The 115343-nt window shown below is 63.2% G+C and carries 89 protein-coding genes and 1 riboswitch (1 of these 90 running past the window's edge); of the genes, 54 read left to right on the top strand and 35 right to left on the bottom strand.

The genetic code is table 11. The annotated features are described in order from the left end of the window. The 7 genes in view from FW796_RS19955 to pelG are tightly spaced (at most 28 nt apart) and all read left to right on the top strand, a layout consistent with a single transcriptional unit that may run on beyond the window. On the top strand, positions 1–1058 hold the final stretch of the coding sequence (locus FW796_RS19955; RefSeq protein ID WP_446439868.1) for a bifunctional glycoside hydrolase 114/ polysaccharide deacetylase family protein. 1753 nt of this gene lie to the left of the window's left edge; only the last 1058 of its 2811 coding nucleotides appear in the window; its start codon lies off the left edge, out of view; the stop codon is at positions 1056–1058. After that, entirely contained in the window at positions 1036–4623 is a 3588-nt protein-coding gene (locus FW796_RS19950) for a tetratricopeptide repeat protein (RefSeq protein WP_446439867.1), read from the top strand. Before FW796_RS19955 ends, FW796_RS19950 begins: the two co-directional genes overlap by 23 nt. Before the next feature lie 28 nt (positions 4624–4651). After that, positions 4652–5173, top strand: coding sequence for a penicillin-binding protein activator LpoB (locus tag FW796_RS19945; protein ID WP_102865063.1), 522 nt, complete (start codon positions 4652–4654; stop codon positions 5171–5173). Between the two features lie 5 nt (positions 5174–5178). Beyond that, entirely contained in the window at positions 5179–6549 is a 1371-nt protein-coding gene (locus tag FW796_RS19940; protein ID WP_346632978.1) for a PelD GGDEF domain-containing protein, read from the top strand. After that, positions 6527–7516, top strand: a complete 990-nt coding sequence (locus FW796_RS19935) for a HEAT repeat domain-containing protein (RefSeq protein WP_346632979.1) — start codon at positions 6527–6529, stop codon at positions 7514–7516. The genes FW796_RS19940 and FW796_RS19935 overlap by 23 nt, the downstream gene beginning before the upstream one ends. Then, a complete protein-coding gene (gene pelF / locus FW796_RS19930; protein WP_346632980.1) occupies positions 7513–9045 on the top strand; it encodes a GT4 family glycosyltransferase PelF in 1533 nt (510 codons plus the stop codon). Before FW796_RS19935 ends, pelF begins: the two co-directional genes overlap by 4 nt. Continuing rightward, the gene (gene pelG / locus FW796_RS19925) at positions 9046–10416 is read left to right on the top strand and encodes an exopolysaccharide Pel transporter PelG (protein WP_346632981.1); all 1371 of its coding nucleotides are present in this window, start codon (positions 9046–9048) and stop codon (positions 10414–10416) included. A 135-nt stretch (positions 10417–10551) separates the two neighbouring features. On the opposite strand, the gene FW796_RS19920 is transcribed toward pelG, so the two are convergent. Then, positions 10552–11319, bottom strand: a complete 768-nt coding sequence (locus tag FW796_RS19920; protein WP_446439866.1) for a substrate-binding periplasmic protein — start codon at positions 11317–11319, stop codon at positions 10552–10554. Positions 11320–11817: 498 nt separating this feature from the next. On the opposite strand from FW796_RS19920, the gene FW796_RS19915 reads away from it, so the two are divergent. The 6 genes from FW796_RS19915 (at position 11818) to FW796_RS19890 (ending at position 31507) form a co-directional block, all read left to right on the top strand. Next, entirely contained in the window at positions 11818–13959 is a 2142-nt protein-coding gene (locus tag FW796_RS19915; protein ID WP_346632983.1) for a type I secretion system permease/ATPase, read from the top strand. Next, positions 13956–15344: an HlyD family type I secretion periplasmic adaptor subunit gene (locus FW796_RS19910; RefSeq protein ID WP_346632984.1), complete on the top strand. Its 1389-nt coding sequence runs from the start codon at positions 13956–13958 to the stop codon at positions 15342–15344. Before FW796_RS19915 ends, FW796_RS19910 begins: the two co-directional genes overlap by 4 nt. A 2-nt stretch (positions 15345–15346) precedes the next feature. After that, a complete protein-coding gene (locus tag FW796_RS19905; protein WP_446439865.1) occupies positions 15347–17506 on the top strand; it encodes a type I secretion system permease/ATPase in 2160 nt (719 codons plus the stop codon). A gap of 121 nt (positions 17507–17627) precedes the next feature. Further along, positions 17628–26630, top strand: a complete 9003-nt coding sequence (locus FW796_RS19900) for a TcdA/TcdB pore-forming domain-containing protein (protein ID WP_446439864.1) — start codon at positions 17628–17630, stop codon at positions 26628–26630. 76 nt (positions 26631–26706) lie between these two features. Then, positions 26707–28200: a TolC family outer membrane protein gene (locus FW796_RS19895; RefSeq protein ID WP_446439863.1), complete on the top strand. Its 1494-nt coding sequence runs from the start codon at positions 26707–26709 to the stop codon at positions 28198–28200. A gap of 79 nt (positions 28201–28279) precedes the next feature. Then, positions 28280–31507 (top strand): ATP-binding protein, encoded by a 3228-nt coding sequence (locus FW796_RS19890; RefSeq protein ID WP_446439973.1) that lies wholly within the window; start codon positions 28280–28282, stop codon positions 31505–31507. Here FW796_RS19890 and FW796_RS19885 read toward each other — a convergent pair. The 9 genes from FW796_RS19885 to FW796_RS19845 all read right to left on the bottom strand — a co-directional run bounded on the left by FW796_RS19885 (position 31504) and on the right by FW796_RS19845 (position 41769). After that, positions 31504–32421: a LysR family transcriptional regulator gene (locus tag FW796_RS19885; RefSeq protein WP_236185959.1), complete on the bottom strand. Its 918-nt coding sequence runs from the start codon at positions 32419–32421 to the stop codon at positions 31504–31506. The two genes, FW796_RS19890 and FW796_RS19885, sit on opposite strands and share 4 nt — an antisense overlap. 20 nt (positions 32422–32441) lie before the next feature. Next, positions 32442–33422, bottom strand: a complete 981-nt coding sequence (locus FW796_RS19880; RefSeq protein ID WP_446439862.1) for a response regulator — start codon at positions 33420–33422, stop codon at positions 32442–32444. 176 nt (positions 33423–33598) lie between these two features. Next, on the bottom strand, positions 33599–34849 hold the full coding sequence (locus tag FW796_RS19875) for a TIGR02270 family protein (RefSeq protein ID WP_446439861.1): 1251 nt from the start codon (positions 34847–34849) through the stop codon (positions 33599–33601). Positions 34850–34873: 24 nt separating this feature from the next. Beyond that, a complete protein-coding gene (locus tag FW796_RS19870) occupies positions 34874–35755 on the bottom strand; it encodes a hypothetical protein (RefSeq protein ID WP_446439860.1) in 882 nt (293 codons plus the stop codon). 27 nt (positions 35756–35782) lie between these two features. Beyond that, positions 35783–36895 carry a PAAR-like domain-containing protein gene (locus tag FW796_RS19865; RefSeq protein WP_346632991.1) on the bottom strand — a complete coding sequence of 371 codons (1113 nt, stop codon included), beginning with the start codon at positions 36893–36895 and terminating at the stop codon, positions 35783–35785. Beyond that, positions 36895–37935, bottom strand: coding sequence for a hypothetical protein (locus tag FW796_RS19860; protein WP_446439859.1), 1041 nt, complete (start codon positions 37933–37935; stop codon positions 36895–36897). The genes FW796_RS19865 and FW796_RS19860 overlap by 1 nt, the downstream gene beginning before the upstream one ends. Beyond that, on the bottom strand, positions 37935–39047 hold the full coding sequence (locus FW796_RS19855; RefSeq protein WP_346632993.1) for a DUF2169 family type VI secretion system accessory protein: 1113 nt from the start codon (positions 39045–39047) through the stop codon (positions 37935–37937). The genes FW796_RS19860 and FW796_RS19855 overlap by 1 nt, the downstream gene beginning before the upstream one ends. A gap of 14 nt (positions 39048–39061) precedes the next feature. Next, a complete protein-coding gene (locus tag FW796_RS19850) occupies positions 39062–39508 on the bottom strand; it encodes a DUF6484 domain-containing protein (RefSeq protein WP_346632994.1) in 447 nt (148 codons plus the stop codon). 11 nt (positions 39509–39519) lie between these two features. Beyond that, positions 39520–41769, bottom strand: coding sequence for a type VI secretion system Vgr family protein (locus tag FW796_RS19845; protein ID WP_446439858.1), 2250 nt, complete (start codon positions 41767–41769; stop codon positions 39520–39522). A gap of 610 nt (positions 41770–42379) precedes the next feature. Between FW796_RS19845 and FW796_RS19840 the strand changes: the two genes are divergently transcribed. Then, positions 42380–44071 carry a SulP family inorganic anion transporter gene (locus tag FW796_RS19840; RefSeq protein ID WP_346632996.1) on the top strand — a complete coding sequence of 564 codons (1692 nt, stop codon included), beginning with the start codon at positions 42380–42382 and terminating at the stop codon, positions 44069–44071. Between the two features lie 72 nt (positions 44072–44143). Here the strand turns inward: FW796_RS19840 and FW796_RS19835 are convergent, their stop codons facing one another. Continuing rightward, complete coding sequence (locus tag FW796_RS19835) at positions 44144–44803, bottom strand: hypothetical protein (protein WP_346632997.1); 660 nt, start codon at positions 44801–44803, stop codon at positions 44144–44146. A 338-nt stretch (positions 44804–45141) separates the two neighbouring features. On the opposite strand from FW796_RS19835, the gene FW796_RS19830 reads away from it, so the two are divergent. From FW796_RS19830 to FW796_RS19820, 3 genes are all read left to right on the top strand, one after another. Next, positions 45142–46002 (top strand): RNA ligase family protein, encoded by an 861-nt coding sequence (locus FW796_RS19830; protein ID WP_346632998.1) that lies wholly within the window; start codon positions 45142–45144, stop codon positions 46000–46002. 13 nt (positions 46003–46015) lie between these two features. After that, positions 46016–47161, top strand: coding sequence for an AAA family ATPase (locus tag FW796_RS19825; protein ID WP_446439857.1), 1146 nt, complete (start codon positions 46016–46018; stop codon positions 47159–47161). A 118-nt stretch (positions 47162–47279) separates the two neighbouring features. Next, entirely contained in the window at positions 47280–47792 is a 513-nt protein-coding gene (locus FW796_RS19820) for an Imm15 family immunity protein (protein WP_346633000.1), read from the top strand. Positions 47793–48240: 448 nt separating this feature from the next. Here the strand turns inward: FW796_RS19820 and FW796_RS19815 are convergent, their stop codons facing one another. The 3 genes from FW796_RS19815 to FW796_RS19805 form a co-directional block, all read right to left on the bottom strand. Further along, positions 48241–48645: a DUF2251 domain-containing protein gene (locus FW796_RS19815; RefSeq protein ID WP_123728170.1), complete on the bottom strand. Its 405-nt coding sequence runs from the start codon at positions 48643–48645 to the stop codon at positions 48241–48243. Between the two features lie 462 nt (positions 48646–49107). Beyond that, positions 49108–49569, bottom strand: coding sequence for a hypothetical protein (locus tag FW796_RS19810; RefSeq protein WP_446439856.1), 462 nt, complete (start codon positions 49567–49569; stop codon positions 49108–49110). Beyond that, positions 49566–50189, bottom strand: coding sequence for a hypothetical protein (locus FW796_RS19805; RefSeq protein WP_446439855.1), 624 nt, complete (start codon positions 50187–50189; stop codon positions 49566–49568). The genes FW796_RS19810 and FW796_RS19805 overlap by 4 nt, the downstream gene beginning before the upstream one ends. Before the next feature lie 332 nt (positions 50190–50521). Here FW796_RS19805 and FW796_RS19800 point away from each other — a divergent pair, with 332 nt between their 5' ends. Continuing rightward, positions 50522–54853: a YCF48-related protein gene (locus FW796_RS19800; RefSeq protein ID WP_446439854.1), complete on the top strand. Its 4332-nt coding sequence runs from the start codon at positions 50522–50524 to the stop codon at positions 54851–54853. 16 nt (positions 54854–54869) lie between these two features. Here FW796_RS19800 and FW796_RS19795 read toward each other — a convergent pair whose 3' ends face one another. After that, positions 54870–55703 carry an enoyl-CoA hydratase/isomerase family protein gene (locus FW796_RS19795; protein ID WP_446439853.1) on the bottom strand — a complete coding sequence of 278 codons (834 nt, stop codon included), beginning with the start codon at positions 55701–55703 and terminating at the stop codon, positions 54870–54872. 293 nt (positions 55704–55996) lie between these two features. Then, a riboswitch (guanidine-I (ykkC/yxkD leader) is annotated at positions 55997–56097 on the top strand. Positions 56098–56159: 62 nt separating this feature from the next. On the opposite strand from FW796_RS19795, the gene FW796_RS19790 reads away from it, so the two are divergent. The 7 genes from FW796_RS19790 (at position 56160) to atzF (ending at position 65849) form a co-directional block, all read left to right on the top strand. Further along, positions 56160–57242, top strand: coding sequence for a putative urea ABC transporter substrate-binding protein (locus FW796_RS19790; RefSeq protein ID WP_346633002.1), 1083 nt, complete (start codon positions 56160–56162; stop codon positions 57240–57242). A 32-nt stretch (positions 57243–57274) separates the two neighbouring features. Next, positions 57275–58090: an ABC transporter permease gene (locus FW796_RS19785; protein WP_346633003.1), complete on the top strand. Its 816-nt coding sequence runs from the start codon at positions 57275–57277 to the stop codon at positions 58088–58090. After that, positions 58087–58875, top strand: a complete 789-nt coding sequence (locus tag FW796_RS19780) for an ABC transporter ATP-binding protein (RefSeq protein ID WP_446439852.1) — start codon at positions 58087–58089, stop codon at positions 58873–58875. The genes FW796_RS19785 and FW796_RS19780 overlap by 4 nt, the downstream gene beginning before the upstream one ends. Positions 58876–58888: 13 nt before the next feature. Beyond that, on the top strand, positions 58889–59611 hold the full coding sequence (locus FW796_RS19775) for an urea amidolyase associated protein UAAP1 (protein WP_346633005.1): 723 nt from the start codon (positions 58889–58891) through the stop codon (positions 59609–59611). Positions 59612–59621: 10 nt separating this feature from the next. Beyond that, complete coding sequence (locus tag FW796_RS19770; RefSeq protein ID WP_404936859.1) at positions 59622–60263, top strand: urea amidolyase associated protein UAAP2; 642 nt, start codon at positions 59622–59624, stop codon at positions 60261–60263. 195 nt (positions 60264–60458) lie between these two features. Next, on the top strand, positions 60459–64037 hold the full coding sequence (gene uca / locus FW796_RS19765; protein ID WP_446439851.1) for an urea carboxylase: 3579 nt from the start codon (positions 60459–60461) through the stop codon (positions 64035–64037). A gap of 33 nt (positions 64038–64070) precedes the next feature. Continuing rightward, complete coding sequence (atzF, locus tag FW796_RS19760) at positions 64071–65849, top strand: allophanate hydrolase (protein WP_446439850.1); 1779 nt, start codon at positions 64071–64073, stop codon at positions 65847–65849. A 90-nt stretch (positions 65850–65939) separates the two neighbouring features. Here atzF and FW796_RS19755 read toward each other — a convergent pair whose 3' ends face one another. Together FW796_RS19755 and praB are read right to left on the bottom strand one after the other, a co-directional pair. After that, positions 65940–66887: an ABC transporter substrate-binding protein gene (locus tag FW796_RS19755; protein ID WP_446439849.1), complete on the bottom strand. Its 948-nt coding sequence runs from the start codon at positions 66885–66887 to the stop codon at positions 65940–65942. Positions 66888–67084: 197 nt separating this feature from the next. After that, positions 67085–67576, bottom strand: coding sequence for an alkane oxidation protein activator PraB (praB, locus tag FW796_RS19750; protein WP_346633010.1), 492 nt, complete (start codon positions 67574–67576; stop codon positions 67085–67087). A gap of 344 nt (positions 67577–67920) precedes the next feature. Here praB and FW796_RS19745 point away from each other — a divergent pair, with 344 nt between their 5' ends. Next, positions 67921–68082: a hypothetical protein gene (locus FW796_RS19745; RefSeq protein ID WP_185073897.1), complete on the top strand. Its 162-nt coding sequence runs from the start codon at positions 67921–67923 to the stop codon at positions 68080–68082. Positions 68083–68126: 44 nt separating this feature from the next. Then, positions 68127–68726 carry a helix-turn-helix domain-containing protein gene (locus tag FW796_RS19740; protein WP_404940007.1) on the top strand — a complete coding sequence of 200 codons (600 nt, stop codon included), beginning with the start codon at positions 68127–68129 and terminating at the stop codon, positions 68724–68726. An 84-nt stretch (positions 68727–68810) separates the two neighbouring features. Here FW796_RS19740 and FW796_RS19735 read toward each other — a convergent pair whose 3' ends face one another. Continuing rightward, positions 68811–69314, bottom strand: a complete 504-nt coding sequence (locus FW796_RS19735; protein WP_346633011.1) for a hypothetical protein — start codon at positions 69312–69314, stop codon at positions 68811–68813. Between the two features lie 398 nt (positions 69315–69712). Here FW796_RS19735 and FW796_RS19730 point away from each other — a divergent pair, with 398 nt between their 5' ends. The 5 genes from FW796_RS19730 (at position 69713) to FW796_RS19710 (ending at position 73160) form a co-directional block, all read left to right on the top strand. Next, on the top strand, positions 69713–70522 hold the full coding sequence (locus FW796_RS19730; protein WP_404936864.1) for an AraC family transcriptional regulator: 810 nt from the start codon (positions 69713–69715) through the stop codon (positions 70520–70522). An 84-nt stretch (positions 70523–70606) separates the two neighbouring features. Continuing rightward, positions 70607–71242 (top strand): LysE family translocator, encoded by a 636-nt coding sequence (locus FW796_RS19725; RefSeq protein WP_446439972.1) that lies wholly within the window; start codon positions 70607–70609, stop codon positions 71240–71242. A 190-nt stretch (positions 71243–71432) separates the two neighbouring features. Then, the gene (locus tag FW796_RS19720) at positions 71433–71849 is read left to right on the top strand and encodes an NUDIX hydrolase (RefSeq protein ID WP_404936865.1); all 417 of its coding nucleotides are present in this window, start codon (positions 71433–71435) and stop codon (positions 71847–71849) included. 226 nt (positions 71850–72075) lie between these two features. Continuing rightward, positions 72076–72681, top strand: a complete 606-nt coding sequence (locus FW796_RS19715) for an SCO family protein (RefSeq protein ID WP_346633014.1) — start codon at positions 72076–72078, stop codon at positions 72679–72681. After that, the gene (locus FW796_RS19710) at positions 72681–73160 is read left to right on the top strand and encodes a copper chaperone PCu(A)C (RefSeq protein WP_404936866.1); all 480 of its coding nucleotides are present in this window, start codon (positions 72681–72683) and stop codon (positions 73158–73160) included. Before FW796_RS19715 ends, FW796_RS19710 begins: the two co-directional genes overlap by 1 nt. Before the next feature lie 109 nt (positions 73161–73269). Here the strand turns inward: FW796_RS19710 and FW796_RS19705 are convergent, their stop codons facing one another. Both FW796_RS19705 and FW796_RS19700 read right to left on the bottom strand, forming a co-directional pair. Then, positions 73270–73887: a class I SAM-dependent methyltransferase gene (locus FW796_RS19705; protein WP_446439848.1), complete on the bottom strand. Its 618-nt coding sequence runs from the start codon at positions 73885–73887 to the stop codon at positions 73270–73272. A gap of 130 nt (positions 73888–74017) precedes the next feature. Further along, positions 74018–74935, bottom strand: a complete 918-nt coding sequence (locus tag FW796_RS19700; protein WP_446439847.1) for a LysR family transcriptional regulator — start codon at positions 74933–74935, stop codon at positions 74018–74020. A 161-nt stretch (positions 74936–75096) separates the two neighbouring features. Here FW796_RS19700 and FW796_RS19695 point away from each other — a divergent pair, with 161 nt between their 5' ends. Both FW796_RS19695 and FW796_RS19690 read left to right on the top strand, forming a co-directional pair. Beyond that, a complete protein-coding gene (locus tag FW796_RS19695; protein WP_446439846.1) occupies positions 75097–76803 on the top strand; it encodes an AMP-binding protein in 1707 nt (568 codons plus the stop codon). A gap of 49 nt (positions 76804–76852) precedes the next feature. Then, positions 76853–80125: a carboxyl transferase domain-containing protein gene (locus FW796_RS19690; protein WP_446439845.1), complete on the top strand. Its 3273-nt coding sequence runs from the start codon at positions 76853–76855 to the stop codon at positions 80123–80125. A 113-nt stretch (positions 80126–80238) separates the two neighbouring features. Here the strand turns inward: FW796_RS19690 and FW796_RS19685 are convergent, their stop codons facing one another. Together FW796_RS19685 and FW796_RS19680 are read right to left on the bottom strand one after the other, a co-directional pair. Continuing rightward, on the bottom strand, positions 80239–81558 hold the full coding sequence (locus tag FW796_RS19685; RefSeq protein WP_446439844.1) for a DUF6687 family protein: 1320 nt from the start codon (positions 81556–81558) through the stop codon (positions 80239–80241). A gap of 37 nt (positions 81559–81595) precedes the next feature. Next, on the bottom strand, positions 81596–83011 hold the full coding sequence (locus FW796_RS19680; RefSeq protein WP_446439843.1) for an MFS transporter: 1416 nt from the start codon (positions 83009–83011) through the stop codon (positions 81596–81598). A gap of 224 nt (positions 83012–83235) precedes the next feature. Here FW796_RS19680 and FW796_RS19675 point away from each other — a divergent pair, with 224 nt between their 5' ends. From FW796_RS19675 to FW796_RS19650, 6 genes are all read left to right on the top strand, one after another. Further along, the gene (locus tag FW796_RS19675; protein ID WP_404936872.1) at positions 83236–83904 is read left to right on the top strand and encodes a helix-turn-helix transcriptional regulator; all 669 of its coding nucleotides are present in this window, start codon (positions 83236–83238) and stop codon (positions 83902–83904) included. Next, complete coding sequence (locus tag FW796_RS19670; RefSeq protein WP_404940012.1) at positions 83895–85379, top strand: alpha/beta hydrolase; 1485 nt, start codon at positions 83895–83897, stop codon at positions 85377–85379. Before FW796_RS19675 ends, FW796_RS19670 begins: the two co-directional genes overlap by 10 nt. Positions 85380–85468: 89 nt before the next feature. Next, positions 85469–85939: a sn-glycerol-3-phosphate transporter gene (locus FW796_RS19665; RefSeq protein WP_346633066.1), complete on the top strand. Its 471-nt coding sequence runs from the start codon at positions 85469–85471 to the stop codon at positions 85937–85939. 177 nt (positions 85940–86116) lie between these two features. After that, positions 86117–87604 carry an aldehyde dehydrogenase family protein gene (locus tag FW796_RS19660; protein ID WP_404936873.1) on the top strand — a complete coding sequence of 496 codons (1488 nt, stop codon included), beginning with the start codon at positions 86117–86119 and terminating at the stop codon, positions 87602–87604. Between the two features lie 73 nt (positions 87605–87677). After that, positions 87678–88388 (top strand): AzlC family ABC transporter permease, encoded by a 711-nt coding sequence (locus FW796_RS19655; RefSeq protein ID WP_446439842.1) that lies wholly within the window; start codon positions 87678–87680, stop codon positions 88386–88388. After that, positions 88385–88702: a hypothetical protein gene (locus tag FW796_RS19650; RefSeq protein WP_346633026.1), complete on the top strand. Its 318-nt coding sequence runs from the start codon at positions 88385–88387 to the stop codon at positions 88700–88702. The genes FW796_RS19655 and FW796_RS19650 overlap by 4 nt, the downstream gene beginning before the upstream one ends. An 18-nt stretch (positions 88703–88720) precedes the next feature. Here FW796_RS19650 and FW796_RS19645 read toward each other — a convergent pair whose 3' ends face one another. After that, positions 88721–89191: a hypothetical protein gene (locus tag FW796_RS19645; protein ID WP_346633027.1), complete on the bottom strand. Its 471-nt coding sequence runs from the start codon at positions 89189–89191 to the stop codon at positions 88721–88723. Further along, a complete protein-coding gene (locus FW796_RS19640; protein ID WP_346633028.1) occupies positions 89185–89640 on the bottom strand; it encodes a glucosaminidase domain-containing protein in 456 nt (151 codons plus the stop codon). The genes FW796_RS19645 and FW796_RS19640 overlap by 7 nt, the downstream gene beginning before the upstream one ends. Positions 89641–89864: 224 nt before the next feature. Between FW796_RS19640 and FW796_RS19635 the strand changes: the two genes are divergently transcribed. Continuing rightward, positions 89865–90077 carry a FecR/PupR family sigma factor regulator gene (locus FW796_RS19635; protein WP_346633029.1) on the top strand — a complete coding sequence of 71 codons (213 nt, stop codon included), beginning with the start codon at positions 89865–89867 and terminating at the stop codon, positions 90075–90077. 11 nt (positions 90078–90088) lie between these two features. On the opposite strand, the gene FW796_RS19630 is transcribed toward FW796_RS19635, so the two are convergent. Next, a complete protein-coding gene (locus FW796_RS19630) occupies positions 90089–91024 on the bottom strand; it encodes a site-specific integrase (protein WP_346633030.1) in 936 nt (311 codons plus the stop codon). A 457-nt stretch (positions 91025–91481) separates the two neighbouring features. Between FW796_RS19630 and arnB the strand changes: the two genes are divergently transcribed. The 11 genes from arnB to FW796_RS19575 all read left to right on the top strand — a co-directional run bounded on the left by arnB (position 91482) and on the right by FW796_RS19575 (position 103493). Beyond that, positions 91482–92621, top strand: a complete 1140-nt coding sequence (gene arnB / locus FW796_RS19625) for a UDP-4-amino-4-deoxy-L-arabinose aminotransferase (protein WP_446439841.1) — start codon at positions 91482–91484, stop codon at positions 92619–92621. Positions 92622–92626: 5 nt separating this feature from the next. Next, a complete protein-coding gene (arnC, locus tag FW796_RS19620; protein WP_346633032.1) occupies positions 92627–93646 on the top strand; it encodes an undecaprenyl-phosphate 4-deoxy-4-formamido-L-arabinose transferase in 1020 nt (339 codons plus the stop codon). Next, a complete protein-coding gene (gene arnA / locus FW796_RS19615; protein WP_346633033.1) occupies positions 93643–95649 on the top strand; it encodes a bifunctional UDP-4-amino-4-deoxy-L-arabinose formyltransferase/UDP-glucuronic acid oxidase ArnA in 2007 nt (668 codons plus the stop codon). The genes arnC and arnA overlap by 4 nt, the downstream gene beginning before the upstream one ends. Continuing rightward, positions 95649–96533, top strand: coding sequence for a 4-deoxy-4-formamido-L-arabinose-phosphoundecaprenol deformylase (gene arnD, locus FW796_RS19610; protein ID WP_446439840.1), 885 nt, complete (start codon positions 95649–95651; stop codon positions 96531–96533). Before arnA ends, arnD begins: the two co-directional genes overlap by 1 nt. Continuing rightward, positions 96530–98179, top strand: coding sequence for a lipid IV(A) 4-amino-4-deoxy-L-arabinosyltransferase (arnT, locus tag FW796_RS19605; protein WP_346633035.1), 1650 nt, complete (start codon positions 96530–96532; stop codon positions 98177–98179). The genes arnD and arnT overlap by 4 nt, the downstream gene beginning before the upstream one ends. Next, positions 98176–98520: a 4-amino-4-deoxy-L-arabinose-phosphoundecaprenol flippase subunit ArnE gene (arnE, locus tag FW796_RS19600; protein ID WP_092314836.1), complete on the top strand. Its 345-nt coding sequence runs from the start codon at positions 98176–98178 to the stop codon at positions 98518–98520. Before arnT ends, arnE begins: the two co-directional genes overlap by 4 nt. Further along, positions 98517–98930 carry a 4-amino-4-deoxy-L-arabinose-phosphoundecaprenol flippase subunit ArnF gene (gene arnF, locus FW796_RS19595; RefSeq protein WP_346633037.1) on the top strand — a complete coding sequence of 138 codons (414 nt, stop codon included), beginning with the start codon at positions 98517–98519 and terminating at the stop codon, positions 98928–98930. Before arnE ends, arnF begins: the two co-directional genes overlap by 4 nt. After that, positions 98927–100291 carry a UDP-glucose dehydrogenase family protein gene (locus FW796_RS19590; RefSeq protein WP_446439839.1) on the top strand — a complete coding sequence of 455 codons (1365 nt, stop codon included), beginning with the start codon at positions 98927–98929 and terminating at the stop codon, positions 100289–100291. The genes arnF and FW796_RS19590 overlap by 4 nt, the downstream gene beginning before the upstream one ends. Further along, the gene (locus FW796_RS19585) at positions 100292–101917 is read left to right on the top strand and encodes an ArnT family glycosyltransferase (protein ID WP_446439838.1); all 1626 of its coding nucleotides are present in this window, start codon (positions 100292–100294) and stop codon (positions 101915–101917) included. Positions 101918–101958: 41 nt separating this feature from the next. Further along, a complete protein-coding gene (locus tag FW796_RS19580) occupies positions 101959–102474 on the top strand; it encodes a GNAT family N-acetyltransferase (protein WP_404936878.1) in 516 nt (171 codons plus the stop codon). A gap of 314 nt (positions 102475–102788) precedes the next feature. Next, positions 102789–103493 (top strand): HPP family protein, encoded by a 705-nt coding sequence (locus tag FW796_RS19575; protein ID WP_404940016.1) that lies wholly within the window; start codon positions 102789–102791, stop codon positions 103491–103493. 173 nt (positions 103494–103666) lie between these two features. Here the strand turns inward: FW796_RS19575 and FW796_RS19570 are convergent, their stop codons facing one another. From FW796_RS19570 to FW796_RS19535, 8 genes are all read right to left on the bottom strand, one after another. Beyond that, positions 103667–104530 (bottom strand): LysR family transcriptional regulator, encoded by an 864-nt coding sequence (locus FW796_RS19570; protein WP_346633041.1) that lies wholly within the window; start codon positions 104528–104530, stop codon positions 103667–103669. A 59-nt stretch (positions 104531–104589) separates the two neighbouring features. Then, positions 104590–105624 (bottom strand): arginine N-succinyltransferase, encoded by a 1035-nt coding sequence (gene astA, locus FW796_RS19565; RefSeq protein WP_404936879.1) that lies wholly within the window; start codon positions 105622–105624, stop codon positions 104590–104592. After that, positions 105621–106559 (bottom strand): citrulline utilization hydrolase CtlX, encoded by a 939-nt coding sequence (ctlX, locus tag FW796_RS19560; protein ID WP_404936880.1) that lies wholly within the window; start codon positions 106557–106559, stop codon positions 105621–105623. Before ctlX ends, astA begins: the two co-directional genes overlap by 4 nt. Before the next feature lie 260 nt (positions 106560–106819). Beyond that, positions 106820–107299 carry an Lrp/AsnC family transcriptional regulator gene (locus FW796_RS19555; protein ID WP_346633044.1) on the bottom strand — a complete coding sequence of 160 codons (480 nt, stop codon included), beginning with the start codon at positions 107297–107299 and terminating at the stop codon, positions 106820–106822. 12 nt (positions 107300–107311) lie between these two features. Next, positions 107312–108073: an ABC transporter ATP-binding protein gene (locus FW796_RS19550; RefSeq protein WP_446439837.1), complete on the bottom strand. Its 762-nt coding sequence runs from the start codon at positions 108071–108073 to the stop codon at positions 107312–107314. A gap of 65 nt (positions 108074–108138) precedes the next feature. Then, positions 108139–108849: an ABC transporter permease gene (locus FW796_RS19545; protein ID WP_446439836.1), complete on the bottom strand. Its 711-nt coding sequence runs from the start codon at positions 108847–108849 to the stop codon at positions 108139–108141. Then, a complete protein-coding gene (locus FW796_RS19540; RefSeq protein ID WP_346633047.1) occupies positions 108846–109571 on the bottom strand; it encodes an ABC transporter permease in 726 nt (241 codons plus the stop codon). The genes FW796_RS19545 and FW796_RS19540 overlap by 4 nt, the downstream gene beginning before the upstream one ends. Before the next feature lie 72 nt (positions 109572–109643). Further along, positions 109644–110423 (bottom strand): transporter substrate-binding domain-containing protein, encoded by a 780-nt coding sequence (locus FW796_RS19535; protein WP_446439835.1) that lies wholly within the window; start codon positions 110421–110423, stop codon positions 109644–109646. A gap of 460 nt (positions 110424–110883) precedes the next feature. Between FW796_RS19535 and FW796_RS19530 the strand changes: the two genes are divergently transcribed. Together FW796_RS19530 and FW796_RS19525 are read left to right on the top strand one after the other, a co-directional pair. Further along, positions 110884–111990, top strand: a complete 1107-nt coding sequence (locus tag FW796_RS19530; protein WP_346633049.1) for an enoyl-CoA hydratase/isomerase family protein — start codon at positions 110884–110886, stop codon at positions 111988–111990. A 4-nt stretch (positions 111991–111994) separates the two neighbouring features. Next, on the top strand, positions 111995–113146 hold the full coding sequence (locus FW796_RS19525; RefSeq protein ID WP_404936883.1) for an acyl-CoA dehydrogenase family protein: 1152 nt from the start codon (positions 111995–111997) through the stop codon (positions 113144–113146). Positions 113147–113420: 274 nt separating this feature from the next. On the opposite strand, the gene FW796_RS19520 is transcribed toward FW796_RS19525, so the two are convergent. Both FW796_RS19520 and FW796_RS19515 read right to left on the bottom strand, forming a co-directional pair. Next, positions 113421–115016: a type VI lipase adapter Tla3 domain-containing protein gene (locus tag FW796_RS19520; protein WP_446439834.1), complete on the bottom strand. Its 1596-nt coding sequence runs from the start codon at positions 115014–115016 to the stop codon at positions 113421–113423. Continuing rightward, a partial coding sequence (locus FW796_RS19515) for an effector protein Tle3 domain-containing protein (protein ID WP_446439833.1) occupies positions 115016–115343 on the bottom strand: 328 nt, incomplete at its 5' end. The genes FW796_RS19515 and FW796_RS19520, both read right to left, overlap by 1 nt.

The raw sequence follows: 115343 nt of genomic DNA, 5'->3' as shown, positions 1-115343 counted from the left end.
TGGCCACCCACACTTACAGTCACCCGTTCTACATGCAGCCGGAGAAGGCCAAGAAGGACGAGGATTTCCACGCCGAATACGGTCTGCGCCTGAATATCCCGGGGTACAAGAACCTGGATTACAAGCGCGAGATCCTTGGCTCGCGGGACTACATCAATAGCCGCCTGACCACCGCACAAAAACCGGTGAAGCTGGTCTTCTGGCCGGGGGATGCGCTGCCCAGCGCCGAGACCATCAAGCTGGCCTACGACGCCGGACTGAAAAACGTCAACGGCGGGCAGACCATCCTGACCAAGGCCAATTCGTCGCTGACCGGCCTGTACCCCTTGTTGCGTCCCACCGAAGGCGGCTTGCAGTACTACGCACCGGTGATCAACGAGAACATGTACACCAACCTCTGGAAAGGTCCGTATTACGGCTTTCGCGATGTGATCGACACCTTCGAGCTGACCGACAGCCCACGGCGCCTGCGGGGCATTCACCTGTACTACCACTTCTATTCGGGGACCAAACAGGCGTCGATCAAGGCCATGACCGACATTTACCAGTTCATGCGTGGCCAGCAGCCCATGTCCTTGTGGATGAGCGACTACCTCGATCGGGTCCATGGTCTGTACCAGGCCAGCCTGGCCCGCACCGTCAACGGTGACTGGCAGGTTCGCGGCATGGACGGCTTGCGCACCCTGCGCCTGGACCCGGCGCTGGGCTGGCCGGACCTTGGCCGTTCCCAGGGTGTAGCGGGGGTCCGCGATCTGCCCCAGGGGCGTTATGTGGCCTTGAGCCGCGATCATGCGCTGCTGGCCCTGCGCCCTGAGCGTGATCCACGTCCGGCACTGGAGCTGGCGAACATTCCCCTGCGGGACTGGCGTTATGTGAGCGACCGACAGGTGACGTTCTCTTTTGCCGGTCAATTCAACCTGGAGTTTTCGGTGCGCTCGGCCAGCGCCTGTCGGGTCGAGGTCCAGGGCCAACGTTATGCCGGCAAGTCCGAGCAGGGCCTGTGGCATTTCCAACTTCCCATGAAGCAGGTGAGTGATGCCCAACTCTTCTGCAACTAAGGCCCCACGCGCGCGGCTGCTCAATCCCTGGGCATTGCTGCTGGTGGCGATTGTCGTCGGCGTGCTGCTGTGGGCGACCTATCGCAACGAAGATGCGTTCCGTCCCAAGGGCGGCCAACCGGACGAAGTGTCCGCCAGCTATGCCGAGGTGCTGCTGGCGGCCCACCCGGACAACAACGAGTTGCGCACCCAATTGCTCGACCTGCTGATTCAGCTGGGCGATTACTCGAGAGCGGAAAAGCACCTGGCGCAGTGGCCACAGCCCGATCCCGCGCTGAAGGCCTACTACCGCTTGCAGCTCGATGCCCTGGCATTGAACAACAGCACCGACAGCGCAGCGTTGCAGGCCCTGGCCGAGCGCTTCAAGGCCTTTGACTACAAGACACTGCCCAGCCCGCAGCTCGAGCGCCTGGCGACGCTGGCCCTGAGTGCCCAGGCCCCGGGACTGGCAGCGGATGTCTATACCGAACTGGCGCGCCGCGATCCCAAGCAGCGCGATCAATGGCTGCCCGAGGCGGCGAAGTGGTACCAGGCCAGCGAGCAACCCGGGCGCGCCGCCGATCTCTATGTGCAATTGCTCGACGCCAGCCAGACGCCGGAAGCCCGTCGCCCGCTGCTTGAGCAAGCCTTCAAGACCCTGGTGGCCGCGGATCGCGGCGACGAGGCCGCCGAGCTGCTGGCCCGGGAGTTGGCTGCCCAGCCGGGGGAACTGGACCCGGCACTGCTTGACCAGGGCGTCGATGTGGCGGTAGCGCACAACCGCCCGGACCTGGCCGAACAATTCTTTAGCGCCTGGCGCAAATTGCAGCCCGACAGCCCGGAAATCCTGGCCAAGGAATTCAAGCAGCGCCTGGCCTTCGGCGACCTCGAAGGTGCGCATGCAGTGGGCACGCAACTGCTTGAACTGCACCCGGATGATCCGCTGCTGCTGGAGCAGATGGCCCATCTTGCCGAATGGCAGGGCGACTCGGCCTCGGCGCTGGGCTACTGGATCAGCCTGAGCAAGCTGCGTCACAACCCGGCCGAGTTCGAGCACACCTGGCGCTTGGCGATGCAGACCTACGATTTCGACCGGGGCATTCCGCTATTGGCGGGGATCATGGAGACCCGGGCCCTGAGCAATATCGAGCTCGATGCCCTGGTGTACGCCGAAGAATCCCGGGGCACGCCCGAGCAGGGGGAAAAGTGGCTGCGCCGCTATGTCGCCAAATACCCGAAACACCGTCTGGCCTGGGTCCGCCTGTTGCAGAACCTGGAAAACACCGAGCAGTACCCGGAGCGGCTGGTGGTCTGGAAGCGCTTCTCCGGCCTTTATCCGTTGACCAGCACCGAGCGGGTGGACTGGGCCAACAACCACCTCAAGCTGTTTGACAGCCAGTCGGCCTGGAAGGTGATCACCGCAGTCGACGGCAACAAGATTGACGACCTCAACTACTGGCAGTCCCGTGCCGCCCTGGCCTGGGACCTGGAGTTGGACGATGAACTGCAACTGGCACTGGAGAAGATGCTGGCCATCAAGGGCTCGCTCAATAGCGGTGACGAGAGTGAATTGATCGCTCTCTATCGCGTCCGCGATCCGCGCAAGGCCTTGCAGTTGACCGTCGACAGCTGGCGCCGGGAGCACAATCCGCAGCGCCTGATTGCGGCCCTGCAATTGGCCCAGGAACTTCAGGACTGGCCACTGGTGGTCGACCTGCTCAAGGAAGCCGATCAGTACCCGGATGCCTCCGACCGCTCCCAGGTCCTGGCCGCCCGCGGTGCACTGGCGGTGCAGCAGGGCCACACCGACGAGGCCCTGCGCCTGTATCGCCTGGGCTTGAGCCGCTTCCCGGATGACAACACCTTCCGCGAACGCCTGATGTGGCTGTATGTCGACCTGGGTCGCACCGGCGAGCTCAAGCCGCTGTTGCAGCAATGGCGCTCCCTGGCCCGTGGTGACAGCACCCTGTGGCTGCCGTTTGCCGCGGCCAGTCAGTTGCTCGGGCGCAATACCGAGGCCCTGGCCTGGTACCGCCTCTACCTGCAGGCCAACCCTCAGGACTGGATGGTCCAGGCAGCCTACGCCGATGCCCTGGAAGGCGCAGGTTATGCCGACTCGGCCCAGCGCTTGCGGCTCAAGCTCAATCGCGAAGTGACGCCTGAACAGATCCGCGCCACGCCCCAGGGCTATGCGACCTGGCTGCGCCTGGTGGCCAGCAGCTACTCGTCGCGCAAGGCGCAGAACAAGGCGATGCAATGGCAGGACGGCTCCAAGCCGATGCTGCAGCTGTGGTTCGACCAGATGCTGGCACGCCTGGACGACATCAATCAGTCGGCGCAGAAGGATGAATGGCTGGCCTGGGCTCGCGCCCGCGGCCTGAAAATCAGTCGCTACGAGCAGATCCAGGAAGCCCTGCGCGGCAACAACCGCCAGGCCCTGGAACGACTGGTGGCCAGCGGCGATCTGGACCCGGCGCAGCAGGCCGAGGCCCTGAACAGCTTGGGGCGCAGTGGCGAAGCACTGGCCGTGGACCTGTCGGCGCTGGGCGAGGACCAGCCAGCGGCGCTCCGTGAGCAATTGCGGCGCCAGGCCATCGAGCTGACCGAGCGTACGCCCCAGGGTGTGCAAATCGCCTGGGACCGCCAGGACTACGGCGGACTGGTGTTCAACGGCCCACGCCTCACCGCGGCGCGTTACTTGAACGACAACTGGTACGCCAAGCTGGTACTGGAGCAGGGCCGATACAGTGGCGATGTCCTCGATGAATCGCGCCTGGGCAATGAGACCAACACCGAATTGACCTTGCAGCGGCAACTGGAGAACGGCAACTACAAGCTGATCTTCGACAGCAGCCTGCGCAAGGACGATGACCGCAACGGCCTGGGCGCCAGCCGCACCTGGCAGGTGGCCAGCGGCAACGAACTGGACGTCGGCGCCGACTGGCATCGCAAGAACGAGGACAGCGGATACATGCGCACCTTCGGCCGACAGGATGATGTCTGGGTCGGCGGCCGGCATCGCTATTCGGCCCGTGACCAGTTGTCCTGGAGCCTGGCCCAGCGCTGGTTCTCGACCCGCAGTGGCGACGACCTGGGCAGTGGCCAGGCGTTGAAGATCGAGTTCGACCACACCTTGCAGTTCGAGGGGCCGAACTGGGAATTGCGCAGCGGTATCGACTACCAGCAAAACAGCCTGAACAACCGCTCGCTGCCCAACCTGGCCAATACCCTGGGCGGAGGCATCGACCTGATCGGGGCCGAACTCGACAATCCGAACCAGATCAACAGCCAGACCCTGCTGCAGAAACGCTACGGCCAACTGTTCTTTGGCAGTTCGTGGCGCCGTGGCTTCCCGGGGGCACTGAACCGCACACGTGGGCAGTACACCTGGCTGGTGGACGTCAGCTCCGGCTGGCAGTGGACCGACAACACCATCAACTACGCCATCAGTACCGGTATCGGCACCGAGGTCATAGGGGATGACGAATTGGCAGTGACCTTCGGCTACCAGTCGGCGCCTCAAGGCGGAACTGGCCAGTCCGGCGGCACCGCAGGTGTCAGCTACAGCGTGCGTTTCGGACGCTGATCATGGAATTAAAAGAGGAGTGAACCTTATGCAATCCATTCGTTGCGTGAGTCTGGCGATGGCCGCTTTGCTGATGGCCGGCTGCACGAGCTTTACCGGTCAAGACAGCCCTGAGCTGTCGAAGAGTGCGCGTTGGGGCGTGCTGCCGCTGGTCAACTATTCCCAGACGCCCCAGGCCGGGGAGCGCAGTGAGCAGATTCTGTTGAGTGTGCTGAGCAGCCGCGGCCTTCAACCCCAGGTCTATAGCGGCGCGCCGGGGCAGGGCGAGCAGGCCCTGCTCGACGACAACGAGCGTCTGGCCGGCGCCATGGATTGGGCCCGTGAGCAGAAGCTCGACTATGTGGTATCCGGCAGCGTTGAAGAGTGGCAGTACAAGAATGGCCTGGATGGCGAGCCGGCGGTGGGCATCAGCCTGCGGGTGGTCGAGGCGGGCACCGGCAAAGTGCTCTGGAGCAATAGCGGCGCCCGCGCCGGTTGGTCCCGCGAAAGCCTGGCTGGCGCCGCGCAGAAGGTGCTCGACAAGCTTGTCGGTGGCCTTAGGATCGAGTAACTGTCATGAGCTCTCCACACATGGACTACGCGCTGGCGCCCCGCGCCAGCGGTCCGGCGTCATGGCTGGAAACATTCCTGGTGACGGCTCTAGTCATCGGCGTGGGACTGTGGCTGGCGCCACAGGACCCTTTGCAAGTGCAGGGCGAGTTTCCCTGGTCAGTGCTGGCGCCGTTGTTGCTGGGCGTGCGCTACGGGTTTGTCCGCGGCCTGATCAGCGCCAGCCTGCTGGTGGCGGCATTCTTCATTCTGCGTCAGTCGGGGCTGGCGGGTTACGCGCAGATCGCGCCGTCCTACATTGTCGGCGTGCTGGTCTGCGGCATGCTCGTCGGCGAGGTGCGCGACCTGTGGGAGCGACGACTGTTGCGCTTGCAGATGGCCAACGAGTATCGCCAGTACCGGCTCGACGATTTCACCCGGGCGCACCAGATCCTGCGGGTGTCCCATGATCGCCTGGAGCAGCGCCTGGCCGGCAGCGACCAGAGCCTGCGCAGTTCGTTGCTGGGCCTGCGCGAGCGCCTGCGTGCGGTGCCCAATGGCGATGATTCGCTGACCCTGCTGGCCGAGCCGGTGCTGACCCTGCTGGGCCAGTACGGCTCGTTGCGAGTGGCCGGGCTGTACCGTGTGGAGCAGGCCGGCAGCGCGCCACCGACCCTGACCTTGCTGGCCTCCACCGGGACCATGGGCCCCCTGGACAACAAGGACCTGCTGGTGCGCTTGTGCCTGGAGCGTGAAGAGCTGGTGAGTGTGCGTGAAGAACTGCTCGACAGCGGCGGACAGGCTTCGGTGTCGTCGCTGCAGGCCTGTATTCCCTTGGTGGACACCCAGGGGCGGGTGCTGGCGATCCTCGCGGTGCGGCAGATGCCGTTCTTTGCCTTCCAGGAGCGCACCCTCAGCCTGCTGGCGCTGCTGGCGGGGCATATCGCCGACCTGCTGCACCCTGACTCACAGGTGCTGCAGCTGGAAAACGCCGATGCCCAGCACTTCACCCGCCAGCTCAAGCGTTCGCTGGTGGACGTCGAGCAACACGGCCTGTCCGGATGCCTCTATGCCTTTGAACTGACCCAGCCCAACGATGAACTGGCGCGGCTGTTCGAACGCAGCCAGCGCGGACTGGACCTGCACCTGAGCCTTGTCAACAGTCGCGGGCACGGGCTGTTGCTGGTGCTGTTGCCTCTGACCAGTGCCGAAGGGGCCCAAGGCTACCTGACGCGCCTGGGCAAGCTGGTTCACGAGCACTTCGGCATGAGCGTGGACCTGGCCGGCCTGGGGGTCACGGTGCTGCCTTACGACCTGGAGTCGGCCCGGCAACGCGATGGGCTGCGTAACTTTCTGTACAACGAGTGTGGCCTGAATGATCAGCAAGTGGCTGTTTAGCGGAGCGCTGTTTTTCGAGGTGGGGAGCTGGGCCAGCCTGACGGCGCAGTTGCCCGACCTGCAGACCGCGCTGCTGTATGCAATGTCCCACGGTATCGCCTGCGGCCTGCTGACGGCGGCGGTGTGGCTGCTGTTGCCGGCGCGCTATCGCCGGCCGCTGCCATGGAGCCCGCTGTTCATTTTCAGCCTGGCGTTCTTTGTGCCGCTGCTGGGTTCGGTCGGGGTGATTGCCGCGATCTTTCCGGCGCTGTACCTGCCGCGCAAGCGCGAGACGCAGATGTGGCAGGCGGTTGGCATTCCTGACCTGCCGTTTCGCGCACAGTCCCATCTGCATTCGCCGACCTTCGGCGACAGCGGCTTGCAGGACGTGCTGCGCCACGCTCCGGACCCCGACCAGCGCCTGGCGGCGCTGCTCGCCACCCGCAAGATGCCGGGCAAGGAAGCGGTGCCGATCCTCAAGCTGGCCCTGGGCGATCCCAGCGACGATGTGCGCCTGCTGGCGTATTCGATGCTCGACAAGCAGGAAACCGACATCAACCAGCGCATCCAGACGTCCCTCGAACAGTTGCCCGGTGCCGCGCCCAAGAAGGCCGGCGCCTTGCATGCCACCCTGGCGCGCTGGTACTGGGAACTGGCCTACCTGGGCCTGGCCCAGGGCAGCGTTCAGCAGCACGTGCTGGGGCAAGCCGGCGAGCATGCCGAGCTGGCGCTGGAGGCGGGAGAGGGCGGCGAGTTGCTGTTGCTGGCCGGGCGTATTGCCCTTGAGCGTGGCGACATCGGCAAAGCGCGACTGCATATGCACCAGGCCCAGGAAGCGGGCATGGACCCGGCCAAGGTCTTGCCGTTCCGTGCCGAAATCGCCTTTGAAACCGGAAACTATTCAGAGATTCCCGCGCTGTTGAAAAGCTTGCCGCCGCAGATGCAACAACGTCCGCCCTTTGCCGGGCTGGTAAGGACCTGGACATGAAAACCGCCGTCAACCCAACGCCCATTGCCGATGTCTGCCTGCTGCTCGAGGGCACCTGGCCTTATGTGCGCGGCGGTGTGTCCAGCTGGATTCACCAGATGATCCTCGGACTGCCGCAACTGACCTTTTCCGTACTGTTCATTGGTGGCCAGCGCGAAGCCTACGGTCAGCGCCGCTATGAGATTCCAGTCAACGTGGTGCACATCGAAGAAGTGTATCTGGAGGAGGCCTGGCGCAATCCCAAGCACAAGCGAGTCGCCCACACCGCGTCCCTGGACGAGTTGAGCAACCTGTACCGTTACCTGCACAACCCGGAGAAGCCGGCCGCCGAACTGGGCATTGGCGTGCTCGATTCCCTGGCCCAGGCGCGTATCACCCTGGATGACGTGCTCTACAGTCGCCCCAGTTGGGAGGCACTGACCGAAGGTTACGAACAGCACTGTGCCGATCCGTCCTTCGTCAACTATTTCTGGACCCTGCGCACCATGCAGTCGCCGTTGCTGATGTTGGCCGATGCCGCGCGGCGCATGCCGCGGGCTCGGGTCCTGCACTCGATTTCAACCGGTTATGCCGGGCTGGTGGGCTGCATTCTCAAGCAACTGTGGGGCTGCCAGTTGCTGCTCAGCGAACATGGGATCTACACCAAGGAGCGCAAGATCGACCTGGCTCAGGCCAGCTGGATCGCCGAAAGCAGCAACCAGGCGCTCAACGACAGCATGGACACCGGCTCGGGGTACATCCGCATACTCTGGGTGCGCTTCTTCGAGCGCATCGGTCATCTGGTCTATGAAAGCGCCGACCAGATCATCGCCCTGTACGACGGCAACCGTCAGCGCCAGATCAAGGACGGTGCTCCGGCCGAGCGCACCCAGGTGATTCCCAACGGCATCGACCTGGACGTCTGGACCCAGGCCCTGGAGTCCCGGGCCGATGGCATCGCCCCGGTGGTCGGGCTGATCGGCCGGGTAGTGCCGATCAAGGACGTGAAGACCTTCCTGCGGGCCATGCGCGGGGTTGTCAGTGTCATGCCCGAGGTCGAAGGCTGGATCGTCGGGCCGGAAGAGGAAGACCCCGAATACGTCGCCGAGTGTCGCAGCCTGGTGGCCAGTCTCGGGCTGGAGCAAAAGGTGTTGTTCCTCGGGTTCCAGAAGATCCAGGACATCCTGCCGCAACTGGGCCTGATGGTGCTGACCTCCATCAGCGAGGCCCAGCCCCTGGTGATTCTCGAAGCCTGGGCCGCCGGTACGCCGGTGGTGAGCAGCGACGTGGGCTCCTGCCGTGAGCTGATCGAGGGCGGCGAGGCGGCCGACCGCGATCTGGGGCTGGCCGGGGAGGTGGTGGCAATCGCCGATCCCCAGGCCACGTCCCAGGCGATCATCGACCTGCTGCGCAGCCCCGAACGCTGGAAGTCCGCCCAGGCCGCCGGCTTGTTGCGGGTTCACCGTTACTACAGCGAAACCCTGATGATCGAGCGCTATCGCGCGCTGTATCAAACGGCCATGGGCACCGCACACAAGGAGGCTGTGTAAATGGCCGGCATTGGTTTCGAACTGCGCAAGATTCTCTCGCGCGACTCCTACACGGCGACGCTGCACGCCTACGTCTATGCCGGCCTGATCAGTTCCGGGCCCTGGGTGCTGTCGATTCTCAGCGTGATGCTGGTGGGGGTCATCAGCCTGGGGTTGGTGGTGCCGGAGGTGCTGATCCGCCAGTTCCTGATCACCGTGACCTACCTGATGGCCACGTCGCTGATCCTCACCGGCGGTTTGCAGCTGTTCTTCACCCGTTTTGTCTCCGACCGCCTGTTCGAGCGCAAGTACGAGCAGATCCTGCCGAACCTGGTGGGTGTGCTGCTGCTGGTGACCCTGGGCTCCGGGGTGCTGGGCATTCTCCTGTTGACCAGCTTGTTCGACCAGCCGCTGATCTACCGCCTGCTGACCTTGGCCAACTTCGTGGTGCTGTGCAACTTGTGGCTGGTGATCATCTTCCTCTCGGGGATGAAGGCCTATAACCGCATCCTGCTGGTGATGCTGGTGGGCTATGGACTGATGGTCGGCAGCGCTTTCTTCCTCCGGCACATGGGCATGGAAGGCCTGTTGCTGGCGTTGCTGCTGGGGCACAGCTCACTGTTGTTCCTGTTTCTCTACGACATCCTGCGCGAGTACCGGGCCGAAAAGCTGGTGGCCTTCGACTTCCTCGACCGCCGTCAGGTGTTCCTCAGCCTGCTGTTGACCGGGTTTTGCTACAACCTGGGCATCTGGATCGACAAGTTCATCTTCTGGTTCAACCCGGACACCTCGAGCCAGGTGATCGGGCCGATGCGCGCCTCGATTCTGTACGACTTGCCGATCTTCCTCGCCTACCTGGCGATCATTCCCGGTATGGCGGTGTTTCTGGTCAGGATCGAAACCGACTTCGCCGAGTGGTACGACCGGCTGTTCCGCGCGGTGCGCGATGGCGAGACCCTGCAGCATATCGGCTCGCTGAAAGCCGAGATGACCTTCTCGATCCGCCAGGGCCTGCTGGAAATCTGTAAGGTCCAGGGGCTGACGGTGGTACTGCTGTTTCTCTTCGGCCCGCGCCTGCTGGAGTGGCTGGGAATGTCCAGCTACTACCTGCCGCTGTTCTACATCGACCTGATCGGAGTGAGCATCCAGGTGGTGTTCATGGCGATCCTCAACGTGTTTTTCTACCTCGACAAACGAGCGATCGTGCTGGAGCTGTGCCTGTTCTTCGTCGCTCTCAACGCTGCGTTGACCCTGCTGAGCCTGCACCTGGGGCCGAGTTATTTCGGTTATGGCTTTACCCTGTCGCTGCTGATCTGCGTATTGCTGGGGCTGGCGCGGTTGTCGACGGCGCTGGATGACCTGGAGTACGAGACCTTCATGCTCTCGCGTTGAGGCGTGCACGATCACCCATCCAGGCTCGCGTTCATGACGCCAGCGCAAGCCTGGTACTGGGCCGAGGTGCTGCTGTGCACTGCGCGAACAGATCCTTGGCGCGGGGTGCTGATGGACCTGCGCCGGGGCAACGGGTCACGGCTGTTTCAGGTAAGCGTCTTTTATTCGCTCCAGCGTGCCGTCCTTGCGCAGCGTCTCGACTGCCGCCCTCAAGTGGCGCACGAACACCGCGTTGCACTGTTTGGAGCAGGCCAGATACAGATCGGTCTTCATCAAGGACGGACTGACCTGCAACGTCCTGTTTGACACGTTGCGCCAGATAGCTTGCGTTTCAGGAATGCCATTGAACCAGGCATCGACGCGCCCCATCAGCAGCAATTGCGCCGGATTCTCACCAATCTCAAACGGATAAATCTGGGTATCGCTAAAACCCTCTGTCCGCAGTTTTTGCTCTTGGGCGCTGCCGCGGCCAACGGCGATACGGGCAAAGGTTTCCCGCGCTTGCTGCATGCTCTGGACGCGTTTATCGAGGCTGAAAAACGCTCTGTCCATGGTCATGATGGGCGCGATCCAGGTGTAATCAGCCTCTCTTTCTGGCGTGCGCGACAGGGGAATGATCAGCTTGTCGACGCCTTTGCGCACGTTTTGCTGGGCTCGGGCCCAAGGCGCTTCTATGAAGTGCAGGGTATAACCGGCGCGGGTCGCCGCTTCCAGCGTCGCGTCGCCGACGATGCCATGCAGGCCAGCCTGGTCCAGCATCGATAAAGGCGGCGCGTCGACGACGTACAGGTCGAGGCTAGGGGACTCTGCGCCAGACCCTGAAGGCACCCAGACCATCAGAGCGAGCAGCGTCGTCAGGATCAGCGCCCCCCGCTGGCGCAACGTTTGACTCACATGAGTCATGGCAGTAACTCAACAAACAGTGGCATTTCATGCTCTCGGATTAACGCTGCGTATTCGACACGTACAGAGACCGACCCGCAACGACCTGCAAAACGTGCCGCCAAGATTAGAGGGTTATGCGCAGAGATGGATGGGTTTGACGGATTTTTTTGACCTCTGATAGCCATCACGGTTCAGGGCTCGCGCAACCGGTGAGGGCATTGACTGGCACGCGCTGATACTCAGGTTGAACAGCCGTGAGCAGCGCTATATCAGTAGCCTCGCCACCCTCACCAGTCTGGGGCCAGGCTCTCTGCATGTGCCGTATGAGCATGCAGGGGATTTACGGGACAGCCTTAAGTTTTAGTTAAAACGCTTCAATCAAACTGCTGATTATCATTCGTAATTGGCTGACTCAGACTGCGTTCGTGCCTCCATGCTCCCTGGAGCAAGAAACGAGCGGTCTATGCCAGTCAATACTGCAACAACCCGCAGCCCGTCCTCAGCGGATGCTCCGCTATGACAGCGCTGTCTGCCCCATCATCCGCGGCCGATACGGCCGTTCACTCAGCCTTGGCCTGCTGCCATCTGCTGCTGCAACTGACCCAGGAACGCGTGCCGCAAGCCGTGGACCCGCAAGCCCTGCACCCGTATCCCTCACGGGACCTGCGCCAGGCCGTCAGGGACTATGCACGCAACGCCGGCGTCGATCTGCGCCTTGAACGTCTGGCGCTGACCCGGCTGACCCCGAAGATGCTGCCCCTTGTCTGGCGCAACCACAGCGGCGACTTCATTTTGCTGGCGCGGCTCTCGGACACACAGGCCCTGGTGCAGCGACCTGCAGTGCCAACCCCGGACATGCTCGATCGCCCGCAGTTGGCCGAGCAGTGGAGCGGGGAGGTGATTCGCCTGCGCCAGAGCGGTCTGCGCTTCGATCTGTCGTGGTTCATTCCGGAGCTGCTGCGCCATCGGCGGATACTGGGCGAAGTGCTGCTGTGCTCGCTGTTGCTGCAGGTGCTGGCCCTGGCGACGCCGTTGTTCTTCCAGGCGGTGATGGACAAGGTCATGGTGCACCGGGCGCTGTCGACCCTCGACGTGCTGGTGATGACCCTGGTGCTGGTGGGCCTGTTCGAGGTGCTGCTCAAGGGCTTGCGTGAATACCTGGCAGCGCACACTGCCAATCGCATCGACATTGGCCTTGGGGTCAAGCTCTTGCGCCATCTGCTGGGCCTGCCGCTGCTGTACTTCAAGCAACGCCAGGTGGGGGCGATCATCACCCGGGTCCAGGAGCTGGACAGCATCCGCGAGTTTCTCACCGGCTCGCTGCTGACCCTGTGTGTCGACGTGGCCTTCACCCTGGTGTTTTTTGCGGTCATGGCCTGGATTTCCTGGCCGTTGACCCTGCTGGTGCTGTTGACCCTGCCACTGTATGCGCTGCTGGCCTGGTTCAGCACCGGCCCGCTGGAGAAACGCATCGAGCGCCAGTTCTACAGTGCGGCGCGCAACACCGCCTTTCTCAATGAAAGCGTCAGTAGCAGCGAAACCATCAAGAGTCTGGCGGTGGAGCCGCGTATGCAGCGTCGCTGGGAGTCGCAGACGGCGCAGATGGTCGAGGCCGGGTTTGCCAGCCAGACCCTGGGCAGCGCCATCAGCCAGGCCGTGATGCTGTTGCAGAAAGTCACGGCGGTGGCGGTGATCTGCTGGGGCGCAAGCCGTGTCATCGACTTGCAGATGAGCATCGGCCAATTGATTGCCTTCAACATGATGCTGTCCCACGTCAGCCAGCCTGTGGCCAAGCTGATCGAGGTCTGGCAGCAGTTCGTCCGGGTGCGGGTGTCGGTGGACAAACTGGGCGACATGCTCAACCTGCCGGTGGAGCAGGCCGAGGGGGATCTGCGCCCGGCACAGGCGTTGCGCGGCGAAGTGCGCATCGAACAGTTGGTGTTCCGCTACCGTCCGGAACTTGCGTGGGTGCTGCGCGGCCTGGACTTGCAGATCGCCGCGGGGCAGACCCTGGGCATCGTCGGGCCGTCCGGGTCCGGCAAGAGCACACTGACCCGCTTGCTGCAGAAACTCTACACCCCCGATGGCGGGCGCATCCTGATCGACGGCTTGCCCCTGGATCAGTTGCAGCCGGCCTGGTTGCGCAGCCAGATTGGCGTGGTGCTCCAGGAAAACTACCTGTTCAACCGCAGCGTGCGCCACAACATCGCCCTGCGGCATCCCACGGCCTCCCTGGAAAGCGTGATCGCTGCAGCACGGCTGGCCGGTGCCCATGATTTCATCCTGCGCCTGCCCCTGGGCTACGACACGGTGCTGGCCGAAGCCGGTAGCTCGTTGTCCGGCGGCCAGCGGCAACGCATCGCCATTGCCCGGGCACTGATGGGCGACCCGCGCATCCTGATTTTCGACGAAGCCACCAGCGCCCTGGATGACGAATCCCAGGCGCTGATCCAGGACAACATGGCGAGCATCGCCCAGGGACGCACGGTGATCATCATTGCCCATCGCCTGTCTGCGGTACGGCATTGCCAACGCATTATCGCCCTGGAGCAGGGGCGCATCAGCGAATCCGGCAGCCATCAGCAACTCTTGGCCAACGGCGGTTGCTACTCACGGCTGTGGGCGCTGCAGCAGGCGCTGTGCAAGGAGGCGTCATGATGTTCGACGCTCTGTTGTCTCGCTGGCGCCGCGCCTGGCAGCGCCTGGGTGACGCACGGACGCGGCTCAAGCGCAGCCGCGACGAGTACGAGTTTCAGCCCGGCTACCTGGAAATTGTCGAGCGGCCACCCGCGCCCTGGGCCCGGGGCACGGCATTGCTGCTGATCCTGGCGATCCTGTTGGCCCTGGGCTGGGCGATCCTCGGCTTTCTCGACATTCATGCCAGTGCCGCCGGGCGCCTCATGGTCTCCAGCTACACCAAGGTGATCCAGGCGCACGAGGCGGGTGAAGTTCAGGCCATCCATGTGCGTGACGGGCAGCGGGTCAAGGCCGGCGAGGTGCTGGTGGCGCTGAACCCGATCGGTATCGACGCCGAACTCAGTGAGTTGCGCACGCAACTGGACTTCAAGCGCCTGGAACTGGCCCGGGCTCGCGCACTGCTGACCCCGGAGCCCTTGCACAGCTACCAGACGCCTGCTGGCCTGGATGCACAGCAGGCCGCGGCGGCCCGGGAGCAACTGCTCAGTACCTGGAAGGAAATCAGCGCCAACCTGGACAGCCTCAACGCCGAAATCGCCATCAACCAGGCCAATCAGCGGGCTCGGGGCAGCGAGATCAGCGCCTTGGGCAAGCTGGCCAGCAATGTGCGCAAACGGCTCCATGCACGCCGGGCGATGGCCGCCGAACAACTGATGCCCCTGGTGGAATTGCTTGAGCAGGAAAAGGAGCAACTGGACGTCGAGCGTTCGCTGGCCCAGCAACAGGCCGAGCTGCAGGTGCTCAAGGCCCAGGCGCAGAACCGTCGGGAGCAGCGCGACAGCTTCCTGGCCCGAACCCAGCGCGAACAGCATGAATTGCTCAACCGCAGCCAGCAGGAGATCGCCGTGCTCGAGCAGCAACTGATCCGTGGCCGCGACCGGCAGCGCCTGCAAACCCTGCTGGCGCCGGTGGACGGCGTGGTCCAGCAATTGGCGGTGCATACCCTGGGCGGCGCCGTGCAAGCGGCGCAGCAGTTGCTGGTGATCGTGCCCGAGGGGGCCGAGCTGGACGCCGAGGTCATGGTGCTGAACAAGGACGTCGGTTTCGTCAAGGCCGGCCAGCCCGTGGAGATCAAGGTGGATGCGTTTCCCTATACCCGCTACGGCACCTTGCGCGGCACCGTGGCCCATGTCTCCGGTGACGCCATCAAGGACGAACAGCTGGGGCTGGTGTTCCCTACGCGGATTCGCCTGGAGCGTGCGGCCATCGCTGCGGGGCAGGGCTGGATGCCCTTGCAGGCCGGCATGAGCGTGACCGGCGAGATTCGCACCGGTGAGCGACGGGTGATCAATTACCTGCTGAGCCCGATTCGCGAGTATCAGTCCGAAGCGTTGCGGGAGCGTTGAACATGACCCACGCCTTCGATCTGGCTTCTGAACCATCATCGACGATGCTCGACACTGGCCTGCACGCCCTGGCCTGGGCTGCCCGGCACTTCGACCTGAGCATCAGCGTGGCGCAGCTGACTCACCGCCTGGGACGGGTTGAAGGCCCGGCCGACAGCCTTGACCTGCGGCGCTGCGCCGGCTGGATCGGCCTGCGCGCACGGGCAGTACAGAGCCGGGTGCAGCGCCTGCATCACCTGCCGCTACCAGCGCTGCTGGATACCACTCAGGGCTGGGCGGTGCTGGACGCGGTGGAGGGCGATCGGGTCCGGGTGTTCTGGCCGTTGCAGGGGCAATGCCAGACTCTCTCGCGCCAGGAGCTGGCGACGCTCTGGCAAGGCCATGATCAGGGACAGGGAGAGGTGTTGCTGCTGGCCGAGCGGCATGTGCAACTGAAGACGAGTGGTTTCGGCGTCTCCTGGTTCCTGCCGTCGATCCTCAAGCATGGGCGGCAGTTTCGCAGCGTGCTGCTAGTGTCGCTGATGCTGCAAGGAGTAGCACTGGTCACGCCGCTGCTGTTCGAGAACATCATCGACCGGGTCCTGGTCAGTCGCGGCCTGTCGAGCCTGCAAGTGCTGGGTATCGCCATGCTGGCCCTGGCGTTGTTCGAGCCCTTGTTCGGCCTCTTGCGATCCTGGCTGTTCAGCAATGTGGCGAGCAAGATCAACGCCGAGCTGTCCGCGCGCCTGTACCAGCACCTGATCCAGCTGCCGCTGGGGTATTTCCAGCGGCGCCAGAGCGGCGAGATCATCGCCCGGGTCGGTGAGATGCAACAGATCCGCCAGTTTCTCACCGGCTCGGCCTTGACCCTGGTGCTGGATCTGGCGTTCTGCGGGCTGTTCATCGCCGTGATGTACAGCTACGCACCGCTGCTGACCTGGGTGGTGGTGGGCTCCCTGGCCCTGTATTTCCTCTTCTGGCTGTGCGTGGGCCCCTTGCTGCGCAGCCGGGCCTTGCGCGAATACGAGTTGAATGCGGCCAACACGGCGTTTCTCACCGAGACCGTGACCGGCATCGAGACCATCAAGACCGGGGCCATCGAAAGCGCCTTCCAGCAGCAGTGGCAGCGCCAGCTGGCGGCCTATGTACGTGCTGCGTTCCACACCCGCGTCGTCGGGATCTGGGCCGGGCAGGGCATCGGCCTGATCCAGAAGCTGACCGCGGCGCTGTTGCTGTGGTGGGGCGTGATGCTGGTGCTGGATGGCCAGTTGAGCCCCGGCCAACTGGTGGCCTTCAACATGCTTGCCGGGCATGTGGTGGAGCCGATCCTGCGCCTGGCCCAGGTCTGGCAGGACTTTCAGCACACGCTGATTTCCCTGCGCCGCCTGGGGGACATTCTCGACAGCGAATGTGAAAGCGGCAGCGGCGGTCTGGCTTCGGTGCCGGCGTTGCAGGGCGGGGTGAGCTTCCAGGGGGTGCGTTTTCGCTACGAGGAAGACGGCCAGGAAGTGCTGCGCCAGCTGGATCTGGAGATCCAGCCGGGCGAGTTCGTCGGCATTACCGGGCCCTCCGGTTCCGGCAAATCGACCCTGACCCGCCTGCTGCAGCGCCTCTATGTGCCTCAGCACGGCCGAGTGCTGGTGGATGGCATCGACCTGGCCATCGCCGACCCGGTGGCCCTGCGCCGCAACATGAGCGTGGTGCTCCAGGAAAGCGTGCTGTTCGCCGGCAGCGTTGCCGAGAACATTCGCCTGTGCCGGCCTCAGGCCAGCGACGCCGAGGTGCGGCACGCCGCCAGTCTGGCCGGGGCGGCGCCTTTTATCGAGGCCCTGGCCCAGGGCTACGAGACCGAGGTGGGCGAGCGTGGCGGCCAGCTCTCCGGCGGCCAGCGTCAACGCATTGCCTTGGCCCGGGCCCTGCTGACCAACCCCGGCATCCTGTTGCTGGACGAAGCCACCAGTGCCCTGGACTACGAGTCGGAAGCGGCGGTGATGGCCAACCTGCAGGGCATCGTCCGCGGCCGCACGGTGATCAGCGTTGCCCATCGCCTCAATACCCTGCGCCATGCGGACCGGATTCTGGTCATCGATCAGGGCCGGGTGCTCGAACAAGGCACACACCAACAGCTGCTCGCCCTGGACGGGTTGTATGCCCGGCAGTGGGCGCTGCAGATGAAGGATTGACCCCACCGACGGCAGGAGGACTCGCCCACCCGTCATGTCTCCCCACCCCGCAGTTCCATACCCATAGGCAGCCTTTCGCGACGCGCAGGGCTTTGCTCAAAACAGACAAAGGATCATTGCAATGGCTTTTATGTCCAAGGACTTCACGCGCCTGCTCAATTCCCTGATCGACCAACAGATCAAGACGGCAGGGCGGCAAACCGAATGGTTCAACATGAGCGCCGACGAGCGTGCCGCGTACATCGGCCAGGTCGGCGACCGCTTGCTGGAAATGCAGCAGAGCACCCTGAGCGTGCTGGCCGCCCAGCACTACCAGATGCAGGACAACCCGGTCTCGGTGGGCGACCAGTTGCAGGTGCTGCAACAACGCCGCAAAGAAATGAACACCATCGCCGACACCCCGGCCACCCGTGCCTACAAGCAGCAACTGGACCGTGACATTGTGCTGTACAGCCGCCAGCACACGGCGATCACCCACTATGACAGCACCTGGAACAAGGCCCTGCGGCTGCTCAGTCCCGGCGGCGCCAAGGCCGAGGTCCTGCAAGCCGATGCGCCGGCCAAGCAGAAAGAGCTCAAGGGCCGGATCAATCGCCTGGAGAAGCTCCTGAGTGTGCAGGTGGCCGACTCCACCTTCAGTCAGTCCTACGTGACCCTGTTCTCCGAGCTGCAGGCCTACAAGGAAGTGAGTACTCGCTACAACGCCTGGCTCAAGGCCGCCCCGCAGCAGCAGGCCGCGAGCCTGGACGCACTGGCCAAGGCGCCCCGGGCCTCCGACGAGCTGCCGGTGAACCTGTCACTGCTGATGATGGAGGAGCGCCCGGGCTACATCCGCATGAACGTGGCGCTGGTCAATGCCAGCACCGATGGCCGCTTCAAGGACTTCTACCTGGAACACGGCCTGCTGGTGGTGCCCACCGACGGCGTGCTGAATTTTTCCTTTGGCACCGCAGCCCGTTCCCTGGCCTGGCAGCAACAGTACCGGCTCAAGAGCGAGCCGCCGTCCATGCGTTCGCCGACCTATGCACCGATTCGCTCGGTGCTGGTCAAGACCGGGTTCGTCGAGCAGTACTTCGCCAACCACCTGGTGTCGGAAAGCTCCCTGCGCGAAGGCTTCAAGGCCCAGGTGCTGAGCAACGGCCGCAAGCTGCTGTTGACCAGCGTCGATCGCAAAGTGCCCAACCAGATCGGCATCCAGGTATCGGGCCAGTCGCCCGGCACCAGCGTGAGTCGCGAAGTGCCCTTGGCCGGCGCCTTGAGCGAGCTGATCAATCAGAACGCGGACATCACCAGCTTCCAGACCCTGGGTGTCGAAGACTATCGGCAGAACAGCTACCACCCGGACCGCGACGGCCTGTTCGTCAATATTCACGAGCTGGAGCGCTCGGTCGGCTTTGCCGAGCATCAGTACCTGCTGGAAATGCCCCAGGGCGACGCTTACCGTTCGGCGACACCTTTTGCCCTGATGACCGTCGAGGGCGACAAGGTCAGCAGCAGCCACCTGAGCAAGGCCCAGACCGAGATTCTGTATCAATACAACGCGGCGTTTTTTGAGCGTCTGGAACAACTGCGCGGCGAGGGCTTCAAGGCCAGCCGGCTGTTTGCAGGCAGCAGCGAGCGCGCCACCTTCGTGCAGCAGCTGACGCGCCTGCTCGAACGCAACCACATCACCCCGGCCGGGGTGCTGCTGGCGCAACACAGCCGCCCGAGCCTGCGGGATATCAAGGGCAACAACCTGAACAAGGTGCTGTGGGAACAGGCCTTCGCCGCGTCGGTCTGGCAGAGTCACGACAACGATGAGCTGCTGTTCGGCCTGGGGCAGAATCTGGTGAAGAACCAGGCACTGGACAAGGTCCTGCAAGGCGGTTATCTGCAGAGCGACATTGCCCAGGCCAAACTGCTGCTGGCACCGCTGTACGAACAGTGGCGCGCCCAGGCGATCGAGGTGGAAACACAGCGAGTGGCCAGCGCCAACGCCGGGCAGCATCCAGGCAACCCGAAGGTGCATGTCTTTGATCAGGTGGCAGTGGAGCGCGGCCTGGACAGCAAACTGCTGAACCTGTTGTTGAGCGGCCCCCAGGGCCTGGCGCCGGCCGACGGTGCCTTGCGGCCGACGGTCGAGGCGCTGTTGTCCGGCGACCAGGGCCGCAGCCTGCGCAAACAGGCGTTGTTCCATGCCCTGCGCCCCGTGGCCGACAGCTTTTCCAAGGCCGCGGTGCCGGTCAATGCCCATGTCGCGCTTGCGCCAAAAACCGGCGCCGACAAGGTCATGATCAACAACCGGCTGAATCAGCCCGACCCCTACCTGATCCTCAATACCCACCCGGAGCAGGCCCAGACCGATGCCGCGTTGCTGATCCAGGACGACAAGTACCGCAGCTACAGCCAGTTCCGTCCCGATCCGAACAATGAAGCCACGCGCTACATGAACGACCTGGACACCCCGTTCGTGGGGGGCATCTCCGGGACCACCCAGACCGTCAGCAATGCCTTGCCGGAGTTGTTCGGCAGTGCGCCGAGCGTCAAGCAGTACTGGCAGTTCCAGATGGCCAACGCGGCCTTCATGATCCGCAACGGCTATCACTCGTTCTTCGAAACCCTGTATGTCGCCGCCCGCTATGAACCACAAGGGCCGGACAGCATCGGCAAGGACCTGCTGCAGACCTTCGACCGCTACCGTGCCCAAGGGCATCGAGAGGCCTTGCACGGAGAGCTGTACGACGCCGTGATGGCCCGAGTGTTGCCTATCGTCAATCAAGGCTTGGCGCCGAGCGAGGAGTTCCATCCACCGCGCTTCACCGACCTGGGTCCGCTGCCCGCGCTGTTGGGGCAGGCCGCCAGGGACCAGCAACTCAAGAGCGGACTGGCAGGGCACGGGGCCGGCTTCGAACCGCGCCAGGGCAGCGCCGACATTCATCAGTTTGCCGCCGACCCGGTGCAGTTCGCCCAGACTCACACCCTCAGCGCCGAGGCCCTGGTCAAGGCCGGGCGCTTGCCGGCCCAGGGCAACGTGCAGTTGGTGGAAGTCGCGCCCAAGCTGTATGAGCTCGAATACACCGAGCACAACGCCAACTCCGTGAGTGCCGCGAGCCCGGACAGCGTGCCGGCGTATTTCCTCGGCTACAACGGGCCGAACCAGGCCAACGCCGCACCGGCCTATGTGGACATTCCCAAGCAGGGGCGTGCGGGCAGCTTCCTCTTTACCGGCACCTTGTCGGGCTGCTCGCTGGTGGTGACCAGCCTGGACGCCAATACCTATCGGGTCTATCACGACGGTCGGGTCAACAGTTCGCTGCTGTACGACAACGTGGTGATGGCGGTCGACTACAAGGACTACCAAGTGGCCGGCACCGCCGAGGGCCTGGCTGCGGCGTACATGCAGGTCGTCGACGGCCAGTGGCAGTTGGTGTTCCAGCGCCAGGAGTACCAGCGCGAGGGGCAGATGGTCTGGCCGAAGTTGCGCGACGGTGCCCAGCCTCTTTCCATCCAGACCGCCGACAGCCAGGTGCAGGAACGCAACCGGAGCCAGTTCGCCGACTACCGCGAACTGGTGCACCAGAACCTGAAGAAGGTGGCGACCCAGTTCGGCGTGTCCACTGAAGGGGTGGCCGATGGCGTCTACAGCGGCGGCGACTTTTCTCCCGAGCATCCGGCCATTGCCGCTTGGAACCGGCTGCGCGAAGCGGTTCAGGCCAAGGTCAGCGCCGACATCGAGCAGCTCAGCGACCAGCGCTATCAACTCCAGGAGCAGCGGCGCGGTACCAGCGACAAGAGCCTGATCGACCAGCAGATCAAGCAGCTCAACCTCACGCAGGACTTCTACCGGGCGCAGTACGAACCGGTGTTGCGTGAGGCCGCTTCGGTGGAAAAGACCTGGCTCTGGCAGCAGATCCAGGCCAAGCAGGGCAGCGCTGCGGTGGTGCGCACCGACGACACGGCGATCCAGGGCGGCGGCGATGAGCGCAGCACCAGCGTGGGCGAGCGCTACGCCATTGCCGAGGCCTATCAGCGCGGGGCCCGGGGCACGGCATTCAGTGACGGCGTGCGCGATTTTCGCGAGATCAAGATTCCTGGGCTGGACGACAAGAAGTCGGCTCTGGAGATGAAGCGACTGTTTCTCGACGGCCAGCTCACACCTGGACAGCGTGGCGCCCTGAGTGCCCGCATCAGCGAAACCAGCCAGGCCGAATACATCGACAAGGTGCTGCGCCAGACCGCGACCTTCAGTGAAGACTTCCGGGGCGCCGGCAGTGTCTTCGGCCAGTTGGCGCCCCAGGATTTCTACCTGTCGCTGGTGGGTGACCGCTCCGGAGGCCGCTGCTACCCGCTGGTCAGGGCCATGGCCGTCGCCCTGGCCAGGGGCGGCGAGGCGGGGGTCAACAGCCTGGTGCAGAAGCTGTTCCTGGCCTCGGCCGATCCCCAGGCGGGCAGCTCGACCTTGCTCAAGAACAGCCTGATCCGGCTGCATTCCAATGTCGACGCGGTCCAGGCGTCCAAGGAGCTGGGGCAGTTCCAGTTGTCCGACGTGGTGGCACGGCTGGCCAACAGCAGCAGCGACTCGATGTTTGCCCTCAACACCCAGAACCACTCGATGATGGTGGGCAGTACCCAGGGCCCCGAAGGCCGTCGTTTCTACTTCTACGACCCGAACGTGGGGATCTTCGCTTTCGACTCCAGCAAGGGCTTGGCCAAGGCCATGGAGCAGCATCTGGTGCGCCGAAAACTGGCGGCGCACTACGGCTCGTTCGGCAGCCAGTCGCAGCCGGCCTTCAACCTGATCGAGATCGACACCCACAAGATGGCCGAGGTGCCGGTGGGCAGCGGGCTGAACGTTGCCGATCTGTCGCGTCCCGAGGAGTTGGCCGGCGTCATCGGCCAACGCCGCCAGGTGGAGCAGGCGGTGGGTGCCCAGCAGCGCGTCAGCCAGGACCTGCGCCTGGGCGCGGCGCTGACCACTTTCGACGCCGAGCAATGGGGGGCTCGCTTCGACGCCGCCAGCACCCGGCTGGCCCGGGAACACCAGCTGAGCAGCCAGTGGATACCGATCATCGCCAACACCGAGCCACAGCCGGAGGGCGGCTATCGGGTGCAGTTCATCAACCGTGACCAGCCCGATCAGACCCGCTGGCTGAACACCGACGATGGCACCTTTGTCGAATTCCGCCGTTTCGTCGATGAGCATATGAGCGTGCTCAACGAGCACTTCACCCTGGAGCACGGGCAGATCCGGCCACGCGGCGGGGTCGGCGAAGTGGCGCATGTGGACGGCCTGAACGCGGGCTTTGCGGTCCAGACACTGATCCAGTGGTTTGCCGACAAGAACCGCAAGGATGCGGCCCAAGGCGTGGTTTCACCGGACCTGGCCACCGCCCTGAAGATCCATAGCTACCTGGGTCTGGCGCAGATCGGTCATGGCACCTTGCAAGATGTGGCCAAGGTCACCCAACTGGTGCAAACCGCGTTGCGCGGCGAAGCCCTGGCCGCCGAATCCTCGCTCAAGGATTTTGCCTCAACCCTGGGACACACGGTCAACGAGGGTGCAGGCGTGCTGTTTGGCGGGGCCATGGTTGGCCTGGATGCCTACGAACTGGCCCATGCCGAGAACGATGTGCAGAAAGCCGTATTCGGCACCCAGCTGGCGTTTGATTCGGCGAGCTTCGTCAGTGGCGCGGCGGGTATCGGTGCCGGGCTGATCGGTGCCTCGACCACCGCGGCGGTGCTGGGCGGCGCGGGGGTGATCCTCGGTGGCCTGGCGGTAGGGTTCACGGCACTGGCCCAAGCCTTTGGCGCGGTGGCCGAAGACGCCAAGGCGGTGGGGCGTTACTTCGACACCCTGGACAAGGCCTACCAGGGCAACGGCTACCGTTATGACGAGAAACAGCAGGTGCTGGTGCCGCTGCCCGGGGCGGTGGTCAAGCGCCTCGATCTGCGGGCCAACGAGGTCGGTTTCGACAGCCAGTACATTTACCGCACCCACCACGGCTCCACCGGTTCCGGGGCGATCAACTACTTCTTCTGGGTCGGGGACTTTCCGCGGATGATCCACGACCGCGCCCAGGCGATCGAGGTGCGCAGCGGCATTGGCCACGGCGCCAAGCCGCCGAAACTCGAACACGGCGACAGCAGGACGGTGATCCTGCCGGGCACGCCCAAGTCCTACATCAGCTACGAGTACATGATCCTGCCGGGGGCCACCACCCGGCATGACACGGGTTTCGATGTGATTCGCAAGCTCGAGCAGGACCGGCGCTTCGACTACGACTTCTACATCTTCCCGAGCGAGGAGACGATCCGGCGCATTCACCAGGAGTACGTCGAGACGCCGGTAGAAGTGCTGCTCGATGGGCACAGCCGGCAATTGGTGATACCGCAGCTGCCCAAAGAGCTGTACGGCTACCTGCGCTACGACATCCAGGGCGCAGGCGGCGAATACCTGATCGGCCTCAACGAAGGCACCGAGGTCAGGCTCAGCAACGAGGCCGGCACTCAGCCGTCACGCTGGATCATCGACAGCAGCCAGCTTGAAAGCGACAGCATCACCGTGGCGAAGGACCACTTGCTGGTGGGTGGGGTCAAGGTCAAGCTCGATCCGGCCCAGAGCGGCCAGGTGCTGCTGGTCAACGCCAAGGGCGAAGTGCGGGCAGCCGATTTTGCCGGCCAGACCACCTATGTGGTGAAAGAAGACGCAAGCCAATGGCAAGTGCCCGGGCAGCGCATCGAACAGCACCTCAAGGAGCTGGCCCAGGCCCATCAGTTGCACGGCCAATACGTGCTGGTGGAGAACTACAAGCACGGTGAGCGCAATGTCGGCCGGGCGTACTACGACGTCGCCAAGGACCGCATGCTGTTCACCGACACCGATGTGCAACAGGCGCGCAACGCCCAGTTGGGGGCGGTCATCGGCGAGCATGCCTACTTCGTCGATGCCGAGAACGCCGCCGCCTGGCGGGTCGATATTGCCAGCGGCAAGGTCGATGCGCAGTTCGCCCCTTCGTTCAACCAGAGCGCCGGCCAGATCAGCCGGTTCTGGCAAGAGGGCGATGCGCTGTATCTGGCCCGTCGCTATCAGCTCAAGGAGCGGGAAGCCGAACTGAGCTTCCGTATCCTCGGTGACCGGATGGAGCTGGTGGGGGTGGTCGGCGATGAGTCGCTGCTGCAGCTGTCGGCGCGCACCGGCCAGCATGGCGACGGCCTCAAGACCCTGCTCAAGGGCTACGAGACGCAGGCCACCGAGCGCGACACCCCGCTGTACAGCCTGGGTGCCCCCATGCTGGAACCGACCGCGGCAGAACTGATCACGGTGTTTGGTCTGGATAACGCCAAGGTCGCGCACCGCTACTGGGTGCGCAGCAGCGACGGCATCGTGATCAAGCCGAACCTGGCGCCACCGGCCGGGCAGGCGCCACGTGCCGATGCCCCGGGGCAAGCGCAAAGCGCCTGGCAGATTCCGGCGGATCTGGTGTTGGCGGGCAGCCTGGCGCAGCCCGGTGGCCAGGAAGTGTTTTATTTCTACAGCAAGGCGCAGCAGGTGCTGTTCCGCCAGGAAGGGCCGGGGCAGAAGGTGCTGGATGCCGGCCAGCCGAGCGCTTTGCGCCTGACCACGCCGCCCCTGGCCAATGTGCTCAACCTTAACGGCCATCTGCTGGCCGTGACCGAGGACGGGCGCATGGCCCGGATCGAGGCGAGCGGACGACTGAGCTATGAGGCGGTCAACGAGCATTGGCTCAAGAGCCACAATAACTGGTGGACGAACCTCGCCGAGGTCGCCGGCAGCAACGCCACCCTGGCGGTATTCGGGGTCAAGACCGCCGACGGCAAGCGTGCGCTGCCGGTGTGGTACCACAACGGTCAGGTGGTGGTGGCCTCGTCCCCGCTGCAAGGCAAGCCGCTGCAGTTTCTCGGCTTCGACAATGCCAGCGCCAGTGCCCGGCTGTTCGAGCCCGAGAGCGGCAAACTCTATCTGCAGCCGCCGCTGACATCGCAAGCACTGGCGACCGCGTTTGGCAACGATGAGGTGCTCGAGGACTCGGCGCAATTGCCGGCCGCCATTGACTGGATGCCCAAGCAGCCACTGCGTTCGGCCGTCCAGGTCGATGCCGGGTTGCGCCTGACCACGTTGCAGGGCGAAGTACTGCTGCGCAGCAACAACGGCGATGTGCAACTGGTGGCCGTGGACAAGGGCTGGCAGCAGGCGCGGCTGGGTAATCTGCCTCAAGCACTGGCAACGGTGGCCGGCCAGTGGGGCGCCAAAGGCGTGTTGACCTTGCAGGACGGCGACACCCGCGGCTGGTTCGATATTGCCAGTGGGCAGATGTTTGCCAGCAACGGCATCCCGGGCGGCAGCGACCTGCGCTTTATTGGGGTCGCTGCCGGCGCGCCGCACTCGGCCTATGTCTACAGCCCGACGGAGCAGGCGCTGTATCAGGTCAAGGACGGCAAGGCACTGCAGCTGGGCCATTACGCAAATATCGAGCGCATCGGCTCCTCGCTGCTGATTCAGGGAGCCAGCGGCAATGCTCGTCAGGATGACCTGACGCCGCCGTTGATTGCCGGGGTCGACAGTGTGGTGCTGCACGGGGGCGCCGGGGATGACACCTATCGTTTCAGTCCGGCGATGTGGGCGCATTACCGCTCGGTGGTCATCGACAACAATGATCCGGGCCTGGCCCTGGATCGGGTGATCCTGCCGGTGGCCGATGGCAAGAACATCCTCGTCAGCCGTCGGGGCGAGGACGTGCAACTGACCGACACGGGCAATGGCACGGCCCTGGTGCTGCGCCAGGTGCTGGGCAGCCAGGCGGCCGCCCACGGGCATTTGCTGATCGAGCTCAAGGGCGACTCGTCGATGATCAGCGTCGAGCAACTGCTCAAGGGCTTTGGCCCGAGCGGATCGACCAGGGACAGCGTGTTCGAACTGGCCTGGAGCCAGCGCGAGACGCTGCCGGCGGCGAACGCACTGAGCTCGGCGGCGGATGGGCTGGACTCGGCGGCGGATGGCCGGGGCCCCAGCCTGGCAAAACTCAGCGGGGCCATGGCGGCCTTCGCTGACACTGGCGGCGCTCGCGAACAGCTGCCGAAAAACCATCAGGCCGCGCAGGCGGTGCTGGTGCCTTCACTGACCTGACCTCGCAGGAGAAACACAGGAGGGGCGCAAAGCCTCTCCTGTCTGCGGCCCATTTTTTTCGGGTATAGAACCAACCATGAGCAAACCCATGATTTCGCGGCAGCGAGCCCTTGCCGGCTGGCTGCTTGCCGTCTCGCTGCTGGTGGCGTCTCTGGCGCAGGCGGCCCCATTGCACCGGCAAGACCCGCTACAAGACTCAGCACAACATCCGCCACAACACCGGCCCGAGGCCCAGCCCAGTGACCTATGGCGGGTGTACCTGGATGCCCGGCAGAACAACAGCGAGCTGGCGGCGGCCCAGGCCGATCAGGCGGCCCGCGCCGAGGCGGTGCCCCAGGCCAGGGCCGGTCTGCTGCCCACGCTGTCCGCCAGTGCCGATCTCAATGCCACCAGCACCTCCCTGCAGCAGCCGCGGCAGGACACCCGGCGCAGTGGCACCAGTTATCAGGCGGTGCTGAACCAGCCGATATTCCGCGCCGATCGCTGGTTCAGCCTCAAGGCAGCGCAAGCCGAAGACCAGCAGGCCCAGCTGGAGCTGGCCGCCGCCGAGCAGAAACTCATGTTCGACAGCGCCCAGGCCTACTTCGGCCTGCTCAAGGCCCAGGACGCCCTGGCGGCGGCCAAGGCCGAAGAAGCGGCGCTCAAGCGCCAGCAGCAACTGGCCGAGCGCGGCTTGCAACTGGGCCTGTCGGACCGTACCGATGTGCTGCAGGCCCAGGCCGGGCATGACACGGCGCGGGCCAACCGCATCGTGGCGCAGAAGCAGACCGACGATGCCTTCGAAGCCCTGGACACCCTGACGCATCAGCAGTACCAGGCGATCCAGGGGCTGCGCCACGACATGCCGGTGCTGTTGCCCGAACCCAACGACGCCCGGCGCTGGGTGGACACGGCGGTGCGCCAGAACCTGACCCTGCAGGCCAGCCAGTTTGCCCTGGAGGCGACGCAGCAGACCCTGAGCGCACGCAAGGCCGGGCACGCGCCGACCCTGGACGCGGTGCTGCGCTACCAGACCGGTGACAACGACACCCTGGGTTACGGCAACAGCGATATCCGTGGCAATGGCTACGGCGGCAATGTCGAGCAGCGCACAGTCGGGCTGCAGTTGAACATTCCGCTGTTCAGTGGCGGCCAGACCCGCTCCCAGGTGCGCGAAGCCCACCAGCGGATGAACCAGCGCGAGTACCTCAACGACGGCCTGCGGCGTCAAATCGTGGAGCAGACCCGCAACCTGCATCGTGGCCTCAACAGCGGTGTCGACCAGGTACAGGCGCGACGCCAGTCGATCATCTCCAACCAGGGCGCGGTGCTGGCCTCGCAGATGGGCTTTCAGGTCGGAACCCGCAATATCGTCGATGTACTGGAGGCGCAGCGTCAGCTCTATAACGCCGTGCGCCAGTACAACAACAGCCGCTATGACTACATTCTCGACACCCTGCGGCTCAAGCAAGCGGTGGGGACATTGTCGCCCCAGGACCTCAAGGCGCTTGGTGATTACCTCAAGGCCGACTACGATCCGGACCGCGATTTTCTGCCGCCGGAGTTTCCACGCCGGCTGGCTAAGCGCTGACAGGGCCTGGCAATGCCCCAGGCAAGGGTTGGCGGGCACGGTTTTTTTAAGGCAAAGGGGCAAACGGTTGTACGGTTTTTTGGACTTCTTCGACAGTCACAGGCGCTGCTGTTATGCCCTGGGCGTGGTGATCGCGGTCGGCGCCGCAGTGGCGCTGGGCAACTACTACCGTGTGCAGGTCGAAGACGTCTACCGCGCGAGCATCGAGATGCAGACCCGGGAGCAAGCCCAGGATCTGGAACAATGGAAATCCAACGGTTTTGCCATCGGCGCACTGTCGATCCTCGGGCGTCACAACCCCTCGCTCAAACGCATCGTCCTGGAGCCCAAGCCCTCTGCCGACCTGATGCAACGGGCCACCATTCCCCTCAAGACCCTGTCCCTGGTGGTGGACGCCAACCATGCGTTTGTCCTCAACCGCGACGGGGTGGTGGTGGCGGCCCATGACCAGCAGGGGCAGACGCCACTGGGGCTGAATGTGGCCTTCCGCCCCTACTTCAAGGTGGCCCTCAATGGCGGCAGCAGTGTCTACGGCGCCATCAGCGCCACCACCGGCACTCGCATGTTCTACATGGCGGTGCCGATCTTCGAGTCGCGTACGCGTCAGGACAAGGTGATCGGGGTGCTGGTGGCGCGTTTTGATGCCGATAGGCTCGACGCCAGCCTGAGCAAGCCGTACAGCGACGACCTGAAGATGATCCTGTCACCCAGTGGCGTGGTACTGGCCGCCAGTTCCCCGGCCTTTGTGCTCAAGTCCGATCGGGCCTGGCCCTGGAACCGCTTCACCGGAGAGATCCGTCGCCAGTTCAGTGACTACCCGTTTGCCAACGGGGTGCCCGAGCGCTTGCCCTTCGATGCCCATCAGCCGGTGGTTCGGCTGGACGGCCGGCGCTACAGCCTGTCCCGGGTGGATTTCGACTGGAACGACCCCAGCGGTCCTTGGACCCTGATCACCCTGGGCGACCTGGATACGCTGTTGCCGGGGGAACAGGTGCTGTTGATCGAGGGGCTGAGTGCCCTGGTGTTCTTGCTCTTGCTATGGGGCGGCCTGCGGCGTCTGGCCGATGCCCGGCGGCACAAGCGCGACGTGGCGCAGATCGAGCAGAGCGAACAGCGTCTGGACATGGCCCTGCAAAGCGGGGCCCTGGGGTTGTGGGACTGGAACCTCAGCCTGGGAACGGTCATCAACAACGATGTCTGGCTGCAGATTCTCGGCTACAGCAAACAGCAGATGGAACAGGCTTTCGGCCATGGCCTGGAGCGCTGGACCGCTCTGGTGCATCCGGACGACTACGAGCCGGTCATGGCCCGGCTCAAGGCGCACCTGAACGATGAAGTCGGCGAGTACCGCGCCGAATACCGCATGCGCAACAAGGCGGGGCAATGGCTGTGGGTGCTGGACATCGGCAAGATCATGCAGCGCGACGCCAATGGGGCGCCGACGCGGGTCACCGGGGTGCTGCAGGACATCAGCGAGCGCAAGGCGGTGGAAGCGCAAATCCAGCAGTCACGACGGGATGCCGAGCGGGCGACCCAGGCCAAGTCGGAGTTTCTCGACTGCATGTCCCATGAGATCCGCACGCCGCTCAACGCAATCATCGGCATGGCTCATCTGGCACTGGACTTGCCGCTGGAGCCGGTGCAGCGCGACTACATCGAAAAGATCGACCGTGCGACCAAACACCTGGTGGGCACCATCAACGGCGTGCTTGATCTGTCGAAGATCGAAGCCGGCAAGCTGAGCATGGAGCAAGTGGGCTTCGATCTGCGGGAGCTGGTGGACGATGTGTTGCTGCTGGTCCGCCAGCGCGCCCAAGACAAGGCGCTGCGGCTGCAACTGGATATTCCCGCTTCACTGCCGCGCCGTTATGTCGGTGATCCACTGCGCCTGGCCCAGGTGCTGACCAACCTGGTGGACAACTCGATCAAGTTCACCGAGGCCGGCCATGTCTGTATCGGGGTGTGCCTGATGCGGCAGTGGGATCAGCAGGCCCTGCTGTGCTTCAGCGTCACCGACACCGGGGTGGGCATCAGCGACGAGCAGCAGGCCCGCTTGTTCAATGTCTTTGTCCAGGCCGACCGGTCCATCAGTCGGCGTTACGGCGGCAGCGGCCTGGGGCTGACCATCTCGAAGAAAATCGTGCAACTGATGCAAGGCGATATCTGGGTGAAAAGCCGGCCGGGGCAGGGCGCTACGTTCAAGTTCAGCGTGCAGTTGAGCCTGCCGCCGGTAGCGCTTGAGGCAAACTGCACCGCGCCTGCCGGGCCATCGAGCGGCGCCGCAGCGGGGCAGGGCGCGATCAATGACCCGGCACGCTGGCTGGCGGGGACGCGGGTGCTGGTGGTCGAGGACAACCGGCTCAACCAGGAAGTGTTGCAGGGCCTGCTGCAGCGCGTCGGGGTACAGGTGGTGCTGGCGGTGAACGGCGCCGAGGCCCTACGTCTGCTGCTTGAGGAAGGGCGCTTTGACGCCGTGCTGATGGATTGCCAGATGCCGGTCATGGACGGCTTCGGCACGACCCGCAAGATTCGCGGTTATCCGCACCTGCAGTCGCTGCCGATCATCGCCGTGACCGCCAGTAGCCAGACCGATGTGCAGGGCAGGGCGCTGGCGGCCGGCATGAGCGATCTGTTGAGCAAGCCCCTGGAGGTCGCGGCGTTCTATCGGACCCTGGTGCGCTGGATCAAAGCGACGGACGTGCCGCTAGCGCAAGTTCCGGCGCCTCCGGCTACAAGCGTCTTGAACTCGACTTATGAAGGAATCGACACCGCGCGCGGGCTGGCGGTGGTGAACCAGGACCTGGCCCTGCACCGCAAACTCCTGGCCGACTTTCGTGACAGCCAGCAGCAGGTCATCGAGCGCTTGTGGCAGGCCCATGCCGCAGGCGACTTGGCCGCCATCGGCTTTCTGGCCCACAGCCTACTGGGCAATGCCGGGAGCATCGGTGCCACGGCGGTCCAAGAGGCCGCCGGGCAATTGGAGGAGCAGGCGACCGGGCCGGCAGAGCTGGGGCCGCTGATCGAGCAGCTGGCGCAGTGCCTGGAGCCAGTGCTGGCCGGCCTGGCATCCCTGCCAGCGGCGGCGGACGGGGATCAGGCACCGCAACACCGGGAACTGGACGCTGAACAAGTGTTGGCGCTGGCGCGTCTGGCCAAGCTGCTGCGCAGCCATAATGCCCAGGCCCTGGCGCTGATCGATGAGCTCTACGAGCAATACCCGTGCGGCCCTCTGCGGGCCATTCAAGAGCGGATCTACCGGTTGGAGTTCCAGCAGGCCCATGACCTGCTTGTCGACTTTGAGGGCTAGCGGGTGTTCTGGGTCAGGGCCTGATAGCGAGCCATACGGTCGGTGCAGTGCTCGACCAGGCATTGATGCAAGGCGCGCAACGACGAAGTGATCTGCGAGCGGTGCGATACCACCAGATTCAGCGGCGCCGCGTCGGACTGCCAGCCGGGCAGCAGCGGCAGCAGGCGACCGGCGAGCAGGTCCTCGACCACATTCAGCAGCGGCAGGTTGACCACGCCATGGCCGGCCACGGCCCAGCGCCGCGCCGCATCGCCATCATCACAGCAAAAATGCCCTTGCACCGGCACGTCCTCGACCTTGCCGGCCCCATGGAAACGCCAGCGGCTCTCCGGGCGGCCAATGCTGTGGCAGATGATGCATTCGTGCTCGCTCAGCTGTTCCGGCGACTCAGGCTGGCCATGCTCAGCCAGGTAATCGGGCGCGGCGCAGGCGATGAAGTAATGCTGCTTGAGCACCGGCAGCTCGACCAGATCCAGGGCCTGGTTCTTGCCGTAGCGCAACGCCGCATCGAAGCGGCCCTTGAGCAGGTCCTCTTCCTTGTCGCTCAGCGCCAGCTTGATGTACATGCGCGGCCGCTCCTGCTTGAGCCGGGCGAGCATGTCCAGCAACAGGTTGCGGCCCAGGTCGGAAGACACCGTGAGTTCCAGCATGCCGTCATCGTGGCGCAGCGAACGCTTGCCGTTGGCCAGGATCTTCAAGGCGTGCTGGGCACTTTCCAGGTAGCGTGCGCCCTCGGGGGTAAGTTTCATGGTGCGGGTGGAGCGGGTGAATAGCCGCACGCCGAGGCGGTTTTCCAGGCGCTTGAGCCCCAGGCTGGCGGCAGCCGGGGTGATCGACATGACACGAGCGGCAGGGGACAGGCCCTGCAGCTCGGCGATCAGAATGAACAGCTCCAGATCTGCGAAGTTAGGCATTGGCCAGGCTCACCATCCGTTCACCGGCCGAGAAAACTCTGTGACGAACTCAGCAAGGCCGCCGACAGTAGCTCCGGGTCGCCGGCGATGCATTGCTCGAACCCGGGCTGGCGATACATCTGGCCCATGGCTTGAGCATGTCGACTGTGGAGGTCCTCGGTGCTGGCCTGGAGCAGGCTCAGGTGGTAGTTCAGCGCCAGGGCGAACAGACGGGCCGACAGGGACAACTGCTCGCAGAGGTGCAGCTCGCTGGGGCCCTTGAGCAAGGCATCGGCGTGGGTGAGTTTCCAGGCCAGGTTGAGGATCGGGTCTTCCGGCTCGGCGTGGGCAAGAATCTCTTCAATCAGCAGCCTGCTGTTGCCCAGGGCCTGATCGATGCGGCTGCCCGGCTGATTGAGGCCCATCAGCGCCAGGCAGGCAGCGCTGCGCAAGGCTGCGGGGTCGCGCCGGCTCGGGCTGCTACGCAGCAGAATCGACAGGGTATCGAGCAGGGCCTGGAGGCGGATCTGCGGATTGCCGGCCAGTTGCAGGGACAATGCACTGACAAAACCGTCGCGCATGTCGCTGCCGGCGCAGGGTCCGGCAACGGCTTGCAGGCCATGCAGGGGTTTGTTGCGGTAGCCCAGTTGCGTTGCCACCCGCGCCAGTACCACCGGCGGCGAAATCGGCTTGGCGATGTAATCGGCGGCGCCCAGCAGCAACCCCAGGCGTTCGTCTTCGACGCTGCTGCGCGAGGTCAGGAAAATCACCGGAATGGCCGCAGTCGCTGGATGGCTCTTGAGCTCGCTGAGCACCTGGAAGCCATCCATCTCCGGCATCAGGATATCGAGAATGATCAGATCGGGGCTGGCACTGCGAGCCAGGGCCAGGCCACGCTCGCTGTTCTTCGCCAGCAGCACTTCGTATTCGGTGGTCAGGGTTTTCGACAGCACGATCAACGACTGCGGATCGTCGTCGATGGCCAGGAGCGTATAGGGCTTGGGAACATGCTCTGCGGGCATGACGAGGGGCCTGAACAAAATAGGCCGGCAGTCTAGCGTATTTGGTTTATTGGCACCTAGCGTCCAGCTGCCGCAGTCACTGTGTCGTGGGGTTGTTGTTGGAACGGTTGGCTGTGGAGGAGGGGCAGGGCATTTGCAGGGGGGGTCGGCACGAAAGAAGAGAATGAATCGCCTACTCATCGTCCGAACAACAACCGCTTTTGCCGCCAGGCCGGTGCGCTGGTGGGAAAAAGCACTTCGGTCGGCCGGAAGCGGGCGATGCCGTAGGCGGCGGCAATGCGCTGGCGTTGCTGGCCCCGGACAAGCGCTTGCTGAAAACTGCTTTCGCGCTGCGCCAGCCCCAGCACATAGCCCACGCCCGCCTGGAAGTCGCCTCCATGGGCCTGCCACCAGGCTGCGATCAACTGCGGGTCGGGCCAGGGCAGATTCTCATCGGGGTCCATGGCCACATTGGCATCCTCAGGGTCGTCGTTCGGTCCTGCAGCGAAATCCGGCAGGTCCTGCAATTCCAGATCGAGTAACGCCAGGTCAGCCCCAGTAATCTGGCTGAAGGCCTCGCCGGCGACGCGGGCATGAGGCAGGTCGCTCATCTGCTGGATCAGCCAGGGCACGCTGACCGGATCGCCCAGCAGCCCAACGGCCTGGATGCCGACGCGTTGCTGCTCAGGGTTCTGTATCAACTGGCGTATCCAGGCGATGCTGTGCTCACGCCTTTGCCAGGCCAGCAATACACAGAGCGCGCGGTACTGGAACTGGCCCGGTTGCTCGGCGAACTGCCGCAGCGGCTCCAGCGCTTCCTCGTCGCCCATCTGTGCGGTGGCCCAATTGGCCCAAAAGCGCGTGGCGGTGTCCTGGTGTTGACGGTGGGTACGAATTGTCGGCATCAGGTCACGACGGCGCAGCTCGCCGGCAGTGCGGGCGGCACGTGCCAGGACGCTTGGGTCGGCGTGGGAAAGTCCGCTAAGCAGGGCAGGGCCGGGGTCGTGGCGGTGCATGCCACAGGCGGCCAGGCCGAGGCGGAGAAACAGGGGGTCGGGGGAGGCGAGCAGGCGATCAACCCAGGGCGATACCCACTTCCAGTCGAGCCAACCCAAGGCCATCAGGTAGCCGCTCTCCGTTTCTACGGCACTTCGCAAATGCTCACTGAGCCGTGACAACACCTGTGCGTTACCCGCCTCGAAGGCCAGCACCACACTGGCGAACAGCTCGCCAATGGCGTGTGGGCCAAGTTGAGCCAGCAGGGTTTCCAGGCCGCAGGTGCCGGCGACTCGAAGGCCGTCAAGGTGGGCGTCGATGCGGTCGTCGAGTTGGCTGAGGTGGTCGAAGTCGTAGTGCGGTGCGCCCAAGGCATAGTCCCGCAGGACGGCGAGGAAGCTGGCTTCTTCGACATGTTGATCCAAAATCAGCGGAATCAAATTCGAGTACATTTCAAAGTCTTGAGAAATAGTGAGTTAAGCAAGTTTCCTCCAGCGCTGCCCATCATGTACCAAGATATCCTTTTGGCCGACAGACCAAAGCGCCCCGTTTTTAGCGGATAGACAGTAGCAAGTATTGGGCTTCGGCATGTTCCAGTTGACTGGCTGCAAAGAATCTTCATCGAGAACGAATACTTCGAACAAGGTGGCTAAATATATTTTTCCTTGGTGTTCAGCAATGCTCCAGAAATCATCGGTGAACTCGTCGAGATCGATAATTTCCCATGTATCAGCTCTACCACGCAGCAAAGTGCCTTGGCGGCCACATAAATAACAATAACCATCAGAGGCGCATATCAATGCAGTTATTTTAAAGTTGGTTGGACTGTCGATTTGCCGCCAGTTACCTTGCTCCCGCAGCCATATTTCTCCCTTCCAGCCGGCGGCATAGATTTCATCATTGGAGAAACCGCCCAGTGCTTCGAAGCCAAAAACACTGTCTTTACTCGTAGGCTTTGGGGCATGTATAGGCTGCCAAGCAGAAGATCCATGGCGTACATACACCTCTCGGGACACTCCGCATATGTAGGTATATTCGCCTATCGAGCTTATCCCTCTGAGCATTAGCGGTGGCGGATCCATTTCTGACAAGCTGAGGGTCGAGCCGAGATAACCTTCGCCAATTTCACCCTCTTCGGATATTGCCAGCATTTGTTGTGACCGGTCGGTGGTCATGGCAACGGTATCCCAAGTCGCCTCGCCAACTTCTCGCCACTTTCCAGAGTTGTACTCCAGGAAAATCGTGTGCGAAACGTCCTGGGCATCTAGTCCTATTTCCCGAAAAGCGAAAAAAGATTTCTCTGCGTCTACGGCGGCAACATAAGCATAGTAATAATCTTCCAGCCATTCGTCAGCCATATGAATATCCGTTTATTGGGTGGTGGCTCAAGGGGAGGGTCTTCTCGCGGTACGGTTCAATACCGCCGGCTTACTTCTTCCGCTTGGTGAATGTTTTACTTTAGGGGGCTTGGTATTTGGCGGTAGCATTTTTTTATGCCCGTCGGCCAACTGTGCCGTTAGGCAGCGTTCGCTACAGTTTGACTCGGGAAACGCGCCACGAGTACTTTGGGCCGCCATGGAGGCCTCTTTACTGAATTCGCGCATATCGCCTTTCTTGACCCCAGCGATAACCCCCAGAGCTTTATGCTCGCTGTGTCGTACACCATGACTCCCATGAGTGTTCCCCCAGCCCTCAACGCACATACAAGGTGCTGAATCTTTCGAATACTCTTCCCAGCCAGGCTGGCGCTTGTTGTTACTGAACGCTCCTACAGAAAATGAGCTTTTCGGTATGACATGGTCAGGTGTTTGTGCTGGACAGCATCCAGCTACACCTGCTTCGTCCTTAGGACGGTACGGTACTAACTGACAGCGGCGAGCCGACAAGCATTTGTTTGCTTTGGCTCTTGTCGCTGCTTTGCTGGCCCAAGCGCTTTCATTGACCATTTCACCGCTCAGATCGGCCTCTTTACACACATTCTTTTCACCGTACGGTTTGTATTCCTGGCAGGATTTTCTTTCTCTTTTTTTCTCCCTTTTGCATTTTCCCTGGGTGCTCGGCGACATCTTGGAAAGGTGAGGCCAGGGAGGGGTATTACCTGGCTGTGAAGCATGGTTATGCGTCGTGATATCAAGGTGCCGTACTACGTTTTGACCTTCGAACTTCACATTCATCGACCAGGAAGTGAAGTACACCTTCCCCTTGATCTTGCTAGTGATGACCCCCTTCTTGGGGGCATTCCCAGCCTCATCCCCATAACTTGTCTTGAAGTAACTCTTGTCCTTGAGCATCACCTCTTTGCGGGTGATCTTGACCGTTCGTGTGCCCCGGGTGGTGTCCTTGGACATACCCGTATTGGGGTAGGGAATGGGCACCCCTATCGGTGTCGGCGGAGCCACGGGCGGGGTGAAGCAGACATCCGGAAAGCAGGCGACGGACTTGCCGTCGGCCGCCTTGCAGGAAATCTCCATATTGTTGGCATACACCTCGTTGGCCATCAGGCAGCCCTCACGGTCTGGTAGCTGAGCAGGGCGGCGGCGCGTTGGCCGGCGTCGTTGCCGAGGTGGCAGAAGATATTCGGGCCGTCACCGTAACCCTTGCGGCTGGCGGCCAAGGCCACGGCCAGCATCGTCGGGCCGATGGCGGCGCCGACTTCGCCGATGCAGTCGGCCGGGTGCCAGAGGTGGAAGAACTCCTTGCGCACCCGCAGGGTACGGCTCAGGGCCAGGGAGGCTTCCTTGAAGTAGTACTGCTCGCCGGAGATGTCGGTGAGCCGATAATCCATTTGCTCCAAGCCACAGCCGACTTCGCTCAGGGCAGCACGTATGGCTTGAGTCAGACCTTCGGCGCGCAGGGGAGTGTCTTCAGACTCCACGGTGGCCTTCTCCACGCCGAATCCCAGGCCGAGGCAGGCCAATTGCGGCTCTTCGCTGGCAACGGGGGCGGCCAGCACTACGGCGGCGGCGCCTTCGCCGGGGATAAATCCGTTGGAGTTCTGGCTAGTGAGCAGGCGATCGCGTGCTTCGAAAGCGGCCAGCGTCGGTCCACTCAAGAAGGAGTCGACGCCGGCAATCAGCACGTGGCGATGGCCGCCCTGGTAGATCAGCGTACGCGCATCAAGCAGGGCCACGGCAGCGCTGACCCGTCCATAGGCGATGACGTTGGAACTGGGATGAAAGCGCAGGCCCAGTTCGGCTTCGATGGCGTGCAGCAGCCCCTTATCGAGGCCGTCGAGGCGGCCGGGGCGCTCGACTTCCGCCACCCCCAGCAGCAGCGGGGTCTTTTCCGGGTCGACGTTAGGGGTGCTTTGCAGCGCCTCGGCGATGGCGCAGGCGGCCATCTTGATCAGCTTGCTGCGCCCACGCCAGGGCTGTTCCAGAGGCACGCTGGCAGCGATCAGCCATTCGCCGCCGCAGTCGATGAAGCGGGTTTCCTGGAAGTTATCGATAGAGCAGCGGATCGCCGCGCAGCTCGCGGGTGCGCTGAGGCCAACGGCGCTGACCATGCCGGAACCGATGATGCAAAGTGCAGTAGTCATCAGTCTGTCTCCTCGGGGGCGTGCTTGGCTTTTACCAGGGAGGAGAGCGACGGGTAGTAATCCTTGCCCAGTTCGTGAGCGCGCCACCAGCCTGTGGACATAGTGCCGACCAGCACCTGAGCGATCTCGAAAATGTTGTGTCGTAGCGCACGGGAGACACGCCAGGTCAGCTGCACCTGGAGTGCGTCTGTGTCGATCAGCAGGGTGTCGATCACCGCTTGCACAGTCTCGTGACCGCCTTTTTTCAGAAAGAAGGTCACCGGCACCTCCATTTCGGGGATGCGAAAGCCTGCGCGCTCCTGGCGTGTGAGGTTGAGCAGCAACACCTCCTCGCCGCCACGCAGGTAAGGAATCTGCTGATCGTCAGGGGCTGCCTGAAAGTAGCGACGGTCGAAATCACTCGGTAGAAACGGAAAACGGTCGGCCAGCCAGGCATCGTCGTAAGTTCCAGCGAAGCGAGCACGTTGCGGCCAGCTGCGGCCGATGGGGCCAAGGGCCATAGGACGGAAGTCGCCAGAGGGACTGTCGATCGCCTTGCCCAATTCCTCGGTGCTCGGCATCGGCATGCCGACGATGGCAGCACTCCCCATGCTGCTTGGGAACCAGCCACAACCGCTCGGATTGTCCAGGTAGCAGTGACGCAATTCGGAGTCTTTCGCTATCGGATGGCTGCCGCCAAAGGCCTGGGTATAAGAGATGTCCTGCTCGATGAAGGGCTGCGGCAAGCCGGGAGAAACGCCCAGTAGCCCCAATTGCCATTGTCGGGGGCCGAGGACGGAAAAGGCCTTGCTCATCTGACCGACGCGAATGCCCGCTGCCAGCTGCCTGACGGGTCGCCCGCCTGGGGCATAGGCCTTGCCGCGCACCAGCACATCGCAGAACGGCTTGACCGGGGCGAAGTCCATTTCCTGCAGCGGGGCGCTGAGACCGGGTTCACCGAGGAAGGTATCGGCCATCAGCAGCGGTTGCTGGGTCTCGGCGAGGGTCGCCGGGCGGCCGTCCAGCGGCAGATTAAACGTGCCTTTGGCCACCACCACCAGCGATTCGCGGCCATCGGGCTCCATGCCCTGGGTATAGGCAGCAAGCAGTTTGCTGGCGTTGAGCAGTTCCATAGGCGACTACCTGTCTAGTTGATCTGCACCGAACCACCCTTGATGCGGTTGACCCCGCTGGAGCGACTGGACAGGTAGGCGCCCTGGATGATCACTTTGCCCGCGCGGGTCAGGGTGATGCTGGCCTTGCCGCAACGCAGCACGATCTCGCGTTCGGCGCGCAGTTCCAGGCGCTGGTCGTCCAGTTGCACGCTGGCAAGCGGTTCGGGCGCCATGGCCTGGCTCAGCAGGCGGCCGATCACTAGTGGGCGGGAAGGGTCGCCATCTTCGAACATCAGCGCCACTTGGCTGCCGATGTCTTCAGGGGAGAGCAGGGTGGTGCTGCGGGCGGCGATGCTCTGTTGCTCGGGGCAGCCGGGGTAGGTCACCAAGGGCGCACTGGCCTGTGGCAGGTCGAGCAGTACACCGACGACTACGCCATCGATGCGGGCCTGCGCGGGCAGTGAGTATTGAACCGTCATACGCGTTACTCCTAGTTTTGCAGGATCTTGCGTCCCTTGATCACCACGTTCTTGTTGGCCTTGATGTTGATCGCACCAGAGCCGTCTATGGTGATGTCCTTGCCGCTGATGCTGATGGTGCCGTCCTTCTTCATGACGATGCTGGCTTTGCCGGTCTTGATAGTCACCGAGTCACCGGCATCGATGACAAGGTTCTTGCCCACCGTCAGCTCATCGTCCTTGTCGATATCGGTCGTGCGTCCTGCACCGACCTGGCGCGATTCGTTTTCTTTTACCGTAGTTGAAAGATTGGCTCCGACGTCCACCGAGCGGTCGGCGCCCACATTGGTCGACTGGTAGAGGCCCACGTTGACGTTTTGGTAGGCCCCGACATTCACCGTTTGAAAGGCACCGATGACAACTTCCTGCGCGGCACCGATGGCGATCGTCTCGTTGATACCTACCGCATGGGTGCGTTGCAGGGCCACGGTCGCGGTTTCGCTGGCGCCGACGCTGATCGTGCGGTTGCGGCCTATGCTGATCGTCTCGTTACTGCCGACGCTTTCGGTACGGTTGACGCCAATGCTGATGTCCTCGTTGTTGCCCACGCTTTCGGTGCGGTTGACGCCGATGGTGATGGTCTCGTGGTGATCGACGGTTTCGGTGCGGTCGTGTTTGACGTGCACAGTCTCGTCGTTGTCGATGGTCTTGCTGCGGTCGTGGCCGACCCAGTGGGTCTCGTCGTTCTCGACCTCGATGTCCTGATTCTTCTCGGCATGGATAAACAGTTGCTCTGCACCTTTCTTGTCCTCCATGCGGATTTCATTGAAATTGGCCGGTGAGCCGTCCTTGCTCGAACGGCTTTTCACCCCGCTCTGAGTGGCATTGGCCGGTAGCGCGTAGGGCACGGTCTGTTCGGCGTTGTAGACGCGGCCAGTGATGATCGGCCGATCCGGGTTGCCTTCGATGAAACTGACGATCACTTCCTGACCGATCCGCGGGATCTGCACCGCCCCCCAGTTTTTGCCGGCCCAGGCCTGGGACACGCGCATCCAGCAGGAGCTATTGGCATTGGATTGGTCGTGGCGGTCCCAGTAGAAATGCACTTTGACCCGGCCATACTGGTCGGTCCAAATCTCCTCGCCATCGGGGCCGACCACCACGGCGGTCTGCGGCCCGCGAACAATGGGCATGGGGGTCAGGGGGAGAGGGCGGAAGGCCTGGCTGGCATCCATGCAGTCCAGCTCGCTGGTGAACTGCTCGGACAGGTCCAACTGCGCACTTTCATAGAGTTCCTGGCGGATCTGATAGCGTGCGAACACCACCAGGTATTCGCGGTTCTGGTCCTCGCGCTCGTAGCCGGTCAGCTTGAACAAATGGCCGCAGCCCAGCCCCCGGGCGCGGCCGCGTAGCTGCACGCGCTCGAACTGGCTGTGAATGGCTTCGATGCGGGTACGCGCGTAGTGCTCGCCATCGTTGCTCTGTACGTATGCTCCGGGGTAGTCGTAGAGCGGGTGGTCGCCGTTGCTGTGACTGCGCGACACACTGGAGCGCACCTCTAGTCTGGCGCGGGGGCGCTTGAAGTCGTAGTCGTTTAGCTCCAGAGAACCGGGTTGGACTTCCCGCTCAAGTTGCCAATCGTAGAAATGGTCGCGCTCGCGCATTTGCCGATCGGGCGGGAAGAAGGGCACCGAGTCATAGTCGGCCACCGTGGAGTGGGCGCCATAGGCGTCGGCAAACACCAGTACATGACGCGCCTGCTCATGGCGAAAGTAGTAATAGATGCCTTCGTGCTCCATCAACCGGCTGACGAAGTCAAAGCTGGTTTCGCGGTACTGCACGCAATATTCCCACTCGCGGTAGTTGCCGCTCAGGCTGTCTTCGAAATCGGAGTACCCGAGGTCGCGGAACACCTGCTTGATGATCTCCGGCACCGTTTTGTTCTGGAAAATCCGGCAGTCCGAAGTGCGCGTGAGCAGCCAGAACCAGGGCCGTAGGCTGACGCGGTAGCCGGCGAACTGACCGTGGCCGGTCACTTGCCGGCAGCTGCAGACAATGCCGTGGAAATAGCGTTTGCTGCCGTCGTGTAGCTCCAGGGTCAGGCCCATCGGCTTGCCCAGCAACTGGTCGAACGTGATCGCTCGGTTTTCGGAGGTGAGGTCCAATTCGTAGTGGAACAACCGCCCCAGCTCTTCGCTGCCTTCCATGCTCTGCAGCAACAGGACATCGCCGCCGAGGGGACTGTCAACCTGTACCAAACGGTTGTTTTGCGTTATTGCCATAAACGGCTTCCTCTGGCTCGTGTTCGGGCGTCAGTCGGCCGTCTCGAGGGGGTCAGGGGAAATCGTGTCCATCCATCGCGGTACATCCACCACAGAGATGATCTCCATATCGGCCTCATAGGCACTAGGTCAGAGCGAACGTACGAGTCAATCCGTTTCCTGCGGATTAACCTTCTGTCCAGAGCCACTTGGGCATCACCTCTAACAATTCCGGTTAAAGTCTTAGCGCGGTTTAATGCTAGTCAAGAAACTCTCCGACCAATGGAGCGAACACCGAGACGTTTCAAGGTAGGTGACCGACGGTCATTAGCTGCTTGGCTACGAGCGCGACGACATGCACCGGGAGGTGGCGCGTCATCAAGGCAACGCGCCGTTATAGCTGGCTTGGCGTCCCATGAATGGGGGTGGTTGTTCATCTATAGCGGCCGAAGCTCACCACCAGCTCCGCCTCAGCGGGTTGCCCATGGCCAATCACCTGGGTGAATCGAAGCAAAAGCTGCTCCAGCTCATGGCGCTAAGTTGCCCGATTCGCTTGAATAACGCCCCGCGTCGCCTTGCCAAACAAGAGCGCAGCCAAAGAACAAAACGGAATATTTCGAAAGGACCCGGCATGTCGTTATCCCGCTGTCTATCTGGCCTGTCCAACTTGTTGCACTACCGCCGCGAATGGTTGCGCGCCGACCTGCGGGCCGGGTTGTCCGTGGCGGCTATCCAGATCCCCATCGCCATCGCCTATGCGCAGATTGTCGGCCTGCCGCCGCAGTACGGGCTTTACGCCTGTGTGCTGCCGATGATCGTCTATGCCTTGATCGGCAGCTCGCGGCAACTGATGGTCGGCCCCGATGCCGCCACTTGCGCCATGCTCGGCGGGGCCGTGGCGCCTTTGGCCATGGGCGACCTGCAGCGTACTGTCGAATTGTCGATGATCGTCACGGTGCTGGTGGGCCTGATGCTGATTGCCGCCGGGATTGCCCGGGCGGGTTTTATCGCCAGCTTCTTCTCGCGGCCGATCCTCATCGGCTACCTCAACGGGATCGGTTTGAGCCTGATCGCCGGACAAATGGGCAAGGTGGTGGGCTTCAAGATCGAAGGCGACGGCTTCATTCTGGGGCTGGTGGACTTTCTCCAGCGTCTGGGGGAGATCCATGGCCTGACCCTGGTCGTTGGCCTGGCCAGCCTGGGCCTTTTGATCTGGCTGCCGCGACGCTACCCGCGCCTGCCAGCAGCGCTGCTGACGGTGGCGCTGTTCACCTTGCTGGCCGGGCTATTGGGTTTCGACCGCCTCGGAGTGGCGATCCTCGGTCATGTGCCGGCCGGGATGCCGGAGTTGTCCTGGCCCAAGACCACCCTGGAGGAAAGCAAGAGCCTGCTGCGCGACGCGCTGGGCATCGCTACCGTGAGCTTCTGCAGCGCCATGCTCACTGCCCGCAGCTTCGCTGCGCGCCATGGCTACGCGATCAACGCCAACCATGAATTTATCGCCCTGGGCCTGAGCAACCTGGCGGCCGGAGCCTCCCAGGGCTTTGCCATCAGCGGTGCGGATTCGCGTACCGCGGTCAATGACATGGCCGGAGGCAAGAGCCAGCTGGTGGGCATCATCGCCGCCCTGGCGATTGCGCTGATTCTGCTGTTTTTTACCGCGCCCATGGCGTGGATTCCGCAGCCGGCCCTGGGCGCGGTGCTGTTGATGGCGGGCTGGGGCCTGCTCGACGTCAAGTCTCTGAAGCAAATCTACCGACTCAGCCGCTTCGAGTTCTGCCTATGCCTGCTGACCACCGTCAGTGTGCTGGGACTGGGGGTGCTGCCGGGCATCATGTTCGCCGTGACCCTGGCCATCCTGCGCCTGCTGTACAGCATCTACCAACCCACCGACGCGGTGCTGGGCTGGATGCCGGGCATCGAAGGCCAGGTGGATATCCGCCAGTACCCGCAAGCCCGCACGGTGCCCGGCCTGGTGGTGTATCGCTTCGACGACGCGATCCTGTTCTTCAACGCCGACTACTTCAAGATGCGTCTGCTGGACACCGTGCAGCGCGAGACTCAGCCCGAGGTGGTGCTGTTCGATGCCGAGGCGGTGACCGATATCGATGTCAGCGGTATCGCGGTGCTGCGGGAAATCCGCGAGACCCTGGCCGCCCAGGGCATCTACTTCGCAATCGCCCGTGCCCGCGGTACTTTCCTGGCGATGCTGGAACGTTCGGGGATGACCCGGGAAATGGACAGCCAGTTGCTGTTCGGTTCGGTGCGTTCGGGGATCAGGACCTACCGCATATGGCGCAACAGCATGCGCGGCAAGCAGTGATGCAGAGGAGGGTGACCGGCAGGGAGCGACCCTGCCGGCGCTGGAGCGACGTTCAGCCGAGCCGGCGAGGCCTCACTGGGTGATGGTCATGCTGCTGGTGGCCTGGACTGAGCCGTAGCGGATGCGCGGATAAGTCGGATCGGCGTAGCTGAAATCCATCACCGTGCCGACGGAGCCGAAGTACAGGGCTTGGCAATTGAAGTTCACCGCCACCTGGCCGCCGTAAGGGGTGACCCCGATGGCAACCTGGGTCGGCCCGGTCCATTCGATCTTGCACCCCAGCGTACCGCCTGCTGCGCCGGCATTGTATCCGCGACAGTTCAAGGTGGCGTTGCCGTTGCTGGTATTGGGAAAGCCCGCCCATTTGGCGATGGCCAGGTTGGCCGAGCATGAAGTGTTGACGCTGCTGGCTCCCGGGGCGAGCTTGTAGACCCCGGACGGTGGCGCAAGCGTTGCCGTGACAGGTGTCAATGGCAGCGCGGCAAGGCTCGATGCCGCCTGGTTTTCCACCACGGTGGTGGGCGACGGCGGGAGCTTGCACACCACCACGGCGCCGACGTCGTCGGATTTCTTCAACTCCCCCAGCGCAGTGATATCGGCGCCGCCCTTCGATTCGCAGAAGAGTTTGCGTAACTGGGCTTTTTCTTCGCTGTCAGCCATGGACGAAGCCTGGGCCAAAGGTGCTAGTGCCAGGCCAATGACTCCAGCCATCAGCACGCCTGAAAGTTTCATGATCGATTCCTTATCGGGTTATGACTGGCTGCACCCTATGAGCGCCAGGCGGTTTTTTTCATGACAAAAGCTCGGGTGTTTCGCGTAGACAGGGACGCTGGGGTTTTGTCCTTTCGGGGCTTGACCTGATGCCGCTATCTGCTGTTGAATGCGCGCCCTAAAGCCTCTGCAACCTATTCTCCAAGTGGTGAAGCCAGTGCCCTACGCCAGCCAACACGCCTGATACCGACGACGGTCCATCCTGCCTGATGGCTGCCCGTGCTTGTGCGCGGCGGCGCTTCATTGCCATGCCTGCCTGATCCTGTCGTTGGTTTTTCTCTTTTTTCGAGGACAAACCCATGCACACGGATATTCGTGCCACCGCGCACAACCTGGAACTGCTCAAATACCCCCGTACGCCCCACCTGCAAGGCTCGCGCCTGCAAGATGGCGACACTGATACTGGCCAGATGCGCTATGCCGCTTTGGCCGGACAGTGGCTGGTGGTGGAAGAAAAACTCGATGGTGCCAACACCGGCATCAGCTTTAGCGCAGGCGGCGAGTTGCGCCTGCAATCTCGCGGTCACTACCTCACCGGCGGTGGGCGCGAGCGTCAGTTCAATCTGTTCAAGCAGTGGGCCTCGGCCCACGAGCATTGGTTGCTGGAACGCCTGGAAGATCGCTTCGTGCTGTATGGCGAGTGGCTACACAAGAAGCACTCGGTGTTCTACGACCACTTGCCACATTACTTCTGCGAGTTCGATGTGTGGGATCGCGCCACAGGGCTGTTCCTCTCCACCGCGGCGCGCCGGTGCCTGCTCGAGGGTGGGCCGGTGCTGTCGGTGCCTGTGCTGTACGAAGGCCCGGCGCCGCGCCGGCATGCCGAGCTGCTAGCGCTGGTGGGCGATTCGCTGGCCAAGACCGCGCACTGGCGCCAGGTATTCGAGCAGGTGGTGCGCCGCGAAGGCCTCGACCTGGCCCGTGCCTGGCGCCAGTGCGACCGCTCCAGCCGCATGGAGGGCCTGTACCTGAAGCTCGAGGACGAGCAGCAGACCCTTGGCCGGCTCAAGTGGGTACGCCAGGACTTTGTCCAGGCCATCCTCGATGCCGACCAGCACCATGCCAACCAACCCTTTATCCCCAATCAACTGGCCGACGGCGTCGATCTCTATGCACCGCGCCTGTCCATGGACTGGCAGGGCCCACGCCACGGCTACTGAAGGAGCATCCGAAATGGATATTCGACAACTGCAACAACTGGTCCCCGAGCCGGGGCGCGATATGGACACCGCCGCCTGCCTGGCGGCCATTCCGGCCCTGGCGCGCCTGGCCGACACACCGCAGGACCCGATCTACCACGCCGAGGGCGATGTATGGATTCATACCTGCCTGGTGGTCGAAGCATTACTGGCCCAACCCGCCTACCAGCAGGCCAGCGCCGAGCAGCGCTTTGTGCTGTTCTTCGCTGCCCTGTTGCACGACATCGCCAAGCCTGACACCACAGTGATCGACCCGGATACCGGGCGTATCGGCCAGCCCGGTCATTCACGCCGGGGCGCGGTGGATGCGCGGCTGCTGTTGTGGCGCGCCGGTGTGCCGTTCGAGTTGCGTGAGCAGATCTGCCGCATCATCGCCGTGCACCAGGTGCCGTTCTTCGCCCTGCAGGGTGATCGCAGCGGCCGCAGCGCTGAGTTCCTGTTGCACAAACTGTCCTGGGAACTGCCGTTGTGGATGCTCTGTGCCGTGGCCGAGGCCGATATGCAGGGCCGCGATTACGCCGGCAAGGCCGATGTGCTGAGTGCCATCGAACTGTGGCGCGAACTGGCGGAGGAGGAGGGCTGCCTGCACGGGCCGCGGGCCTTTGCCGACGACTACACACGTATCCAGTACCTGCGTGGCGCCCGGGTACATCCCGACTACCCGTTGCATGCGCCGCAGGGTTCGTCGGTGGTGATGCTCTCGGGCCTGCCGGCCAGTGGCAAGGACACCTGGACCGCACAGCACTACCCGGATCTGCCGGTGGTGTCATTCGACGACGCGCGCCAGGCCCTTGGCCTGCGCCATGGACAGAACGAGGGCGCCGCTGCGCACTACGCCATCGACCGGGCCAAGGCCCTGTTGCGCGAGCACAAACCCTTTGTGTGGAACTCGACGCACCTGTCGGCGCAGATGCGCAACCGCACTCTGGACCTGCTCTACGGTTACGGCGCGCAGGTGGAGATTCTTTACCTGGAGCGCCCCGAGGACGAAATCATGCGGCGCAACCAGAAGCGCGACACCTCGCTGCGCAACGATGATATCCGCCGCATGCTGTTCAAGTGGGAAGTGCCGCTGCCGACCGAGGCGCACCGGGTTGTTTATCAGGCGGTGACGGGGTAAGCGGTACTTACGTTCCTGATATAAGGCCGCACTTCATTAACAGTTTTTAAAGTTTTATAGCAGAGCAAAAGAAATCAAATTAATGACTTAACAAGTGCGGATGGAGCCCGTCCTAAAAATGAAGCTTACAGATATCTACAGTAAAATAATCAGCGAAGAACCGTACAATGACATGGATGTGTTCTTCGAGAACTATGAGAGCTTTGAAGAAATTCCGCTTGTATCAAGATACAGCCGCTTAAAGCTTTTGAAGGATGAGCTGAGCGGCAGCGGGGCTTCTAGCTTTCTGACAGGGCTTGCTGTGTTTCTTTTGAATACTTTAAGAATTCTAGAAGTATCAAGAAGTGAACGTGTGTTTTTTGCCGTGACTTTTACAGACTTTGAGGGCTTGGAGGAACAAGGCATCCTCATACCTAATATATTTATTTATCCAAAGCCGGCCTCGGTCGGTTTTTTGGAAAAGGTACGAGGAAATGATGAAGGTCTTGAGTCACGGGAGATGCAGGAAGTAAAAAGGCTTTTTTCCAACTGCGGGGTAGAAACTGCTTTTGATTTTTATGAAAGCAGATTTCATGACGCCGTTTGCGCTGAGGAAATTGTAAGGGTCTTTGCTGTTCCCAGGACTTGTTGAGTGCAAAGAACTCGTCTGTTCGATGAAGATGAGAAATTTCTTTGGCGCCTGGGTAAGGTTCAGTCCGTAGCACTGTAGGTGTTACATGGAGCAGTGGAGTCATCCAGTTGTTGGCGCTGAGAGATGTGGCGATTGTTTATCACAAGCCTCTTGCTTGTTGATCTGGGAGGGCTGGTCAGAGCTGGTTTATGACCAGGCCACTCAAAACGTGATTGGCGCATCAATGCCCTGAATGCGACAGATGCTTAACCGCGTGAGCGAGCAGCAGATCAATGCCGGCATAATACGTAATTTAACATAATATACATTATGTGTAGTTATGTAATGCGCTATATGTGTAGTTATGTAATGCGCTATCAAGGTCAGTGCAGGCCAGATTTGAAGCTCCGGCCTGCAGATTTTCACCGGCTTGGCTCATAAGGAAAAACAGCCTGGCTACCCAGGCCTTTCAGGCAAACAGCTCCAATGCAGCCTCGTCCCACTGATGACCGGCCTCGGACCAACCTTTGCCTATCTGGGGTGGAAATCCGGATCGGCAATATCCCTGCTGAGCGTCGAAATCAAAAACCGCGTGCGGATAATCATTGATTAGCAACACCGCCTTGCGGTGATCGGTGGACCAGCCAACTTTCACAACGGATGGCTTTTCACGGTCCGAAACGTCCGTGACGTTGTAGATATGCAGCGCGTCCTGAATCGGGTTGTCGCCGCTGGCGGTATCCAGGGCATAGAAATAGCCGGTGTGTTCATCGTCCTCAAAAACCACGACGCAGGTTCCTGACTCTGCGGGTGCTTCCAGCACCAAAGCGCTCCCGACCTTGAGTTGACTGTCAGCGGCTAGATAAATGGGCATGTGTGGCGGTCCTTGTCCTGGCAATGATTGAAGTGGGCGGATGATGACAACAGCCGAACAGCACGGCAATCTCCTGATTGACCCGGTAACTGAATAAACTCTATACATCCCCTTTCACTCTGCCTTTGATAGGTCTTACTTATAACTAAACTAAACATCTATTTAGTTTAGTTATATGCGGCATTGCCAACCCTTATCTGAGTCGACCTTTTTTTCTCGGTGCGCGTCCACGTCATACTTGCCCCTGGCTCCGCGCTCGCAGAAACTCCACCATCTTGAACTTGGATATCTGCAATGAAGCGCTATGGACTGGTGATCGGCAACAATGATCGGGCAATTACAGCTCCCCCCACCGTCCTGGAGACACCGGTGATACTGGGCTTGCCCCGCGATGGGCTGCCCCGCCAATTTCGCTACCCCTTGGGCGAGTGCCTTGACCAAAGCACGCTCGGACTGACCAATCTAATCCTTTGTAGCCTCACCTCGCGCATGTCGAGCCTGGGCATCCTTGGCCAATGCCAACGTTCGGGACTCTGCTTCGCTCAGTTCGATTGAATCGAGCCTTAGCATCCACTCCGCACAGCGCGACAGCCCCAGCATCTGCTCCAACGCACTAGGCGAAATATAGTCGGCACGGGTAATGCTGCCGCCACAGTGCGAAGTGCGGATGTTGATCTGCCCTTGTGCGAATTGAAGGAACCGGGTCGGCGAAGTGATATGCGTCTCGACCCAGCAGCGGCCCTCGTCCCCGCCCTCACCGTAGCGATTCATGTCATAGAGGTAGGACGCGTGATCCTCATTGGCCAAGAAAGCATCCGGATAAAGATCGAGATTGCTGGCCGAGGCCCACCTGCATATCGCAGCATTGAAAGTGGGCTTTGGGTAACCGCAGGCCAAGCGTGACGCGGTCGCCAGGATGGTCAAGTAGTCTTCTTACAGAGCGTTCGGTATTGATTCACGTTGGAAACTGCAGAGTTTAGTGTTGTTATTTTGTATTTATAGTAGTGGATTTTTTTTGCCTGAGCTTTTCCAACCTTGCCGAAATAGTCTTCCCAAGCGTTTTCCTTAGTTAGTAAGTCAGAAAGCATGGTGCTTAATTCTGTTTCCGTCCAACTTTTCTTGTAGCCTTTAGTCCCGCTAGGGGCTGGAGGGGCTTTCTCGACATACTCACGCACCGTGTATCCTTTCTTACCGGTCTCTTTTTTAAGCTCATAGGCCATAAACACCGTATACACTTTTGTATACATCGCTCCACTTGACGGGTTATACCAAGGGATAACGACAAAGTGATGAACCGGTGATTCTATAGCAAAGTGCCAGACAGCTGTCTTCGAGCGATCATCATTAAATAAAATTGCCTGGCCGATTTGGTACTTCATGCTCGTATCATTTGCAATGACACCTGTAATGACATCTTTTCCATCGTCATCTTGCAGCTTCCCGTAAACAGCGCAGCTCATCTGAGCTGGCACACCAGGACAATCTTCCAACCCCATGAGTATTGGGTTGCTTACTATAGCGCTAATCAGTTCTTCCCCTGTCATGTCTCTTGGCTCCTGCCCAGATATTTAACACGTATTTGGAAATAATTAAGATTACTTTCCTTGGTGAGAATAGCGTCGATCCGGCCTTTATCAAATTCACGTTGAAGTGGGAGTCAATCTCCCGATGACTCGGCAACTGAATAAACTCTCTACATTTCCTCTCGCTTTGCACTTTATAGGTTTTACGTATAATCCACCCAAACAACCATTTAGTTTAGTTATATAGCCGCATGACTTTCCAGTGCGCTCGGTGCATCTGCGCTAAAGTCAACTATTACTAGTTGACCGGGCTGATTCGTTGTTTCAGGACAACTGATGCAGGGAGCGAAAACATGGACGTTCGAAAGGAAACGCCAGCTGGGCAACGGGCAAGATCGCCGCTGAATATGCGCCCCTCTCTGGGTTTTCTCGCGTTGCTGTTGCTGGGCGTTACCGCGGTCACGGCATGGTGGCAGGCTCCTTCGGCTTATCCCGTACGGCATGACGCAACCTTCCTCGAGTGGCTCACCACGCCCATTGAACGAAATGCCCCCCTTCGCCTGCCTGCGCTGCCCTCCTCCTTGACCTCGGTCAGCGTGGTTGGCCCCGATAAAGCGTGGGCTGTGGGGCTGGGCGGCAGCATCATGAGTACTTCCGATGCCGGCAAGACCTGGAAGCCTCATAAGCCTGTTGTAGCTGCCAATCTGCGCAGCGTGAGCTTCCAGTCCGACGGGCAACGGGGCTGGATAGTCGGTGACGGCGGCACCATTCTGAGCACCGACAATGCCGGAGCCGATTGGAAGGTTCAGTCCTTGAATCCCAAGCGTGATGGATTGATCGATCTGGTCAGCGTCGAAGTCAACCCGCGCAATGGTCAAGTCTGGGCCGTCAGTGCCTCTGGCGTTCTATTGTCCCGTGAAGCGGACGGTGAAGGAGCAAGCTGGACGCGAAGAGGCGTCAAAGGTTCGGGGATTTCTTCGATACATTTCAGCGCAGATGGTCGTTATGGCTGGATTACAGCCAAAGGCTCCATCTTGTTCAGCCTCAATCAGGGCCGGTCATGGGATAAGTCCTTCGTGGAGCTGCCTCTCGCCACACCTGACCGGCTTGCCCCCCAATTCAAGGCCCTGTGGTTCGTCGGACCGTACGGCTGGGCGGTGGGCGAAAACGGCACCATTGTCAGTTCCTCAAACTACGGTCGCAGTTGGTCGACGCCCCATGTCACTCAAACCCGGGCCACTCTGAACACCATCACTGGAAGCGCTGAAGGACTATGGGCCGCCGGGGACCAAGGCACCCTGCTGTTCAGCGCCGATGGTTTTACCTGGAGCTTGATCGACAGCGGAACCTACGCAGATCTGCGAAGCCTGTCGTTCTTTGGCCCCCAGCGCCAGGACTCCAGTACCAGTGCGTACCTGCCGGCATCCCATGCGGCCAAGCGTCATCGGCTGATGTGTGATGGTCGCAACCTGCCGGGCAACAGCCCCTTTGCGGTGCCCACGCCCTCACCCACAGATTCCGCTGAATCCATCATGCCGCCGGTACCGGAGCCCATGGCACCCGCGCCCAAGGACCTGCAACTGGATCGGAACCTGCTGGCGCAAGCCACCAGAAGTGGCCCCGGCATCGCCGTGGGTGACGCGGGCACGATAATCACCGGCGCCAGCAGCGGCTCGTCCTCCTGGGTGCCTGTAACCAGTGCCGCGCATATGCTGTTGCGCAGTGTCCAGGTCAGTGCCGACGGCAACACCGTTGTAGCGGTCGGCGAGTCTGGTGCCGTCCTCAGCTCCAACAACGCCGGGAGCAGTTGGGACAGCAGTACGCCTATTGCCCACAACCGCCTGAATGGATTGAGCCTGCTGGACGACGGCACCCGAGCCTGGGCTGTGGGCGACAACGGCAAGATCCTGGCCAGCAACGACGCCGGGGCCAGTTGGAGAGTCCAGCCCAGCCCCACCCAAAGCGATCTGCTGCAGATTGCTTTTGCGCAGAACGGTACCGTGGGGGTCGCGGCCGGGCGCAACCACAGCCTGCTTTTTACTCGTGACGGCGGCACTACCTGGCACCAGGCCGCGTTGCAGAAGGCAAACGACAAGAGCCCGATCCCTGAAGACGGCGCCTTCAAGGCGGTGCATCTGGATGCAAATGGAACCAAGGCCTGGGCAGTGGGTGACCAGGGCTTGATTGCCAGCAGTGAAGACGCCGGCGAAACCTGGCGGGTGATCAGCATGCTGCCATCGCCCTTGATGATGTCTTCCGATGCAGGACTTGAAGCCTTGGCCATGAACCTGACCGCCATCGAGTTCCTGGCCGATGGCCGTACCGGTTGGGTCGCCGGTGACAACGGCATGATTGCCAAGACCCTCGACGGTGGAGGCCTTTGGCGAGTCAAGCATCGACTGGCGGGGATTTCCCTGACCGATCTGCATATGCACAAGGACGGTCGGCAGGGCTGGGTCAGCGCCAATGGCGGATTGATCCTGGCGACTGAGGATGGGGGGGAAACCTGGAGCCCGGCGCAGAGCGCAGCCGGCTCGACACGCCTGGCCTTGGCCATGGATCAATCTGGCAAGACCGGTTGGGCGGTCGGCTACCCTCCAGCCTTGCTGCATACCACCGATAACGGCCACACCTGGAAAGCCATGAGCTGGCCACTGCGTCATGGACAATACCCGGCACCCTGGTTCTGGTTCGCGGTAGCGCTTTGCGCCCTGTTGGTGTGGCTGATGTTCAAATCCGGCCCCCCTGAGAGCGAAACCGGTGCCGCCGCGATCGCCGCCACCGACGCGCCCACCGAGGACAGTGACAAGGACTCCCTGGGGGTGTCGCCCCTGGCTCGAGGCATCTCCCGTTTCCTGCGTAACACACGGACCGAACCCCCGTTGACCCTGGCCATATCCGGTGGCTGGGGCTCAGGCAAAAGCAGCCTGATGGCCCTGATCTGCCAGGACCTGCGGCGCTACAAATACCGACCTGTCTGGTTCAACGCCTGGCATCACCAAAGCGAAGAGCAACTGCTGGCAGCGCTGTTCAACGCCATCTGCAAACAGGGCCTGCCTTCACTGTTGTCCCTGGACGGTTGGGCGTTTCGCTTGCGGCTGCTGTGGATCAGGTCACGCCGGCACCTGATGCTGGCCCTGGTGCTGGTCGCGTCCGCCTCATGCCTGGTCGGCTACCTGCTGACCCACCCCCTTAATGAATGGACAAACCTGTGGGTGTCGATCCAGAGCCTCATTGCCCATGAAGGCAAGGCTCAGCCCTTGAGCGGCGGCGATATCGGCAAGCTGTTCGGGCAACTGGCCACCGGCGTCGTCACCTTCAAGTCACTGTTCGCCTCCATGACCGCCTTCGGGGTCAGTCCGGCCACGCTGCTGTCCAGTACAGCCTCGCGTTTTAGCACCAGCACCGCGCAAAACCAGACCAGCTTTCGCACCACCTTCGCCAACCAGTTCTCTGAAGTGACCCAGGCCCTGCCGTATCGCACCGTGATCGTTATCGACGACCTGGATCGGTGTCGCCCGGAAATCATCCTGACCATCATGGAAGCGGTGAACTTCCTGGTCACCTCCGGTAGCTGTTTCGTGATTTTTGGCATGGACACCTGCTACATACGCACCGCCCTGGGGCTGCACTTCGAGAAGTTTGCCGATGAACTGGCGCTGCGTGAGAAGCGCGACCGTCCCGACGAGCCCGAACCCACGGCGGCAGAACGCCGCTGGAACTATGCCGGCAACTACCTGGAAAAATTGGTGAATCTGGAAATCCAGGTGCCCCAGCATAAGGACCTGTCGCCTCTGCTGCACTCGACCCCGGGCGATAACCCCCAGGCCAAGAGCTTTATCCAGAAAAGCCTGCATTTCTGGCCTTTTTATCTGTTCGCCCTGGTCATTCCACTGGGTTTTGCTGCTGGCAAATTCGTGCAACTGCCCAGCTCCCAAGCCCCTGCCCCAACATCCCCTGCGAAGGTGGCGCCCCTTCAGCAGCCCCCTGCCCCGACCTTGACGGCCCCCTCCTCCCCTGCCCCCGACGCGGCGCTTTCCAGTCCGTCTTCCGTGGCCGATGACAGCGCCGCACCCATCACCCTGCGTGAGTTGCAGATCCAAGAGAGCGCCGCTCATCCACTGGCTATCTGGAGCCTGGCTGCGGCGCTGCTGCTGTTTGTGCTCTTCAGTTGCAGTCTGGGCTTGTACCGATTGCGCACGAGCATGCGCCAGGTGCACGACTCGGGGGCGTTCAACGAGGCCCTGAGCGTATGGCTGCCAGTGGTGCGCAGACGCCACACCACCCCCAGGGCGATCAAGCGCTTCATCAATCGCATTCGCTACCTGGCCATGCTGCAACAGGGAGAGAAACTGGATCGCTCTTTCATCGACGAACTGCTCAAACGCCAACCCGGCGCTCACAAGTCACGCGGCCGGGCAGTGAGCGAGCATCGGTTGGTGGCGTTGGGCGCGTTGCACGAGCTCTTCAGGGAAACCTGGCGCGAGACAGTCAAGGCCTGTCCCAGCGATATCTCGCTGGTGATCGATGACTACAGGAGCCGCACCCAATCAAAATGGCCTCCGGGGGATGCAGAGCTCGATGCCTTCGAAAGTTCGCTGCAAGGTGTGCGGGTCGCCGGAGAAGTGGACGTACTCTCCAGCGCCGACACCACGGCGGACAACAGCGCCTCGCAGAAAGCCTGAAACCCGGCGCCGGGCCTCAATCCCTGACAATGCCCGGCGTGCCGGGGGCTTGCCGAGCCCCGCGATCTGGGTGATCGCGATCGATGAAGCGGCGCAATCCTTCCTGGGTTTCAGGGGCGTGGATCGAGCGATTGAAGCACTGGGCCTCGATCTTCAAGCCTTCGGCCAAGGGCAATCCGTAACCGCGGATGGCCGCTTCCTTGTCCGAGCGCATCGCCGGTTGCGGCAGACCGGCAAGCACCTGGGCCAATTCCAGCGCGCGCTTCAGGGAGCGCCCGCTGGGCACTATTTCGTTGACCAGGCCGATGCGGTACGCCTCTTGGGCATCGATCACCTTGCCGGTCAAAATCAGCTCCATGGCCCGCCCCATGCCGATAATCCGCGGCAAGCGCTGGGTGCCGCCGTCCGCCAGGCCGATGTTCCAGCGGCGGCAGGTGACACCGAACGAGGCATGCTCTTCGGCGATGCGCATATCGGCAAAACAGGCCCACTCCAGGCCACCGGCATAGGCCACGCCATTGACCGCGGCGATCACCGGTTTGTAGACATCGACCCAGCGACTGGGGCCGATGATTCCGGGACGCTCACCGCGATCATGGGCGGCGATTTCCTCGGCGCTCGACGGCACCAGTTGCGCGGCAGCCTTGAGGTCGCCGCCGGCACAAAAGGCCCGATCGCCGGTGCCGGTAATGACCGCCACCAAGGCTGTGTCGTCGTCGCGAAAACGTGTCCAGGCGTCGATCAGTTCACGGTGGGTCACAGGACCGATGCAGTTGCGCTGCTCGGGGCGATTGAAGCGGATGACCACTACGGGTCCATGTTGCTCGTAGGCGATTTCCTTGAAGTTCATGGCAGTTCCTGTTGCAGGTCGTGGCACGGTTGAACGAAATCCGGATTGCAGTATAGGCAGCCCTGGCTTTTCTCTTGGTGCTCACCGGACCTGACGCCCGAATTGAGTGCGCATGCACCAAGTTCGCGCCGGCAGAACGCTTGAGTCAGGCCCCTTGCCCGGTTTTGCCAACCACGCTTCGAGCGCTCTGCAACAGCTAATGCAGCGATCTTTGTGCCCTCCAGGCAAAGCTGGCATGGATCTCGCTATCTCTGGATTGTGCAGGAGCATTACAGGTTCGCGGCACCACAATTTCAATGGCTGACTAGGGTTCCGGCTCGCAACTGCGAGTGACTGGTCCGAGAGTCGGCGACCTCCAGTTGAGGTTACACGGCGGGAAAAAAGCCCGGGAGACAAGACACCGTTAGCGGTGCCGCGTTGCCTCCTGTCCGCCCTTGATCAACTGGAGAACTCCCTATGCCCCCTCTGCGTCTACCCGCCCTGCTTGTTGCCGCCTTTGCGGCCCTCGTCAGCCTCTCGTCTGCGGCTGCGACCAAGGATCATTTCAGTGTCTGCTGGACGATTTATGCCGGCTGGATGCCGTGGGAATACGCCGGCAGCCAGGGCATCGTCGACAAATGGGCGAAGAAGTACGGCATCAGCATCGATGTGGTGCAGCTCAACGACTACGTCGAATCCATCAATCAGTACACCGCCGGCCAATTCGACGGCTGCACCATGACCAACATGGACGCCCTGACCATTCCCGCAGCCGGTGGCGTGGACAGCACGGCGCTGATCATCAGCGACTTCTCCAACGGCAATGACGGGGTGCTGCTCAAGGGCAAGGACCGGCAACTGGCCGACCTCAAGGGCCTGTCGGTCAATCTGGTGGAGCTTTCGGTCTCCCACTATCTGCTGGCCCGAGCCCTGGACTCGGTGGGCCTCAAAGAGCAGGACCTGCGGGTGGTCAACACCTCCGACGCTGACATCGTCGCCGCCTTCAACACCGATCAGGTGCAGGCGGTCACCACCTGGAATCCGATGCTTTCCGAGATCAAGGCCCAGTCGAACGCTCGCACCAGCGGCGTCAGCGAAGTCTTCAACTCCAGTCAGATCCCCGGCGAAATCATGGACATGATGGTGGTCAACAGCGCCACCCTCAGAGACAACCCGGCCCTGGGCAAGGCATTGACCGGAGCCTGGTTCGAAGTGGTGGCGCTGATGAATGCCGGCAACGCCGACAGCCAGGCCGCACTGCAGCACATGGCCCAGGCCTCGGGCACCGATCTCGGCGGTTTCCAGGCCCAGCTCGCCACCACTCGGCTGTTCGCCAGTGCCCGGGAAGCCTTGGCCTTCGCCACCAGCCCCGAACTGCCGAACACCATGGCCCGGGTCGCCGATTTCTCCTTTCGTCACGGCCTCTTGGGGGAAGGCGCCAGGGACAGCAGCGCCGTCGGCATGAGCTTCGCCAATGCCGTGATCAGCGGTGCTGCGGACAATCTGAAGCTGCGCTTCGACCCCAGCTACGTGCAGATGGCCGCCGACGGCAAGCTGTGACCCGGGCCGCGTTTCGACAAGAGGAACTGGCCATGCGCCTGATCAATCGTCACCCGGATCGTCCCGGCCGACTGCTGTTGGTGATCCTGCCTTTCGCCCTGTTGCTGCTGGCCTATTTCCTGGGTTCGGCCGAACGGCTGACGGCCAACCCAAATGACAAGTTGCTCCCCAGCGCCGTGCAGATGATGGATGCGCTGCAACGCATGGCATTGCAGGCCGATGCTCGCACCGGCGACTACCTGCTCTGGCAGGACAGCGCCGCCAGCCTCGGACGGTTGGCCATGGGCTTGGGCATCAGCGCCCTCGCCGGCCTGTGCCTGGGGGTCGCGGCCGGCACCCTGCCGCTGCTGGGCGCGCCGCTGTCGCCCTTGCTGACGGTGCTGTCCATGGTGCCGCCCCTGGCAATCCTGCCGATCCTGTTCATCGTCTTCGGCCTCGGCGAGTTGTCCAAGGTGATGCTGATCGTCATCGGCATCACCCCCTGCCTGGCCCGGGATCTGGAACAGCGGGCCCGGGAAATTCCCGTGGAACTGCTGATCAAGGCCCAGACCCTGGGCGCCTCCACCTGGACCCTGATCCTGCGGGTGGTGCTGCCACAGTTGCTGCCGCGGCTGCTGATATCCCTGCGGCTGATGCTGGGTTCGGCCTGGCTGTTCCTGATTGCCGCCGAAGCCATCGCCGCCACCGACGGCCTGGGCTATCGCATCTTCCTGGTCCGTCGCTACCTGGCCATGGACGTGATCCTGCCCTATGTGGCCTGGATCACCCTGCTGGCCTGGCTGATGGACTGGGGCCTCAAGCGCCTGACTCTGGTGGCCTTTCCCTGGCATGGGGAGGCTCGCCCATGAGCTTTATCAAGGTCAGCAACTTGTGGCAGCAGTACGCCGGTCAGGTGGTGCTCGAAGGTCTCAATCTGCAAGTCGAAGAAGGCGAGTTCTGCACCCTGGTGGGTGCCTCGGGCTGTGGCAAGTCGACCTTCCTGCGCCTGCTGCTGGGCCAGGAGCAGGCCAGCCGCGGGCAGATCCTGCTGGATGGCCAGCCCCTGGCGCGGGAGCCGGACCCCAGCCGTGGCGTGGTGTTCCAGCGTTATTCGGTATTCCCCCACCTGTCGGCGCTGGACAACGTGGTCCTGGGCCTGGAACTGCCACGCTCACCACTGCTGGGCCGGTTGTTGGGCCGTACCAAGCAACAGGCCCGGGAACAGGCCGCGGCACTGTTGCACAAAGTAGGCCTGGGTCACGCCCTGGACCAGTACCCGGCCCAACTCTCCGGTGGCATGCAGCAGCGCCTGGCCATCGCCCAGGCCCTGATCATGCGCCCCCGTGTGCTGCTGCTGGACGAGCCCTTCGGGGCCCTCGACCCGGGCATCCGCAAGGACATGCACCACCTGCTGCTGGAGCTGTGGCAAGAAACTCCGCTGACCGTGTTCATGGTCACCCATGACCTGGCGGAAGGCTTCAGCCTCGGCACCCGATTGCTGGTGTTCGACAAGGTGCGCGTCGATCCCCATGCCCCCGGTGCCTATGGCGCCCGCATCACCTACGACATCCCGTTGAACAGCGACCGCCGCGCCCTGCGCACCGCCGTGCCGACCTTGCCGCCCGCGCTGGCGGCCTCCCTGCTCCGGACCTGAAAGGACCTTTCCCATGCTCGATACCCGCCTATTGCTGCCCTTCGCCGAGGAACTGCTGCCCGGTGGCGGCCACCGCTCCTTCATCCTCAAGCGCGGCCAACTGCTGCGCCTGACCGACCTGCGCGGTGGCGCCAATGTCAGCCTGACCCTGCTCAATGCCAACGAGAAAACCGAGCGCCTGAACCTGCCGGACAGTCTCAAGTGCCAGCACACCGCCAAGCTCACCGCCGGGCATTGCCTGTACTCGGACATGGGCCGGGTACTGGCCGCCATCACCCGCGACACCTGCGGCTGGAGCGACAGCCTGGGCGGTGTGCTCTGTGCCGAGGAGGTTGCCGAGAAATACGGCCAGGGCCGCTACCAGGAGCTGCGCAACGGCTACTACCGCAACGGTACCGACAACCTGCTGGTGGAACTGGGCAAATGGGGCCTGGGCCTGTCGGACCTGACGATGACCCTCAACCTGTTCAGCCGGGTCCGGGTCGACGACGCCGGCCGCTTGCAGTTCGTCCCCGGCAACTCCCGGGCCGGCGACTGCATCGAGCTCTACGCCCCCATGGACACCCTGGTGGTACTCACCGCCCTGCAGCACCCCATGGACCCCAACCCACAGTACGCCCCCCAGCCGCTGAAACTCAGCTGGATGCATGCCGGCGCCGACGTCGCCGAGCACTGCCGCACCTCGCGCCCGGAGAACGAGCGCGGCTTCATCAATACCGACCGCCTGTTCGCCTGAGGATTGCCCCATGTCGCTTGCACTTGCCGCCCTTGAACGCTCACCGGACACCGCGCAGTACCGCGCCACCATTCCCGCCGGCGAACCCTGGCTGATGGAACTCAGGACCGGGCAGACCCTGCGCATCCTCGACCTGGAAGGCAACCAGGCCGTGGACACCCTGTTCTACAGCCTGGCCAATCCCAAGGAGCGCTATGACGTACAGCGCACCCTGCGCCGGCAGCAGCGGGTCTACCTGAGCACCGGCAGCGTGCTCTATTCCAACCTCGGCCGGCCCATGCTGACCCTGGTGGCCGACACCTGCGGCCGCCACGACACCCTGGGCGGTGCCTGCGCCCAGGAGAGCAACAGCGTGCGTTACGCCCTGGAAAAGCGCCACATGCACAGCTGCCGCGACAACTACCTGCGGGCCTGTGTCCATGACGGTCGCCTGGCCAAGGGCGACCTGGGGCCCAACATCAATTTCTTCATGAATGTGCCGGTTACCGCCGACGGCGGCCTGAGTTTCGAAGACGGACTCTCCGCGCCGGGCAAGTACGTCGACCTGCGGGCCGAGATGGACGTCATCGTCCTGATCTCCAACTGCCCGCAACTGAACAACCCCTGCAACGCCTACAACCCCACCCCTGCGGAGCTACTGGTATGGAACTGAAGATCGCGCGCCTGCGTCGCTGGCTATACACCCTGTGCCAGAGCCGTTCCGCTCAATGCCTGAAGCGCTAGGGCCCTGCCCTGCCAGCTGACTGCACCCTGGCCCCCGGGACGACCCGGGGGCTGACTCGAAAGCTGCGGGACGGCCCGCATCCCAGTGGGGGGCAGTCCAGCACTCGCCCCCAGGGGTCATGCCATGTTCGAAACACTGTTGATCGCCAACCGTGGTGCCATTGCCTGCCGTATCCTGCGGACCTTGCGCGAGCTGCAAGTCCAGGGGGTCGCGGTCTATTCCGAGGCCGACGCCGCCAGCCTGCATATCCGCCAGGCCGACCAGGCCCACAGCCTCGGTGAAGGCCCGGCCGCCGCGACCTACCTGGACGTGGAAAAAATCCTCGCCATCGCTCGCGCCAGCGGCGCTAGCGCCATTCACCCGGGCTACGGCTTCCTCTCGGAAAACGCTGCCTTCGCCGAAGCCTGCGAAGCGGCCGGCATCGCCTTTGTCGGCCCGACCCCGGAGCAGTTGCGGGTGTTTGGCCTCAAGCACACCGCTCGGGCCCTGGCCCGGGAATACGGGGTGCCACTGCTGGAAGGCAGCGACCTGCTGGACGACCTCGACGCCGCACTGCACGCCGCCGCGCAGGTCGGCTACCCGGTGATGCTCAAGAGCACCGCCGGCGGGGGCGGCATCGGCATGCGTGTCTGCCATGATGCGCACGAGCTGGGGGAATCCTTCGAGGCGGTCAAGCGCCTGGGGCAGAACAACTTCAGCGATAGCGGCGTGTTCATCGAGAAATACATCCCCCGGGCCCGGCACCTGGAAGTGCAGGTCTTCGGCGACGGCCAGGGCCAGGTCATCGCCCTGGGCGTACGTGACTGCTCGGTGCAGCGCCGTAACCAGAAAGTCCTGGAGGAAACCCCGGCGCCGAACCTGCCCCAGGGCATGGCCGAGGCTCTGTGCGCCGCCGCCATCACCCTGGCCCAGGCGGTGAACTACCGCAGCGCCGGCACCGTGGAGTTTGTCTTCGACAGCCACGACCAGCGTTTCTACTTCCTGGAAGTGAACACCCGCCTGCAGGTCGAACATGGCGTCACCGAGCAGGTCTGGGGCGTGGATCTGGTGCGCTGGATGGTGCAGCTGGCGGCCGGTGAACTGCCGCCTCTGGGCACCTTGAAAGAAGGCCTGGAACCCCGCGGCCATGCAATCCAGGCGCGGCTGTACGCCGAAGACCCGGGCCGGGATTTCCAGCCCAGCCCAGGGCTGCTCACCCAGGTGGAGTTCCCCGCCGCCGATGGCCGCCAGTTGCGTATCGACACCTGGGTGGAAAGCGGCAGTGAGATCCCGCCCTACTTCGACCCCATGATCGCCAAGCTCATCAGCTGGGCAGAGGACCGGCAAAGCGCACGCCTGGCCCTGCATCACGCCCTGGGCGAGAGCCGCTTGTACGGCGTGGAACACAACCGCGACTACCTGCGGCAGATCCTCGTCGATACGCCCTTCGCCAGTGGCCAGCCCTGGACCCGCTGCCTGGATGGCCTGGTGTACCGCGCCTCGACCTTCGAGGTGCTCAGCCCCGGCACCCAGACCAGCGTCCAGGACTACCCGGGACGCCTTGGTTACTGGGCTGTGGGCGTACCGCCCTCCGGGCCGATGGACAGCCGCGCCTTGCGTGCAGGCAACCGCTTGCTGGGTAACGCCGAAGGTGCAGCGGCCCTGGAAATCACCATGAGCGGCCCCCTGCTGCGCTTCAACTGCACAGCGCGGGTTGTGGTCACCGGCGCTTCCATTGCCCTGAGCCTGGACGGCGTTGCACAGCCGATGAACAGCGTGCTGTCGATCCCTGCGGGGGCCACCCTGAGCATTGGCCAGATCAGCGGCCCCGGCGCCCGCAGCTACCTGTGCCTGAGTGGTGGCGTGCAGGTTCCCGACTACCTGGGCAGCAAGAGCACCTTCACCCTGGGCCAGTTCGGCGGTCACGGCGGCCGCGCCCTGCGGGCCGGCGATGTGCTGCACCTGCTGCCGCTCAAGGCGGGCCCCAGTGGCCATAGCCTGCCCCTGGAACAGGTCACCGTGCTCCCCACAGTCCGGCGAATCCGGGTGATCTATGGCCCTCACGGCGCGCCGGAATACTTTGCCCAGGGTTACATCGACACCTTCTTCAACACCCAGTGGCAGGTGCACTTCAACTCCAGCCGCACCGGGGTCCGGTTGATCGGCCCCAAGCCCGAGTGGACCCGCAGCGATGGTGGCGAGGCCGGGCTGCATCCGTCGAATATCCATGACAACCCCTACGCCATCGGCGCCGTGGATTTCACCGGGGACATGCCGGTGATCCTCGGCCCGGACGGCCCGAGCCTGGGCGGCTTCGTCTGCCCGGTGACGGTGATCGAGGCCGACCTGTGGCAGTTGGGTCAGCTCAAGGCCGGGGACCTACTGCAGTTCTTCCCGGTCTCCCTGGAACAGGCCCGGCAGGCTGCGCTGCATGACCTGGAACTGGCGGACAATCCCGCCGCCGAACCGCTGCGCTCCCCGGTGGTGCTGGACATCGGCGAGGACGCCAGCCGGTTGGTGGCGCGCCTGTCCGGGGACACCCACCTGCTGCTGGAAATCGGCGCCGCGGAGCTGGACCTGGTGCTGCGCTTTCGCGGCCATGCACTGATGCAGGCCCTGGAGGCCAAGGCCTTGCCGGGGGTGATCGACCTGACCCCGGGCATCCGCTCGCTGCAACTGCACTACCGGCCGGAACAACTGCCCCTGGCTGCATTGCTGGCGATCATCGCTGGCGAATGGACCGCCGTATGCGCCACCGAGAACCTGCAGGTGCCGTCACGGATCGTCCACCTGCCGCTGTCCTGGGATGATCCGGCCTGCCAGTTGGCGATCGACAAATACATGACCACAGTGCGCAAGGATGCCCCCTGGTGCCCGAGCAACCTGGAGTTCATCCGTCGCATCAACGCCTTGCCCGACTTGGCCCAGGTGCAGCACACCGTGTTCGCCGCCAGCTACCTGGTAATGGGCCTGGGAGATGTTTACCTTGGCGCACCGGTGGCAACGCCTCTGGACCCGCGTCATCGACTGGTGACCACCAAGTACAACCCGGCCCGCACCTGGACCGCGGAGAACTCGGTGGGCATCGGTGGCGCCTATCTGTGCGTGTATGGCATGGAAGGCCCCGGCGGCTATCAGTTCGTCGGGCGCACCCTGCAGATGTGGAATCGCTACCGCGAGGTGGCGGCGTTCCAGGGCCGGCCCTGGCTGTTGCGCTTCTTCGACCAGATCCGTTTCTACCCAGTGAGCGCCGCCGAGCTAGCGCGCATCCGCCGGGACTTCCCCCTGGGGCGCTATACTCTGGAGATCCAGCCCAGTCAGCTCAACCTCGCCGACTACCAGGCCTTCCTGGACCGCGAAGCCGGCAGCATCGAGGCCTTCCGGCACCAGCAGCAGACGGCGTTCAATGCCGAGCGCGAACGCTGGATCACCAATGGCCAGGCCCATTACCAGGCAGAGGACGTGGCGGTGCAAGAGGACCTGGAGCCGCCTCTGGAAAGCGGCCAGCACAGTGTCGACAGCCAGATCGCCGGCAATCTCTGGCAGGTCCGGGTCAGCCCGGGCACTCGGGTCGCCGCCGGTGACGTGCTGGTAATCCTGGAGTCGATGAAGATGGAAATTGCGCTCGTGGCGCCCCTGGCCGGCGTGGTCCGGGAGATCCGTGGGCAACCCGGTTCGGCGGTACGCGCCGGGCAGCGGGTCGCCGTGCTGGAACTGGATTGAGTCGTTCTTCCCCTTATTCGATGGACCCTGACCATGACTGTGAATCTGCAACTCGATGCCCTGCGCGCCGCCTACCGTGACGGTCGCACCACCCCTCGCAAACTGCTGACGCACCTGCGGGACAAGGCCGCAGCGTTGAACCCCGACTATCACCTGTTCATCCACCTGCTCAGCAACGCGGAACTCGAGCCCTACCTGGCCGCTCTGGAGCAACGCGACCTCGACAGCCTGCCCCTGTATGGCGTGCCCTTTGCCATCAAGGACAACATTGACCTGGCCGGTATTGCCACCACGGCCGCCTGCCCGGCCTTCGCCTATGTCGCGCAGCGTTCGGCCACCATCGTCCAGCAACTGCTGGACCTGGGGGCGATCCCCCTGGGCAAGACCAACCTCGACCAGTTCGCCACCGGGCTCAATGGCAGCCGCTCGCCTTATGGCGCCTGCCCCAATAGCGTGCTGGGCGAGTATCCCAGCGGCGGCTCCAGCGCCGGTTCGTCCCTGGCGGTGGCCCTGGGCGTCTGCAGCTTCGCCCTGGGCACCGACACCGCCGGCTCCGGCCGGATACCGGCGGCGCTCAACAATCTACTGGGGCTCAAGCCCAGCAAGGGGCTGCTGTCCACCGCAGGTGTGGTACCGGCCTGCCGCACCCTGGATTGCGTCTCCACCTTCACCGCCACAGCGCGGGAAGCCAGCCAGCTGCTGGCCCTGTGCGCCCGCCTCGATCCCGGCGATTGCTACAGCCGCCGCAACCCTCAGTGGAATGACGCCTCAGCCTTTGGCGCGCCACGGCCTTTTCGCTTTGGCGTGCCTCGGGCCCAGGACCTGGAGTTCTTCGGCTGCAGTGAAGGCCCGCAGTTGTTCAACGACGCCATTGAACAACTCAAGGCCCTGGGCGGCGAAGCGCAGGAGCTGGATCTGTCGCCCTTTCTGGAGGCTGCGCGCCTGCTCTACGACGGCCCCTGGGTTGCCGAACGCTACAGCGTCGCCGGCACACTGATGCAGCAGCAACCCGATGCCGTGCTGCCGGTGATTCACCAGGTACTGGCCAAGGCCCCGAAGGTGGACGGCGTGCAGACCTTCAATGCCCAGTACCGCTTGCAAGCCTTGAAGGCCCGGTGCGACCCACTCCTGGCCGGTCTCGATTGTGTGCTCACGCCCACCCTCGGCCGCCCGGTGACCCTGGCCGAACTGGAGGCCGAGCCCGTGCTGCGCAACGCTGAATTGGGTTACTACAGCAACTTCATGAACCTGCTGGACTACGCCGCCGTCGCCGTGCCCAGTGGTTTCATGAACAACGGCCTGCCTTGGGGCGTGACCCTGTTTGGCCGGGCCTTTACCGATCAGTACCTGCTGAGCCTGGCTGACGCGATGCAGCGCCGGCAAGGCTTACCGGCCCCTGCCCCGTCCACCCCGGCGCGCCATGACCGGGTGCAACTGGTGGTGTGCGGCGCACACCTGGAAGGCCTGCCCCTCAATAGCCAACTGACCCGGCGCGGTGCCCGGCTGATCGAAGCCATCCACAGCTCCCCGGACTATCGCCTGCACGCCCTGGCGGGCGGTCCCGTCCGGCGCCCGGGCATGGTCCGGGTCAAGGAAGGCGGTGTAGCGATTGCCGTGGAAGTCTGGGAATTGCCCAGCAGCGAACTGGGCTCCTTGCTCAACGGCATCCCCGCGCCCCTGGGACTGGGCAAGGTGCAACTGGCTGACGGCCGCTGGGAGACCGGCTTTATCTGCGAGCCCTGTGGCCTGGAGGGCGCCGTCGATATCAGCCACCTGGGGGGCTGGCGCGCTTACCTCAAACAACACCCGTAAGAGCTGGTTTGCCGGCGAAGCAGCCCTTGAGCCTTGCGCCGGTCCCGCAGGCACTTTGGCTGGCAGCCAGCGCCGGTAGAAATCGAGGAATCAATCCGCCAGGGCTTGCTGGAACGAATGATCAATCAGCGGCGCGGTGGCCAAAGGCGCCGGCAAGGCCTTGACCTTGAACAGGAAGTCCGCGGTGCTTTGCAGGTCCGAGGCTGCCTGCGGGTCCACCGGGCCCAGGGTCAGGTGGGCCTGGCGCAACCAGTGGCGGGATACGCTCTGGTCGAGGTTGGCTTTCTTCGCCCACAGATCGGCGTACTCGTCGGTGTGGGTGTCGACCCACTGCCGGGCCTTTTTCAGGCGCACGAGAAAGTCGGCAATGGCCGCGTGCTTGCTGTCCACGGCCGCGGTGGACGCCGCCACGGCACTGAGACCGGGCATCAGGTTGCGGGCGGTGAGGATCGGACGCGCACCGGAGAACACAATCTGCTGGGAAATGTAGGGTTCCCACACCGGGAACGCATCGATACCGCCCTGGGGAAAGGCCGCTGCAGCATCGATGGGCATCAGCTTGACGAAGTCCACATGGTTTTCCGGCAGGCCGGCCTGCTCCAGGGCGCGCAGGGTCAGTTGCTGGCTCCAGGCGCCGGGCCAATAGGCGACTTTCTTGCCCTTGAGGTCGGCGATGCTTTTTACCGGTGAATCCTTGGGCACCAACAGCGCAATGGTGTCCGGATTCTGTCGGGAAACACCGATCAGCTTCACTGGCGCCTGCTTGGCCGCCAGAAACAGAAAACCCGAGTCACCGAGAAAACCCAGGTCCAGCGCGCCGGTATTCAGGGCCTCGGCCAGCGGTGCCGCTGCCTGGAAGTGCCTCCACTCGACCTTGTAGGGTGCACCTTGCAGTACCCCGGAGGCCTCCACCGAGGCGCGAATGTTGTAGTAGTTCTGATCGCCGATATTCAGCACCAGAGGTTCGGCGGCCTGGGCCAGAGGAGTGAGGAGCAAGGCGCTGGCGAGCAATTCGCGCAGGCGTCGTGAGAGGTTCATGGGGGCGGTTCCTTGGACTGGGATCAGGGATTCGCATAGACCATAACGGTCTTGACAGGCCGTCCTGAAATTCTCTTTTTGCATAAGCTAAGAGAGCCTTGAGCGCGCCCTGGCCAGCAGCGGACCGCAGCTGGCGTCCAGAGCCCCGGGACCGAAGGCCTCAGGGCAGGTGCAACCGGGTTAGCCGCGACCGGGGATCAATACACCACCATCAACTGCGGTGAAATCACCACATCCAGGGAGATGAGCTTGCAATAGCCGCCCAGCGACTGGTTGGAGGCGTTCAAGCTGGAGGTGGCATTGTTCCATTGGATACGGATGGTATTGATCCCGCAGTTCGAGGAGGTTCCGGTCAGGGCCAGCCCCATCTCCGAAATGCCGCCGCTGAGCTGGCTATCCATGTACATCGGCCAGGAAAGGCTCTTGGCTACCAGCAACGAGCAAAAGGGCGAGCTGCCCGCGAACCTGGCCGAAGTGATTTTGGCGCTGTACACCGGATTGACCGAGCCGTCGATGCTGATGTTGCAGACGATCGTCTGCTGGAGCGTGGCGGGGGTTTGCAAACGGATGGTGCCATGCCCCTGGAAATACACCACAGGGGTGAAGTGCGGGTCGGCCAGCGCGGGAGAGGCGACTGTGCAAGCCAGTATCAGCGTACTGGCAACAAACAGACCATTCAGGTTTTTCATTGTTATTCCTCGCAGATAGGGCGATGGAGATCGCCGGGTAATGGCCGTGATCGAGAAGTCACGAGAAACGGCAGGACATCCCTTTCCAGCCAAATTTCAGAGCTATTACCGCTGCGCAGGGGCAGCCAGGAGGTACGCGATAGCATCACACTTCGAGCGAATTCAAAATATACATTCAAAAATATTTTTTAATTTCGCCGTTGCTCGGGTTTCGGCGCAAGAGTCGCTACGACTGATATAGACCCGAAAAGAATTAATAAATGAATATTGATTATTTATGGCTATATGAATATCCACGTACTCTCAGCTCCACCGACTCCTCGTCATCACAGTGAGTGCCCACCATGCAGCCGACTGACAACCTCATCGACCTGGCCAGCTACCGCAAACGCAAACAGGCTCAGCAACGGGCACGGCTGATGTGGGAAATCTATGCGCGCAATGCCGCCTGCCAGGCCATGCAATGGGTTCAGGCCCAGCACGGCAATGAGACCCGCCACGGGTGAACGCTCAAGACCCCTCGCGCTTTCTGGCCAGCGATGCCTCGCCGCTGCTGGACCTTGCGCCCCTGCATGCCCAGGACGAAGACCCCATCAGCCAGCGAGTCGCGCAGAACCTGCTGCGCCTGCGTGGCAAGCGCCATCTGTCCCTGGATGCCCTGGCCCGCCAGTGCGGCGTGAGCCGGGCGATGCTGGCGCAGATCGAGTCCGGGCGCAGCGTGCCGTCGATCAAGGTGCTGTGCAAAATCGCCAAGGGCCTGAAAGTTTCAGTGGCGGCCTTTCTCGAGCATCGGGCCTTCGAAGGGGTCGCGCTGCTCACGGCGAGCCAGAGCAAACGCCTGGTCAGCGCCAATGGCGCCTTCGTCAGCCGTGCGCTGTTTCCCTTCGATGTGGCGCGCCAATCGGAATTCTACGAATTGCGCATCGCGCCCCTGGGTGAAGACCGCTGCGAAGGCCACGGCCCGGGGGTTCAGGAAAATCTGGTGGTGGCCCAGGGCGTGCTGGAAATCAGCGTCAACGAGGAGCGCTATCTACTGTCTCCTGGGGATTCGATCCTGTTCTACGCCGACCAGCCCCATCGTTATCGCAACCCGGCGGACAGCGAGGCCGTGGCCTATCTGGTGGTGACCCATCCCGAGTGCCTGGACTGATCAGCCCACGCAATAAGCCCACGCAATAAAAAGCCCGGCGAGGGAGTCATCCCCGCCGGGCTTTTGCATGCAACCGCTGCTGGCTTAACAGGTGCAGCACATCATCGGCATGCCATTGCAGCTCATCATCATCGGCATGCTGCAATCGTTCATCATCTTCATCATCAGGGCGCAGCAGTTCTTCATCATGTCCATGTTCATGCCGGCCATGGGCATCAGCTTGCACAGCATGCCGTCAGCCATCAGGGTGCATTCCATCACGCACTTCATCGAGGGCATCGGCATGCCCATCATCGGCATGGGCATCATCATGTTCATCATCGGCATGGCCATGGCCGTCTGGGACATGCACAGCATGCTCATGTTGGCGCAGTGCATCATCATCGGCATGCCGCAGTTCATCATCATCTGCAGCATTTCGGCGCTGTTCTTGAACATGGCCATGTCCATGCCCGCGGCCGGCATCATCTTGCACTGCATGCCGTCTTCAAGCATCTCGCAGCTCATGGTCGCCATCATCATCGGCATGCCCATCATCGGCATCATCGGCATGGCGGTGTTCATTGGCATCTGCATGGCGTTCATCATGATCTTGTTCCCTGAAGTATCGATAGTTGGATGAAGCGAATGGAGCGGATTCTATGGAACGCCGCAGGGTCGGCAAGAGGCCGGTCCAGCAGCGGCAACGGCTGTCGCGACCCGCTTTTCAGCGTGGCGCAGCCGAGAACTTCCACTGTTGCATCGACCTGTCTTCCATAGCGGATGGAAATGGTTTTGCAGCGTCATTGCGCCTGCTTTGGATATGTGAAAAACAGCTATCTACATAACCCAGAGAAATAAACGGTCTAACCCAGCCACGGTTTTTTTCAACGCTCTACTTGCGTAGACCCCGGCATGCCGGTGAACCCTCCTTCAGCGCTAACTGGCACCCTTGCAATCCACCCTGTTAGCCTACCCGCCCGCTCCCCTTACCGCAGACCTGCACCATGACGCCTTCAGCGCAATTCTGGCGCGACCCGAACCTGCCCTACGTAGAAAGCCGTCGAGCCTGTGACAGCCGCGCCAACTACAGGGCCCACAGCCACCCGACAGTGTCCATCGGCGCCGTGGACCGGGGTGTCAGCCTGTTCAGCGGCGGTGCCGAGGGGCCAACCCTGATAAAGGCCGGCAGCGTGGTAATCGTCCCGGCCCATTGCGCTCATGCCTGCAATCCCCAGCCCGACACTGCCTGGAGCTACCAGATGCTGCACCTGGACCCGCGCTGGGTCGAAGGCGTGCGCCTGGAAGCGCAGCAGCAGCCGGTAACGGCGCTTGGCCAAGTGCTATTGAGCCACGATGAGCAGCTGTACCAGCGTTTTTGCCGCCTCAACGACCTGCTGTTCTGCGCTGCCAGCTGGCAAGACAAGGAAGCTGCGCTGATCGAGTTCATTGGCGATTTTCCACTCCAGGGGCAGCCGGTGATTGCCCACGCCGCCGACCCGGCACGGGCCAGCGTCGGGGTGCGACGGGTCATGCAATTTCTGCAACAGGAGGCGCAACAGGCTCACCCTCTGGAGCGCTTGGCGACGCTGGCCGGCATCAGCCGCTACCAGCTGATCCGGGCCTTTCGCGCCGCCACCGGGATGACACCCCACGCCTACCAACTGAACCAGCGCATCATCCAGGCCCGGACCTCACTGCAGGCCGGCGAGCCCCCAGCGGCCCTGGCCCAGCGCCTGGGCTTTGCCGACCAGGCGCATTTCCAGCGCGTGTTCAAGGCCCATGTCGGTGTCACACCGGGTTTGTACAAGCGCTGAAGACCGCGCAATTTTCTTCAATACCCCGGTCCCCACGCCCAGCACACTTCCAGCCCCTCACGTCTCTGGAAGTCTGCCTCCATGTTGCAACAGTTCCTGCTGGTCGCCGCTGCGCATTTTCTCGCCCTGCTCTCCCCAGGGCCGGACTTTTTCCTGGTGGCGCGCCTGTCCATGGCCACCGGTTGGAAAGCGGCCACCGGTGCCTGCCTGGGCATCGCCCTGGCCAACGGCCTGTTCATTGTCCTGGCCTTTGGCGGGGTCTCGGTATTGCGTCCCGACGGCGGGTTGTTCCTGGTGATCCAGCTGGCCGGTTGTGGCTACCTGCTTTACCTGGGCTGGCTGTTCATCCGTCATGCCGGCGCCAGCTCCCTGGCAGCGGTGGATGCCCAGGGCGACACCCGGGCGCTGCCCCGGGCCACCTGGTGGCGAGGCCTGGGCATAGGCCTGCTCTCGGGTCTGCTCAACCCGAAGAACGCTCTGTTCTATGTCAGCCTGGCCTCCCTGGTGGGTACCCAGACCAGCACCGGCTGGAAACTGGTCTATGGCCTGTGGATGTTCAGCGTAGTGCTGTTGTGGGATCTGTTGGTGGCACTGGCCATTGGCAATGGCCGGGTGCGGGAACGCTTCTCTCGGGCCCTGCCCTGGCTGGAACGAATCACCGGGGTGATCCTGATCTTCCTGGCACTGGCAGTGATCGCGGCCACTCTTTTTCGCCACTGAGTCGAGCACTGCAGTCGGGTTCCAGGCCGGGGACTGAAGCGGCTTAGAGCCCTTCGCCTTGAAAGTTACAAATAAACAACAATGCAACACGCGGTTGTCATCCTCGACAGTCGATAGTGTGCGAACCGCACAGCAACTGCCGGGCAGGACCACGGGCCTTGCCCCTCCCCCAACGCACAGGAGCACCGCCATGTCTCAACAGCCCCGCCTGGGATGCGGCGCCGCCATCGTCCGCGACGGCCAGTTACTTCTGGTCAAGCGCCTGCGGGACCCCGAAGCCGGTTGCTGGGGATTGCCCGGTGGCAAGGTCGACTGGCTGGAACCGGCGGAGCAGGCCATGCGCCGTGAAATCCTCGAAGAGCTCGGACTGACCCTGCAAGGCGTCAGCCTGTTATGCGTGGCGGACCAGATCGACCCCGAACGGCAGGAGCATTGGGTTTCCCCGGTGTACCTGGCCTCGGCCCCGGCCATGGAGCCGCGTAACAACGAGCCGCACAAGCACAGCGATATCGCTTGGTTCGAGCTGGACCGGCTGCCCAAGCCCCTGACCCTGGCCACCCGCGTCGCCGTGCGGGCGCTGGTGCAGATCGCGGCGCTGGAAGATTGAACGCGCATATCGCCCAAGGCCCTGAGGCTGCTCGTCCAGGGCCTGGCGGCAACAGCGCTGCGCGCCTCCCGACCACGATCGACATTGCCCTTGAGTCGGCACAATCCTCAGCCCAGGCTGCGACCGATGGCCGCAGGCATTGGTCTAATTAGCCCGCCGCCGCTTTCGTCTGTTTGTTACCATGCGCGGGTTTTTGCCTGTCTGGCTGTTCAAAGGGCGTTATTTCATGAGTGTTTTGCTGACTCGCCGCACCCTGCTTACCAGCGCCGGGGTGCTCGGCCTGGGCCTGCTCGCCGGTTGCGACAACAGTCCCCGACTGTCCTTCAAATATGGCAAGGACCTGAGCAATCAGATTCTTGGCCGCACCTTCAAACTCACCGACTCCCAGGGCGAAACCAAGTCGCTGTCCAGCTACCGTGGCCTGATGCCGATGATCTTCTTCGGCTTCACCCAGTGCCCGGCGATCTGCCCCACTACCCTGGCCCGCGCCGCCCAGGCCAAGAAGCTCATGGGCCGTGACGGCGAACGCCTGAAAGTGGTGTTCATCACCCTGGACCCCGAGCGCGACACGCCCGAGGTGCTGGACGCCTACGTCAAGGCCTTCGACCCGAGCTTCGAGGCGCTCTACGGCACCCTGGAAGAAACCGCGGCCACCGCCAAGGAATTCGGCGTGTTCTACGAGAAGATCCCCAGCGGTTCGACCTACACCCTGTCCCACACCGCCACCAGTTTCGTCTACGACTCCCGGGGCACCTTGCGCCTGGGTCTGTCCCAGTCCCTCAACGCCCAAGAGTGCGCGGAAGATCTGCTCACCGTCATGGAGGTCTGCTAATGAACTCGCAACGTCGCCCATCCCGGATTAAATCCGCCCTGCTGATGCTCTCCCTGCTGGGCCTGGCCGGCACCGCCGGCGCCGCGACCCAGGTGGACAATGCCTGGGTCCGCGCCACGGTTCCTGGCCAGCACGCCAGCGGCGCCTTCATGGACCTCACCGCCAGCAGCGACAGCAAGCTGGTTGAAGTGCAATCGCCCGTGGCCAAGAACGTGCAGATCCACCAGTCGAGCATGCACAACGACGTGATGAGCATGCAGCAAGTGGACGCCGTGGCTCTGCCGGCCGGGCAGAAAGTCAGCCTGGACACCCACGGCTATCACGTGATGCTCATGGAGCTCACCGGCCAGATCAAGGCCGGCGACAAAGTGCCCCTGACCCTGACAGTGGAAAACGCCAAGGGCGAGAAGGAAACCATCAAGGTCGAAGCCCAAGCCCGAGCGCTGAATGCGCCGGATCACAGCATGATGAAGCACTAAAGTACGGTGAGCGAAAGCGCTCCCAAGACCTGATACAGCCGGTTTCTATTCAACGGAAACCGGCTTTTTTTTGCCCTGTGCCTTGCCAAGAGACGGGGCCGCCGGAACCTCAATAAATCCCCCGCGCCAACCACACCGTCAGCCCACAACACTCCGGGTCTTCACTGACCTGCTGCACCACCTCGAAACCATGGGTGTCGAGCAAGGTGCAATATTCCCCCGGGTCCAGGCTGGCGTGGTACAGGGCCTCGCCTTCGAACTCGCCGATGGCCTCTCCTGCCGCAGGTCCGCTGGTGAACATCAGGGCGCAGCCCGGGCCGGCGTGGCGTTCGAACACGGCGAACATGGCGCGCTGATCATCCGGGCTCAGGTGGAACAGGCTGTTCCAGGCCAGGATGCCGGCAAAGTCCTGGTCCAGGGCCAGACCGCGCATGTCGGCGTTGATCCATTGCTGCTGGGGAAAGCGCTGGCGGCACTGCTCCAGCAAGGCGGCGGAGCTGTCGACGCCGGTGACCGCGTATTGCTGCTCGATGAGATAGCGCGCTACCGGCTCGCCACCTCCGCAGCCCAGGTCCAGTACCTGTCGGCCCGAACCCATGACCTGGCGAAAGCGCTCGAACCAGGCTTGTTCACTGTGAAAGGCCGGGGTGCTGGCCTGCCGCGCCCGGTCCCAGACCTGGGCATGACGCTGGTACAGATCGACGATGTGACGAGCGGATTCGTGCATCCACGGGCTTCCTTGTGCTGTTCGGTGGCTGCGGATTACAGCACAGCAGCAGGGGGCAAGGCGAAGTAGGTGGTACCGTCGGGCCGCGAAACGGCTGTCCCCGGTGTTGTCCACTTGATAAAAGACCGCTTCAAGTGCGCCCCGCCAGCTCCAGCAGTTGCCCACGCAACCAGCGGTTGGCCGATTCGTTCTGCACCTGCTTGCTCCAGTACAGGTTCAGGCATACCTGCGGCAGGGTCAGGGGCATGTCGAGAATGCGGTTGTTCAGGCCGGCATTGATCAGTTGCGCATTGTTGCGGGTCAGGGTCAGGAGGAAGTCGCCCTGGGCCACCAGTTGCGCGGCGGTGAGGAAATGCTGGCAGTGCTGGCGGATCCGCCGCACCACCCCCAGGTGCCCCAGGGCCAGGTCTTCGACGCAGATGCCTCGGCGCCGGGAGGTCACCGCCACATGTTCGGCCGCCAGGTAGCGTTCCACCGTCAGCTCGCCGCTGAAGCCGGGGCCGGCCATCACACAGAAGGAATCCTGCAGCAGCAATTGCTGTTGCAACTGCGGATCGGTCAGGCGTGACAGTTCGATCGCCAGGTCGATGCGTCCGGCAATCATCTCCAGCTTCAGGTCGGCCCAATGCACGCTGGTGCTGCGCACCTCCAGGTGCGGGGCGACGCGGTTCAGGTGCGCCAGGATCAACGGCAGGATCACCGGCTCCAGTTGTTCCGGCATGTTCAGGGTGAAGCGCCGGCGGTCACGCCGGGGGTCGAAGGCCTGGTTTGGGTTGAGGCTGCGGCGCAGGCCGCTGAGGGCGTCCTGGATGCCCGGCGCCAGTTGCTTGGCCAGGGGCGTAGGCGCCACGCCGTAGCCTTCGCGAACGAACAGCGGGTCATCCAGTTGCGCCCGCAGGCGCGCCAGGGCGTGGCTGATGGCCGATTGGCTCAGGTGCAGAACCGAGGCGGCGCGGGTCAGGTTGCGCTCCTGGTACACCACCTCGAAGACCCGGAACAGGTTCAAGTCCAGGCGGCTGAGCCCCGACCATTCATGCGGTGAGTTCATGGTTGCGTCCTCGCAGTCTCGACCCGGTGCAGGCTAACAGTCCGCCATGGCGGACCGAACCATGTAGCGCATTCATGAATCTCGATGAATAACCGTCGGTTCTGTGACCCCGCGGGGGCTGCCTAAGATGGCCCCGCCCATAACAAAAATCAGGAGGCACCATGGACCTTGCGGATCAGCATCTCGCGGCCTATCAGCAGCATCTTCACGCCTTGCAGCAGGCCGCCTGGCCCGAGGGAGCACCGCGTACTGCGCAATATCCCCACGGCCGGCAACCGCTCACCCAGTACCTGCGGACCTGGGCCCAGCTGCGAGGAGATGCCGTGGCCGTGGATTTCTACGGTCACAGCCTGAGCTACAGCGAGCTGGATCGGCTCTCCGATCGTTGCGCCGCCCTGCTCGGCGAGTTGGGGGTCGGCCCTGGCGATCGGGTGGCGGTGTACATGCCCAACTGCCCGCAATTGCACATCGGCTTCTGGGGCATCCTCAAGTGCGGCGCGGTTTACGCTCCGGTCAGCCCCCTGGCCCGCACGCTGGAGCTGGAATACCAGCTCAAGGACTGCGGTGCCCGGGTGATCCTGTGCTTCGATCAATTGCTCGATGTGGTCCACGCCGTCGCGCCGACGTGCGCCCTGACCCGGATCCTGGCCACCAGCCTGTCGGAGCTGTGCCCGGCGACTCCGAGCATTCCGGTGCCGGACCTGCTGCTGGCGCCCAAACGCCTGGATGCCGGGGTTCTGGACTTCTACCCTGCCCTGGAAAACTGCCGCGCCGCCACGCCCGGGCACCGCCCTGCCCTTGAGGACATCGCCGCCCTGAACTACACCGGCGGCACCACCGGCCTGCCCAAGGGCTGCGTGCATACCCACGGCGACATGCTCTACACCTGCGCCAGTTACGTGCCCGTGGCCCTGGGCCTGGAGCAGCGCAGCGTGATGTTGAATTTCCTTCCCGAGTTCTGGATCGCCGGGGAAAACGCCGGCCTGCTGTTTCCCATCTACGCCGGTTGCCGCCTGGTGTTGCTGGCGCGCTGGGACGCGCTGGCGTTCATGGCGGCGATCGAACACTACCGAGTCAGCCATTGCGGCTTGCTGGTGGACAGCGCCGCCGAAGTCCTGGAGCACCCCGCCGTTGCCGACTTTGACCTCGGCTCGCTGCGGGCCAGTGGCTGCATCTCCTTCGTCAAGAAGCTGACCCCGGACTACCGTCGGCGCTGGCGCCAACTGACCGGCTGCACGCTGTTCGAATTCAGCTTCGGCATGACCGAAACCCACACCTGCGACACCTTCACCGCCGGTCTGCAGCATGACGACTTCGACCTCAAGAGCCCTCCGACCTTTGTCGGCCTGCCGGTGCCGGGCACCGAGTTCAAGGTCTGCGACTTTGTCAGCGGCGCCCTGTTGCCCCTGGGCAGCGAAGGCGAACTCTGCGTGCGCAGCCCGTCCCTGCTGCAGGGCTACTGGCAACGGCCGGAAGAAACCGCAGCGGTGCTGCGCGACGGCTGGCTGCACACCGGCGACCTGGGGCAAATCACCGAACAGGGTTTTATCCGCTACCTGGGACGGCGCAAGGAGATGCTCAAGGTCAATGGCATGAGCGTGTTTCCCAGCGAGCTGGAGGCGCTGTTCGGCCAGCATCCCCAGGTGCTGGCCAGCGCGGTGATCGGCCGTGTCGATGAGCGTCGCGGCCAGCAGCCGGTGGCCTTTGTGGTGCTCAAGCCGGACGCCCCCCAGGACCCGCTGGCCCTGACCGCGTGGTGCCAGCAGGTGATGGCCGCCTACAAGGTGCCGGAGATCCGCCTGGTGAGCAGGCTGCCCATGACCGCCACCGGCAAGGTCAAGAAAAACGAGCTGGAACAACAGCTCTGAGCGACTGTGTGAAACGCCTGAGCCGCCCTTTGCCATTGTGAGAATTGCCATGTTTCAGAGTCTGTTGATCGCCAATCGCGGCGAGATTGCCATCCGTATCGCCCGGGCCTGCGCCGACCTGGGCATTCGCAGCGTCGCGGTGTACGCCGAGGACGATGCTGCCAGCCTGCACCTGCGCCGGGCCGATCTGGCCGTGCCCCTGAAAGGGCGCGGGGTAGCCGCCTACCTGGATCGGCAGCAGTTGATCAGCCTGGCCCAGGTGCACGGCTGTGCAGCGATTCACCCCGGCTACGGCTTTCTTGCCGAGAACGCCGACTTCGCCCGGGACTGCCTGGAGGCCGGCCTGACCTTCATTGGACCGGCGCCCGAGGTGCTGCAACTGTTCGGCGACAAGGCCGCGGCTCGGGCCCTGGCCCAGGACTGCGGGGTGCCGCTGCTGGACGGGATCAACCATCAGGTGAGCCTGGAACAGGCGGCCGCCTTCTTTACGCGACACGGCGCGCTGATGCTCAAGGCCCTGGCCGGAGGCGGTGGTCGGGGCATGCGCGCAGTCACCGAAAGCGGCCAACTGGAACAGGCCTTTGCCCGCTGCCAATCCGAAGCCCAGGCGGCGTTCGGCAATGGCGCACTCTATGTCGAACAGTTGCTGCAACGCGCTCGGCACATCGAGATCCAGGTGTTGGGAGACGGCAGTGGCGCGGTCAGCCACCTGTGGGAGCGCGATTGCAGCCTGCAGCGCCGCCATCAGAAGCTGGTGGAGATCGCCCCCAGCCCGGACCTGCCCGCCGAGCTGCGCCAACAACTGATCGACGCCGCCTTGCAACTGGCCAGTCGGGTGCACTACCAGGGCATTGGCACCTTCGAATTCCTCCTCGATCAGCAGCGGCCGGGGCGCTTCTACTTCATGGAGGCTAATCCGCGAATCCAGGTGGAGCACACGGTGACCGAGGCGGTGACCGGTATCGATCTGCTGCACACCCAACTGCGCCTGGCCGCCGGTGCGTCCCTGGACAGCCTGGGCCTGACCCGAGCGCCGACGCCCCAGGGTTTTGCGCTGCAGGTGCGGATCAACCTGGAGGAACAACTGGCCGATGGCGGCACCCGCCCGGTGGCCGGAACCTTGAGCGCCTATGAGCCCCCCAGCGGTCCCGGGTTGCGGGTCGATGGCTACGGCTATGCCGGGTACCCGGTCAACCCCAGCTACGACTCGCTGCTGGCCAAACTCATCGCCCATGGCACGGACTATTCCAGCGCCCTGGGGCGGGCCTATCGCGCGCTCTGCGAGTTCCGCCTGGAAGGCGTGGCCAACAACCTCGGGCTACTGCAGAACCTGCTGCGCCATCCGGCGGTGGCCGAGCATCAGGTCAACACCGGCTTCGTCGAGCAGCACTGGGCCACATTGGCCCAAGTCGCCCCCGATGGGCACCGGTCGCTGTTCTTTGCCCAACAGCCGCTGGCCCCTGGGCAGATCCGCGCCAACGTACAGGCGCCCCCGGGCACCTTGGCCCTGGAGACCCCGAGCACCGGCGTTGTGGTGACCCTGGAAGTGGCCGAGGGCGATACCTTGCAGGTCGGCCAGCGAGTGGCGGTGCTGGAAGCGATGAAGATGGAGTTCGAGGTCAAGACCCAGTGCAGCGGGATCGTCCGGGCCCTGACAACCCAGGTCGGTGACGCGGTCAGCGAAGGTCAGCCGCTGCTGTTCCTGGAGCCGGCCAAAGTCGCCGGTAGCGGCCTGTGCAGCGAAGAGCAGATTGACCTGGAGTTGATCCGCGCCGATCTGGCCGAAGTCCGCCAACGCCACGCCCTGTTGCAGGACGCCCAGCGTCCGGAAGCGCTGGCCAAGCGCCGCAAGACTGGCCAGCGCACCGCCCGGGAGAACCTCGACGACCTGCTGGACCCGGGCAGTTTCATGGAATACGGCGCCATGGCCCTGGCGGCTCAGCGCCGGCGGCGCAGCCTCGAGGAACTGCAAGCCTTGAGCCCCGCCGACGGCCTGGTGGGCGGCATCGGCACGGTCAATGCCGAGCTGTTTGACGGCCCGTCTGCCCGTTGCCTGGCCCTGGCCTACGACTACACGGTGTTCGCTGGCACTCAGGGGGTGATGAACCACAAGAAAACCGACCGCCTGCTGAGCCTGGCCCAGGAGTGGCGGCTGCCGGTGGTGCTGTTTGCCGAAGGCGGCGGCGGTCGCCCCGGCGACAGCGATTTTGTCGGGGTCGCGGGGCTCGACTGCCATACCTTTGCCGCCATGGCCCGGCTCTCCGGCTGGGTGCCGACGGTGGGCATCGCTTCAGGCCGCTGTTTTGCCGGCAACGCCGCGCTGCTGGGCTGCTGCAACCTGATCATCGCCACGGCCAACGCCAGCATCGGCATGGCCGGCCCGGCGATGATCGAGGGCGGCGGCCTGGGCAGTTTCACTCCCGAGCAAGTGGGCCCGGCATCGGTACAAGGCCCCAATGGCGTGATCGATGTTCTGGTCAAGGACGAGGCCGAAGCCGTGGCGGTGGCCAAGCAATACCTGGGCTACTTCCAGGGGCCGCTCAAGGATTGGCACTGCGCGGACCAGCGGGAACTGCGCCAGCTGATCCCGGAAAACCGCCTGCGGGTCTACGACATTCGCCGGGTGATCCAGACCCTTGCCGATCGTGGCAGCGTGCTGGAGTTGCGGCGCCAGTTCGCTCCGGGGCTGATTACCGCATTGATCCGGATCGAGGGCCGGGCCTTTGGCCTGATCGCCAACAACCCAGCGGTGCTGGGGGGCGCCATCGACGCCGCGGCCGGCGACAAGGCCGCGCGCTTCATGCGCCTGTGCGAAGCCTTCGGCCTGCCCCTGGTGTCCCTGTGCGACACCCCGGGGTTCATGGTCGGGCCCGAATCGGAACAGCAAGCCACAGTGCGCCATGTGTCGCGGATGTTCGTCAGCGCCGCCAGCCTGACGGTGCCGTTCTTCACCCTGGTGCTGCGCAAGGGCTATGGCCTCGGAGCTCAGGCCATGGCGGCCGGCAGCTTCCACAACCCGATGTTCACCGTGGCCTGGCCCAGCGCCGAGTTCGGTGCCATGGGCCTTGAGGGTGCGGTACGCCTGGGCTTTGCCAAGGAACTGGCAGCCCAGCCCGAGCCCCTGGAGCGTCAGGCGCTGTTCGACAAACTGGTGGCCAAGGCCTACGCCCAGGGCAAGGCCCTGAACATGGCCAGCTACCTGGAGATCGACGCCGTGATCGACCCCCTGGACAGCCGCTCCTGGCTGCTTCGCGGCCTGCAGGCAGCACCCCGGCCGCTACCCTGGACCGAGCGCCCCCAAGGCTTCATCGACACCTGGTAACCCACCCGCAGCCGGCCTGTACCGCAGCTGGCTTGGTAGGAGCTGGCTTGCCAGCGAAGACGCCCGCAAGAGCAACACAAGCCTCAAAAGCCGCTTCGCCGGCAAGCAGGCTCCTACAGGTTGGCATCCCAGGCCACCGGGGCCTGGTCGAGGAACTGGCGCAGTTCGGCCAGCAGCTTGTCGCTGGAGTGGCTGCTGGGCCGGTCGGCGACAAACCTCAGGCTCGGCATGATTGCCTGCACCCCGTCGTAGTGCCACTGCCCTGGAGTACGCTCCGTTTCCTGCAGGGCCCGGGCGAAAATCGCCAGGTCCCGACGGGCCCGGGGAATGCCGCTGCTGCGCTCGACCCAGCTTTCGTAACGCTGGCGGATTTCGATGCGCCCCTGGTTGACGATGGCCAGCACCGCGCAGCGACTGCGATTGTGCAAGGCCACCGGCGACAGGCCGAAGTACTCGCCCTCGCCCTGCCATGCCCCTTGCGGCAGGCGAAAGATCGCCAAATCGATATCCGGGTATTCCTCGATCCGTGTGGCGGGATGCTCCACCAGCGCCGTGCTGCGCTGCAGGTCCTGCATGGCCGGACGGTAGAGTTCGGCGTAACGCCGGGTGTTATCCAGCACATCGGCCAGTTGCGGCAGCAGTGCGGTGAAGCGCGCCATGAGTTGCCGGTCGTTGCCACCCTGACTGTCGCTGCGCACTCGGGCGGCCAGGGCATGCAGGGTAAAGGCGCAGTGCAGGGCCTGGGGCGAAGTGCCCCGGGTGAAGTCGCCGAGTCGAGCGATATCGATCAGCAATTGACGGTGCCGCAGAGCATGCTCGGGGGCCAGGAAGTCGTAGACCGAGGCCAGTCCGTCAAGATCGAAATGGTCGCTGGTGATCACCTGCGCCGGCTCCACCCTGAGCCCCTGCTGAAGAAAAATCAGGGCACTGGCGGTGGACAGGTTGGCCTTGTAGGCACTGGGGGTCTTGTTGGCCGGCCAATGGGACAGGGTCAGCACAGTGGCCGGATTGTCGATGGAGTCCAGGGAAATATTGTCCCGTCTGCGGGTCTGGCCCAGGGGCAGGAATCCGTAGGGGCTGTGGGGCCCCAGGCGCCAGGGTTGCAGGCCAAGCTCCAGCGGCGCTTCGCCGGCGCCGGAGGTCAGTCTCTGGGGCAGCTCCCGCAGCGCCGGCGTTGTGCTTTTGAGTTCCCCCGAACCGTCCAGGCGATAACTGAACTGGCGCAGATTCTCCTGGCGCAAATCCCTGGGGTTGCCATTGCGCACCCCGCAGCCGGGGCCGCCGAGAACGCTGAGCAGATCGGTGAACTGATTGTCGGCAATGCCGATGGCGCGTCCTCCCAGCAGCCTGAGGTCCAGGTGCGCGAATACTGGGGCGACACCCGGATCGAAAAGCCAACCCTGTTCCTGACTTGCGGTATTGAGGCTGTTCATCTGTACGTCCTTGCCAAGTGATGAATCCAGGTAGGCTTCAAGCCTCGGCCAGGGCCCGGGCATGGCTGCGCCGGACCTGGCGCATGCTGATAAACAGCAGTGCCGACACCCCGGCATAGAGACCGAACAGCCAGGCCGCGGCCTGGGCCGCACCGGCAACGCCTGCGGTGGAGCTGAGGCCGGCCAGGTTGACAATCATCCCGGCCAGCGCAGCGCCCAGGGCCGTGGCCACCAGTTGCACGGTGGTGATCGAGGCACCTGCCAGCTCCTTCTGATCATCGGTAGCGTTTTCCAGGACCCGGGACAACAGATGCGGCCACGCCAGGCCGATCCCTGTGCCCACCAGCAACATGGCCAGGCACACCGCCCCCAGACTCAGGACTGGCGTAGCCGTAGCGGGCATGAACAGGCAGGCCAGGAGCAGACCGGCCACCACCAGGAATGGCCCGCTGGCGATGGCGCGGGACGCACCCCGGGGGCTCAGGCCGGAGCTGAAGATCGCCCCCAGGGTCCAACCGGCCGCCATCAGCGCGGCGATGTAACCCGCCAGCAAGGGAGTCTGCTGGTGCAGCACTTGCAGGAACAGCGGCACAAAGACTTCGCTGGTCATGCCCACCACCAGCAGCGCCATGGAGAGGTACAGCGCCAGCAAGGGGCTGCCGGACTTCAGGCTGTCACGGGGCAGGAGACGTTTGCGGGAGCGGTTTTCCACGAGCACCACCACCAGCAGCAGGCCCAGGCCGACTCCCAGGCCCAAGGCGTTGTACCCGGGTGAAGGCGTAATGCTGCCAATGGAGATCGCCAGCACCACCGCCGTCAGCAACACCAGTTGCAGGCCGGGAATAGGACTGCGCGGCGCCGCTTCACGGCTTTTCCCCGGTAACAGGGCGATCGCCAACAGCATGAACAGCAAGGTGCACGGCAGCAGCACCCAGAACGCCGCACGCCAGGCTCCGTGTTCGGCGAAGACCCCGCCCACTGCAGGGCCGATCAAGGTGGCCGCGCCCCACATGGCGGAAATCAGCGCCATTGCCCGGGGCCAGAGCGGCTCATCGAATACCAACCGGATCATCGCGTAGGGCAAGGCGAACAACAGCCCTCCGCCCAGCCCCTGGACGCTGCGCCCGAAGATCAGCCAGCCCATGTCCGGGGCCAGGGCACACAGGCCGCAACCGAGCATGAACACCAGCCCGGCCAGGGCATAGGCGACTTTCGGCCCCAGTACCCCCAGAGCTCGGGTGGACAGCACCGAGCCGATGATCGAGGCCACCACAAACAAGGTGGTATTCCAGGCGTAATAGTCCAGGCCGCCGATATCCTTGACCACCGAAGGCAACAGCGTGGTGACCAGGTACACGTTGATTGCATGCAGTGCCACGCCACCGGCCAGGGCTGCCGAGCGCAGTCCGTTCTTGCCCAGTAACAGTGCCGACCATCCGCTTGTCGAAGCCATGCTTTGCTCCCTTCGGGTTGTTCGATGAAGCTGCACTGTATTACACAAGCAATTACTTTGATAATTAATTTTTCATGGCTTAGCCCCCTTGCCCAATCCGCCGTTCGAAGAGCGACAATGGCCGGGTCCCGAGGCTGCAGCCTGTTATGCTTGCGTGGTTTGCCGCGTCCTGTACGCCCTTGATACCCCACTTGCGCATTGGTTAATGGCCCAGCATGTCCTCGATGTCCTCCCCTGCCGAGAAGAAGAACCCCGGAGCTACCGCCGAGCGGATTCTGTTTCTGCTGAAAACCCGCGGCCCCTTGAAAACCGCCGACCTGGCCCCGCTGCTCAAGGTCTCCCTGGAAGCCACCCGCCAGCAGCTACAGAAGCTGCTGGACGGTGAACTGATCGCCGGGCAGATGATGCCGGCCCAGGGCGCCGGGCGTCCGTCGCAGAAATGGGTGTTGACCGAGCAGGCCCAGGCCCGCTTTCCCGACACCCATGCCCACCTGACCCTGCAACTGATCGACTCGATTCGCGCGGTCTATGGGTCCGACGGCGTGGAGCGCATCGTCACTGACATGGAGCGGGTCAACACGGCGCAGTACCTCGACGTCTGTGCCCCGCTGCCGACCCTGGAAGAGCGGGTCCGGGCCCTGGCGCAGATCCGTGAAGTCGCCGGCTACATGGCCAGCGTCGAGGCCGACGGCGACGGCTGGCTGTTGATCGAGAGTCACTGCCCGATCTGTGTCGCCGCCCAGCAGTGCCAGGGCTTCTGCCGCTCCGAACTGCAGGTGTTCCAGGCCGCCATTGGCGAGCTGGGCCAGGTGCAGCGCGTGGAACACCTGATTACTGGCGATCGACGCTGCGTCTATCGCATCTGTGCCACTCAACCGAGTCCCTGCCCGTGATCGCTCCTGCCCTGTCCCGCCTGCTCAAGCGCGGCGCGCTGATCCTTGGCGTTGCCGCATTCACCCTGCTGGCCTGGCGCGCCTTCGACAGTGAGCGCGGTCCGGCATTGCAACCCTGGCACCTGCGGGTGCCCCATGAACTGAGCATCGAACAGATCGATAGCGCCGACTGGGCGGCCTGGCTGCAGGCCGAGGACAGCTTGTTTGCCGAAGTCCGGCATGAAGTCAGCGACCGCCTGGACCCGACCCAGGTCCCGCCTTTCAACCGTTATCGCGTGGACAGCCGGGTCTACCCGCCCCGCTTTGCCACCGACTGGAACCGCTCCTACCTGCTGCGGCCCCCAGGCACGCCACGGGGCGTGGTGGTGCTGCTGCACGGTTTGACCGACTCGCCCTACAGCTTGCGCCACGTTGCCCGGCGCTACGTCGAACACGGCTACCTGGCCATCGGCCTGCGCCTGCCCGGCCACGGCACCGTGCCGGCGGGCCTGACCGACGCCCATTGGCAGGACTGGCTGGCCGCCACCCGCCTGGCCCTGCGTACCGCCCGGGCCGAAGTCCCGGCGCCTGGGCCCTTGCATATCGTCGGTTACTCCAACGGTGGCGCCCTGGCAGTCAAGTACGCCCTGGACGCCCTCGACGATCCGCAGTTGCCACAAGCCCAGCGCCTGGTGCTGATTTCGCCGATGATCGGCGTGGCCCCATCGGCGCGCTTTGCCGGTCTGGCCGGCTGGCCGGCGGTGTTTCCGGCCTTCAGCAAGGCGGCCTGGCTGAACCTGCGCCCTGAGTACAACCCGTTCAAGTACAACTCGTTTCCGGTCAATGGTGCGCGCCAGTCCTGGCTGCTGACCGACGCCCTGCAAAGCCAGCTGCTGGCCAGGGTGGGCGATCCACGCCTGGACCGGTTGCCGCCGATCCTCAGCTTCCAGTCACTGACCGATGCTACGGTCAGTACCCCCGCCCTGGTCACCGGCCTGTACCGGCAACTGCCGGCCAATGGCAGTGAACTGGTGATTTTCGACCTCAACCGGGACCGCGACTTCGAAGGCCTGCTGGACCCCGCCAGTCTCACCTCCCTGGCCAGCCTGCTGCCGGCACCGCCGCGCAACTACAGCACCCGGGTGCTGACCAATGAAGGCGCCGGCGGTGCGAACCTGGACGAGATCAGCACCCCAGCCCTGAGCCTGGACAGCCGTCGGCGGCCCCTGGACCTGGCCTATCCGGCCGGGGTGTTTTCCTTGTCCCACGTGGCCTTGCCGTTCCCTGTGGACGACGGTTTGTACGGGACCCAGCCCAACCCCGGAGAAGACTTCGGCGTGCACCTGGGCACCATCGCCGCCCGCGGCGAACGCGGCGTGCTGGTGGTACCCATGGATGAGCTGATGCGCCTGACCGCCAACCCGTTCTTCCCCTACCTGATGCAGCGCATCGAAGCTGATATAGATCAAGCAACAGTTCAGTCATTGATTCGTTGAATGGTCGGGTGTTAGCGTCAGCGCCCTTTTCCCCCTTGATTTGCGAGGGGGCACGACTGCCGTGATGGCAGGGAATCCTGATGAAACCCATGCTTCGAACCCAAGCCGCGAGCCTGGCCCTGCTGCTGGCCGCCGCCACCCAGACGCTGCAAGCCGCCGAGCAACAGGACTACTGGTACGTGCAGACCAGCGTCTACACCAACCACTGGAGCAACGATCCCGACCACAACAACCACCAGGACCTGATCGGCCTGGAGCACAACTACGCCGACGGCCAATTATGGGGCGTGAGCACCTTTCGCAACTCCTTCTCCCAGCGTTCCTACTACGCCTACGTCGGCAAGGCCTGGGAGCATGCGGACTGGCCGGTCTACGCCAAGCTCAGCGGCGGCCTGATCCAGGGCTACAAGGGCGACTACAAGGACAAGATCCCGCTGAACCACTTTGGCGTGGCGCCGGTGCTGATTCCTGCGCTGGGCGTGCATTACGGGCCGGTGGGTACTGAACTGGTGGTGCTGGGCGCTGCAGCAGTGATGGTCAACGTGGGCTATCGCTTCTGAGCACCCGGCAAAGTCGCACAATCGTACAAGACGCTGTCCCAGTCCCTTTCCTAGACTCCCCCGACGAATGACCGCGGCGCCGCCCCGGGTCTTTGCCCAGGCCGTCAACGCCCAGGTTTCAACGGTGCGGCGTCCACACAGTTGCCAGTCCCGGCACACTTGGAAAGGGACCTTCCAATGCACGGATTTCAACCCCGGACCCCGCAGTTCTATATCAATCCGCTGTTCCTTCCGGCGTCTGGCAGTGATTCACGCCAGGCGGTGAATCCGGCCACGCTGGAGCCTGTGGGGCAGATTGCCTATTGCGACAAGAGCGATATTCGCCTGGCCGTGGATGCGGCCAACGTCGCCCATGAATTGTGGCGCCTGCTGGACGGCGATCAGCGCAGGGCACTGTTGCATCAGTTGGCGGACAGCATCGAAGCCGCCAGCGCCCTCAACCGACAGATTGTCCAGTTGATGATCCTCGAGCAGGCGCTGTCCCCGGCTGAAGCCAACCGCGAGCTGAGCCACTGCGCGGGGATCTTGCGCTACTACGCGGATCTGACCGACGCCGGCAGCCCTGCTCCAGCCCACGGCACGCCCGGCGCGGCACTGTGCCAGCTGCGCTACGAGCCCTACGGGGTCAGCGTGCACATCCTGCCGTTTGTCCAGGGCATCGAGCTGATGTGCCGGACGGTGGCGGCAGCACTGGCCGCAGGCAACAGTTGCATTGTCAAACCTGCGGAACACGCCACCCTGTCGACCCTGGCGTTCATGCAGCACTTTGTCGGCCTGCCGGCGGGCCTGGTGTCCTGCATCCCCGGAGACGCGCGCACCGGACAATGGCTGTTGCAGTCCTCCGGCACCCACGCCGTGGCCTTCACCGGCAGTGTCGCCGCCGGCAGCGCGGTGGCGGTGACCTGCGCGGAGCTGCTCAAACCCTGTGTGATCGAGAGCGCCGGGCGCGGCTCGATGATCGTGTCCCGGCATGCCCGATTGGACCTTGCCGCTGCCTGCGGTGTGAGCGCCGCCTTTGGTCGCAGTGGCCAGAGTTGCCTGTCGATCCAGCACTTCTTTGTCGAAGAATCGATCCATGATCAGTTCGTCCGCCAGTTCATCGAGCACAGCCGCGTCCAGTGTCAAGGGCACAAGGCGGCCTGCTCCATTGGCCCGTTGATCAGCGAAGCGGCGCAGCAAAAGGTCATGCGGCTGGTGAACGATGCCCTGGCCAAAGGCGCGACACGGGTGGCAGGCGGGGATGAATGCCCGGATGCGCCGGTGCTCGGCTGGTTCCATCCGTGGGTGATCCTCACCGAGATCGACGACGACATGGCCATTACCCAGGAAGAATGCCTGGGGCCGGTGGCCCTCATTCGCCGGGTGACCGATCTTGGCGAAGCCGTGCAACTGGCCAACGACTGTCCCGCAAGCGTTGAGGCGACCCTGTTTTCCAATGATCCGGCTGAGGCGCTGCTGGCCTGCCAACGGCTCCTGGCCACTCGGGTCCGGGTCAACCAGGCGCTCACTGGCGACAGCGCCACTGATGGCAACCGCTGGCTCGACGACCTGGCACCCAGGGCACTGGACGCTTTCAGGCGTCCCAAGACGGTCGTTATTCGTCACGACCTCGGGCAGGAACTATCGGCCTCGTACGATTTCGACGAGGTCGCGCCGGGGAGATAGTTCAGGGAGAAAGCTCAAAGAGATGATGTTCTTGTCTGTTTATTGCAGCAGTGATTCAAAGGTGGAGAAACCTATGCAGGTCGAGCAACAGATGCCGTTAGCGCAAAGCACGCCAGCCACCCTGCGCAGGGTGGCCCCGGCCGCGTTGGCGATTGTCCCGGTAAGCATGCTGTTCGGTCTGTTGGCCGGTCGCGCCGACTGGTCGCTGCTGGAGGTGGCGCTGGTGGGGCTCCTGGGATTCACCGGCAGCGGTCAGTTCGCCGCCCTGCCCCTGGCCCAGTCGGGAGCCGGGTTCTTCACCCTGTTGCTGGTCTCGGCCTCGATCAACAGCCGCTACCTGCCCATTGCCTTCACCTCGAGCCCGCGGTTGCCCCAGGGGTTCCTGCAGAAGGTCGGTGCGGCCCATATGCTGGGGGACGAGGCCTACGCCACCGAGCACGAACGGGACAGTCCGGCCACGCTGCTGATGATACGCGGGACGATTTTCCTGACCTGGGCACTGGCCGGGGTTCTGGGGGCATTGCTGGGCAAATGGCTGCCCCTGCAGTGGATCGGCACCGAGGTCAACCTGGGCTACCCCGCCAGCGTAGTGCTCATGTACCTGTCGCTGGCGCAGTTGCGCAGCCGCTTGAGCCTTGCGCACGAACGCCGCCTGGCCTTCTTGTCGATGGTGGCGCTCTGTGTGGCGGTGACCCTGGTACTGATCATGTTCCTGGGCCCCCTGTATTTCTGGATTCCCAGTGTGCTGATCACCACAGCCTTGCTGACGAGGGCCAAGCTATGAGCGATTCGGCCTGGGTCACCATCGCTGCACTGCTGGCCACCAGTTGCCTGGTACGGATTATTCCGGCGTTCGTCAGCATCCGCTTGCAGCCCGGCCTGCAGCGTTGCCTGGAGCGGGTACTGCCGGTGGCGGTGTTCATCAACTTCGCGGTGTACATCGCCTTCAGCGAGATGAGCCGCGAGCCCCTGGCGGCCTCGGTGTCCCTGCTGCTGGTGGGGGCCATCGCCCTGAGCAACCGCTTGGGCCTGATCAGCAGCGCAGTGATCGGTACGGCGGCCTATTTTGCGGTGCTGCACCTGACCGCCGCGGCCTGATGCAGGCCGGTGCCGGGACTATTGTTCATCCTCGCAACCCAGTCCCTGGCGCTGGGGTTCTTCATCCACCAGGGTCTTGCCGGTACGGGCCATGATCTGTCCCTGCAAGGCCCGCAACTCACTGCCGTCCAGACGCTTGCAGCTGTTGATTTCCCAGACATCGCCGGTGGCGGTGCTCACCGAGAACAGGCCCCAGTACTCAGTGGCGCCGGCCTTGGGGTCGTTGTAGCCGAGGCTGAAGTCGAAGTACCCCGGATGCGGCGGCTGGCCGCTGTCGTCCTGCAGGTCACCATCGACAAAGACCCCGGGCTTGTTCAGTTGATAGTCCTGATGCTTCAAGGCCACCAGCAGCACTTCCTGGGCCTGCTCGCGGGTCAGGCCTGTGGCCTTGACCTCGGCCGGCTGCAGGGCGTTACCGGCGCAGGCGACGAGCGCGGCGCAGGCCAGGGGCAGGCCCAGCAACCATGAGTGGGGATTTTTTCTCAGCACGCCATGCGCCCTCTGACCGCGACGATGATCTTCGCCAGGTACTCGGCGAAACCGTTGCGACCACCGGTGGCCGCGTCGCCGCTGTTGTAGCCGCTGCGCACCAGGGCCTGGGCGAACTCCATGGGGTCGCGCTTGCTACGGACCGACGAGCCATAGCGCAAGGCGAAGGACTGGGCGCATTTCTGGAAAGAGTCGAACTTCGCCACCTTGATGCTGGCGTTGCCCTGGGGCGCCTCGGCACCGCTTTGCAGGGGCGCCGGGGCATGCAGGGAGAAGTAATTGTTGAGCTCGCGGGCAATGCGTCCGGCGCCGTACTGGCTCTCCTGGGCTGCCAGGCCGAGGATGTTTTCCACCGGCAGGTCCAGTTGATCGGCGATCGGCTGGCAAGCCGCCTTGTATTTACTGACGAAGGTGACGGCATTGGTGTTGTTACACAGTTTGGCGCTCACGATTGCTCCCTCATTTGACTGGTCGATTCCATTTGCCACAGGTGAAACATGCCGATTATAGAGCAGCATCCAGGCCTTGCCTCAGACCGGTGCGCCGACACGAATGACTGATCTCACGCAAAAAATTGACGCTTTTTTCTCGTTATACACTCTAGATTGCAAGTGATTTCTACGTGCCGCACGTCGCCCTCATGACCCGCGCCACTTTGAACAAGGACAGAGCGATGAACAGTCCTGCCAGCGAAGCAGATGAATACTTGATGATGCAGGCCGCCCATTGGTGCATACGCCTGCGCGAGGCCGATTGCAGCCTGGAGGAACGCCGGGCTTTCGAAGACTGGCTGCAGAGCGATCCCAGCCACGCGTTTGAATACGCGAAAATGCTTGAGGCCTGGGATTTTACCGGGCATCTGTCCCCTTCCCTGCCGACCTCCTGAACGGCTGACACTCACAGGTCGAAGCGATCGACGGCCCGACGCCGCTCGTTGTCGTCACGCATGTCATAGCTGGCGGTGGTCTGGATATTGGTGTGGTGCGCCAGCTTCTGGGCGATCGACAGGTCATGTTCCTCGATCACCCGGGTAATGAACGAACGGCGAAAGTCGTGGGGCATGATCCGCACGCCGACCTGGGCGCCCCGCTGGCGGGCAATGTAGTAGATGGCGTGCTTGCTGATGCGTTCACGGGTGATATGACCGCCGCGACGAATCCGGTTGAACAGAAAAACATCGTCCTCCAGGCCTTCGGGCAGGTACGAACGGCGCAGTTCCAACCAGGCCTGCAGCTTGTCGAAGGCCCAAGAGGGAGCGTACTTGATCAGTTGCTTGTTGCCCTTGGCCAGCACCTGCAGGCTGCGCTGGGCGAAGTCCACCTGGGCCAGGTCCAGGTTCACCGATTCGGACTTGCGCATGCCCGAGCCGTACAGCACCGCAATGATGGCCGCGTCGCGCACGCCCTGGGGACGCGGATCGGCGGCACACACCGCCATCAGTTCCTGGATCAGGCCGCGCTTGAGATTGCGCCCCCGGGACAGGCGTGTACCGCCCATGGCCTTGACCGAGCGCATTTTCAGCAGGTGATCCTGGCTGATCAGGCTGCTGCGCCAGGCTTCGTTCATCACTCCGCGCAGGGCATTGACGTACAGCGACGAGGTGCTCGGGGCATAGCCGTCACGGCGCAACGTGGCCACCAGGGCGGTCACCTGTTCGGGTTGCAGTTGGTGCCAGGGGATGTCCTCGAGGTTGAGTTCGTCATACCCCAGGCGGTCGGCGGCGTCCTGCAGCACGTAACGCAGGGTCGACTGGCTGGAGGGCGCCAAACGGGCCAGGTACAGGCGCAACGGGTTGGCAATGGCAGTACAGGGTTGATGTTGCTGGCTATTCATCGGTACTCCAGCCCCCAGGTTGCACCCGGTGACACCCGGAGCAAGCCGAAAAGAACAAGCTTGGCAGTCCCTTTAACAGTCGCTGCAGAACAGCTAAAACAGTCGCTGCCAGGGGATTGATTCACAACGATATAAACAAACTGAACAGCAGCTGTCTGGCCCGCAGAAAAACGGACTTTTGCCCTATTTTTCATATTCGTTTCACATTTTTCCGCTTAATCTCAGCCACCAACACGCCACCTGCCAAACGCAGTGTTTTCTCAGGTTGCCAAGATAACATCTTGATCCGCATTTACTTTTAACAAACATCGTCTTTACTCAAACGCTGCATGGATCGCCACCCCGGCCCAATAACTGGATGAGCCTTGATGACTGCATGACCTCCCCCGCTTTTCCTGAACCGTTCGTTCACGCGCAACACCCCGTATTTCCGGCATCAGCTAAACCCGAGGTAACCATGAACCAGGCTTTCCTTCCCTTCTCGCGTCCGAGTATTGGCGACGAAGAGATAGCTGCAGTGGAGCAGGTTCTGCGCTCCGGCTGGATCACCACCGGCCCGAAAAACCAGGAACTGGAACAGCAATTCGCCGACCGCGTCGGTGCTCGCCATGCCGTGGCCCTGTCCTCGGCCACCGGCGCCATGCACATCACCCTGCTGGCCCTGGGCATTGGCCCCGGCGACGAAGTGATCACCCCGTCCCAGACCTGGGTCTCCACGGCCAACATGATCTGCCTGCTGGGGGCTACCCCGGTATTCGTCGATGTCGACCCCGACACCCTGATGAGCGACACGGCCACCATCGAAGCGGCCATCACGCCACGAACCAAGGCCATCATTCCGGTGCACTACGCCGGCGCCGCCTTCGACCTGGACCCGCTGTACGTCCTGGCGGAGAAGCACGGTATCCCGGTGATCGAAGATGCCGCCCACGCCGCCGGCACCGTCTATCGCGGCCGGGCCATCGGTGCCCAGGGCACGGCGATCTTTTCCTTCCACGCCATCAAGAACATGACCTGCGCCGAAGGTGCGATGTTCGTCAGCGACGACCAGGCCCTGGCCGACCGGGTGCGCATGCTCAAGTTCCACGGTCTGGGCGTGGACGCCTACGATCGCCTGACCCACGGCCGCAAGCCCCAGGCCCAAGTGATCGAACCCGGATTCAAGTACAACCTGGGGGACATCAACGCGGCCATCGCCTTGGTGCAGTTGCAGCGCCTGGACCAAATCAACGCCCGGCGCGAAGTGCTGGCCAAGGCTTACCTGGAACGCCTCAAAGGTCTGCCGGTGCAGCCCCTGCACCTGCCCCAGTACCCGCAGCAGCACGCCTGGCACCTGTTCATCCTGCGTATCGACGCCGAACGCTGCGGCCTGGACCGTGAAGCCTTCATGAAGGGCCTGCAGGAACAGAACATCGGCACCGGCATCCACTTCATCGCCACTCACCTGCATACCTATTACCGACAGCGCTTCCCCGATGTGCGGCTACCGCACACCGAATGGAACTCGGCGCGTCTATGCTCGATTCCACTGTTCCCGGACATGACCCTCGACGATGTCGAACGGGTCTCCGGTGCCATTGCCAACCTCCTGGACTGAAGCCTTTGAAACCTTATCCAATCCAGTTCGTGTCGATCGTCATTCCGGTCTACAACGAAGAACAGAGCTTGCCCGAGCTGCTGCGGCGTACCGAAGCGGCCTGCCGCGAGCTCAAGCACGAGTTTGAAATCGTCCTGGTGGACGACGGCAGCCGCGACGAGTCGGCGAACATCCTGCAAGAAGCCGCCGAACGCGAAGGCAGCCCGGTAGTGGCGGTGATCCTCAACCGCAACTACGGTCAGCACGCGGCGATCATGGCCGGCTTCGAGCAGTGCCGCGGCGATGTGGTCATCACCCTCGACGCCGACCTGCAGAACCCGCCGGAAGAAATCCCGCGCCTGGTAGCCCAGGCCGAGCTCGGCTATGACGTGGTCGGCACCGTGCGCAACAACCGCCAGGACTCGGCGTTCCGCCGCTGGCCGTCAAAACTGATCAACCTGGCCGTGCAGCGCTCCACCGGCGTCGCCATGAGCGACTACGGCTGCATGCTGCGAGCCTATCGGCGCACCATCATCGACGCGATGCTGGCCTGCACCGAGCGCAGCACCTTTATCCCGATCCTGGCCAACAGCTTCGCCCGGCACACCACCGAGGTGCTGGTGGAGCACGCCGAGCGCGAGCACGGCGACTCCAAGTACAGCCCGATGCGCCTGATCAATCTGATGTTCGATCTGATCACCTGCATGACCACCACCCCCCTGCGGCTGCTGAGCATCATCGGCTTCGGCATGGCCGGCCTCGGCGCGTTGTTCGCCCTGATGCTGATCGTCCTGCGGCTGATCTTCGGCGCCACCTGGGCCGGCGACGGCACCTTCGTGCTGTTCGCGGTGCTGTTCGTGTTCACCGGTGGCCAGTTCATCGGCATGGGTTTGCTGGGTGAATACCTGGGACGCATGTACAGCGACGTACGGGCCCGCCCGCGCTTCTTCATCGAAAAAGTCTTGCGCAGCCAGCCAGCGGCCCCGGCCCCTGCTGTGACTGTCGACGGTTTATCTTCCACTCATACTGATCAGGTTTCGCCATGAGCAATAAAGCTGTTGTCTTCGCCTACCACGATATTGGCTGTGCAGGCATCGAAGCCCTGCTCAATGCAGGTTATGAGATCGCTGCGGTCTTCACCCATGCCGACGACCCCAAGGAAAACACCTTCTACGGGTCCGTCGCCCAGCTGTGTGCACGCAAGGGCATTGCCGTGCACGCCCCGGAAGATGCCAACCACCCACTGTGGATCGAGCGCATCAGCAAGCTCGACCCGGACTATCTGTTCTCCTTCTACTACCGCAACCTGCTGAGCGAACCCCTGCTGGCCACCGCTCGCAAGGGCGCGTTCAACCTGCACGGCTCCCTGCTGCCGCACTACCGTGGTCGCGCACCGGCCAACTGGGTACTGGTCAAGGGCGAAACCGAGACCGGCGTGACCCTGCATCGCATGGTCAAGCGCGCCGATGCCGGCGCCATCATTGCCCAGGAACGCGTCGCCATCGAGCGCAGCGACACCGCGCTGAGCCTGCACCACAAACTGCGTGACGCCGCTGCCAGCCTGCTGCGCGACACCCTGCCGGCACTGGCCCAGGGCAAGATCACCGAGACCGCACAGGACGAATCCAAGGCCAGCTACTTCGGTCGTCGTACCGCCGCGGACGGCAAGCTGGAGTGGAAACGCCCGGCCGAAGAGCTGTTCAACCTGGTACGCGCAGTGACCCAGCCTTACCCGGGCGCTTTCTGCGCCGTCGGCGAGCACAAGCTGATCGTCTGGAGCGCCGAAGTTGCAAAAGGCAACGAAGGCCAGGCCCCGGGCCGGGTCATCAGTGTCGACCCGCTGCGCATCGCCTGTGGCGAAGACTCCCTGGTGATCACCTCCGGCCAGCGCAACGCCAACGGCCTGTACCTGGGCGGCCCGCAACTGGCCAACGAACTGGGCCTGGTGGACGGTTCCCTGCTGCGCGGTGCCGAGTCCGGGCGCAAGCCACGTCGCACCCGCGTGCTGATCCTCGGCGTCAACGGCTTTATCGGTAACCACCTGTCCGAGCGCCTGCTGCGCGACGACAAGTACGACGTCTACGGCCTGGACATCGGCTCCGACGCCATCGAGCGCCTGCGCAGCCATCCGAACTTCCACTTCGTCGAAGGCGATATCAGCATCCACTCCGAGTGGATCGAATATCACATCAAGAAGTGCGACGTGGTCCTGCCGCTGGTGGCCATCGCCACCCCGATCGAATACACCCGCAACCCACTGCGCGTGTTCGAGCTGGACTTCGAAGAGAACCTCAAGCTGGTTCGCTACTGCGTCAAATACAACAAACGCGTGATCTTCCCGTCGACCTCGGAAGTCTATGGCATGTGCCAGGACAAGAACTTCGACGAAGACACTTCCAACCTGATCGTCGGCCCGATCAACAAGCAACGCTGGATCTACTCGGTTTCCAAGCAGCTGCTGGACCGGGTGATCTGGGCCTACGGTGCCAAGGGCCTGAACTTCACCTTGTTCCGTCCGTTCAACTGGATGGGTCCGCGCCTGGACCGTCTGGACTCGGCCCGTATCGGCAGCTCCCGGGCCATTACCCAACTGATCCTCAACCTGGTGGAAGGCACGCCGATCCGTCTGTTCGACGGTGGCGAGCAGAAGCGTTGCTTCACTGACATCGCCGACGGCATCGAAGCCCTGGCACGCATCGTCGACAACGACAACGACTGCTGCAACGGCCAGATCATCAACATCGGCAACCCGGACAACGAAGCCAGCATTCGTCAGTTGGGCGAAGAGCTGCTGCGTCAATTCGAAGCTCACCCGCTGCGCAGCAACTTCCCGCCGTTCGCCGGTTTCCGCGACGTCGAAAGCAAGGCCTTCTACGGTGCCGGCTACCAGGACGTGGAACACCGCAAGCCCAGCATCGACAACGCCAAGCGCCTGCTGAACTGGGAGCCGACCGTGGAGATGAGCGAAACCATCGGCAACACCCTGGACTTCTTCCTACGTGAAGCCATGCTGGAAATCGCCGATCGTTCCAAAGAAGAAGCTCGCTGATGCAGGCAGGTCTGCGCATTGATGTCGATACCTACCGCGGCACCCGGGAGGGGGTGCCACGGCTGCTCGAATCGCTGGACGAAGCCGGGGTCAAGGCCACGTTCTTCTTCAGCGTTGGGCCGGACAACATGGGGCGCCACCTGTGGCGCCTGATCCGTCCGCAGTTCCTCTGGAAAATGCTGCGCTCCAATGCCGCGGGCCTGTACGGCTGGGACATACTCCTGGCCGGCACTGCCTGGCCGGGTAAACCCATTGGCCGGGACCTGGGGCATCTGATGCGCCAGACCCTGGCCGCCGGCCATGAAGTCGGCCTGCACGCCTGGGATCACCACGGCTGGCAGGCCAACACCGGGCGCTGGAGTCAGGCACAGTTGATCGAACAGATCCGCCGTGGCGTCGACAGCCTCAACGATATTCTCGGGCAAGCGGTGAGCTGCTCGGCGTCCGCCGGTTGGCGCGCCGACGAACGCGTCATCGAAGCCAAACAACAATTCGGCTTTCGCTACAACAGCGACTGCCGCGGCCAGAGCCTGTTCCAGCCGCGACTGGCGGATGGCAGCCTGGGCGCCCCACAGATTCCGGTGGACCTGCCGACCTTCGACGAAGTGGTCGGGCCGGTGGTGACCGCCAAGGATTTCAATCGCTACATCCTCGACCGGTTCAGCCCGGACAAGCTCAACGTCTACACCGTGCATGCAGAAGTAGAAGGGATTCTCATGGCCAACGATTTCCGCCAGCTGCTGGCCAGTGCCAAGCAGCGCGACATCCATTTCCAGCCCTTGGGCGAAATGCTCCCGACGGACCTTTCCAGCCTGCCTGCAGGCAAAGTCGTGCGTGGTGTGCTGGAAGGCCGTGAAGGCTGGCTGGGAGTGCAAGGCGCATGACCAGACGTTGGGCCCTGCCGCTGCTGCTGATCGCTTTCGGTCTGTTCTACCTGTTGCCCATGGCCACCCACGGCCTGTGGATTCCCGATGAAACCCGCTACGCGCAGATCAGCCAGGAAATGCTCCTCGGCGGTAAATGGGCGTCGCCGCACTTCATGGGCATTCGCTATTTCGAAAAACCCGTGGCCGGCTACTGGATGATCGCCATCGGCCAGGCGCTGTTTGGCGACAACCTGTTTGGCGTGCGCGTGGCTTCGGCCCTGAGCACCGGCCTCAGCGTGGTCCTGGCCTATCTGCTGGCCCGACGCCTGTGGAACGATCCGCGCAAGAGCCTGGCCAGCGCCCTGCTCTACATGAGCTTTACCGTGGTGGCGCTGCAAGCCGGCTACGCCAACCTCGATCCGCAGTTTACCTTCTGGGTCAACCTGAGCCTGGTGGCGCTGTGGTTCACCTTCGACTGCCAGACCCGGCGCGGACAGATCGGCGCCTGGGTACTGCTGGGCCTGGCCTGCGGCATGGGCTTCATGACCAAGGGCTTTCTCGCCTGGCTGCTGCCGGTGCTGGTGGCCCTGCCCTACGCGGTGTGGCAGAAGCGCCTGCGCTCGCTGCTGATTTACGGCGGCCTCGGCGTGCTGGTGGCGATTCTGGTCAGCCTGCCCTGGGCTCTGGCAGTGCACGCCCAGGAACCGGACTACTGGCGGTTCTTCTTCTGGCACGAGCACATCCGCCGCTTTGCCGGTGAAGACGCGCAGCACGCCTCCCCCTGGTGGTACTACCTGCCGTTGCTGGTGGGCTTCTGCGTGCCCTGGGTGCTGCTGTTGCCGGCCAGCCTGAAGCAGGCCTGGGAACAACGACGGCTGAACAGCAGCGGCTTCCTGCTGCTGTGGCTGGTGCTGCCCCTGGCCTTCTTCAGCCTGAGCAAAGGCAAGCTGCCGGCCTACATTCTTCCCTGCCTGCTGCCCCTGGCCCTGCTGATGGGCCACACCCTGATGGACCGTCTGGCCGCCGGCAAGACCCGGATCGTCAGCCTCAATGGTGTGCTCAATCTGCTGGCGGGCCTGGTGGCCCTGCTGGCCCTGGTGTACTTCCAGTTGAAGAAGCCGGTGTATGTGGACGAACCCCAGCATTTGGTCTTGGTTTACGTCTTGTTGCTGGGCTGGATCATCAGCAACCTGTTGCAGGCCATGCGCCCCTTGAGCCTGTGGGCCGCCCCGGCCCTGGGCAGCTTCCTGCTGGTGGCCCTGGCCCCGGCGGCGCTGCCGAACAAGGTGGTCTACAACAAGATTCCCGACCAGTTCATCATCGATCACGTGGCCGAGCTGGGCCAGGCCAAGGCCCTGCTGAGCAACGACCTGGGCGCGGCTTCCGCGCTGGCCTGGCGTCTGCGCCGCCCTGACGTGACCCTGTACAACACCGAGGGCGAAGTGAAATACGGCCTGGGCTATGAAGACAGCGTCGCGCGCAAGGTCGACCTGAATCAGGTCCAGCCGTGGATCGCCCAAGCCCGCAAGCAGGGTTCGGTGGGCGTGGTGATGCGGGTCAAGAGCAGCGACGAGGAACATGAAGTCGAGCTGCTGCCCAAGGATGCCAAGCGCTACGAGCAAGGCAATATCGTGATCTTCATCATTCCCCAGAGTCAGCCATGAGCCTGCTGTTGCTATTGCTGGCCTGCGGGCTGACCTGCCTGGGCCAGGTGGCGCAGAAATTCGCCGTGGAAAGCTGGCGTGACCAACCTTCCGGTGCCCTGCAAAAACTGCGTTCCGGCTGGCTGTGGCTGGCCCTGTTCAGTCTCGGCCTGGGCCTGCTGGTGTGGCTCCTGGTGTTGCAACGCATGGAGGTGGGCGTGGCCTACCCGATGCTCAGCCTGAATTTCGTGTTCATCACCCTGATTGCACGCTTCGTCTTCCATGAGCCCATCGACCGCCGCCATTGGCTCGGTGTCGCCCTGGTGATTGGCGGCGTGCTGCTGTTGAGTCGCCACGCATGAGCCGGGTCAAGGGCTTTGCCTTCGCCCTGGGCAGTGTGGCCCTGGTCAGCGGCGCCCAGCTGGGCATGCGCTGGAGCATGACCCGCCTGCCCGCCCCGGATCAGTGGCTGACGGCGCTGAGTGCCGGCAGCGTCGACCTGGCGGCTCTGGCGGTGGTGGTTGCGGCGATCGGCGCTTACGCCTTGTCGATGCTCTGCTGGCTGCTGGCGCTACGCGATCTGCCCCTGGGCCGGGCCTACTCGCTGCTGAGCATCAGCTACGCGCTGGTCTACCTGCTGGCCGCCAGCCTGCCGCTGTTCAACGAACCCTTCACGCTTTCCAAAAGCCTTGGAGTGGCCTTGGTCATCCTCGGCGTGATCACCATCAACTCTCGATCTGCACCCGCGACAAGTCCCAGGAATACCCCATGAAAATCAGCGTATTTGGAAGTGGTTACGTCGGCCTTGTACAAGCCGCCGTGTTGGCTGAAGTCGGCCACGATGTCATCTGCATGGACATCGACGAGCAAAAGGTCAAGCAACTGCAACAGGGACATGTGAGCATCTTCGAACCCGGGCTTGCCAGCCTGGTGAAGGAAAACCTCGAAGCCAAGCGCCTGCAATTCACCAGCGACGAAAAGCTCGCGGTGCAACACGGCCAGGTGCTGTTCATCGCCGTGGGCACGCCTTCCAGCGAAGACGGTTCGGCGGACCTGCGCTACGTGCTGTCGGTGGGCGACGCCGTAGCCCGCCACCGCCAGCAACCGGTGATTCTGGTGGAGAAGTCCACCGTTCCAGTGGGCACCGGCGACACCCTGAAGGCGCACATTGAAAAAGCCCTGGAAGGCCGCGCCCTGGAATTCGACATAGTGTCCAACCCGGAATTCCTCAAGGAAGGCTCGGCGGTCAGCGACTGCCGTCGCCCGGACCGGATCGTCATCGGCTGCGAGCGCGAAGCGGTGCAGGATGTGATGCGCGATCTCTACGCGCCGTTCAACCGCAACCACGACCGCATCATGTTCATGGACCTGCGTAGCGCCGAGCTGACCAAGTACGCGGCCAACTGCATGCTGGCCACCAAGATCAGCTTCATCAACCAGATCGCCGAGCTGGCCGAGCACCTGGGGGCCGACATCGAATCGGTACGCTTGGGCATCGGCGCCGACTCGCGGATCGGCTATCACTTCATCTACCCGGGCTGCGGCTACGGTGGCTCGTGCTTCCCCAAAGACATGCGCGCGCTGATCCACAGCGCCGAGCAAGCCCACTGCTCCAGCGACCTGTTGCAAGCGGTGGAAGCCATCAACGAGCGGCAGAAACACAAGCTGTTCGAGCGCATCAAGGCCTTCTACAAAGGTGACCTCAAAGGCAAGATCTTTGCCCTCTGGGGCCTGGCGTTCAAGCCCAACACCGATGACATGCGCGACGCCCCGAGCCGGGTGCTGCTGGACGCGCTGTTTGCCGCCGGCGCTGAAGTCCGAGCCTTCGACCCGGAAGCGATGCAGGAAACCCAACGTCTGTACCCGGACGAGTCGCGCCTGATGCTCATGGGCACGCCGGAATCGGTACTCACCGGCGCCGACGCCCTGATCATCTGCACCGAGTGGCAGCAGTTCAAGGCCCCGGATTTCGACCTGATCCAACAGCGGCTCAAGGCCCCGGTGATCTTCGACGGACGCAACCTGTACGACGCCGAGCGCCTGGCCCGCAACGGGTTCACTTACTTCCCGATCGGTCGCGGTGAATCGCGCCACCTGCCGATTCCTTACCAGCAGTGGTCCACCGAGGCTTGAATGAACCCGCACTCCAGCTCCCCTTCGAACACATTACTTTGGCAATCGTTGGGGCTGGGGCTGCTGGCCTTGCTGCTGTTCTGCGCCGGCACCGGCCACGATTCGGCCATCGGTTTCGACTCGCGCTTCGTGCTCTTCGCCAAGGAAATGCTGCGCCATGGGCCGGGGTTCTTCCCCACCACCTATGGCCAGCCCTACGCTGACTACTCCAGCGCCTCGACCCTGCTGGTGTGGCTGCTCTCCCTGCCCACCGGGCAGGTCAGCAGCTTCAGCGCCTGGCTGCCGACGGCCATTGCTTCGGCGCTGATCGTCAGCCTGATCTATCGCCTGCTGGCGCCCTACTCCCGCACCTGGGCCCTGCTCAGCGTCGCTTTACTGCTGCTGAGCAATACCTTTATCAGCGAAACCCGTGCCGTCTCCCTGGACCAGATGCTTGCCGCGGTGTCCCTGGCGGTGTTCTACCTCGGCTATGCCCACGACCACTTCGGAGCCCGCCGGCACCTGGGCTGGATCTTCCTGCTGCTGGTGCTGGGCTTTGCCATTCGCGGACCCATCGGCCTGGTGATTCCCACCGGCATGCTGTGCAGCTACTACTTGCTCAACGGCCAATGGCGGCGGCTGTTCAGCGTCGGTTTGGGCGCACTGTTGCTGCTGGTGGCCTGCGTAGGCCTGCTACTGTGGCTGGCCAAGCTCAGCGGTGGCCAGGCCTTTGTCGACGATGTGATCCGCATGCAGTTCATGGGGCGCATGGACGGCAGCGAAGGCTCCAGCGATGTCTTCTATTACTTCACCAGCTCCCTGGGCAACTACGCCCTGGCCTATCCCCTGGCGATCCTCGCCTGGGTCGCGGTGCTGCTGAGTCGCCCCACGGAACAGGGCCCAGCCCTGAAACTGCTGCGCCTGTGCACCGCTGCCGGGTTGATCGTGATGATCGGCCTGTCGATTCCCCAGGCGAAGAAAGCCCGCTACTTGCTGCCGATGTTGCCCATGGCGGCGATCATCGCGGCGTATCCGTTCCAGGCCGGCCGCGGGCGGGTCATGGGCTGGCTGCGGGTGTTGATCCAGGGCCTGTGGTTGCTGCTGCCGGGGTTGCTGATGGTGGGGCTGCTGGTATTGCGCCGCAAGTTCCCCGAACAACTCACGGCACTCACGCCCATGCTGCTGATCCTCGGCCTGCTGCAGGCGGTGTCCCTGGGATTGCTGTTCAAGCGCCAGTGGCGCGCCGTGGGTCTGGCCTACAGCGCGGTGCTGGCGGTCTGGGCCTGTTACATCGGGGTGTTCGAACCGGTGGAGCACCGGCTCTATGACACTCAGGCGTTCAGTCGCGATGCCATGCAATTGATCGATGCCGATCCGGCGCCGGTGATCCTGCACCGCATGGGCAAGGACGCCAAGGCGATCAAGTTCATGGTCAACCTGGATCGGGACCTGCAGCCACAGTTCACCGATCAGGCTACCGCCCTGGCACAAGTGCCGGCCCCGGCCTGGGTGATACTTGACCAGAGCGACCTGCCCAGCCTGCAAGGCACGCCACTGGCCGGGTTGAAACCGGTGCTGAGCGGGCGTTTCGACAAGAATGACTTTGTGCTCCTGCACCTGCCCAAGGCCACTCAGGCACAACCCTGAAAGCGTTGCGCAGCCCCTGCCGCCTCCTTACACTCGCGCCCATGACTATTCAGATTCGCCGGGCGCGAGTGGCCGATGCGGCCTTCCTCCCCGCCATTGAAACCTCGGCTGCGGAACTGTTTCGCAGTGATCCGCAACTGGCCTGGCTGGCAGACGCCGAAGTGGCCGATGCCCAGAGCCAGCGCGAGAACATCCAGCACCACCCGGTCTGGGTTGCAGTGACAGTGGACGGCGACCGCTGTGCCTTTCTCAACGCCCAGATCTGTGACCGGGAACTGCATGTCTGGGAGATTTCCGTCGCCAGCGGCCACCAGGGCCAAGGCATCGGCAAGCGCCTGTTGCAGGCGGCACGGCAATACGCCGAGGAGCAGCAGCTTGAAGCCCTGACCCTGAGCACCTTCCGCGAACTGGCCTGGAACGAACCCTTCTACCAGCGCCAGGGCTTTGTCACCCTCGAACCGGCACAGCTTGGCCCGCGGTTGCGCCAGGTCCTGGCCGATGAAACACAGCACGGCCTGCCCGCACCACGCCGCTGCGCCATGCGCCTGAGCGTGTAAAAAGCGCACCGCCACCGCTGGCTATGGAACTGGCTGCAGAAGCTGGCTGTAGGAGCTGGCTTGCCAGCGAAAGCGCCCTCAAGACCAGCTACCCAATTCGCCCCCCCCCTTTGCCGGCAAGCCGGCTCCTACGCGGGGCGCAATACCTCAAAATAAATGCACTTAAACAGCATTATTATGAATTTGTCAGCTACACGAATGCTCGGCACACTGTGCCCGTTCCTCCCCCAAATGTTGGAACGTTCAAGGGCTTTCTGGCGATCCAGACAAGCCCTTCTTTTTGCCCGTCGTTTAGCCCTGGACCGTTCTTGCCGATGTTTACCCGCTGGAAACCCGCCGCCATCAATACCCGCCCCCTGGAATGGAGCCGCGCCGCTGTCGGCATGGCCCTGGGCACCCTGTTCAGTGTCTGGCTCTGCGCCCAGGTGTTCGGCATGCCAGTGGCGCTGCACCTGATCGGCCCGCTGGGGGCTTCGGCGGTGTTGTTGTTTGCCGTGTCTTCCGGCGCCCTGGCCCAACCCTGGTCGATCCTGGGCGGCTACCTGTGCGCCGGGGTCGTGGCCTTGCTGGTGGCCCATGTCCTGGGCCGGACCCTGGGCAGCGCCTGCCTTGCGGCGGGCGTGGCCCTGGTGCTGATGTGCTGGTTGCGTTGCCTGCATCCCCCGGCCGGTGCTCTGGCCCTGACCCTGGTGCTGGCGGACCCGGCCAGCGCGGCCCTGGAGTGGCGAGAACTGGGTCCGGTGATGCTCGCAGCGGCCAGCCTGTTGGCCAGTGCCCTGCTCTACAACAACCTGACGCGAATTCGCTACCCCAAGGGCCCGAGCGAAGCTCCGGTAATGCTGCCCTCGGCGGCCCCCGCCGACAGCCTGGCGATCACCGCCGAAGACCTGAAGCGGGCGTTGGCGGAGATGGAAGAGTTCTTTGATGTCACCCCTGAAGACCTCGAGCAACTGATCCACGCCAGCGAAGCCCACGCCCGCCGGCGCAGTATTGGCCAAGTCCTGTCCTCACGCCCCTGATACCGCCTCAACCCTCTCCCTTTGCTGGCGCGGGCGGCCCAGCGAAGACAGCCTCAGAAGCGGCGCAAGATTCAATGGCCTGTTCGCCGGCAAGCCGGCTCCTGCAAGGGCATCGCCGGTATTGCGCCAGCGAAGGCACTCTCAAGCGCAACGCAAGATTCAAGTCAGCCGGTTCAAACCATCGGTGACCAGCGCTGGGACCAATCGTGGTCGCACTCGATCACCTCGCGCAGCACCGCGAACGCCTGCTGCAACACTGCTGTATCCCGGTCCCGGGCATACAGCAGATAGGTGGGAAAACTGAATTCCGGAGCCTTTTCCACCCGTTCCAGCACCCCGCTGTCCAGGTAGCTCTGCACCACCCGGGTGCGGAAATAGCCGCTGCCACCGGCATCGAGGATGAACTGCAGCGCCAGGGGCCCAAGGTTGAAACCCACCGCGGCCTTGGCCTGCTCCGGCAATGCGGCGTCGTGCTGACGGCGAAAATCATCGCCCCAGTCGATGTACACATAAGGCTCCGGACGACCGGCCAGGCGGACCTGAATCAGTTTTTCCTCCAGCAGTTGCTCCACCTGCAATCCCGCGCAATACAGCGGCTGGAACACCAGCGCCGCGTCCAGCACGCCCAACTCCAGTTGCCGCTGCAGGCTCGCGCCTTCGGCGATCTGGGTGCGCACCGCATGGTTGGGCAGCGCCTGGCGCAGGCCTCGCACCCAATTGAGCATCAGCGGGTTGCACAGGCTCAGTTCGCCACCGATGTGCAGCACATTGCGGTAACCCGCCAGCAGCGGCAGGTCGCGCTGGGCGGCCTCCCAGGTCTGCACCAGCTGATTGGCATAGGCGATGAAGGCCTCGCCATCGGCGGTAGGTCGAGCGCCGGCGCGGTTGCGTATCAGCAGCTTGCAGTTGAGCTGGCCTTCCAGGTTCTGCACCCGTGCGCTGATGGCGGTCTGGGTCAGGTGCAGGCGCTCGGCGGCGGCAATCAGGCTGCCACTGCGGACGATTTCCAGGAAGGTGCGGGCCAGATCGATGTCCATGGTGCCTCGCCGGCAAAAAATTCGAGCGCCATTGTAGCGGCGCTCGCCCCGCTGTGCCCCTAGGCCGCGGACATTTGCCGGGCCGGCACCGCCAGGCTCACGGCCCGCACCGAGGCACCGGCTGTGAGCCCCAGAGCCTTGGCGCTCTGCGCGCTGACAATCAGCGTGCCGGCCGCCACCCGTGCCGGCGCGGCGCTGATGCGGCAGTCGGCGAACTGGCGGTTGTGAATCAGATAGGCTTCGGCCTGGTCTCCTGGAGTGCCGATGCTCAGTTGCAAGATCTGGCTGTCGCGCACCGCACGGATCTCCCCGGTGGCGCATTCGATCAGCGGCCCGCCGTCGAAGATATCGATGTAATCCTTGAAGCCGAAGCCTTCAGCCTTGAGCATGCCCAGGGCCGGCTCGGTGTTGGGGTGCACTCGCCCGATCACCGCTCGGGCCGACTCTGGCAGCAGGCAAGTGGGCAGCGGGAATTTGGGCATCAGCTCAGCGATGAAGGTCTTGTTGCCAAGGCCAGTGAGGTAGTCGGCATCGGCGAAGTCCATCTTGAAGAAGTGCCGCCCCAGTCCTTCCCAGAACGGCGACACGCCTTGCTCATCCGAATAGCCGCGCATCTCGGCGATCACCTTGTCGCCGAAATGCTCGCGGAACTCGGCCAGGAACAGGAAGCGTGCCTTGGACAGCAGCCGGCCGTTGAGCCCCTGACGGTGATCGGCATGCAGAAACAGCGAGCACAGCTCCGATTGACCGGTCATGTCGTTGCCGAGAAACAGGGTCGGCAGTTGCTGATTGATACCCAGGTTCTTCGAGGCGGCGACAAACAGCCCCAGACGATAGTTGTACCAGGGCTCGCGCAGGCCCACGGCGCCGGCCAGGGCACAGATGCCCACCACTTCGCCCTGGGGCGTCTGCAGCACGAACAAGTAGTCGGCATCGGCGCGGGACGCCTGCCCGGCGAACGTCTGCTCGGCCCACTGCAGGCGTGAACGCAAGCGCCCGGCGTCGGCGGGCAAGGTCGTGAGGCCGGCGCCGGCGCTGTGGGCCAGGGCCAGCAGGGCCGGCAGATCGGCCTGGGTGGCGGGACGGACAATCATCGCGAATGCTCCAGCTGAGGTTGACGTTCGGGCAGGTAGATTTCCGCCAGCATGCAGCGGGCGCTGCCGCCGCCGATGCGTTCAATGGTGTCGATGTTGACGGGCAAGGGTTGCACATGGCGCTCGATCAGCTGGCGCTGCTGGGCGTCCAGGGAGCGCCAGGCAGTGCGGGACATCACCAGTAGCGGTTCACCGGCACGGTTGTGCACTTCCAGCATATTGCCGGCGAAGGACTCCAGCTGGGCCCAGGTCAAGGGCAGCACCTGTTTGCCGCTGCTTTCCAGACGCTGGCGCAGAGCGGCACGCTCTTGCGCAACGTCCAGTGACTGCAGGCAAGCCACTGCCAAGCGGCTGCCGACGCTCATCATCACGTTGGTGTGGTAGATCGGCACCCCATGCCGGTCCCGAGCATGAAAGGCGCACAGCTCGTAGCCCAGGTGGTCCACCCACTGATCCAGGGCCCGGGCGTGGGTGCGGCTCGAATAGCCGGCGTAGCAGATCCGCTGCTGGCGATCGAGGACCATGCTGCCGGTGCCTTCGAGGAAGGTTTGCTCTTGCTCCAGGGGCGTCAGGTCCAGGGTGCGGGCCACCTGATAGTGCTCATGCAGATGAGCCAGCACGCCTTTGAAGCGCTCCAGGCGGCGATTGCGGCCTTGCATCGGGTACAGCACCAGTGTGCCGTCCGGATGGCTGCTCCAGCAGTTGTTGGGGAAGATCGAATCCGGAGTATGGGGCGCGGCACCGTCCTCGTGGACCAGCACCTGGACTCCCTGCTCGCGCAGGGCTGCGACGTAACCGTCGAACTCCTCCAGGGCCTGGGCCTGGACGTCTTCGGCAAGGCCGGCCGGATGCTGGAAGCTGTTGTTGCCTGCGGTGTCCTGATTGAACGAGAAGCGCGTGGGACGAATCATCAAAAGGCTATGGGTGGTCTGCATGGGGCACGCAATCAATGAGGTTTCAGAGGTGCTCATTGTGGTTTTGTACGCGGGCAAAACCCGGCTGATCCCAAGGGCTGCACGGCAGGAAACGGCTGAAAGCGGCGGGTTGCTCAGCCGATTCCGCCAGCCCCCAACACCGCCCTCGAGGATCAGCGCACCAGGCACGTAGGAGCTGGCTTGCCAGCGAAGACGGTCTTAAGGGTGGTGCAAGGCTTGCGGGCCCTTTCGCCGGTAAGCCGGCTACAGGAGTGCGACGGTTATTCCATGCCGGTCTTGACCATGGCCAGCTCGGGATGGCTGACCAGTTTGTCGATGTGCAGGTCCGGGTCGTCGAACCAGACTTCGGTCAGCACCCGGTAATGCTCCATGTCCCGGCAACGCATGCGCAGGCTGTAGTCGAAGGCGCCGCTGATCAGACGGCACTCCAGGACCTGGGGGCAGCCCCGGACTTTGGCTTCGAAGGCTTTCTGCGCCGCGCGCCCGCTCTGGTTGGACAGGGCTACCAGCACCAGCAGCGACAGGCCCGGGGTGAGTTTCTTTTCGTCGAGGATCGCGCCGTAACCACGGATGACCCCGAGCTGCTCCAGCTTGCGCACCCGTTCCAGGCAGGGCCTGGGCGTCAGGTGCACGCGCTCGGAGAGTTTCTGGTAGGTGATGCGCCCTTCGTGGCGCAGCACCTCGATGATCGCCTGGTCGATTCGATCAAGCACGATCGACAAGTCGCGGATGTCCGCCATGGATGCCTTCCCTCACTTCAAACGGCCGGATAGAAACTGCTGCAAACGTTCACTCTGGGGCTGGTCGAGGATCGCCGCGCTACCCTGCTCCTCGACTCGCCCTTGATGCAAGAACACCACCTGGCTCGACACCTGCCGGGCAAAACCCATTTCGTGGGTGACCATGAGCATGGTCCGCCCTTCTTCCGCCAGGGCCTGGATCACCTTGAGCACCTCCCCTACCAGCTCCGGGTCCAGGGCCGAGGTCGGCTCGTCGAACAGCAGGATCTGGGGCTCCACCGCCAGGGCCCGGGCAATCGCCACCCGTTGCTGCTGGCCACCGGACAGAAACGCCGGATATTGCTCGGCCACCCGCTGCGGCAAACCCACCTTGTCCAGGTAGGCCCGGGCGCTGGCCTCGGCGTCCTTGCGGCTGCTGCCCAGCACCCGGCACGGCGCCAGCATGATGTTTTCCAGCACGCTCAAGTGGCTCCACAGGTTGAAGTGCTGGAACACCATGGCCAGGCGCGTGCGCAAGCGCTGCAACTGGGCCGGGCTGGCCACCTGCATGCCCCCGGGAGCCTCCCGGGTGACCACGGCTTCGCCATCCAGAGTAAAGGCCCCGGCGTCGGCCCGCTCGAGGAAATTGATGCAACGCAGCATGGTGCTCTTACCCGAGCCACTGGCGCCGATCATGCTGACCACGTCACCGGCCCGGGCTGTCAACGAGACGCCCTTGAGCACCTCGTTGTCACCAAATCGCTTGTAGAGATTTTCAACGGTCAACTTGTACATCGGACACTCCTGGAGCGTCGCCACGGTCGACGACACTCTGGACAGATAAATGGGGATGAATGCACTCAGTGGGCAGGGCCGAGAAAGCTCAGCCAGCGCCGCTCCGCCAGGCGGAATGCGCCCACCAGGCCGAAGGACAGACCCAGGTACAGCAGCCCGGCGATGCCAAAGGCCTGGAAGGTCAGGAAAGTCGCGGCATTGGCGTCCCGAGCCACCTTGAGGATGTCCGGGATGGTCGCGGTGAAGGCCACGGAGGTGGCGTGCAGCATGAGGATCACCTCATTGCTGTAATACGGCAGCGCCCGGCGCAGGGCTGAAGGCAGGATCAGCCGCCAGTACAGGCGCCAGCCACTCAGGCCGTAGGCATGGGCCGCCTCGATCTCGCCGTAGGGGATGCTGCGGATAGCCCCGGCGAAGATTTCCACGGTGTAGGCGCAGGTATTCAGGGTGAACGCCAGCAAGGTGCAGTTCATGGCATCGCGGAAGAAGGCTTCCAGCAGCGGTTGCTCGCGTATGGCGGCAAGGCCGTAAAGACCGCTGTAGCAGATCAGCAGCTGGATATACAAAGGCGTGCCGCGAAACACATAGGTGAACAACTGCACCGGCCAACGCACCAGAGCCCAGTGGGAGGTGCGCATGATCGCCAGGGGCAGCGACAGGACAAAGCCCATGGCCAGGCTCGCCACCAGCAACCACAGGGTCATGGCCAGGCCGGTCAGGCTTTCACCGTCACTGAACAGAAAGGGACGCCAGTATTCCTGGATCAGTTCGATCATCGCGACAGCCCTCGCACGCCTTGGTTGTAACGTCGCTCCAACAGCCGCAGCAACTGGTTCGAAGCGCTGGTGATCAGCAGGTACAAAGCGGCTGCCAAGAGCAGGAAATCCAGCATGTTGAAGGTGCTCTTGCCGGCTTCCTGGGCCACCTTGACCAGGTCCGAAAGGCCGATGATCGACACCAGCGCAGTGGCCTTGAGCAGCACCAGCCAGTTATTGCCCAGGCTGGGCAAGGCAAAGCGCATCATCTGCGGGAAGACCACGAAGCGGAACCGCTGCCAGCGATTGAGGCCAAAGGCCGCCGCCGCTTCCTGCTGGCCTCGGGGCACGCTGAGAATCGCCCCGCGAAAGGTCTCGGTGAAATAGGCGCCGTAGATGAAGCCCAGGGTGATGATCCCGGCGACAAAGGGGTCGATCTCCATATAGGGCCAGTCCAGCAGTTCGGTCAGGGCGGTGAGCCAGCCCTGCAGGCTGTAGAAGATCAGCAGCATCAGCACCAGGTCCGGCACCCCGCGAATCAGGGTGGTGTAGCAGGTCGCCGGCAGGTTCAGCAGGCGCAGTGGCGAGAGCTTGGCCGCCGCGCCCAGCAACCCCAGGGCCATGCTCACCAGGAGCGCCAGGGCCGAGAGTTTCAGGGTCACCCAGGTGCCGTGTAGCAGCAGCGGGCCGTAGCCTTGCAGGACCGTCAGGTCCAGGCCAAAAAGAGTCGTCGAGGTATTCACGCCATTCACCTTGCAGGCGCCGCAGCCCGGCCCGGGACCGCCCACGCAAGTCCCGGGACCGGCCAGGGGCAATCAGTTATTGTAGAGGTCGAGGTCGCCGAAGTGTTTGCGCTGGATCTGGGCGTAGATGCCCTTCTCATGCAGGGCCTTGATGGCACCATTGAGCATGGCCTTGAGTTCGTCCTGGTCCTTGCGCAGGCCGATGGCGATCTCCGAGGGCACCAGGGGGTCGCTGATCCCGGCGCTGTTCTCGAAATCCGCGCCTTGTGGCGATGCGAGGAAACTCATCTGTGCCTGCAGCTTGTCCTGGATCGAGGCGTCCAGGCGCCCATAGACCAGATCGGCGTAGACCTGATCCTGATTCTGGTAGGCCCGCAGCTTGACCCCTGCCGGCCCCAGCTTGGCCCTGGCGTAAGTCTCCTGGATGGTGCCTTGCATATAGCCCAGGGTCTTGCCTTTGAGGGACTCGCCGGTTGGCTCAAGACCTGCGCCCTTGCGGGTGACGATGGCGGTGGGCCCGGCATACAGGCGATCGCTGAAGTCGATCTGCTTGCGCCGTGCATCGGTGACAGTCATGGACGACTCAATGGCGTCGAACTTGCCGGCCTTGAGTGCCGGAATCAGGCCATCGAAGTCGTTACTGATCCAGACGCACTTGAGCTTCAGTTCAGCGCAGATGGCATTGCCCAGATCGACGCCAAACCCCTGCACGCCGCCATCGGCGGTAGTGGATTCAAAGGGCGGGTAGCTTGGATTGACACCGAAACGCAGTTCTTTCCACTCTTTGGCACTGGCGCCCATGGAAACGCACGCGATTGCCAGTAACGGCACGGCCAGCCATTGTTTAGTCATCTTCAGAGTCCCGGATTATTTGGATTTATAGCGGTCCGACGAACAAGCCGGACCCCACTTGTGACAGGGGCAGAGAGTGTGTGCGGGGTCACCGCAGTCGGTTTCTTGTTGTGATTGAACAAGCTCGGCGCGCAGAGCCGGACCTGTACCTGATTGCCGCGGTCTACGCTGCAACGGAGCGCCAGAATGCCAACAGCCACGCCCACCCAGGTGTCGTAAGGGGCTCCTGAAACAGCCGGGATCGGCTGATCACGGCTATTTCACAGCCGATTCTGTCGTCAACGCTCTAAGCCAAGGGCCAGAGCGCCGACGCGAGATCGATAGAGGCTTTTTCAACATGCAAAAATGCACAGCCAACCTGCAGTTTTCGGGGTTGTACTGGGCAAAATTGCACTGTTACGATCCGCCGATGCTCGCGCGCGAGCCTCATATAAAAAACAATAAAAGCAGGGAGTTAGTGATGACAGCTCAGGTTTCATCCCAGGCGACACAGGACCTCGACGCCACCCCCGACGAAGTGCTGGTCGAGGTGCGCAACCACATCGGTCACCTGACCCTCAACCGCCCCGCCGGTCTCAATGCCATCACCCTGTCGATGGTGCGTACCTTGCAGCAGCAACTGGACACCTGGGCCCAGGACCCGCTGATCCACGCGGTGGTGCTGCGCGGCGCCGGTGAAAAGGCCTTCTGCGCCGGCGGCGATATCCGCTCGCTGTACGACAGCTACCAGAGCGGCAATACCCTGCACGAGGACTTCTTCGTCGAGGAGTACGCCCTGGACCTGACGATCCACCATTACCGCAAGCCGGTGCTGGCCCTGATGGACGGCTTTGTCCTCGGCGGCGGCATGGGCCTGGTGCAAGGCGCCGACCTGCGAGTGGTCACCGAGCGAAGCCGCCTGGCGATGCCGGAAGTGGCCATCGGTTACTTCCCGGATGTGGGCGGCAGCTACTTCCTCTCACGGATTCCCGGCGAGCTGGGCATCTACCTCGGCGTCAGCGGCGTGCAGATCCGCGCCGCCGATGCCCTGTACTGCGGCCTCGCGGACTGGCACCTGGAGAGCGACAAACTGAGCCTGCTGGACCAGCGTCTGGATCGCCTGCACTGGAGCGACTCACCGCTCAAGGACCTGCAGGGCCTGCTGGCCAAGCTGGCGGTACAGTCATTGCCCGATGCGCCCCTGCAAGCCTTGCGCCCGGCCATCGACCACTTCTTCGCCCTGCCGGACATGGCCAGCATCGTCGAGCAGTTGCGCAGCGTGACGGTTGCCGACAGCCACGAGTGGGCCAAGACCACCGCTGACCTGCTGCAAAGCCGCTCGCCCCTGGCCATGGCCGTGACCCTGCAGATGCTGCGCCACGGCCGCCAGTTGAGCCTGGAACAATGCTTCGCCCTGGAGCTGCATCTGGACCGTCAATGGTTCGAGCGTGGTGACCTGATGGAAGGCGTACGCGCCCTGATCATCGACAAAGACAAGACCCCCCGCTGGAATCCGCCGACCCTGGCAGCCCTTGAGGCTGAACGGGTAGCGAGCTTCTTCAGCGGTTTCGACGGCAGCGGGAGCTGAACTCATGCACGACATCGAATTGACCGAAGAACAAGTCATGATCCGCGACATGGCCCGGGATTTTGCCCGGGGCGAAATCGCGCCCCATGCCCAGGCCTGGGAAAAGGCCGGCTGGATCGACGACACCCTGGTGCGCAAGATGGGCGAACTGGGATTGTTGGGCATGGTGGTTCCCGAAGAATGGGGTGGCAGCTACCTGGACTACGTGGCCTACGCCCTGGCGGTGGAGGAGATCTCTGCCGGTGACGGCGCTACCGGGGCCCTGATGAGCATCCACAACTCGGTGGGCTGCGGGCCAATCCTCAACTACGGCAGCGAGGAGCAGAAGCATGCGTGGCTGCCGCGACTGGCCAGCGGCGAAGCCATCGGCTGCTTCTGCCTGACCGAACCCCAGGCCGGCTCGGAAGCCCACAACCTGCGCACCCGCGCCGAACTGCGGGACGGCCAGTGGGTGATCAACGGCGCCAAGCAGTTCGTCAGCAACGGCAAGCGTGCACAACTGGCCATCGTCTTTGCGGTGACCGACCCGGAACTGGGCAAGAAAGGCCTGTCGGCGTTCCTGGTGCCCACCGACACCCCGGGTTTTATCGTCGACCGCACCGAACACAAGATGGGCATCCGCGCCTCGGATACCTGCGCCGTGACCCTCAACCAATGCACGATCCCCGAAGCCAACCTGCTGGGCGAACGTGGCAAGGGCCTGGCCATTGCCCTGTCCAACCTCGAAGGCGGACGCATCGGCATTGCCGCCCAGGCCCTGGGCATCGCCCGTGCGGCTTTCGAAGCGGCCCTGGCCTACGCCCGGGAACGGGTGCAGTTCGACAAACCGATCATCGAGCACCAGAGCATCGCCAACCTGCTGGCCGACATGCACACCCGGCTCAATGCCGCGCGCTTGCTGATCCTGCATGCCGCGCGCCTGCGCAGCGCCGGCCAGCCGTGCCTGTCCGAAGCCTCCCAGGCCAAGCTGTTCGCTTCGGAGATGGCCGAAAAGGTCTGCTCCTCGGCGATGCAGATTCATGGTGGCTATGGGTATCTGGAGGACTATCCGGTGGAGCGCTACTACCGTGACGCACGGATTACCCAGATCTACGAAGGCTCGAGCGAGATCCAGCGCCTGCTGATTGCCCGAGAGCTGAAGCATTATCAGCTCTAGGCACCAGCGCCGCCCACAAAAAAATCGCAGCCCAGGCTGCGATTTTTTATGGCGGCTCCCCGTAGGAGCCGGCTTGCCGGCGAAGAGGCCCTTGAGCGTGGTATCGCCCTGGCGGACGCCTTCGCTGGCAAGCCAGCTCCTACACAAGCCAGCCCCTTCGCAAACCGCTTTCTACAACCGGCGGTACTGGACTTGCCGTCAGCGCCGGTGATCTACGGCTGCAAGTTCACCCCAAAGTGCTGACTGCCAAGGGGCTTTTTACCGGGGGTTAGTGCTAGAGATCATCCATCCAATTGTCCTTAGGTCTCAGTTCAGCCAGAAACTCTTCCAGCGCATAGTCCTCTCCCGCGATCGGCATGAGTGGGGACGCTGAAGCCACAGAGGCTGGTTTTTCAGGGGTACTGTCGTCACTGCTGGCGGTCTGTGGCATCAACCTCACGCCAAAATACTGATTAGCCGGTTTTTCTCCCGGAGTCGGCGAGGTGATGGCAATAATCGTCGCCTGGTCTTGACGGCGCATGGGCATGACCACGCTGGTATCGGCATTCAGGTAACTGGCCATGGTGGCCAAGGCAATCCCCACGAAGGGCGACGCCGAACCGGTATCACCCAGGCGTTGGGTCAGGTCGTAGCCTTCGCGGGAATCGAGCAGGTCCAGGGAGCTGCGGGCAGCAGTCAGAGCAGGAAGCAACTCGGCCAATGGCGTGCTGTTCAGGCCGCCGTCGTAGAACACCCGGGCCGGTGCTGGTGTAACTGTGTCAGTGGCTTTTTTCCAGCCAGCAGCCAGTTGAGCGGTCAAGGCTTCGCGCTTGAGACGCTCGCCGTTGTCCGGGCGCTGCAGGGAAACCGTGACCGGACGATGAATCCTGGCCAGCACCGGCAAGGCGTCCCACTGTTCAAAAGCGCGCTCGGTCCAGGGTTGCGGGATGAACGCCGAAGGTTGGAACTCCACCGCCGGTTTACGCCAGCCCCAACCGGTGAATTCAGGATCGATCTTGTTCTTGTTGACCTTGGTGAAGGGGGCGTAATAGCGCAACCATTCGACACGTTCGGGGCGGCCGACAACCAGGGCGACCATGGCGTCGGTTAACTTGTCAGGCTGGCGTGGGCCCGCGACAGCCCCTAGCGACTTCAAAGAAACATCTCTGCTCGATAGAGCGCCAGCCATGCTTATTCCCTCATTGACATACACCAAAAGTGCAGGAAGATCGGGGCTACTCTCGAATATCTGGAACAGCGACTCCATCATTCCCTCAGGCGTGTCATTACAGATAATGCCATCCTGAAAACTACGAATACGGTGCCAATGCAATCCTGCGGGTGTTCGCATGTCATTGACCATGACAGACAAGCTGCGACGAGTTCTTTCGGGCGTAAAGCGAAGGTTCGGGGTTTTAGGATTCCAACTTCGAACCACAGTGATGGTAGGAATCGGCCACTTCTCCAGAAAGTCCCTTAACCCCAGTTCCAATGCATCCGTTTCCCGTTTGTCATAGGCCATATTCTTGTCATCAGCAGTCTGGGGATACTGCTTCGGGTCCGTAGGCAGAACACTGCCTACGTGCAGTGACTCCGTCTGTTTTGTACTCTGCTCTTGCAATGCTTGCCAAATCTGCCCCTGACGGAAAACATCCAGACTTACACCGAGGCTGAGCACATCTAGAGTTTCCAATTGCGGCGATGTAGTGGGGGCACGGTAACGAGGTTCAACAGTCATGGTGGTAGCCTTCCTGGCTGAGGTATAGGCCGTCACGGCCGTGGCCGGACTGGCAAAGCAACGGATAGATGTCAACTCGGGTTCAGCAGCCAGAGTCAAGTGACTGGTCAGTAGCAGGCTGGAAAGAGACCAGTACGTAAGCACGCGGCGCATCAGACGGTCTCTCCAAAGCTGACGGGGATTCCCGCTTTGCGTCCCGCCAGAGACTGGGTAGCTACCAGAGAAGGCATTTTGTCCTTGACGGTAGTTGGTAATGCACCGCTTATTCGGTACGTTACTGTTGAGTTAATCAGCTCGCGATTACTACTCTCCTCTTGAAGATAGAGTGCCTCCACATCTTCGTCTGGAAGGTCAATATCCACATCTTCCTCACTGTAGATATCCCCTCTAGTTCTCTCCCAATCCAACCGCCAATCCGCCACCCGACACAAATACGCATAAAACGTCACATCATCCACGCTCTCCCCCGCCCCTATCGCC

Source organism: Pseudomonas sp. 910_21 (genome assembly GCF_052850735.1).
This window is presented reverse-complemented; position numbering and strand designations above follow the sequence as displayed.

Excerpts from the sequence above, each read along its gene's own strand:
- FW796_RS19950 (WP_446439867.1), top strand. The coding sequence starts at position 1,036 with ATGCCCAACTCTTCTGCAACTAAGGCCCCACGCGCGCGGCTGCTCAAT.
- FW796_RS19945 (WP_102865063.1), top strand. The coding sequence starts at position 4,652 with ATGCAATCCATTCGTTGCGTGAGTCTGGCGATGGCCGCTTTGCTGATG.
- FW796_RS19940 (WP_346632978.1), top strand. The coding sequence starts at position 5,179 with ATGAGCTCTCCACACATGGACTACGCGCTGGCGCCCCGCGCCAGCGGT.
- FW796_RS19935 (WP_346632979.1), top strand. The coding sequence starts at position 6,527 with ATGATCAGCAAGTGGCTGTTTAGCGGAGCGCTGTTTTTCGAGGTGGGG.
- pelF (WP_346632980.1), top strand. The coding sequence starts at position 7,513 with ATGAAAACCGCCGTCAACCCAACGCCCATTGCCGATGTCTGCCTGCTG.
- pelG (WP_346632981.1), top strand. The coding sequence starts at position 9,046 with ATGGCCGGCATTGGTTTCGAACTGCGCAAGATTCTCTCGCGCGACTCC.
- FW796_RS19920 (WP_446439866.1), bottom strand. The coding sequence starts at position 11,319 with ATGACTCATGTGAGTCAAACGTTGCGCCAGCGGGGGGCGCTGATCCTG.
- FW796_RS19915 (WP_346632983.1), top strand. The coding sequence starts at position 11,818 with ATGACAGCGCTGTCTGCCCCATCATCCGCGGCCGATACGGCCGTTCAC.
- FW796_RS19910 (WP_346632984.1), top strand. The coding sequence starts at position 13,956 with ATGATGTTCGACGCTCTGTTGTCTCGCTGGCGCCGCGCCTGGCAGCGC.
- FW796_RS19905 (WP_446439865.1), top strand. The coding sequence starts at position 15,347 with ATGACCCACGCCTTCGATCTGGCTTCTGAACCATCATCGACGATGCTC.
- FW796_RS19900 (WP_446439864.1), top strand. The coding sequence starts at position 17,628 with ATGGCTTTTATGTCCAAGGACTTCACGCGCCTGCTCAATTCCCTGATC.
- FW796_RS19895 (WP_446439863.1), top strand. The coding sequence starts at position 26,707 with ATGAGCAAACCCATGATTTCGCGGCAGCGAGCCCTTGCCGGCTGGCTG.
- FW796_RS19885 (WP_236185959.1), bottom strand. The coding sequence starts at position 32,421 with ATGCCTAACTTCGCAGATCTGGAGCTGTTCATTCTGATCGCCGAGCTG.
- FW796_RS19880 (WP_446439862.1), bottom strand. The coding sequence starts at position 33,422 with ATGCCCGCAGAGCATGTTCCCAAGCCCTATACGCTCCTGGCCATCGAC.
- FW796_RS19875 (WP_446439861.1), bottom strand. The coding sequence starts at position 34,849 with ATGTACTCGAATTTGATTCCGCTGATTTTGGATCAACATGTCGAAGAA.
- FW796_RS19870 (WP_446439860.1), bottom strand. The coding sequence starts at position 35,755 with ATGGCTGACGAATGGCTGGAAGATTATTACTATGCTTATGTTGCCGCC.
- FW796_RS19865 (WP_346632991.1), bottom strand. The coding sequence starts at position 36,895 with ATGGCCAACGAGGTGTATGCCAACAATATGGAGATTTCCTGCAAGGCG.
- FW796_RS19860 (WP_446439859.1), bottom strand. The coding sequence starts at position 37,935 with ATGACTACTGCACTTTGCATCATCGGTTCCGGCATGGTCAGCGCCGTT.
- FW796_RS19855 (WP_346632993.1), bottom strand. The coding sequence starts at position 39,047 with ATGGAACTGCTCAACGCCAGCAAACTGCTTGCTGCCTATACCCAGGGC.
- FW796_RS19850 (WP_346632994.1), bottom strand. The coding sequence starts at position 39,508 with ATGACGGTTCAATACTCACTGCCCGCGCAGGCCCGCATCGATGGCGTA.
- FW796_RS19845 (WP_446439858.1), bottom strand. The coding sequence starts at position 41,769 with ATGGCAATAACGCAAAACAACCGTTTGGTACAGGTTGACAGTCCCCTC.
- FW796_RS19840 (WP_346632996.1), top strand. The coding sequence starts at position 42,380 with ATGTCGTTATCCCGCTGTCTATCTGGCCTGTCCAACTTGTTGCACTAC.
- FW796_RS19835 (WP_346632997.1), bottom strand. The coding sequence starts at position 44,803 with ATGAAACTTTCAGGCGTGCTGATGGCTGGAGTCATTGGCCTGGCACTA.
- FW796_RS19830 (WP_346632998.1), top strand. The coding sequence starts at position 45,142 with ATGCACACGGATATTCGTGCCACCGCGCACAACCTGGAACTGCTCAAA.
- FW796_RS19825 (WP_446439857.1), top strand. The coding sequence starts at position 46,016 with ATGGATATTCGACAACTGCAACAACTGGTCCCCGAGCCGGGGCGCGAT.
- FW796_RS19820 (WP_346633000.1), top strand. The coding sequence starts at position 47,280 with ATGAAGCTTACAGATATCTACAGTAAAATAATCAGCGAAGAACCGTAC.
- FW796_RS19815 (WP_123728170.1), bottom strand. The coding sequence starts at position 48,645 with ATGCCCATTTATCTAGCCGCTGACAGTCAACTCAAGGTCGGGAGCGCT.
- FW796_RS19805 (WP_446439855.1), bottom strand. The coding sequence starts at position 50,189 with ATGACAGGGGAAGAACTGATTAGCGCTATAGTAAGCAACCCAATACTC.
- FW796_RS19800 (WP_446439854.1), top strand. The coding sequence starts at position 50,522 with ATGGACGTTCGAAAGGAAACGCCAGCTGGGCAACGGGCAAGATCGCCG.
- FW796_RS19795 (WP_446439853.1), bottom strand. The coding sequence starts at position 55,703 with ATGAACTTCAAGGAAATCGCCTACGAGCAACATGGACCCGTAGTGGTC.
- FW796_RS19790 (WP_346633002.1), top strand. The coding sequence starts at position 56,160 with ATGCCCCCTCTGCGTCTACCCGCCCTGCTTGTTGCCGCCTTTGCGGCC.
- FW796_RS19785 (WP_346633003.1), top strand. The coding sequence starts at position 57,275 with ATGCGCCTGATCAATCGTCACCCGGATCGTCCCGGCCGACTGCTGTTG.
- FW796_RS19780 (WP_446439852.1), top strand. The coding sequence starts at position 58,087 with ATGAGCTTTATCAAGGTCAGCAACTTGTGGCAGCAGTACGCCGGTCAG.
- FW796_RS19775 (WP_346633005.1), top strand. The coding sequence starts at position 58,889 with ATGCTCGATACCCGCCTATTGCTGCCCTTCGCCGAGGAACTGCTGCCC.
- FW796_RS19770 (WP_404936859.1), top strand. The coding sequence starts at position 59,622 with ATGTCGCTTGCACTTGCCGCCCTTGAACGCTCACCGGACACCGCGCAG.
- uca (WP_446439851.1), top strand. The coding sequence starts at position 60,459 with ATGTTCGAAACACTGTTGATCGCCAACCGTGGTGCCATTGCCTGCCGT.
- atzF (WP_446439850.1), top strand. The coding sequence starts at position 64,071 with ATGACTGTGAATCTGCAACTCGATGCCCTGCGCGCCGCCTACCGTGAC.
- FW796_RS19755 (WP_446439849.1), bottom strand. The coding sequence starts at position 66,887 with ATGAACCTCTCACGACGCCTGCGCGAATTGCTCGCCAGCGCCTTGCTC.
- praB (WP_346633010.1), bottom strand. The coding sequence starts at position 67,576 with ATGAAAAACCTGAATGGTCTGTTTGTTGCCAGTACGCTGATACTGGCT.
- FW796_RS19745 (WP_185073897.1), top strand. The coding sequence starts at position 67,921 with ATGCAGCCGACTGACAACCTCATCGACCTGGCCAGCTACCGCAAACGC.
- FW796_RS19735 (WP_346633011.1), bottom strand. The coding sequence starts at position 69,314 with ATGATGAACGCCATGCAGATGCCAATGAACACCGCCATGCCGATGATG.
- FW796_RS19730 (WP_404936864.1), top strand. The coding sequence starts at position 69,713 with ATGACGCCTTCAGCGCAATTCTGGCGCGACCCGAACCTGCCCTACGTA.
- FW796_RS19720 (WP_404936865.1), top strand. The coding sequence starts at position 71,433 with ATGTCTCAACAGCCCCGCCTGGGATGCGGCGCCGCCATCGTCCGCGAC.
- FW796_RS19715 (WP_346633014.1), top strand. The coding sequence starts at position 72,076 with ATGAGTGTTTTGCTGACTCGCCGCACCCTGCTTACCAGCGCCGGGGTG.
- FW796_RS19710 (WP_404936866.1), top strand. The coding sequence starts at position 72,681 with ATGAACTCGCAACGTCGCCCATCCCGGATTAAATCCGCCCTGCTGATG.
- FW796_RS19705 (WP_446439848.1), bottom strand. The coding sequence starts at position 73,887 with ATGCACGAATCCGCTCGTCACATCGTCGATCTGTACCAGCGTCATGCC.
- FW796_RS19700 (WP_446439847.1), bottom strand. The coding sequence starts at position 74,935 with ATGAACTCACCGCATGAATGGTCGGGGCTCAGCCGCCTGGACTTGAAC.
- FW796_RS19695 (WP_446439846.1), top strand. The coding sequence starts at position 75,097 with ATGGACCTTGCGGATCAGCATCTCGCGGCCTATCAGCAGCATCTTCAC.
- FW796_RS19690 (WP_446439845.1), top strand. The coding sequence starts at position 76,853 with ATGTTTCAGAGTCTGTTGATCGCCAATCGCGGCGAGATTGCCATCCGT.
- FW796_RS19685 (WP_446439844.1), bottom strand. The coding sequence starts at position 81,558 with ATGAACAGCCTCAATACCGCAAGTCAGGAACAGGGTTGGCTTTTCGAT.
- FW796_RS19680 (WP_446439843.1), bottom strand. The coding sequence starts at position 83,011 with ATGGCTTCGACAAGCGGATGGTCGGCACTGTTACTGGGCAAGAACGGA.
- FW796_RS19675 (WP_404936872.1), top strand. The coding sequence starts at position 83,236 with ATGTCCTCCCCTGCCGAGAAGAAGAACCCCGGAGCTACCGCCGAGCGG.
- FW796_RS19665 (WP_346633066.1), top strand. The coding sequence starts at position 85,469 with ATGCTTCGAACCCAAGCCGCGAGCCTGGCCCTGCTGCTGGCCGCCGCC.
- FW796_RS19660 (WP_404936873.1), top strand. The coding sequence starts at position 86,117 with ATGCACGGATTTCAACCCCGGACCCCGCAGTTCTATATCAATCCGCTG.
- FW796_RS19655 (WP_446439842.1), top strand. The coding sequence starts at position 87,678 with ATGCAGGTCGAGCAACAGATGCCGTTAGCGCAAAGCACGCCAGCCACC.
- FW796_RS19650 (WP_346633026.1), top strand. The coding sequence starts at position 88,385 with ATGAGCGATTCGGCCTGGGTCACCATCGCTGCACTGCTGGCCACCAGT.
- FW796_RS19635 (WP_346633029.1), top strand. The coding sequence starts at position 89,865 with ATGAACAGTCCTGCCAGCGAAGCAGATGAATACTTGATGATGCAGGCC.
- FW796_RS19630 (WP_346633030.1), bottom strand. The coding sequence starts at position 91,024 with ATGAATAGCCAGCAACATCAACCCTGTACTGCCATTGCCAACCCGTTG.
- arnB (WP_446439841.1), top strand. The coding sequence starts at position 91,482 with ATGAACCAGGCTTTCCTTCCCTTCTCGCGTCCGAGTATTGGCGACGAA.
- arnA (WP_346633033.1), top strand. The coding sequence starts at position 93,643 with ATGAGCAATAAAGCTGTTGTCTTCGCCTACCACGATATTGGCTGTGCA.
- arnD (WP_446439840.1), top strand. The coding sequence starts at position 95,649 with ATGCAGGCAGGTCTGCGCATTGATGTCGATACCTACCGCGGCACCCGG.
- arnT (WP_346633035.1), top strand. The coding sequence starts at position 96,530 with ATGACCAGACGTTGGGCCCTGCCGCTGCTGCTGATCGCTTTCGGTCTG.
- arnE (WP_092314836.1), top strand. The coding sequence starts at position 98,176 with ATGAGCCTGCTGTTGCTATTGCTGGCCTGCGGGCTGACCTGCCTGGGC.
- arnF (WP_346633037.1), top strand. The coding sequence starts at position 98,517 with ATGAGCCGGGTCAAGGGCTTTGCCTTCGCCCTGGGCAGTGTGGCCCTG.
- FW796_RS19590 (WP_446439839.1), top strand. The coding sequence starts at position 98,927 with ATGAAAATCAGCGTATTTGGAAGTGGTTACGTCGGCCTTGTACAAGCC.
- FW796_RS19585 (WP_446439838.1), top strand. The coding sequence starts at position 100,292 with ATGAACCCGCACTCCAGCTCCCCTTCGAACACATTACTTTGGCAATCG.
- FW796_RS19580 (WP_404936878.1), top strand. The coding sequence starts at position 101,959 with ATGACTATTCAGATTCGCCGGGCGCGAGTGGCCGATGCGGCCTTCCTC.
- FW796_RS19575 (WP_404940016.1), top strand. The coding sequence starts at position 102,789 with ATGTTTACCCGCTGGAAACCCGCCGCCATCAATACCCGCCCCCTGGAA.
- FW796_RS19570 (WP_346633041.1), bottom strand. The coding sequence starts at position 104,530 with ATGGACATCGATCTGGCCCGCACCTTCCTGGAAATCGTCCGCAGTGGC.
- astA (WP_404936879.1), bottom strand. The coding sequence starts at position 105,624 with ATGATTGTCCGTCCCGCCACCCAGGCCGATCTGCCGGCCCTGCTGGCC.
- ctlX (WP_404936880.1), bottom strand. The coding sequence starts at position 106,559 with ATGCAGACCACCCATAGCCTTTTGATGATTCGTCCCACGCGCTTCTCG.
- FW796_RS19555 (WP_346633044.1), bottom strand. The coding sequence starts at position 107,299 with ATGGCGGACATCCGCGACTTGTCGATCGTGCTTGATCGAATCGACCAG.
- FW796_RS19550 (WP_446439837.1), bottom strand. The coding sequence starts at position 108,073 with ATGTACAAGTTGACCGTTGAAAATCTCTACAAGCGATTTGGTGACAAC.
- FW796_RS19545 (WP_446439836.1), bottom strand. The coding sequence starts at position 108,849 with ATGATCGAACTGATCCAGGAATACTGGCGTCCCTTTCTGTTCAGTGAC.
- FW796_RS19535 (WP_446439835.1), bottom strand. The coding sequence starts at position 110,423 with ATGACTAAACAATGGCTGGCCGTGCCGTTACTGGCAATCGCGTGCGTT.
- FW796_RS19530 (WP_346633049.1), top strand. The coding sequence starts at position 110,884 with ATGACAGCTCAGGTTTCATCCCAGGCGACACAGGACCTCGACGCCACC.
- FW796_RS19525 (WP_404936883.1), top strand. The coding sequence starts at position 111,995 with ATGCACGACATCGAATTGACCGAAGAACAAGTCATGATCCGCGACATG.
- FW796_RS19520 (WP_446439834.1), bottom strand. The coding sequence starts at position 115,016 with ATGCGCCGCGTGCTTACGTACTGGTCTCTTTCCAGCCTGCTACTGACC.